This window comes from Aerosakkonema sp. BLCC-F183 (genome assembly GCF_041929145.1).
Lineage (GTDB): Bacteria > Cyanobacteriota > Cyanobacteriia > Cyanobacteriales > Aerosakkonemataceae > Aerosakkonema.
Map to the genome: position 1 here is coordinate 173,015 of NZ_JBHFNU010000016.1, position 115,343 is coordinate 288,357.

Sequence of the window (115,343 nt, forward strand, 5' to 3'; positions counted from 1 at the left end):
CTCATTTGATAGTCTCGATGCTGCAAACAAAGCAAATACCCTGGATAAGGGTATTGCACTTCTTCGTAAGTACCCTTCCAAACAGATTGCTCCAACTGTTTGCGAATGTTATCGATGACGCGGAGAAAGGCAGGTTGCATCAGTAGTTCGGCTTGCTGCCATGCCACCATGTTAGTAATTTTGGGCTTCATGGGCTTGAAGTAGTGAGAAAATTGCTTTGACTTTGATAATCCCACGACACGAATCATAGAATTTCAAATTCAACAAGTCTACTTAAAACCTTAGCGCTATCTTCTCACAGGCGGTGGCGCAGGAACGTTGAGACGCTGTGGCTCAGATGTATTCAGGCGCTGCGGCTTAGGGATACGCTCCAAGGAAGCTTTAAAAAAATAAACCCGGCTACAGTATTCAGAAGAGCTAGAGCAGATGGTTTCTATCGAAACATTGCTAACGCCGACAACATTGAATAACAAAGAGGCTGTCTGCGCCGCTGTCACCGTTCGAGTAGCTACTTGCCGCCCATCCAAGTAAATATTGACAGTGTTGGGAGGGCTGGTTGTATCCCTGTCCAGCATACCAAATTCCAGCTGAAGAGTTTGAAATTTGGGCTCGGAATTTTCTGGTCTGATTCTACAAGTAACAGCGGCAGAGCCATTACTCGGACTCAGATTCATCAAACTTTTATAGACCGCTCTACCAATAGCAACATCTTCGCTATCCGGACGCCAGCGACCGGGGCCACTACCAACGCAAGTAGTCTTTACAAGAGAAACAGGGTTTTCGCTCCCCTGTACAACTTGTCCCCCTATGATTGCCACAGTCAAGGATAGCATTGCGCCAGCGATGACTTTACCGATCGACTTGGTTGTTTGCATAAGTAGATTTTCAAGCTAACAGGTAAAAATCCTTACCTATGATATCCAATTGCTCGCGCCAGAACAGGTTAATTTTCAAAATTACAAGCTAATAAGCTTAAAATCAGAGCTGAAGCCCCCATCTGCTTTGATTTGCTGTTTGCAGCAGATTCCTCGATCTCCGTCATTCTTAATACGAGCAGCGGCAGTCTTCCAGCCCTATTATATAAGTGCGATCGCGACCCTGCTTTTTGGCTTTATAGAGAGCTTTATCAGCCGCAGCCACTAGCTTTGCAGGTGAAGATACATCACTGGGAACCGTGCTAGCAACCCCCAAACTGAGAGTAACGTACTGGCGGATTGGAGATCTGGTATGACTGATTTTCAACGCTTTTACTCTTCTGCGGATTTGTTCTGCTAAGTAGAACGCATCCCTTGGCTTTGTGTTTGGCAAAATTACCGCCAACTCTTCTCCCCCGTAACGAGCTACCAAAGCACTCGGACGATTTACCGCTGCTTGAATAGCTTGGGCGATTTGCTGCAAACAGAAGTCTCCTGCTAGATGTCCGTAAGTGTCATTGTAAAGTTTAAAAAAATCGACATCGCAAAGAATTAAAGACAAAGGCGATCCGCTTTTACCAAAGTTGAATTCGTCAGATTCTTCTATTTGCAAACGCCGCCATTCTTGATTTAGGTAAGCATTAAATCGACGGCGATTTGCTAGCTGCGTCAGGCTATCTAAATTGGCAAGGCGACGCAATTTTCGATTTGCTATCTTTAATTCTTCGTAAAGTTGAGCTTGTTGAATAGCTATTCCCACTTGCGTAACAAATTGCTTGATTAAATCTATTTCTACTTGCTGCCACTGTCGCGATCGCGAACATTGAAGAGCGATCAGCAATCCCCATAATTCTTCTCCCTGCTTGATTGTAACTACTAAGTCTGATTTGACTTGAAAACGAGTTAATAAGTCAACATAGCAACGATTAAAGTCACCTGGATAAATATTTCTTGTGTCTCTACCTTCTCTTTCTCTATAAACATCGAATAAGTTTTCTGTAATGCACGAATCTATACTTGCGTTTTCTAAAACAGATGTCCATTCTGGGCTAACAGATTCTACAGCTACAAATCCACTGTGCTTAGATTTAAATTGGTAGATAATCACGCGATCCATTTGGAGAAACTGCCGTACTTCATTTACGGTTGTATTGAGAATTTCTTCTAAGTTCAAAGATTTACGGATACGCTCTTGCATAGAGGCAATCAATCGCTCTGTCTCCATCTGCTTTTGCAAGCGTACATTTTGCTCTTCCAGTTGCTTTTGCAGGTTGTTGATAGTTAGGCGGGTTGTAACTCTAGCTAAAAGTTCTGCTGGCAGTATGGGTTTTGTAATATAATCAACCGCTCCAAGTTTAAAGCCTCTTATTGTGCATTCCGTTTCTGCTTTTTCAGTCATTAAGACCACAGAGATGTTTTTAGTAACTTCATTTAATTTTAACTGACGACAAGTTTCAAATCCGTCAATAATTGGTGATGTTGTATCCAAAAGTATGAGATTCGGTTGGTAATATTCAGCTTGATAAATAGCTGTCTCGCTATCGGTCGCAAACAATAGCTTAAAATCTAAATTGATTAGGATTTCGCGCAAAAATTCTAAATTACTAATAGCATCGTCGATAATTAAAATCGTATTTTTATTAGCCTGACAAATGCTAAGTTCGATTTGAAGTTGATGATTGGGGATTTGAGGTTGTTCTAGCATATGACCACAGTAAAAATCAGGAATAAGTAAATTATTCCTTGTTTTGCTAGTTCGTTGCGTGATTGGCTACCTTGAGCCTTTGTGAACATTACGTATAAATCCGGTGTTTTTAAACTGTATTTCTATGTGAGTTTGTCCCCATAATGCTTGTGATCTGGGTCACAAGCCTCTCCGACTCCCAAGTAAAAGCAGCTTGACTGCAAGGTTACGATCGATACTTTATACCCAGGTTAGTTTGGTATAGTGCGATCGATCTGGCTTATGCTCGTGTAGCCAGGACTTCAGCCGCCAAAACAATTAGCACCCCACCTAAAATCTAAAAATCTTAGCTAAGAGTCTTGGCAAACCCAGAAACACGAGTTATGCTATTCCCATGAACCTTAGCCAAGATTGTTGGGAATCATCGAATGTCCAAGATCATCTACGATGTCATCCAGCGCTTCGAGGTAGAAAACGGCGTCCCGCGCCTAGTGTCAACCAATATCCAGGTGATTCAAGGTGGCGAAGATTTGCTGTCTTTAGCGATCGATATGCTGATTCAAATGGGTTTTTACGAAAAGTTTGAGGAAAAACGCACATCTCAATATATTGGCTATCGGCTTAAAAATGCTGGAAAAGGAGAGAAACGCTATCAGGTTATTCTGGCTCAAAGAATAGATAAATTATTTATTTCTATTTCTCAAAACATTCTCCAGCAACATATTTTAGAATTTAAATTTTTAGATGGAGTAGAGGAACAAATGGTTAGTTATTATTGGATACGTCCTAGTAAAGCAGAAAATTTTATGGAGGTATGCGCCAAGACTGGTTGTGCAGTTACTGTAGATATGCCTTTGGTCGGAAATTTTGATTTAGATCAGGCTGATGAAGATATGTACTATGGTACTAAGACCCGTTTTTACGGTTACGAATTTATGAGACTGATGAAAGAGAGTGATTGTTGTTTAGTAATAATAGGACAAGATCAACTTTTTCATTATACCTGGCAAGTTGGTATTAATTCTAAAGAAGTGCTAGAAGAGTTTTTAGGCTACTTTGGAAAAATATTGATGGAGCAAAACCAGTGTCTATCAAAGTCAAAAGGCTGATTAACCCATACGAAGAAAGGATGCTGGAATTTCTTCAAACCTGCATAGATAAAAGTTATAATATCCACACACAGGTTAGCTTATGCCAATTCTGTGAAATAGATAGCCATCTTGAACATGAGTTAAGAAATTTTTTCTTTAGCTCTAGCGTAGATGCTCTCATCACAGACTTTGACTACAAACCTTGCCTAGTCCTAGAGTTTCAATCATCATACCACAATTACCCAGAAGCAAAAGAGCGAGACAGGAAAAAAGCTCTTCTGCTCGAACTTGCCGGAGTACCGTTGCTCTATTCCCAAATAAAAGACTTTGGTATACTGCATCTTTACTGCAAAAATGAGGAAATATTTTTCAACCTATTTACCGGAAAAGGCAGAGAAAATGCCAAAAATTTAATTGAAAAGTATTGCCAACAATCTGCTAGTTGTAATCTTCTAGTCCCAGCTTGGTAAGTATATGTAAAGCCCGAAAGCTACCGCAGTGATAGAATAAAAAAGCAAGACTGTTAGGAGGGGTGTAAAATTAGTACAAAAAGAAGCGAACATTCAGAAAATAGGCGAGACGAAGGAAGACCTGTAAGTTCCGCCTTCACCGATGTTTAGAAAGCAAGACAGAGTGATGTTTTTATTCAGCCAGACGGTAGATATGTAGTTCGAGGAGATAGAGGAAGAGAACACATCTTTGAACGAGATGGAGAGTTGGTTACAAGCATTGAACGTTCTAATAAAGCTCATCAACTCAAAATCAGGAAAGGAGAAAGACAGCCGTTAACGGATGATGAATTTGCACGGTTTCAGGAGATATTCAAATGACTTTAGAACAAATGAATTTAGAAGAAAGTCTAGAAATCGATTTGGAAGACCGACTTTCAGATTTGACAGCAGACTTAGTGGCATTGGAAAGCAATAGCGCATTTTTAGCTCGCCTTTTTTCCTTAGAATCAGGTAAATGGGTAGACCTAGAACCTCTATGCAGCGAGCTTAATGAAATTAGGAGTGAAATTGCCGAACTGAAAAAATCTTTTCAGGGAACAATCCGAGTAACTTGGCTAGACTACCCTGACGCGGAAGGGTTTTGTACGATAGTATTCTTTGTCGCAGCATTACATTGGAGTAACTTAGCACTTTATAACCAGCAGTTGTTCTTTAAAAGATTTTACGAAACAACTTCTACATCTGCATAATTTTTATTGTGATGGGAGCCAAGTTCTCAAACCTTTTATGGCCATATTTCATGCAGATCGCACTTTTTAATTAATCTGCGATCTGCATTATTATACTGTTGTTATCACATTTTGCAAATCCCCCCAATCCAGTCAGCAAATTTAACCAATAATCGCTTGCTAATAGACAAATAATTAATATTTTCACACGGCTTAAGCAAAGCGATATTGACTATAATATCGCCAACATTAACTATGTTTATTATCAATACGAATGAGGTTGCCTAAGCGGCAACCCCGTATAATAAACCCACATTACTTAGCAGAACTAACCAACATCCAGAGCAAAGATTACCCTGCTAAAGACACCGTGTTTGTGAATGCGCTAGCGGCAACAGGTATAATTTGTATGCTACAGCGGATCTCGTCAGCATCTCCTGTCGTTGCATCTTCTTGCAGCTCTTTCCTCAGTGCCTTGGCTGTACGCATCCGCGAAACAGCAACTCCTGCTCCCGGTATAGTTATGTCTTGAGTTGGTAGAATATTGCTGACCAAAACTTGATCTACTGGATTAGGCGCATCTACTCCCAAGACCTGGATGACTTCTTGAAATTTAAACCCATCTGTCTGTAAAGCAACTTCGTTTGCAGTGAAAGTTACATTGTATTTAACCTCAATTTTTACCTTTTGTTGACCGCCCTCAGTAAATGGGGTTAAAGTGAGGGTTGGACTAGCAATAGTTGCCATAATTATTCTCCCTTTTTTTGACTATCAATGAGTTAATCGAATTGTTACAACAGCATATTCCTTTACGTAAATTACCTATCCGGATATTTCGTTCTGTAAATTAGAAGTTTTCCAAACTTGTTTCTCAGCCGTTCCGCTTCAAAACCCACACGAGTGTTGCCTAACACCAATTGTCGCTGTAGTGTTACATAGCTCTTTTGAAAAAAAGAAAAAGTAAAAAAATATTGCATTTTCCATGAAAAAATTTACAGCGTAAAATTACTTTATTGCGATCGCAGATTTTCAAGTAAAGCGATCCCGCCGCGAATATACCGTTACCCTCACCTTTTCGCAAACACACCCATTAAGATTTTCATACTTGCTCCTATGCAACCCAAACGGATGCTACAATCAACAGCCATAGCTAGGGGTGCCCCTCAAACCGGGCTGAGAACAAACCCTTTGCACCTGAGTCCGGGTAATACCGGCGGAGGGAAGCTGTTTATTCGAGGAAATTAATATGCGTACCGAATGGGTAGCGAAGCGTCGCGGGCAAAGTAACGTTTCTCAAATGCACTACGCCCGCCAAGGCGTTATCACTGAAGAAATGCAACACGTCGCCCAGCGGGAAAATCTCCCAGCTGACTTGATTCGCGACGAAGTGGCACGGGGGCGGATGATTATCCCCGCCAATATCAATCACACTAACTTAGAACCAATGGCGATCGGCATCGCCTCTAAGTGTAAGGTTAACGCCAACATCGGCGCTTCCCCCAACTCCTCCGGTATTGAGGAAGAACTGACTAAGCTGAAACAAGCGGTGAAATACGGTGCCGATACCGTGATGGACTTATCCACTGGTGGCGGTAACTTGGATGAAATTCGCACCGCTATTATAAATGCTTCCCCAGTTCCCATCGGTACTGTGCCGATTTACCAAGCATTAGAAAGCGTTCACGGCAAAATGGAAAATCTCACGCCGGATGACTTTCTCCACATCATCGAAAAGCACGCCCAACAAGGCGTAGACTACATGACGATTCACGCAGGTATTCTCATTGAATACTTGCCTTTGGTGAAAAGTCGGATTACCGGAATTGTTTCTCGCGGTGGCGGGATCATCGCCCGGTGGATGTTGCATCATCACAAACAAAATCCTCTCTACACCCACTTCGCGGATATCATCGAAATCTTTAAGAAATACGATGTTTCTTTCAGTTTAGGCGATTCTCTCCGTCCCGGTTGCACTCACGATGCCTCGGATGCTGCCCAACTCGCAGAATTGAAAACTCTCGGTAAACTCACCCGCAAAGCTTGGGAACATAACGTGCAGGTGATGGTGGAAGGGCCGGGTCATGTGCCGATGGATCAAATTGAGTTTAATGTCAAGAAGCAAATGGAAGAGTGTTCGGAAGCACCTTTCTACGTGCTGGGGCCATTAGTAACAGATATTGCTCCCGGTTACGACCATATCACTTCTGCGATCGGTGCGGCGATGGCAGGCTGGTACGGTACGGCGATGCTGTGCTATGTAACACCAAAAGAACACTTAGGTTTGCCGAATGCAGAAGACGTGCGAAATGGGTTAATTGCTTATAAAATAGCTGCCCATGCTGCGGATATTGCCCGTCGTCGTCCGGGGGCACGCGATCGCGATGATGAACTCTCGAAAGCGCGTTACAACTTCGATTGGAACCGCCAATTTGAGTTAGCATTAGATCCCGATCGAGCCAAAGAATATCACGACGAAACCCTCCCAGCAGATATCTACAAAACCGCTGAATTCTGCTCGATGTGCGGCCCGAAATTCTGCCCGATGCAAACAAAAGTTGATGCCGAAGCATTGGAAGAATTGGAGAAGTTTTTGGCTAAAGAGCCAGTAGCTAAAGGTTAATATAGTAAGGTGGGCAATGCCCACCTTACTTTTTTAATCCTGACTTCAACTCACATTATCAAAACTCAAATATGCGTTGTCTCTCTAATTTAGCTTTTGGCGGTTTCGCTCTTAGCTTATTTGCTCACTTATTAACTTTTTGGGAAATAGATATTATTGAAAGATTCCCGGCAATCTGGTTATTGCACTTAGGGGCATTTATTTTTTATATTCCGATAATTATACTAGATAGAAAGTTCAGACAAAGCCAAAATATGCCTGATATTTTATCTATACCAATGCCAAACTGGTTACGGCTTGCTATTTATGGCTTTTTCTACTATGCAATTATTAATTTTATTTTGTTTTTCTTTTTATCAAGCGGTGGAGCGCCTGACGAACATAATGGCAAGTATTTCCTAAAAAATCATGGCCAGGTTATTAGAGAGCTTACTTTACAAGAGTACCGTCAACAAAAAGCTTATATTATTAGAGGTTTCTCAGGGCATTCGATGTTGTTTTACCTCATACCAGCTGCGTATTTTCGGTATTACAAGTCTGAATCTTCCTCTAATAACGTATAGAAACGGCGATCGCTTTCTCGTTTCCACTCTTCCAATTCGTTAAAACGGCGCTCATTTTCTTGTTTCCACGCTGCTAATTCAGCTTTTCTGGCTTCATTCTCTTGCTGTTGCTGCGCTGCTAACTGTAACGACGCTTGCGCTGTAACCCTTACCCCATCTACGCTATCTTTTAATTCCGAAACGCTTTCTCTTAGTTCCGAAACATCAGAGGCTAAACTGTCCAGCATTTCATCTGTCCATCTCACCCTTTTGCTTTCATTATCTGGTGTTTGTGTTATAACTATTTTCTCCTCAAATTTAAACTTATAAACAAATTATCAGCAAAACTCACCCAGCAAATTTATTTTAGCAAGTCGCAAACTCCTCTAGCCGTGTCTGGAAAATCACGGCTAGAATTAGCAATTCCCAACTTTATTTTAAACTTTCAATTGCTTATACCTTTCCTGAATTTCCCCGATCGCAAACACCGCCTCAAACTTCAACCCAACAGATTGGTATAATTCAGCACCACCCTGTTTTCTATCCACCAGCGAAATCACTTCCTCAACCACATAACCCGCATCTCGCAACCGCTCAACAGCCTTCAGCGCCGATCCCCCAGTTGTCACCACGTCTTCCAAAACGACTACTTTTGCACCCTGCGGTAATTCCGGCCCTTCGATGTAAGCTTTTGTACCGTGTCCTTTCGCTTCCTTGCGGATAATCAACGCGGGAATAGGACGATTTTCATAAGCAGAAACTACGCTGACGGCGGACACGATCGGATCTGCACCCAAAGTCAAACCTGCTACCGCCTGAGTATCCGTAGATAGTATCGATAACAGAATACGTCCGATCGCCAAAGCCCCGTGAGGATGCAGCGTTACCAATTTACCATTAATGTAATAAGTGCTACGCTGACCGGAAGAGAGAACAAAATCGCCTTCTTTATAAGCCAGTTGGCAGAATAAATCTAGAAGTTGCTGGCGCAACATCGAGATATCTGAAGTAGCCGAAATTACACCAAAATCGCTGGGTGGTTTGATTCCACTGGTCATTGCAGTTGATAATTAGAAAGAGCCAACAACGATCTTAGACCCAAAGATAGGTTAATATTTGGGAAAAGTGAGGGTGAAACTTATGAGTATACGGAACGGTCTTATAGGTGCTTCGATCCTGAGTGCCCTTTGTACCCTGTTTGCGTTTGCTTCTCAAGCAAATGCAGAACCCTTAAACCCACGTAGAACATACATCAGTCCAAGCAGTTACGGTATCGATCAATTATTTGAGCGCACTTTCTTCAGCCACGATAGAGAAGCTTTCAGAAATCGTTCAATAGAACGGCAGTTAAATTTGCTTTTCGGCCCTTATGTGGAGAATGAAATTAACAGCGATGCTAAAGCAATTCACGAACTGTACAAGAATGTCCTAAGACAGCAGGTATCGAGCGATCCGGTGCTTCGCACTCCAGATTTGCCTAATCCCTATAATAGTTCCTTGCTTCAACTACCTTCTTTCAATTCCTATAAAGGAAACACTTCGGTTACCGGCACAGAGTTTATCTACGAAGAACAGCCACCCCGCTAGGGTATCGATTGAATTTTTTCTGGGTGAAAAGAAATCGGGTTTCTTTGGGTGGCTCTCCCGTTTTTGTGGTGATAATACAAACTTATCTAATCGTAGGGTGGGGGACGGCACGGGCGATAATTTTAGTACTTTCGATCGATAATTTAGTTGCCGTGCCGTAAGCCACCATCGCACTCAACTGTAACACAACAAACATTTTTCCCCATAAATCAGCAAGAGCCGACAATGGTTTATTGAATCTGAATATCGGCAGTGCAGGAGTTGAACCTGCCTGGGGCGAATTATGAGTTCGCTGCCTAAACCGCTCGGCCAACTGCCGTTTATTTGTAGTTACCGTTGTATTATATTAGCTCTTTAGCCAACGATCGTTTCCCTACTTCCCCAATCAGCCAAGGGCGCGGAGTATTTTAGGTAGTTTCCGATCGCAGGTTTGCTACAACTCGTTCAGTCCTGAGCAAGCCGCCTTCCTATTGTATAATCAGTCAGCTTAGTTCGACAACCCTTAGATACTAACTAAGATATAAATCGTCAGATCGATCGAAAGTAGGGAAATTAGGGTAAACCCGTATTGACTATGAAGTTGAATTCAACTGTAGCGTTAACTTTAGTTTTGCTGGTTCTGATGCTTGGGGCTGGCCTGGTAAGCGGAATGTGGGGATTTGCTTTGGGACACGAAGCTCTCAAAGGCGTAAGTCAACCGGATGCTCGCCCAACAGCCAAAACGAAAAATTATAAGGAGACACCGGCGGGAACACAACCCCTGGTAATGTTAAAAGAAGCAGATATCATCAAAAGTGTCAACGTCAGAAAGCAGGGTAAAGGGAAGCAAGCTAAGGCAGACAAAAATGATGAGCCTAGCGAAAAGCGGACTAAATCACTTTCACCATCTGAATCTACACCATCTACTGCAACCAATGCGGCATTTCCGATCGTTACCAAAGATAAGGGCGTTACCCTAGAAATCCGATCGGTGCAACAGCAGCAAGGCTCTTTACTGCTCGATGTCAGCTTGAAAAACGAGGGCGACCAGCCTGTAAAGTTTTTATATAGCTTTTTGGATGTCACCGATAACCGGGGTCGTCCCTTGAGCGCCAGCGCAGAGGGGCTACCAGGAGAATTGCCTCCCAACGGCGAGTCATTTTCGGGAACGGTGAGTATCCCTACCTCTGTACTCGAAGGCGCAGATCGACTTTCCCTGACCCTGACGGACTACCCGGATCAACAACTGCGCCTCCAAACCTCTGAGATTCCAGTAAGATAGGAAGGCAAAAGTCAAAAATCAACAGAAGCACGATCGGAACGGCTTCTGAATTTTGACTTATAATTGCTGCTTTTTGGTTTGGATTTTGTCTTTTGCCTTTGGCATACTTGCCTTTTTTACAAATGGTTGCCGCCTTTGTGCTTGTCTCGGTCGCTGAGCGGGGATTAAGTCAAGTTTCTTTCCTAACGTGGCCAGACACGGTGCTGCGGTTATTGTCGGTGCTGCTGCTCATTACAATCAATGCTTTTTTTGTAACTGCTGAGTTTTCGATAGTCTCGGTACGTCGATCGCGCATCAACCATTTGGTAGATTCTGGCGATGCCCAGGCTAGAGCCGTACAACACCTGCAACAAAGCATCGATCGCCTTCTCTCTACAACCCAACTCGGTATAACTCTCTCCAGTTTGGCTTTAGGCTGGATTGGCGAAAGTACAATGGCAGTCCTGGTAGCGAACTGGATGGCGCACCTGCCTCTACCGGAAAAGATGAGTATTGCGATCGCCCATACTCTAGCCGTACCGATGGCTTTTTTGTCGATCGCCTACTTGCAGATTGTTTTGGGAGAACTTTGCCCCAAAACCGTCGCCATGCTTTATTCCGAGCAGTTAGCAAGAATTTTAGCACCCCTCAGTCTGGCGATCGCCCGCTTTTTCAAACCCTTTATCTGGATTCTCAATCAATCCACCCGCTTGCTGTTGCGACTTGTGGGTATCCGCTACACAGGACAAGGTTGGAAACCGCCTGTTACCCCAGAAGAATTGCAACGGATTATCACCACTTCCAGCGAATCCACCGGACTGGAAGCAGAAGAACGAGAACTGCTGCGAAACGTATTTGAATTTGGCGATGTCTTGGCGGGAGAAGTAATGGTTCCCCGCACCAGCATAGCGGCTATTCCCAGCACCGCCACCTTCCATACACTCTTGAACGAAATTGCCTCCGCAGGACACTCTCGCTATCCTGTCATGGGAGAATCCCTGGATGACATTCGTGGCTACATTGACTTCATCGAACTAGCCGAACCTTTGGCCCAAGGTAGCTTGACTCTGGAAACAGCAATTCAACAGTGGATTCGCCCAGTCAGATTTGTACCGGAATATACTCCCTTGAGCGAACTATTGGCAATGATGCAGCGATCGCACCAATCAATAGTAATGGTAGTCGATGAGTTTGGCGGCACTGCCGGCTTGCTTACCCTCAACGATCTGATTGCCGAAATCATTGGCGACACCGGCGAATTAGATAGTAACGAAGAAGTAATTGTCCAAAGTTTGGACGAGCAAACTTTTCTGGTACAGGCGCAGATGAACTTAGAGGAACTCAACGATCTTTTGGATTTGGGTTTGCCTCTTACCTACGAGTATCAAACTTTAGGTGGTTTTATCCTTTACCAGCTGCAAAAAATTCCCAATCCAGGAGAAACTTTACACTATAAAAATCTGGAATTTACGGTTGTTTCTACTGAAGGGCCGCGCTTGCATCAAATTCGCATTCGACGCTTGGAAGCCTCCCCGGATTTTCTGCAACACAGCAAGAGAGATGACTCCTCAGAACAAAAAGCGATCGCGCCAGACAACGACACCCGCACCAACAACTCAAACACCGACCTTTAGTTGTGAAAAGACCATCATTAACTTTTCCTTATTTTAAGATTATTTCTGCATTGAATAAGGTAGAGGATCTTTTAGTCCCAATTCTGCAAATGCTGCCAAACGCAACTGACAAGAATCGCAAACTCCACAAGCCAATTCTTCGCCCGCGTAGCAAGACCAAGTTTTTTCCCAAGGTACAGCTAAGCTATTTCCTAATTGAATAATCTCAGTTTTCTTTAAATCAATCAAAGGCGTTAGAATCTTTATTGGTTCTCCTTCGCGACCTTGTTTCGTACCCAAGCGAAACACCTCCTGCATTGCCTCGATATAATCGGGACGGCAATCTGGATAACCGGAATAATCTAAAGCATTGACGCCGATGTAAACTCGTTGGGCACCTATGGCTTCCGCATAAGCTAGCGCAAAACTCAAAAATATGGTATTGCGGGCTGGCACATAAGTGATGGGAATATTTTGAGACATATCTGCGAGAGAGCGATCGCAAGGTAAATCAATCTTTACATCCGTGAGAGCAGAAGCACCCCACAGGCGCAAATCAAAGTTGACAATTTGGTGTTCTGCGATACCAGCAGATAAAGCGATCGCCCTTGCCGCTTCCAACTCCCGCCGATGGCGCTGTCGATAATCAAACGAAAGAGCGTAACACTGGCATCCATCAGCCTTTGCTTGATATAGAACAGTTGACGAATCTAATCCCCCAGACAGCAAAATAACCGCTTTTACCACTTTTTCCTCACCCTTGTCAGATGTTGTAAATATAACTCTACGGTCTGCACATAGGTCGCCTTTACTACAAAAAGACCTTTCGATCAACTTCTAATGTGTAGGAACATAAAGTCAACTTAGAAATTCTTAATCAAGAAAGACACTGTGCTACCATCTTGATGGTTTTTGACGGCGTAAGGGCGGGGTAACCCGGCCTCGACTCGGATAAGACCCAAAGTGGTGGAGGAGCATAACAGAGTGCAAGATAGCATCTCCGTGAGATTTGCGAACGCTTACGTGCAACGAAATCAACCGGAACCGTTGCGAATTGGGGTCATCGGGGTGGGCAATATGGGACAGCATCACACCCGTGTTCTCAGTTTACTTAAAGATGTCGAACTGGTAGGTGTCGCCGACATTAACGTCGAGCGCGGTCTGGATACAGCCAGTAAGTATCGAGTTCGCTTTTTTGAACATTATCGAGACCTACTTCCTCATGTGGAAGCAGTCTGCATCGCAGTACCTACCCGACTGCATCATGCAGTCGGAATGACCTGTCTGCAACATGGGGTTCACGTCCTCATCGAAAAACCGATCGCCGCCAGTATTGCCGAAGCTGAATCCCTCGTCAATGCAGCAGCCGAGTCAGGACGAATTCTACAAGTAGGTCACATCGAACGCTTCAATCCAGCTTTTCAGGAACTCGGCAAAGTCCTCAAAACTGAAGAATTGCTGGCTTTGGAAGCGCACCGGATGAGTCCGTATTCTCATCGGGCCAATGATGTCTCTGTCGTCTTGGATTTAATGATCCACGACATCGACTTGTTGCTGGAATTGGCAGCAGCGCCTGCGGTCAAGCTGACAGCCAGCGGTAGCCGCGCCTCCGATTCTGGCTATTTAGATTATGTGACTGCCACGCTGGGCTTCGCCAATGGCATTGTGGCCACTTTGACAGCCAGCAAAGTCACTCACCGGAAAATCCGTCGCATTGCGGCCCATTGTAAAAACTCTCTGACGGAAGCAGATTTTCTGAACAATGAAATTCTGATTCACCGACAGACAACTGCCAACTACATGACCGACTACGGTCAAGTACTTTATCGGCAAGACGGTTTGATTGAAAAAGTCTACACCAGCAATATTGAGCCACTCCATGCAGAGTTGGAGCATTTTGTCAACTGCGTGCGGGGCGGCAATCAACCTTCTGTTGGTGGCGAACAAGCTCTCAAAGCCTTGCGGTTGGCAAGTTTAATCGAACAGATGGCACTCGACGGTCAAGTTTGGCATTCGCGAGAATTGGAGCGTGCCAATCAGCCGAGCCTCAAGATATAAAACAATGTAAGATTGGCAATTCCAGACGGCAATCTAAATTTGGAAATCCAAAATCTTGCGGCCAATCGATTCGCTGACTAGGCGATTCCCTTGAGGGCTGAGGTGAATATGGTCTCTGTATAAAGGTTCTGCCAGCTGTGCTGAGTTGAACAAGGGTAAAAAATCTATGTAGATAATTTGCCGACTTTGGGTAAAGTCAGTCAGACGCTGACGTTCCTTGAGTTCGTAATCGCGCGGGCCAGGACTGCCGACCTCCCGCAATAAGGGTGTCATTGCTAGTAGAAAATGGCTATTGCTTTGACGGGCGATCGCCTGAACTTTTTCTATGGCTGCTAAATTACGGCTAACGCGATCGCCCTCTTCCGTATTCACCGTTCCCAACTCCGGCAGTTTAGGCGCTGGCAATACATACCTACCAAACACTTCCGCCAAAGCTAGCACAGGTTTTCGCTCTGGATAATTGCGATCGCGTCCCACTTGTACAGAAGTAGGCGCTGTAGCAAATAAATCATCTGTATTGATCAGCAAAACTACTACTTGAGCGCCAAACGTACCGAAACGCTCTATATAAGCAAGTTCATTTCTTGGGCCCCAAGAATTAGCCGAAGCATTAAGCACTTCTATTTGGTTGAATTTATTACCAAGAACAGACGATCGCAGTTGTGCGGCGATCGTCTCGGAAATAACATAGTCCCGATCCGTCCACCAACCCCCGTTAGCGATCGAGTCCCCCAACAGCAACACCCGCAATGTCGAAGCCGATCGTTCCTTACTGATGTCATACCCCCGCATCGAATACTGATTGATCTCAATCCGATTGCCAAAGCGACGAGTTCGTTGATTCGGTGCTAGCAAATAACCAATTTGCTCATCAGCAACATAAATTGGAGGATTGCCGAAACCAAACAGCAAACGCAGTCCCACCTCAAACAGAACTAACAACCCTACCACAACAGCCAAAATTAGCAGCCCTAACTTCACAGATCTTTTTCCTCGCTAATACCACCCAAGTCTTAACAAAAGTTTTCGTTTCTCACCCATCAGAATCATGGACGATAGGTATTTCGATCGCTAATCTAGACTAAGAAACGTTTTGTGACCAACCATTGCAGCGCTAAGTACGGAGGAGAGCGGCTCGATTAAGTGTCGCGATTTCAACGCCTCACTAAATTTGGAATATCCACCCCCCGACAAAGTACGGAGGGCTTCTCCGGAACTTAACGACTGTGGACAGGAAGCTGTCAACAGCCCTGGACGAAGCAGTAAGTAAACTTCAATTTCCGGTTATGTCCGGATTTGTATCAGTTTTATGGAGCAGATATCACAGCGCTATGACCGACTTAAACCGTGGCATCATGAAATTTGAGGGAGCCGATACCCCGAAAGCGATCGCAATTTCAGCCTTGCTGGTACTCGGCGGTATTGCGGTTCTACTCTGGTGGGCATTGCACTCTGCCTACACGATCAACTGAGACAAGCGAAACATCAAAACTAGAAACCATTAAAGACACAAGCGGGGGCGGCATTAAATATTGCCGCCCCCAATGTTGGCAAACTCCATAAAGCAAAATTCACCTATCCAGACTCGTTTCTACTTTTGGTGTGAGCAAACACAATCAAATAATTGTTGTTCATCTAGGCTGGAGTAATCGATCTAATGGAAAATATAAAATCTCCAGATCGCTACTATTACCCCTCACCCTTAGCAGATAAGAACAACAGCAGCATGGTAAATCTCACACCCAACTCGTCTTTTAGCGTCACGATTCGTTTGCAGCTGCCCAACCGCGCCGGTATGTTGGCAAACGTAACGCAAGCGATCGCATCTGTAGGCGGCAACCTGGGTCAAATTAACCTGATCGAACAAACGCGCCAAATCTCCCTTCGAGAAATCACCGTCGATGCCTCCAGCAGCGAACACGAAGAGAAAATTGTGCAAGCAGTCAAGGAAGTTCCCGACGTTACAGTTCTCGAAATCTACGATCGCACCTTCAATCTTCACCGTGGCGGTAAAATTACTGTAACTAGCAAAATTCCGCTCAAAAGTCAATCAGATTTGGCAATGGCCTACACGCCAGGTGTAGGTCGCATTTGTACTGCGATCGCCGAAGATCCGAGTCAAGTACACACCCTCACCATTAAACAAAACACCGTCGCGATCGTCACCGATGGTACCGCTGTACTCGGACTGGGTAATCTTGGCCCCTACGGGGGTTTGCCCGTGATGGAAGGCAAAGCGATGCTATTTAAAGAATTTGCCGGGATCGACGCCTTTCCCATCTGTTTGGCAACTCAAGACACCGACGAAATCGTCCGCACTGTCAAAAATATTGCCCCCGTTTTTGGCGGCATCAACTTAGAAGATATCGCCGCACCCCGATGCTTTGAAATAGAAGAAAGACTGCGAAAGGAATTAGATATCCCCGTATTTCACGACGACCAACACGGCACCGCCATTGTTACACTAGCCGCTTTGATCAACGCCCTCAAGCTGGTGAAAAAATCCATCTCAGATATCCGCATCGTCATTAACGGCGCTGGCGCAGCAGGAGTGGCAGTTGCTCGCTTATTGAGAAAAGCTGGTGCGGAAACAATTTGGATCTGCGACACCAAGGGTATTCTTTCACTCAGTCGTACCGATCTGACCGAGCAAAAGCGAGAATTTGCCGTGAAAGCGCAAGGTTCCCTCGCAGGTGCCCTACAAGGTGCAGATGTATTCATCGGACTTAGCGTACCGGGCGTTTTGACTCCGGAAATGGTGCGATCGATGGCCAAAGATCCGATCGTCTTCGCAATGGCAAATCCCATTCCCGAAATACAACCGGAATTAGTAGGATCGGATGTCGCAGTAATGGCAACAGGTCGCAGCGATTACCCGAATCAGATTAACAATGTGTTAGCATTCCCTGGTGTTTTTCGGGGTGCCTTAGACTGTCGTGCCTCTACAATTACCACCACAATGTATTTGGAAGCAGCATATGCGATCGCGTCCCTAATCAATCCCTTAGATCTCCATCGCGAACACATCATTCCCTCCGTGTTTGACAAGCGAGTTGCCATCGCCGTTGCCGCCGCCGTTCAACAAGCAGCGCGTCAAGAAGGTATCGCCCGCAGTTAAACAAAGCTCAAAGGGAGAGGAAGAGGGAGAGGGACAGGGAAAAGGAATTTTGATTGGGTGACTTTTGACTGAGTGACTTTTAGCTTCCCCACTCCCCCACTCTCCCCAAGCATAAAGGGGCGCAATCCAAGCTAATTTGGTATATAAACTATGTCTTCTCTGCCAAAACTAGGTAAACATAAATCTTCATCTCCCCGCAATCTTTGGTTTGAAAGATTGATGGCTATACTAGCATCCCTCAACTTAGGCTTGGTGCTATTTGATATGAGCTATGTACCTTGGCGGAATTTCTGGCTGCAAGGTAATCTCCAATTTCTTGACTTTGTTATAAAAATACCTCTTCCTCCTATAACTGAATGGTACGATCCAGTTAAGGGTATTGAACCCCATCGAGAAACACAAAAGTATCTAGAGACACTAAATGCACTGGAAGAGCAAGTGGCGCAGCAAGGCTTGCAGTCACCAGAAACTGAAAAATTGCTCGCCGATATGCGCCGCCTCAGCAACGAAATGATTGATAGCGATCCGTTTAGGGTAGCTAACAAAAGCGGCACACTGGAAAAGATTAAAAATAGAATGCGCGATCGCATCGGTCTAGATTCTGCCCGCCAGTCTTTCAAAACATTTTGGAGCCAAGATTACTTATTAAAAAATGGGTGGAAAAAAGAAATTACTTTTTTTAATAACAAGATTCGTCCTTCGATCGAAACAAATTATTTTCGTCCGATCGCTGAAAGCGGCGAATTCGTAGATAAATTCTGGATTCTAGATATACCATTCGTAATTATATTCGGTTTGGAGTTTTTAGGACGTACCTGGTCGATCGGTCGCCGTCACGTTGGAGTTAGTTGGCGAGATGCCATGTTGTGGCGTTGGTACGACATCTTCCTCCTAATTCCATTCTGGCGATGGCTGCGAATTATTCCGGTGACTCTTCGCCTCCACCAAGCTGAGTTAATAGATCTCGATCGCATACAAGCACAATTTAGTCAAGGTTTTGTCGCCACTTTCGCAGAAGAAATAACTGAAGTTGTAGTAGTCCGAGTGATTAAGCAAGTTCAGGGCTCGATCGAAAAAGGCGAAATAACGCGCTGGCTATTGCAACCAGAAAAACGTACTTATATAGATATCAATAATGTGAACGAGGTGGAAGCGATCGCCGATATTATGATTAAACTGATCGTCTACCGAGTTTTGCCAAAAATCAAGCCCGATTTGGAAGCAATACTGCGTCACAATATTGAAAGCGTACTCAAAAATTTACCAGCTTACAGAAATATTCAAAATATACCTGTATTAGCCAACATACCCAATCAGCTTACAGAAAGATTAGTTACGGAAATCTCTCAAGGAGCATACGAAGCTATTAAGGCTGCCCTTGAAGATACCGAAGGAGCCAAACTATCTGCCCAACTTGTGCAACACTTCGGTGAAGCGATCGCGCAAGAAGTCCAAAGTCAACAAACTGTAGATAAAATCCAAAGCTTAGTCTTAGATATGCTCGAAGAAATCAAAATTAATTATGTCGAGCGGTTATCTCAAGAGGATGTGGAACAAATTATGGAAGAAACCAGGAAAATCCGCCAGTTGACTCAAACCCAAGACGGACAAATTTATCCATACAAAAAACATTTAACCTAGCCTAAATTACATTTGACTGCGATTGGTAAAACTAAATAAGGCTAATGCCCAAATTAACCATTTACAAACATGAAAAATTGAGCATTATGGGGATTTTAATCATCAATATTTACAATTTAAAGCAGGAAAACGATTGATTAGCTATAATAGATAAAAAGCTCGTAACAACCATCGACTCGCTTGGTAGTAGGCTTAAGCAAACAAGAGCGGTTAACCTCAACCGTTCCCAAAAGGCATCATATCAAGTTTGAGCGCAACAGCACTATAGTAGAATAAGAGTGGTACGGCCAAAGATAAATTATCTGGAGGCACGACCGATCGCAGCAATTTTCTGACCGATAATTGCTAGTTCTTCTGGGCGTTTCGCAGACAAAAGCTTCTACGACTCGCTCTGGGACGCCAGCGTACCTGGAAACGTTATGTGGTCAAAAGCCGATATAGCGAAAGAATCCGCATCTATAACGAAGTTTATATGTGCAGTGCGTTCCAGCGTCAGAAACTCGAAGCTCCTGTTAGATAAGAGATTTTTACCTAACTTGTGAGAGCCGAGTAGTTCATATTCCTTTCAGAGGAAGTGGGTATTTGTCCCACTTTTTTTATTGGAGTTATCCTATGACTCATCCCCTTGTGCCGCAAATAATTGACTTGGCTGTACCCGTTGCCGAAGCCATCGGGTTAGAGGTTGTCGGAGCGGTATTCCAAACCAACCAATACCCACCGATTCTGCGTGTGGACATTCGCAATCCGCAGCAAGATACAAGCTTGGATGATTGCGAACGTATGAGTAGAGCATTGGAAGCAACCTTAGATGCCACAGATATTATCCCCGATGCGTACATCCTAGAGATTTCCAGCCCTGGAATTTCGCGGCAGCTTACCACAGATAGAGAGTTTGTTTCATTTAAGGGATTTACGGTGCTAGTCAGCACATCGGAGCCTTACGAGGGCAAGAGCGAGTGGCGAGGACAACTGATTAAGCGGGACGATACAGCAGTTTACCTGAACCAAAAAGGTCGAGCGATCGCAATTCCCCGTACCTCGGTCTCGCGAGTGCAACTAGACGAACAAAAAATTAAAAATTAAAAATCCAAAAACTATTCCCGTTTGGATTTTTAGTTTTTAATCTTCCATTTCCGATCACAGGAGATTTCGCCCATGACAATGGTTAATTTACCCGGACTTAAAGAGCTGATCGACAGCATCAGCCGGGAACGCAATTTACCCCGGCACGCTGTTCAAGCAGCGCTCAGAGAAGCTTTATTGAAAGGCTACGAGCGCTATCGGCGTACCCAAAATATCAATAAGCATTTTGACGAAAACTACTTCGACAACTTGGAAGTAGAACTAAACGTCGAAGAGGAAGGCTTTCGCGTTCTGGCCACCAAAACTATTGTTGAAGAATTAAACAGCAGCGACCACGAAATAGCTCTCTCAGAAGTTAAGCCAGTCGTGGAAGAAGCGCAGGTGGGGGACACCGTAGTTTTAGACGTAACGCCAGATCAAGGCGAATTCGGTCGCATGGCGGCAATCCAAACCAAGCAAGTGCTTTCTCAAAAACTGCGCGACCAGCAGCGCAAAATGATTCAAGAGGAATTTCAAGACTTAGAAGGCAACGTCATGCAGGCACGGGTGCTGCGCTTTGAGCGGCAGTCAGCGATCCTGGCTGTGAGCAGCGGCTTCAATCAGCCAGAAGTAGAAGCCGAACTGCCCAAACGAGAACAGCTACCCAACGACAACTATCGCGCCAACGCTACCTTTAAGGTTTATCTTAAAAAAGTGCGGGAAGGCCCGCAGCGGGGGCCACAGCTATTGGTTTCCAGAGCAGCTGCTGGTTTGGTAGTCGAACTTTTCAGCACTGAAGTCCCAGAAATAGAAGATGAAGTAGTCCGCATCGTCGCCGTAGCGCGGGAAGCCAACCCACCCTCCCGTTCTCTTGGCCCGCGTACTAAAATAGCTGTCGATACTTTAGAGCGAGATGTAGATCCCGTAGGTGCTTGTATTGGGGCGCGGGGCTCCCGCATTCAAGTAGTTGTAAACGAATTGCGAGGAGAAAAAATCGATGTAATTAGGTGGTCGCCCGACCCCGCTACATACATTGCTAACGCCCTCAGTCCAGCTAGAGTAGAAGAAGTGCGACTGGTAAATCCAGAAGCTCGTCAAGCTCATGTTTTGGTCACTGAAGATCAACTGAGTCTGGCGATCGGCAAAGAAGGACAAAATGTGCGTCTGGCCGCCCGCCTCACCGGATGGAAAATAGACATCAAAGACGCAGCAAAATACGATGCCGCAGCTGAAGACCGCAAAATAGCTCAGGCTATCGCTGAGGCGGAAGAATTAGATCGGGAGCGAGAGGAAGACGACACCATCGAAAAATACAATTTGGATGAAGTCGAAGAAGATGTTGACTTAGATGAATAAATTCTCTGTGATGCTTTGACGAGGAAGATAGAGTGTGGAACCCAATTATCGGCGTTGTATCAGTTGCCGTCGGGTAGCGCCCAAACAAGCTTTCTGGCGCATTGTCAGAGTCTATCCATCCAGGCAGGTAGAATTAGATCGGGGGGAAGGTCGATCGGCCTATCTTTGTCCGACTCAGAGTTGCTTGCAAGCAGCTCAAAAAAAAAATCGTCTGGGGAACGCGCTCAAAACAGCGGTGCCCCCAGAAATATACCAAGCCTTGTGGCAACATTTATCTAACCACCAGGCGTCAAGCAACTCAAAACCTCGCGAGCGGATCGCATCGGATTCCGAACCGGATGCAGGCCAGAATAGCACTCGCTGCCACTCTGGCTTCCATCGGGACACGGCCAACCCTAACAGCGCCGAACAGCAAGGTGAGTGCCAAAATAGTAAATAGGTGCTTGTTAAAGTAGCCAAGGATAAATTTGCAAACAAAACCGTCCACAGTTGCTGAAAAATTTGTGCCAGATTACAACTAACAACATTGGCAATGCGGATCGTACCGGGCTCCGGTAACACACGATCTGCTTCATGGAGTAGATCTCGGCCAGACCGAACCAATTACCCCATCAGTTCTGCCGCCAATACATCAAAAGTTGCAATTCATAAATTCTTCGGCCAAAGCCAAGCGGCGAAACTGCATCTGTTTTCCTTGATTGCTTTCCAACCAGTTGCAACTCCCACAAAGGAGGCAGCATACCAATGATGTAGATATCTTAAGAACAGTAGGTCATCAGAGACCGCTGGTATGAGTCAAGGGGAAAGCGTGGATGAACAACGGCAAAGTCAGAATTTACGATTTATCACGGGAACTTAATTTGGACAATAAGGATATTCTTGCAATTTGCGATCAGCTGCGGATTCCAGTCAAAAGTCACAGCAGCACTATTACCGACGAGTCCGCAGAACGCATTCGCACAGTTGCGGAGAAATATGCAGCCCAGCATACATCTCCCAGCAAATCGGCTCCATCTCACAATAAGACACACTCACAATCACCGCCATCGGGCCCAAAGCCCAATGCCCCAAAAAAACAGCAGATTTTGGGAATTCGCCAACATCAGGAGCGTCCTGCTGTTAACCCTCCGAAACAATTGGGAGCGCCCGTTGCTATCCCGCCCCAACCGCCAGTAAGTCAGCCAACGTCTTTATCTATGAAGCCGTCGGCACCTACTCGACCAGTACGCCCCAGCCAAAATCAGGAAGTTGTAGCGAACGACAAAGGCACACCCTTAAAGGTTCAGCAAATACAGCAAGTTCAGCAAGTTCCCCCTTCTCGCCCCGCACCAGAACAACCTAAGCTTACCGAACCTCCATCGAGACCAGTCGCCTCGCCACCCAACCGTCAGGCTAACCAAAACCAAACAGACCAACCTGTTAAGAAAAAGCCTAAGCCAGCCGCAACTGGGCAGCAGCCTGTCGAGAAAAAGGCAGAGGGAAGGGAAGATAAGCGGGAAGATAAAAGACAAGAGAAAAGAGAAGACAGAAAGCAATCACTTCAGGAGTCGAAGCCTAACCGAACAACTGCGCCACCAGCGCCACCTTTACCAGAACTACAGCGGCCCAAACCGGTGGTCAAACCGAATCCACCTAGCCGCCCCATCCGTCCTGCCGCATCTGAAGAAGCAGATCTCAGAGGAGATACAGCCGCAGAAGGTGAGGAAATAGAAGAAACGACAGCTTTGTCAGAGCAGGATCTGAAGCGACCGCAACCTCCCAGACCACCTAAAAAAGCGAAAAACTGGGAAGAGGAAGAAGAAGATTTGCCCAGCAAAGCGGCAAAAGTTAAAGGAGCTGGTAAACGCAGCAAGCAGGCACTTTTTGATGAGGATGAGGTTGACTTCGATGAAAGCGACCTAGAAGTTTTGCCTCCCACAATTCAAGTCAGTCTTTCAGTCGCTCGCCCGCCGAAGCCAAAAGCACCTCGATCGGCACCAGCAACCGCAGCAGCCCAAGCCGCTACAAAGCGTCAAAAGGAAGCTCCTTCACGCGATGGTAACGCTGCGAAAGCGGCTCGCAACCGAGGTCGAGAAGAGTCCGCCGTCGATCGTCCTCAGAAGCTCGTTTTAATCGGTAGCATGACCGTGCAAGAGCTAGCCCAAGCTCTGGGAGTACCGGACACGGAAATTGTCAAGCGGCTGTTCTTTAAAGGTATGGCCGTTACCATTACTCAAAGCCTTGATGTACCCACGGTGACTATGCTCGCCAACGATCTGGGTGTAGAAGTGGAAACCGCCCAGAAGGAAGCTGAAGCGAGCAAAGGTAGCGAGATGATTGATGTGGAAGACCTGGATCACCTCCAGCGTCGTCCGCCTGTCGTCACAATCATGGGTCACGTAGACCACGGTAAAACTACTCTGCTAGATGCCATCCGCGAAAGCAAGGTGGCTCAGGGGGAAGCAGGCGGTATTACGCAGCATATCGGTGCTTATCATGTGGACGTGCAGCACGAAGGCAACACTCAGCAGGTAGTATTTCTGGATACGCCCGGTCACGAAGCATTTACCGCGATGCGGGCGCGTGGGGCAAGAGTTACAGATATCGCCGTACTGGTAGTAGCCGCAGATGATGGTGTCCAACCCCAGACGATCGAAGCGATCAGCCACGCTAAAGCAGCCGAAGTACCCATTGTCGTAGCAATTAACAAAATCGACAAACCAGACGCACAACCCGATCGCGTCAAGCAAGAACTGACGGAATTCGCTTTGGTACCAGAAGAATGGGGCGGCGAGACCATTATGGTTAGCGTCAGCGCTATGCAAAAACAAAACCTGGATTCCCTCCTGGAAATGATTCTCCTGGTAGCAGAAGTTGACGAACATCTTGTGGCCAACCCGAACCGCTCGGCCAAAGGAACGGTAATTGAAGCCAATTTGGATAAGTCAAGAGGCCCGGTTGCTACTTTGTTGGTGCAAAACGGTACTCTGCGAGTGGGTGATATCCTCGTCGCCGGTTCTGCCTTCGGTAAGGTGCGGGCGATGATCGACGATCGAGGCAACCGCGTGGACGCCGCAAGTCCATCGTTTGCAGTGGAAGTCTTGGGGCTTAGCGAGGTTCCCGCCGCTGGCGATGAATTCGACGTGTTCCAAGATGAAAAGAAAGCGCGTGCGCTTGCTCAAGAACGTGCCGAACAACAGCGACAATCTCGCCTGATGCGCGGAGTTACCCTCACAACCCTCTCGGCGAAAGCTCAAGAAGGCGAACTCAAGGAACTCAACCTTATCCTCAAAGCAGATGTTCAAGGTTCGGCAGAAGCAATTGTCAGCTCTCTGCAACAGCTGCCCCAGAATCAGGTGCAAATCCGTATCCTGCTAGCGGCCCCTGGCGAAATCACCCAAACAGACGTAGACTTGGCAGCAGCAAGCAATGCTGTCATCGTTGGTTTCAATACCACCTTGGCCAGCGGAGCCCGTCAAGCAGCCGACCAAGCGGGTGTAGATGTACGCGAATACAACATCATCTACAAACTCCTAGAAGATATTCAAGGAGCGATGGAAGGCTTGCTAGAACCAGAATTGGTAGAAGAAGCCTTGGGCGAAGCAGAAGTACGTGCTGTCTTCCCAGTCGGTCGAGGGGCTGTCGCCGGTTGCTATATTATGTCCGGCAAGGCGGTTCGCAACTGTAAAGTGCGCGTGCGCCGAGGCGGTCAGGTGATCTACGAAGGTACTCTCGATTCCCTCAAACGGATGAAAGAAGATGCCAAAGAAGTCAACGCCGGCTTTGAATGCGGTATCGGCATCGATAAGTTCAATGACTGGTCTGTGGGCGACAGAATCGAAGCCTTCAAGATGGTCACCAAGCGCCGTACTCTCACTCCTAGTTAGTCAATTCTGGATTTTGGATTTGAGATTTAGTCCAAAATCCAAAATCTCAAATCTCAAATCTCAAATCCCTATGCGTTCATTCTGGTCAGAACCTTTTTTGTGGATTCACCTTGCTGGATTGGCGGCTCTTCCCATATTCCTGGTGCTTTGCTGGCTGGGATTGGCAGTCGGAGATCCCATTCTCCCTGTTTGGCTAGAGCTGTTATTAGTAGCAGTGGTGGGAATTGCTCCTGTTTTGTGGATGCAGTTATTCCGCCACTTCAATATATTCAGCATTTTAATTCTCGCCATGAAGCCAGAGAAGCTAACTCAAGAGCAACGAAAAATCTTGAGTTTGTTTAAAAAGCCCTTGCAGCGAGTATTGGCAATAGCAGCACCGATTCTTTTAGTTGCCATTCTATGGCAACTTTACCGTGCTGCTCCCATTGCAGCGCCTTTTGCCCCTTTTCCACCAGAATGGCGTTTCGCTGGGTTGTTACTGGCGGCAGCAGCATTTCTGTTGTGCAATTTGTTCTTCCAGGTACCCATTAGCGTTCTGACAGTCCTTATGACCAGCGAATCGGCATTTGCAGCTACAGAACCCTATCCTCTGGAAAAGATTCGCCAAGACTTTACAATTCCTGGTTGGCAAGTAAATGAAATTTTGCCATTCACTAATGTTCAGGAAAAACAGTCGTCCTCAGCTTCAGCGCCCATAATAGAAGATGCGGGTTCTAAACCCTCAAATTCCTCAAACTCAATTTAGATGCTCTTGGGGTGCCTATGGCCACTTATCCTGCTTCATCCTCTAGGGAATTTCTCGAAGATAGCCAAATCTGGGCCAATCTTAAAACGGCGATCGCTTCTAGCTCTGGCTTTCAAAGCTGGCAAATGGAACGCCAGCAAGTAGACGATCGCTACGAGGATACCACACTCGATTATCGAGTACAGCGTTATTTGCGCGAAACTCTGGAAACTTTAGCCTACTAATCGCTTGGTCTGTTCTCTAACTGCTCGGTCAGTTCTCTAGAAGTTCACTCAGGTAAGGGAGTGGATCTTTTATCTATTTGAGCGATCTGCAATCGCTCAGCTATTTAATTATATATATTTGCCAAATATAAAGATTTTTGTCAACGCGATCGTATTTTGGATCGCCTAGTTTGGTTTAAGCACGGCAGACTCCGATCTGGTAGTTTCGCTTGGGACAAGCAAGTCCAAACTTTACACTTTTGGGAATGCGGTCGCATATTCCTAATTACAATATTTTACATTCATATCCGATCGCCTTAAAACGGCACGATTTTAGCTAAGCTACTTGCCTAAATTGCACCATTTATGATAAGTGAAGTTTCAGCTTCTGTTCGCTAACCGTACAAGCTGCACACATATTCCAAGCGGAACTTGGCAAGTGAGGAACTTGTCCTCAGATTTGGCTCAACTTGAGACTGAAAGCTATTTCAACGATCCGCAACGATCGTATCATCGCTAAAACTACAGGAATTCAGCACGCCATAGACTTCCCAATGAATACACAACCATCTTCCGATCTCGATCGAGTCCATAAAGCCAAACGCATCCCTTGTGCCTTACCCCTTGGACTAACAGCTTTGCTACTTTCTGCTCACAGTGGGCCAATATCTCAATCGGCTTGGGCCATTATAAAACCAGCACCTGTACAAATAGCGCAAACACCAAATACTGCTAACGTTATTTACGTCAACCCAAAAACTGGCAACGACAGCACTGGCGCTGGAAACAGCGAAGCAACTGCTTATAGAACGATTACTTTCGCTCTCAAACAAGCACAACCAGGTACTACCATCCAGCTAGCACCGGGTTCCTACACAGCTGACAGCGGCGAAGTTTTTCCACTGACCATCAAACGTGGCGTTACTCTACGCGGCGACGAATCCAACAAAGGTCAGGGCATAGTTATTATCGGTGGGGGTCAGTACATCAGTCCGACATTTTCGCGTCAAGACGTTACTATAATTGCCGAGCCAGATAGCCAAATTAGAGGTTTGACGATTACCAACCCCAATAAACGCGGTACAGGAGTATGGGTAGAATCGACCAATCCCACGATCGGCAACAACACTTTCAGCGATAGTAAGAGAGAAGGTGTTTTTGTTACCGGTAACGGTACACCCAAGATTGAAAATAACCTTTTCACTCGCAACGACGGTAACGGTATCTCTGTAGCGAAGTCTGCCGCAGGTGAAATTCGCGGTAATCTATTTGTCAGTACCGGCTTTGGGATTGCGATCGGCGGTACGGCATCGCCTTTAGTTACAGAAAATCGCATTCTCCAAAATACCGACGGAATTTATATCAACGATTCAGCCCGCCCGGTGCTGCGTAACAATCTGATTCAGAGCAATACACGAGATGGTGTAGTTGTTACCATCAACGCTCAACCGGATTTGGGAACTGCAAGTAACCCCGGCAACAATATTATCCGCAACAACGGTAAACTCGATCTCCACAACGCTACTGCCAGCAACACTATAGTTGCTGTCGGTAACGATATCAATCGCAGCCGCATTTCCGGTCGAGTCGATTTTGTCGCTGCTGAGGTAAAGCCACCAACAGGCGGCGGTACTTCTACTTTTGCAGATATCGAAGGCCACTGGGCTAAACCTTATATTGAAGCCCTTGCTGCCAAAGGTATCATTGCCGGATTTTCTGATGGTACTTTTCGCCCCCGCGAAGCAGTCAACCGTGCCCAGTTTGCCGTCATTGTCAACAAAGCCTTTTCTCCTGCACCGACTCGCCCCAGTATGAACTTTACTGATGTGGCCAGAAATTTCTGGGGCTTTGAAGCTATTCAAGCTGCTTACCGGGGCGGTTTTCTCTCTGGATATGAAGGTCGCGTTTTTAGACCTCAACAGGAAATTACTAGAGTCCAAGCACTCGTTTCTCTTGCCAGCGGTCTAAAACTGCCTCCAGGAGATACAAACTTGCTTTCTCTGTTCAAAGATGCTGCCCAAATTCCTAATTACGCTGGCCCAGCAGTAGCAGCAGCAACCCAACAGAAGCTCGTTGTCAATTATCCTCAGCAGAATTTATTAAATCCCAACCAAGTTGCCACTCGTGCAGATGTTGCGGCTTTTGTTTACCAAGCACTCGTCAATTCCGGACGGGCGGAAGCGATTCCTTCGCCTTACATTATTGGGGGTACGCCAGAGGCGAATCGCTTACCGTAAAGAATTTTCGACTTTTTCAAGCAAGGTCAAAATGTTAAAAGGCAGTTTTCCTATAGGAAAACTGCCTTTTAACATGACTTTAAAATTTTGTCAATATTTTTTTATGTTTAGGGCCTTTAGGTTTGCTGACCCCATTTGAATGTCATTTGAGAGTTTTATGTTCAGGGTCTATATATTGGCTGACCCCGTTTCAACTGAATTCATCATCGCATCCGTTTTTGGAAAATATAAATTTCCTAATATTTTCTTTATATTCTTTGCTAATTGTCTGAAAAGTTTAAGGAAAGTAAAGTTATATGTACTTTACGTTACGATGCTCCTGTAGCCAGACTAGCTTTTCTTTGTCTTCGACTTGCGGCCCGATCGCCCGTCTAAGCGAAATAGCCAAATCATTAAGGCCACCACGCCCACTTGCAACGCAAAATTAGGTAAGGCAGAGTCAACTTCTCGACCGGCGGCTAACTGAGCTAAGAAAATCACAGCGCCGATAAAACCCGAAGTGCCAAAGGCTACATAGATAAATTTCCGCAACCCTCGGTAGGGTGCAGCAGCTTCTGCTTTGAGTACTGCATATAGTTCGGGACTGATAGATTCAGGTTTTTTGGGCTTTTGAGTGCGATCGCTTGGAGTGGAGTCTGCCATAAACTTCTATTTGGATAAAAATAGCTCTGCGTTACCATACATCGTCTCTTGTCACAGCGGCAACGTCCAGAGGTCAGACTTTACTCCCTTCCCGCTCAAGGAATATGTATGCTTTGGGGGGAGTGGGGGAGCGGGAGAGTGGGGGAAAAAAGAACAACAGGTAACTTGCGATCGATAATCTTACGGCGGGAAGAGAGTAAGTTTACTTCATACAACTGCAAGGCGCTATAAATAAACCTTTTGGCAGACACGGCATTTTGTACTACATATATAATACAAGTACCCCAGCAAAACATTATCACAAGATCTGGGATTGGTCGTTATTCCAAACCCACTGCATGGCAACATTTCGAGATATTGTCAAATATTATCGGCCTTACCGAGCGATCGCACTTTTGAGTATTGCAGCAGCCAGTATCTTTGAAATCGTAGACCTGGCGGTTCCCTATACCATTGGGCAAATTTTAAACGTCCTGTCAGGACAACCGCTGGATGCGCTACTGCAAAAAGCGATCGACACAGCATCTGCACTCACCGGAATGCCTGCCAACAAGCTTTTAGCCTTGGCAGTGCTGCTGAGCGTCATCTTTTTCGTCACCGTTGTCAGAGCCCCCATACAACCTTGGATAAGTTCCTGGTTTCATTGGGATATTGCCCTGCGTTCTCGACGCGATTATTCCGGTAAAGCGATCGAAAAAGTTCTGACGTTACCCCTGGAATTTTATGACGAAAACAATCCCGGACGCATTGCCGGAAAAGTAGCTAGAGGGATTGCCAACCACACCTGGAGTTATCCAGAAATAGCAGGGCAACTAATTCCCAAACTCTGCCGAGTTATAGGAATTTGTGTAATTATCTGGCTGATAGAATGGCGCATAGCCATTTTGTTTTTCATTTCCTTTGTATTTATCCTCACCTTCAGTATCAAAGACTTGAAGACTATTATCAAAATCGAAGAGCGGTTGGATAAATACGCAGAAAATACAGAAAGCCGAAACTCCGAAATAATTACGAACATCAAAACAGTTAAAGCATTCGCTACCGAAAAGCAAGAACTAAAACGACAACAGTCACGTCTGGAACGCGAATTTAAAGTAGTTGACTATCGAGTTCACAAAGGTTACGTCAAGCTAAACACTTGGCAAAGGACTGTCATTCAGTTCTGCGTTTTCACAGTGCTGGGTTTGACTCTTGCCGCTACGGTCGGGGGTAAAATTTCATTAGGGCACTTTGTCACGACTTTAACTATTTCCAGTATGGCTTATGCCGAGTTGGAACCTATCAGTAACCTTGCGGAAGTTTTTGCCCGTCGCTATGCGTCTATGTTGCGGTTTCACGAATTTATGCAGCAGCCTTCTGGCGCAGACTCCAAGGGAGTTTTGCCATCGCAAATCCTGTCACCCAGCACAGCGCCTTATAAGTTTACAGGTAAAGTAGAATTTTGCCAGGTTAGTTTTGGGTACGATCCCAGCCGTCAAGTTTTACAGGATATCAATCTGCTCATAGAGGCTTGCCAAACTGTAGCGCTAGTGGGCCGATCGGGATCGGGTAAATCAACATTAGTGAAGCTGCTGTTTCGCTATTTTGAACCGAATCGAGGGCGAATTTTCATCGATGGGGAAGACATTCGCAGCTTGGATGTTACAGCATATCGGCACAGATTGGCGATCGTCCATCAAGAAGTGGATATCTTCAACGGTACCTTACTAGATAACCTCAGATATGGCAATATCAATGCCTCTTTGGAGCAAGTGCAAGAAGCTTGTCGCATTGCCAGACTGGATGAGGTTATCCAGCAAATGCCCCAAGGTTACCATACGATTGTGGGAGAGCGGGGAGTACGCTTATCTGGCGGACAGCGACAGCGACTGGGAATTGCCAGGGCGCTTTTAGTCGATCCGGACATTCTGATTTTCGATGAAGCGACATCTAGCTTAGACTACGAATCAGAGCGATCGATTCAACTGGCAATGCGTAGCATTTTGGGTACTCGTACTGCGATCGTCATCGCTCACCGACTCAGCACTGTTCGCGAAGCAGACAAAATCGTCGTTTTGGATCGAGGACAGATAGTCGAAGTTGGTAACCACGCAGAACTTTTACGCCAAGAAGGTATTTACCGACGTCTGCATTCACTGCAAGAAACGGGAGAGCTGCTTTAAAGTAAAAAGTAAAAGGAAAAAGGCGATCGAGAAATATTTTCCTTTTGTCTTTTCCTTTCTTTCTCAGGTTTCTGTCTGGGAAAGGCTTTTTGCGTTTTAAAACATCTTGTGATTTCTTTACCCGTTCAAACTTACATTCTGGCTACCTCTGCAACTGGCCCTCTGTTGGGAAATATTTGGCTCGACATTGCGGTATTGGCATTAATGCTTTTGCTTTCGGCATTCTTCTCAGGCTCCGAAACGGCGATTACAGGACTCGATAACTTCAAACTCAGGGCTCTAATTAAAGAACAGGGCGATCCGAAGCGGATTTTTACCCTGGTATTGGAGAAACGCGCCCGGTTTATTACGACCCTTTTGGTGGGTAACAACCTGGTGAATAACTTTTCTGCCATACTCACCAGTAACTTATTTGTCTTGTGGTTGGGCAATGCGGGATTGGGTATTGCCACTGCCGTTGTCACATTTCTGGTGCTGATTTTTGGCGAAGTTACGCCTAAATCTTTGGCGATTACCCATGTCATGCCTTTTTTCAGGCTAGCAGTTCGCCCGGTTTACTGGCTGTCGATCTCTCTATCACCGATAATTTACGTCTTTGAAAACATTGCCCAGAGCGTAATTCGTTTGTTTGAAGGCCCAACTGTTCAGCAGGGAGAATCTTTGAGAGACCTCCAGTTGATGATTGAGGTTTTGGGCGGTAAAGGTCATTTGGACTTGGATAAACGCCAGTTGCTTAACAAAGCTTTAATGCTGGATAACCTCAGCGCTCGCCATCTCGTCAAACCTCGGATTGAGATGCGGACAATTTCTCATATAGCGACTCTTGAGGATTTGGTCAATTTGTGTTTGGAAACTGGATATTCCCGCATCCCCGTGCAAGAGGAATCAAAGGATGAGATTGTCGGAATTATTCATCTCAAGCGAGCGCTTCAGCACTTAAATCTCAGTCAAAAAGAAGGTCGCAGCCAATCGCCCGTTACCGCCGCAATGGATTCGCCCCTATACGTCCCCGAAACAAAGCGAGTTCCCAATCTGCTTAAAGAGATGCTTCAGATGCGCCTGCATATGGCCATTGTGGTGGATGAGTACGGCGGCACTGTGGGATTAATTACTCTGGAAGATATTTTGGAAGAGCTGGTAGGGGAAATTTATGATGAGAGCGATTTCCCAGCGCGGTCTAATTCCGTTAAAAACTCGCCTGTGCAACGCGATCGCGCTCGTGCTGGCAGTGGATAAACGTGGATAAACACCCTCCCAGATTGATTCTTGAGATAGCTGAGTAAAAATTTTCAAAAAAGACCTTGCATTTCCAGATGCTTGTGCTAATATAAATAATCGTGGGTAATAAGGGTCGGTGCCCGAGTGGTTAATGGGGGCGGACTGTAAATCCGCTGGCTATGCCTACGCTGGTTCAAATCCAGCCCGGCCCACCACGAACCAAATAATACGAAGCAAATAAAAAGTTAATGGCGACGAATATTATACATTGCCATTTGATTTTTGACATTTGAATGCAGTATTGCCCGTGTAGCTCAGTGGTAGAGCACACCCTTGGTAAGGGTGAGGTCACGAGTTCAATCCTCGTCACGGGCTTAAACAAATCAAGAAAGTATACGAATTTGCTGATTGGTTAGGGATTTACATTATATAACCATATTAGTTGCAAGGTGGTGATAATTTTGCTTAGGCAAGTGGAAGTTGCTTAATTTGATAATAGGTAAGTGGGTGTAAATAAATTAAGGATAATTTGTAGGGTGGACAGTGGCCACCATTAGCTCAGATCGAGGGTTATAAGAATTTTGGTGGGTACTGGCCACTCTACGTTTAATTCTGCCCACCTATACAAACATATTTTTTAGCAACGAACGATGGCTTGCATAAAGCTGGGTTATTCGGGAGACTATGTTCTTCGCTCAGTAAAACGGGTGCGGCAGGACTCGAACCTGCGACTCGCAGCTTAGAAGGCTGCTACTCTATCCACCTGAGTTACGCACCCAATTGTCTGTGTGCCTATATTATCAAAATTGATAAGATTTGTGGTGCGATCGGATCGGAAAAGTCAACAGATCGAACTTTTGCCACAACTGAGCGTAGAACAGCTATCCGATAGTTGTACACTAAAAACCAAGAGAATGAGCCTTGGATAAGATAGTGTGATATTAATTTGCGATCGCAGTTCAGCCGCACCTGGTAAACCAGCATTCTGCATATCAAGAGTGTCGCAGGCGTAATTACACTCAACGCCAAGAGCTGCACCGGAGGTTCTCACCAGGAGTCAATTGCCAGTGTCATGTTTATTCTGAAACGGCAGGATGTTGAAATAACAAGCGTTCAGCACCCAAAGCGGGACCAGCAGATTCCGATTCTCAATTATCAGGGGCAAACGTTTCGCTTAATCAGTGTGTTCAGAGCGAACCAAGAGGAAGAAGCTAAAGCCTTCTGGCGGGATCTGACGGATAACCGAGGGAAAGCCTGTGTGCTATTGGAGGAACCAGAACGATATAGTGTCTGGGGCAAGATCCGTTTAGATCAGCTCGCTGGCGATGTCGCTGGCGATGCGAAAACGACTGCTTTCACCCAAGCCTGTCTGTTGCTGCTCCAAGGGGTTTATATAGACATAGAAGATCTCTTAGGAGCCAGACAGGCGGGATTGTTTCAAAAAAATCTCACGGAAATACTTCAACAGTGGCGCTTTCCACAGGCAGACTCTCCCCAAGCTATCAATAACCTGCTCACAATGGACCCGCTGAGTACCAACCAGCTTCCCCCTTGGGAAGAACATCATCTAATTACCCTGTTGCAAGAACTTTATCGTCTTGGTAAACAATATTTCGGAAACGCCAGCTTCGTCAGTCGAGCTATGGACACCCTACAAGACCTGCCAGGATCTGAGCAGACCCAGTTTATCGAATGGTTGAATCAATCTCCCCTCGGTAAGCTTTGGCAGTAGCCTTGTAAAGGTGCCAAAAAAATGCAATGACTTGTAGTAGAGCGACTGAGAAGAGCACACCTGGGATAAAATATCCGATCTCAACAGCGGTCAAAAACTGATTGACGTCTGTGCTTTCCATTGCCAGCTATTTCCTCTATGAATCCCTATGAGCAACTCTTCGGATAAATCATCCAGTCCTAAATCCCTTTTGCCAGTAAGGACGATCGTCCTAGCCGGAATTGCTTGGGCAGTCCTAGCGCTTTTGTTTTTCTTGCTATTTAGCATTACACCATCAGGAGAGGAGCGTCCGTTTTGGTACTTAATCGGTACATACGTTTTTGAAGAAGTCGCATACCTGTCAGCAGCCATATTATGTTTTAGAAATTGGCGCAGTCCTCAGATTGTCAGCGGACGTCAGGTATGGCTGGGATTTGGTCTGGGGATGCTGTTCTATTTCCTGGGAAACTTACTGTTTGGCTATTGGGAGCTGGCTTTGGGTCTAGAACCCGATATATCTCTAGGAGATCTTTTCTTTATTGCCACTTATATTTCTCTCGGTTGGGGAATGATACTGGCAGTCACCTCTAGGCGACTGAATTTGGAAAAGTGGCAGTGGGGAATCGTCGCAGCGATCGCAGCCATAGGCATTGTCATGGCTTACTGGATATCTGCCCCCAGCATTTCCGCAGCCCAGGCAGCACCTCCACCATCAATAGTTGCACAAGGCTCAACAACTGCATCGCCCACTGCCAAACCGGTCTCAAAACCACCTGCGGCACAGCAGAAACCAAAACCGACACCAGCAAATCCTGCCGGCCATTCCAAACCAGCTGCACCGACATCAGAATCTTCACCTTCTTGGATCGAGCAGATGGACAAACAATTACAGCCTCTTGTTCCTTGGGTGAGTTTGTTTTATGTGGTTTGTGATGTTGCCCTTTTAATTCTTGCCACAATGTTATTACTAGCCTTTTGGGGGGGTCGTTTTTCCCAGTCGTGGCGGATGATTGCAGCAGCAGCCTTGTCTCTGTACATAGCCGATATGTGGTTTAAGTGGGCTGAAAAACAACCAAATTACGAAAGCGGTTCTCTGCCAGAAGTTTTCTGGGTGTTCAGCGGCGTGCTGTTTGCGATTGGAGCTGCCCTGGAATACGATACATCAAGTCGTTCCCGCCGGGGTGCTGGGCGTAGGCGTACTTAGGGGAAGTCAAGCGTTATGACCGCTAAAAAATTAACACAAGCAGACAAAGCTGAAATACTTAAGCTATACCGAAATCCAGAAGAAACAACCTCAACACTGGCTCGCCGTTATGATGTCAGTCACTCTACCATCAGTCGCTTACTCAAAAGTACTTTGTCACCGGATGACTACGAGACGTTAATCCAGCAAAAACGCTCGATGCGTCCGCACACAAGTATTGCTGAAGCAGAAGAGTCGATCGACACCGATCTTAGCGAACAGTCCCAAGCAGAACTATCCCTATCTACCGCCAGAAGACTGCGTAAGCGCTCTTCAGCAGGATTTTCTTCTCTAACTGATGCAGAAGAAGCAGAAGAAGCAGAAGAGATACTTCCACTCCTAGATGTTCCTGCGGCAAGGGTCTCTACTCCTGAAGACGATCTCTTGGATGAAGCTTATAGCACAGAAGCCAGCACTATCAAAGAAATGCTAGGAGAAGATCTCCTAGATAATGAAGAAGATTTGGCAGATTTGGATGAAGATGAAGAAGACCTCGAAGATCTAGAAGACCTAGAAGACTCTGATGAAGATGACCTGGATGAGGAAATTCTACTCCCAAAAAGACGAGTACCAAGCAATGCCTTAGTTCAGGTTTTGCCCCTATCGGAAGCGTCTTTTCCCAAACCTTGTTACTTAGTAGTAGACCGTGCGGCGGAATTGATTACCCGACCGCTCAAGGATTTTGGCGATTTGGGTCAGATTCCCAAGGAAGAAGTGCAACAGCGAACTTTACCTGTTTTTGACAATCACCGGGTAGCTAGACGTTTTTCCAATCGCGCCCAGCGGGTGATTAAAGTTCCTGATGGCAAAATGCTTCAGAAGGCTTCTCCCTATCTGAAAGCAAAAGGAATTACGCGGTTGCTCATAGACGGTCAAGTTTATTCTCTCTCCACAACTTAGACTGTTTTAGGCTGGGAATTGGCTGGAGCAGCGGTTTTTCCCAGTGCTTAAAGTTTTGATAATTTAATTGGGGCTACCTTATGGCTAGCGACTCCATTCGGTCTGGAGGGCCAGTCTAGTAAATCTATTGACAAAAAAATCAACATATGTATTGTGTCGTGGCGATCGCACAGTCTGCCCAAGCCATGAGGATTTGGGCGACAATCGATCGCCATGCTTCACCCAGTCACAGTCTGTACAGAGATTCACATTTAGTTGATTTTGTCAAATACTTTGACTGGACTAGCGCTGTACCTACAGGGCTATTGTTCCGTTTTTCAACTTTTTGAAAATATTTGTAACATATACTACTAATTTGATAAAATGACCTGTGTTTAAATAGTAAAATTTTCCTTAAGGGATCGCTATTTATTTCCAGTAGACCCTTATTTTAATCTACTGGAATAAAATTTGTTAATTTATTGGTATCGCTATTGTGTCGTTTTAAAAAGCGCTGTGTATATCGGATTAGTCAAACTTGATTCGACATACCTTCCATACAAATAACAGATAGAGCCAGAGGAAATATGAAAGTTACAGAAATAGTAGAACTTTACCAAGATGGAAACAGAAACTTTGCAGGGATAGATCTCAGCGGAGTAGACTTAGCAGAAGTAACTTTAGTAGGTATAAACCTTACAGGCGCTAATCTGAGAGGCGCTAATCTGACTAGGGCTTCCCTCAATAAATCAGACTTGAGTGGAGCTTTATTAAATTGGGCTAATTTAACATTTACCAAACTGGGAGAAGCCAAATTAGTCGAAGCAGATTTAATGAAAGCACAAGTCAACGGCGCTGTCTTTGTCAAATCAAAACTACCAGGGGCAAGATTGAGCGGTGCTAATCTCAAAGGAGCCAACTTTCGAGGCGCTAATCTCTGGGGTGCTAATCTCTGCGGAGCTAATTTGCAAGATATCAATTTGCGAGGAGCAAACCTCAGCGGTGCAAATCTTAACTGGGCTAATCTACAGGGTGCGAGATTGAGCGGTGCTATGCTGTATGGAGCTTTGTTAAACGGTGTCAACCTCAACAGTGCATTCTTAAATGGAGTAGATTTGAGTGGCGTTGAGCTAGATGGAGTTAATCTTAGCGAAGCTAAACTCAGCGGGGCTAACCTAGAAGGAGCTAATCTGATGGCGGCAGATTTAACGGAAGCTTTGCTCCGGGGGATAAACTTGATAGGCGCAGATTTGACGGGAGCGAATCTCACAAGAGCTTATTTGGAAAAGGCCAATTTAAAATGGACAAGGTTAACTCAGGCAGATTTAACCGATGCCGATCTCAAAGATGCAATACTGACAGGAGCAAACTTTGATGGCGCTAAATTGACAGGCACGATTTTACCAGGAGGAAATATAGAGCATATGTACTTGGCTAGAAGAGATACAGCTGTATAATTTTAAGCAAAAAGTGAAAGCTTATTTTATAATTGATGTTGGCCAACGCAATTGGAGATGATGGATAAAGAATCTGCAAAAGTGGGCTATGGAGTGGTTCTCGTAACGGCTGGTACACGAGAAGAAGCTGAAGCGATCGCACAAAATTTAGTAGAATCAAAACTGGCCGCTTGTGTCAGCTTATTTCCCATAAAATCGATCTTAATTTGGTCAGGGCAGTTGCAAAAAGAGGAAGAATGGCAACTGCTGATTAAGACAGATTTGGCTAAATTTGAAACTCTGGAAGCAAAGATTAGAGAACTGATTTCTTACGAAGTTCCCGAAATTATTGCTTTGCCATTGGTTGCTGGATATGCACCTTATTTGGCGTGGATTTCGGAACAGGTAAATTGAGTTTCAAACATCATAGAAGATAAAACTACTAAAAAGGAAATCCCCATCAATTTTATAGCCAAAGGAGCAGAAAATGGGGCGTTACGATAATCTCAGCAAAATAGAGCAATTAGATCCAGTTAAGGATCGTTCAGAAATTGTCAAAATTATGGTTAGTTATGAGTTCCCTTGGGACTTTCAGCGAAGTTACATAGAACTGGCGTTTGTGAGGGCTTTTGCCAGCCCCAGGATAGCTGGTTTAGTAGCAAAACGCGGTTACACAAAGGCACACACTCAAAAGCGCTATGATGATAGCTCAATTTTGATGTTTGAAATTATCAAGCATGGCTATGATAGCGAACAAGGTCGTGCCTGCATTGAACGGATGAACTACATTCACAGTCATTTTCCGATAAATAATCAAGACTTTATCTATGGTATAGCTACTTTTATATTAGAACCTATCTACTGGAACGATCGCTTTGGCTGGCGACGAATGTCAGAAAACGAACGGCTTGCGTGGCTAAACTTCTGCCTGGAGATTGGTAAACGAATGAAAATCGAAAATTTGCCTGATTCTCTAGAAGGAATGGAACGTTTTAAGCAGGAATATGAAGATAAGTATATTTATAATTCTCCTGCTACTAAAGAATTGTATGAATTGTTTGTTAACCTAATTTCTAGTTGGTTTCCCCTAGTTCCTAAAAAACTGGTTGAGTTAGTATTTCGTTGTATTATAGATGAGCGATCGCGAAAAGCTTTTGAGATCGAAGCACCTCCGACTGCGGTCAAAAGCTTTGTAGAATTTTGTTTGCACGCACGCGCTTGGGTGCTGAGTTACTTACCGCCACGCACTAGATCTGGTCTATTTGTCGATCGTCCTTCGCGTTCTTATCCTGCTAATGACTACGATGTGACAAAATTGGGGCCACCCGATGAGAATTTGAAGAAAAAGATTTCTGTGTGAATTTCTCTGACTACGGGGGGAAAATCCACCCTATCTCTGGAGTGCTTGTTGAAAAGTCTTAATTGCATCAACATGATTCACCATATTGATACAACGTAAAAACAAGTCGAGATCGATTCCTTTCACTTCCTCACTACTGGAAATTTTTTCATAGTAAAGTTCATTCCCCTCTCCCCGCAGGTGATAAACCTCTAATACTCCATCTTCCCAAAACCAAACTTCTTTTATTTTCAGCCGTTTGTATACTTCTAACTTGTTGATACCGCCACTGGAAAACACGACTTCGATCGCTAAATCGGGACGCACTCGACCGGGAGCAAGTTTATAAGATTCATCTGCCTCTCGCTTGACGCCTGCTGTTTCATTTTCCAGGGTCATTGAGCCAGTGGGAGTAAAGTCAAATCCTGCTATAAGTAGGTATTGCTCTAATAATGCGCCAATCCTTTCTTTAATAATTTCTTGGGCTTCGCCTGACCTTCTTCGTATTTCCAAAACTCCATCTAGGAAAGATAGTCGATAGCCTGGACGGTCTAACAGTTGCTCAACTGCTTTGAATTCTCGCCAGGTGAGTCCCTCGAATAAAAGGGGCGATTCTTTTGGGGGTGTTGCGATCGCTGTTGGGGTCATTTGAGTGTCCCTACCGCTTATATTTAAAATATTTTAACGGTGGAAGCAGCGCAGGATGAGGAAGGTTATCAGAGTAACCAAAGCACCTATGCCTAAACTGCCAAAAAAGACACCGAATGGGTGTTTAGCTAACGGAGGTTGGGCGAGGCTTACGGCTGCGGTAACTTGACTGGCGGCGAGTCCGATACCTGCGGCGGCGACGGTTTTGTTGAGGGTGCGATCGCTTGCGGTTTGGCGGATGTTGCTGGTTCCTTCTAGGGTACGAATTAGATTTTCTAGTAAGGTTAATCCGGTGCTGAGGCTGGTATAATCGGCTTCTACTTGTCGCAAATAGCGTTCTTTTGCAAAGTCACCAAATTCTATTAAAAAGCTTAAATTTTTTTGTGGATTTTTATCTTTTTCTGCTAGTCGTTTTAGGCGTTGTTGATAATTTTCGATGTTAATATCTAGGGTGCGACTTTGAGCGTTTAATTTATCTAAATCTATGGCATACTGAGCAAGTGTATTGAAAGTATTATTTAGAGTAGTTTCTAATTGTTTTAAATCGGATTGGGCGGGCTGAATTTGTTGATTAGAGGGAACGATCGCGCTGACAGAATTTTTAACCAAGAGATAATCGTTTTTCAGGGCATTTTTCGGTTTATGACTTTGGGCGTAAGACCAAATAATTTTATGGCGATAGCTGAATAGGCGGATTAAATCTACATAAATGTCTGCCATTTTTTGGCGGATGGTATCGATTGAGAGGTGATGGGGAAATAGCCAGATTTGCAAATGTTCGCTTTCTTGTTTCAGGTTTTCCCAATTAGAAGGAAACTGCCACAATTCAAAAACGGTTGCGCCAAAATAATTGCCTTTGCCCCAGAAATCGCGATTCCAATCTGGGTTATTTGAGAGTTGTTTATAACATTCTTGGGCGATAATGTCAAGCTTGGTTTCATCTTGAATATCCTGGTCAATTTGTCCCCACATCAGCCAGGTTTGACCGATTTTTCCCCTCACGTTTTCGCCGCCAATATGTTGCAAAATTGTTTGTTTCCGTTCGGTTAAAATGGCGATTTCTTGAGGCGTATCGTTGAGGATTTGTTTGCCGTCGGCGTAGTCACCAGAACAATCTACTTGCAGGGCGTAAGTATCGCCTAACTGGAGGGGATAGTAATAACCATCGAGGGGAAGTTCAAAACTTTCTACTTGCTGATTTTCTAGGAGTTGGACGAAACTGGCTTCGGCTTTTTCTCTCTTGGCGAGTTGTCGAAAGAATGCTTCATCTAGGTATTTTCCCGAACTATTTAGTTTATCATCGTTATAAATTTTGTACCAAAAATCCCAGCGATTTTGGTGGATTTTTTCCTCAGATTGACCTAACCCTTCTCGGAGGTCGTAGAGAAAGAGGTCAAGCGTGGGATAAATTAATTTAATCGGTTGATTCATCGGTTAAAGTGTGGGAGTTCCTGGCACTAAATAGCGGATTTCTTGGATTTCTTGTGCTGCTTTTACGGGATCGGGGGAGGTTAAAACTTTCTGGGTAATTTCTAAGAGTTCTTCGTCGTTTAAATCACGAGAAATATTTTCGATTTCCTTAGCGCGATTTTCTGCGGCTTCGTTTACATTTGGTTTTAGACCTTGTTTTTGGACTGCGGCAGGGTTGAGCAAGGCTTGGCGGTTTTTTTGGTAATATTCATTGAAGATAGAATCGCTTTTGGCTAGGGTATCGAGTTGAGCAATGTTATCGGAAATTGCTGCGGCTATTTGGTGCAATTTTGTGGTTTGTGACTCTGATAAAGGGGAGTTTTGTTGATATAAAGCAACCAGGAATGCTTTGAGGGTAAGTTTAGCAGAAGGTTTCATAGAAATTAGGCGTGACCCGTAATGGTAAAAGCTGCCCAATGGTAAGGATGGGTAAATGGTTGGTGGTCTGCTTCCATTGTATTCGCTCGGTTGAGGGCATCTTGTAAGAGTGAACGCAGGTTATTATCTGCATCGGCGGGGAGGGATGCTAAGGTTTGGGCATAAAAGCTTTGGATATCACCCCAAGTTGCCTGTCGCAACCATTTTTGGGCATTTTTCAGGGCGACGGGTTCGGCTAGACCTAACCCCCCCGACCCCCCTTCCCTGCGAGGGAAGGGGGGAGTATTAGTATTACTCCCCTCTCCTGCAAGGAGAGGGGCTGGGGGAGAGGTCAACAGCTGGTAAAATTTCATCATTATCAAGGCATTCGCTTCTGATTCCACCGTCCACAGGGTACTGACGACGTAGGTAACTCCGCGACTGAGAAATGCGCTGACGAGTCCGACATATTCGGTGGTGATGCTTTGGTTGCCTGTAATGGCGGTTTCGCAAGCAACAAGGCAGACGAGTTGGCAGGGATGGAGGGGGATTCGGACAATTTCTTCTATCGTAAGTGTATCTTTGCGGCTGAGGGCTAAATAGGATTTTTTCGGATTGAAAAAGTTGTAGGTTCCATGTCCGGTGAAGTGAAAGATTGAGTAAGGTGAGGCGAGGGCGGTTTTGATGGCTTCGGCGGTAGCGTCGCTATCACTGAAGCGTTGGGGATTTTGAAACAGTTGGGATATTGCGGTTGATTGAATTTCGGCGTAGGCTAAGTCTTCAAAACCTTCGCTGTCGGGATGTTCTACGCTTAACAGTTTGCCTTGTTTTTCTGTCTTTTTCCCTTGTGGGATTAATCCAATTTTGGCACTCGGTAAATAGGTAATGGTGAATTTATCGGCAAATAGGGCATGAAGGGGAAAGCGGTGTAAGTCGCGGTGGGGAATTAAGATTAAATGGGTGATTCCGGTAAGGGTGGATTCAATTTCTGGGATGTGGAGAATTTCTTTTAGTTGCCGTAACTTTTCGGGTAAGTTATCGCGCCAGTTGGATGTTGTTTCTGTTTCGGATTTCTTATCTTTGTATTCAACGTATTGTTGATTCCAATCTTTCACCCATTTTTCAAATTTTTCTAGGCGTTGTTCCAGAAACCCGGTTTCTCCAAGAAACCGGGTTTCTAGGGTGTGTGGGGTTTCTCCATTTTTAAGAATAAATGTAGTTAAGGCGGCGGGGCTGAGATGCCAGTAAACTATTGCGGTTGAGGGCTGCAAAAGTTGTTCAATTTCGGCATAGTTGGGAGATGTAATTTCATCGCTATAGGCATAGAGTAGCCAAGAGAGGCAGGCATTTTTTCCGGCTTCTGCGGTTTCTAATGCTGGGATGATTTGCCCAGATTGGATGGCGATATCAACCGTTAATTGTTGGAAGCTGGCAAATTTGAGGGCGAGTTGTTCTTTCTTAGCAGGGCTTTTAGGTTCAGCTAGTAAACGCCGCAATAAATCTGTGGCAAGTCGTTTTAATTCTTCTGCTTCAGGGATTTGCCTTAATCCTAACAAGGCTATGATTAAATCTTGCAAAACCTCTAAATGCAGTTCGGGAAAAGCATCTGAAGTTAAGGTTTTGAGTGCTTGATGATAACTGGTGACGGCTTTTTTCCAATAGGATTGAGAGGCAGAGCTTTTTCCTTGGATATAATGAGCATTACCAATTCTGTGATGTAACATTCCCCAGCCTTCAGGGTGTGTTTCTTGGGGGCAATGTTTCAACCCTTCTTGATAACATAATAACTTCCCTTCATAGCCACGCTGATTTAAGGTGGGATTCGGTATCACGGCAGGAGATTGGGGAAATTGCATCTGTAAAAAGACAGCAGCTTGAGAATTATAGTGAGGTGAATTTCCCGCGTCAATACCTCGATTAATCCAGGCTTGGTGTAAGTCAGGTTTAATTGCCAAAGCTTTGTCAAAAAATGCGATCGCTTCTTCAAATCGTCCTAAGTTACCTAGCGCCAATCCCCGGTTATTCCAGGCTTGGAGATAGTCAGGTTGAATCGCCAAAGCTTTGTCAAAAAATGCGATCGCTTCTTCAAATCGTCCTAAGTTATATAGCGCATTTCCCCGGTTATACCAGGCTAGGTGAAAGTCAGGTTGAATCGCCAAAGCTTTGTCATAAGATGCGATCGCTTCTTCAAATCGTCCTAAGTTATATAGCGCCTCTCCCCGATTAATCCAGGCATTGTGTTTGTCAGGTTGAATTGCTAAAGCTTTGTCATAAGATGCGATCGCTTCTTCAATTCGTTCTAACTTACCTAACACATTTCCCCGGTTATACCAGGCTTGGTGAAAGTCAGGTTGAATCGCCAAAGCTTTGTCATAAGATGCGATCGCTTCTTCAAATCGTCCTAATTTAACTAGCGCCATTCCCCGGTTACACCAGGCTTCGTGTAAATCAGGTTGAATCGCCAAAGCTTTGTCATAAGATGTGATCGCACCCTGAAAATCCCCTCTACCCAATTGCAGATTACCTGGTAACAGTAACAGTAAATCAGCGATATCTCTCTCTTGTAGAAAACCTTGCAACACTAACAGTGCATCATCTGTTGTGACATCTGCCTCTATCACTTCACCGGAAGTAACATCATCTAATTGGGGTACTTGCGCCAGTAACCGCCTACCAATTTCCCCCGCCACTTCTCCCAATTCCTTATCGTAAACTTCACCCAGCAACACCATTCGCCGCGCCAACTCCTGATGCTGTTCCGGTGTCGCCTGCAAATTTTCCGCAAAGCGATGTAACCAAGCAATTAATTCAGCATCGCCAATGTTTTTTGCAATTAAAAAGCCAAGAATATTCCCCCGACTCCACCCTTGATTCACCCCTTCCAGCAGTTCGCTAAATATCACTTCATACTCAATATCCGTCCGCTGGGGTTTACCTCCCTTCGCTTCTACGGGGGACAAAGAATTTTGCTGAGTCCCCGTTGGCGGAGAGGTTTGGGAAGGGTTTCTGCTCGAAATCCCCAATAAGCGCCGAAAAACCCGTTGTATCGACCGCCAAAACCGTCGCAGCATTGCTGGTATCCTTGCACCGCACTTTATTGGCAATTGTAGCGAAATTTAGAAATGGCTAAGTTTGGATAAATTAAAGCTTTTTAATAAATTGAAATGAAGATCGAAATGTGATCGCACTCTTCCCGACGAAACAAGAAAATATGCGATCGTATTCCTCACCCCGTTATCTCCCAATCTTCTATCCTCAATCCTTGAACTCGGCTAAACTCTCCCGTATTATGAGTTACTAAAATTAAGTTATTTGCAAGTGCGATCGCCGCAATTTGAAGATCGTAAGGGCCAATCGGAGTTCCTAAAACAGCCAGTTCAGCGCGAACTCTTCCCGCGATATTAGCGGCTCTTTCATCAAATGGTAAAATCGAAAATTGATTAAATAAACGAGCCAATTTAGCCAGATTAGCTTCTTGCTGTGAACTTTTATAGGCACCATAGTAAAGCTCTAACTGAACAACCGTAGATAAATAAATATCTGATGCTGGCGTTCTTGATATCCGCTGAGCTATTTGCACTTTACTATTATTCAAAAGGTGGACACAAGTATTAGTATCTAAAAGATATGTCAAGCTAATTCCTCCCGCGTTTCATACTCACCTTGATTCTCTCGTACTAAAGGTTCTCCTACCCATCCGCCTACTACTTCTTCAAAAAAACCAGGCGCATAGCCTAACTCTTCTGGCGTTTTCTTTGGTGCTGGGGTGACAGGTTGAATAGTTACTGTCACTTCTAGATCGGCATCTTTAAATTCTGTTGGTACTTCTATTTGCAATATGCCGTCCGATCCGACATGGGAATGAATTAAAATTTTATGTTCCATTATATATCTCTCCTTTTGAAGTAAATTGTTAGAATGCGATCGCTTTTTTACTCTGACCGTTATCCACTCTATTTTCTTGATAGGAAACAAATCTTTTGGCGTATGTACGAATCTGCCAAGCAACATCTTCAGCAGTTAAGCGATCGCGTAAATCTGAAGGTATCTCACTTCCCAAATCTTCTAGTGCATTGAGAAGACCGATCGCTAAATCAATATTGTTAATATCGCAGCTTCTCAGACGATTAATCATTGGATCGATCGCTTCCTTAATTCCTGCTGCTGCGAGAGAAGTTGCAGCCAAGCAAGGGTATTCTTCATCTTTAGCAACAGCCTCTAACAAGCAAGAAACTCCTAGTTTAGAACCGAATCTTAGAAGTATAACCGCTGCTAAAATACTCGTTTCTGAATTATCCGATTCTTTCAGAAGTTTTTCCAGAGGTGGAACAACTACTGAACCTAAATGATATAGTCGTTCTGCCATCAAAAAACGGTGTTGGCTTTTCCTAAATGCTTCGATCGTTTGAACCGCCAAAAAATTAACAATTTTTCCAGCTTGTTCTACTGCAATTAGTTGCCCTTCTGCGTCAGATGATTGTAAATTTTTAAGTGAGATATCCACATTAATGTCGCTCATAATATAACCCTATGCGATCGCCTTTTTATTCATGTAACATCTTCCCTCGGAATTGTCAGCAATACATCGCAATCTCGCGCCGCTTCAGCCAGCTTATTATCGATAGTAGCTAATAGTAAGCCCTCTCTGATAGCTAGCTCCAGATAAGCAGCATCATAAGCAGCTAGATTATACTGACGACCTAATTCCCAAGTAGTGTTGATAGATTCTTGAGTAGTATTCGCATCTACTACAATCCTTAAGGCTCTTAGCATTGCTAATCCTTCCGAAACGTTAGCTTCTGTTAAGCGTCCCCTACGTTCTGAAACCAGAAAACAGTTGACAATTTCTAACCAAAAAATCCAAGGAACAACCGCTTCAGAATCTTCGGCTAACAAATCCAAAATAGCTTCAGCTTGAGCGTTACTCTCATCTAGCATACACCAACTAATTGCTACCGAATAATCTAAAACAAAGCGTGTCAAAACCTGCGCCCCTCTTCTCTCATTTCTCTAATAGACATATCACCCGCAGATATTTTTCCCCGAAGTAATCTAAATTGTTTAATTACCTCAGTCGGCTCTGATTTTTTTTCTGTTGGCTCGATATTAATACCTTTAGAAGCTGCACGAGCGATTATTTGCTGACGCATTAAATCAGCCTTTTTTCTAATTGCTTCCCAATCATCTGGTAAAGAATTAATTTCGGATCGCGTAGCCGTTTCTAGGATATGTTTTAACTCAGCTTGCAGCGATCGTCCATGTTCCTTAGCTAGCGCCTCTAGTTTCTCAAGCAACGCTGGGTCTAAATCTTCGATCGTCAATTGAGCCATTGCTTTCACCTCAAAGCTGCGGGAAAACTATAGTATTAAAAGCCGATAGTGGGATTTGAACCCACGACCGCTCGATTACGAATCGAGTGCTCTACCACTGAGCTATATCGGCACAATTAGATATTGTAGCACAGTTGCCAGAAATTAGATCGATAAACTCAATTGCGATCCATCTTGAGTTTTGGCAACTTCGATCCGCGCTTGGAACGCCTCTTTGAAGGATGGCATATGGGTGACGGTGAGGATGCAGGCGAAATCGGAGGCGATCGCATTTATTGCTGCAATCAGGCGATCGCACCCTTCCCGATCCTGCGTCCCAAATCCCTCATCCACAATCAGCATTTGCAGCGCCGTACCCGCTCTTTGCGCCAGCAATCTCGCCAAAGCTAGCCGAATCGCAAAATTAATCCGAAAAGCTTCTCCACCCGAATAAGTTTCGTAAGGACGAGTCCCGCGAGCGTCAGCGATCAAAATGTCCAGCGTGTCAATAATTTTAGCGGCTTTTTTAGCGGAAGACCGACCGCTGCGCCCAGCTTTTTGGGTGACAAACTGAACGTGCAACTGATTGCCGCTTAGCCGCGCCAAGATGGAATTCGTTTCGGCTTCCAGCTGAGGCAAGATATTCTCAATCATATAAGTCTGGATGCCGTGTTTGCCGAAAGCTTTACTCAATTCCTCGTAAACGCGATATTTTTTGCGAGTTTCCGCCAGTTTTTGCACCTGTTTGTCATACTGAGCCTGAAGCGCTTCCAACTGAATCGATCGCTGTTGCAGCCCTCCCAGTCTAGCCAGGTATTCATCTAACTGGGTGCGTCTACTGAATATCTGCCTCTCCAGAGTTTGAATTTCCTCGGTAGCATCGGGAATCGTTTGAATTTGCTTGACAAAAGACTCGATTTGTGCATATTGAGTTTCGCGATCGCCTTCCCGCACCTCCAAAACTTGCACCAACTCCTGGAAGCGCTGACAAAGTTGAGGATATTGCTGCTGCGCCTGACACAATTCCTGATAGCGCAGTTGCCAAGATTGCGCTTGGCGCAGCGACTTGCGGATCGTGTTGTGGCGATCCAAGTTGTAGTCAATTTCCCTAACTTCCAGATCTAACGCAGCAAGTCGGCGGGAAAATTCCGAATCAGTTTGTGCTTGCTCAATTTGGCGCTGAATTCCCATAATTTGCACCAAAAGCTCCGGCTGTCGCGCTGAAACCTGAGCTTGTCGCCGCTGTGCGTCCTTGATTTGTGCCTGCCGAATTTCCGCCCAACGCCAGCGTTCCACCTCATTCCTCGCTAAAGCGTGGTTTTTCTCATCGTAATTAAGTTGTTGCAGATTTTGTTCCAGCTGCCAAAGTTCCTGCTGTACATCGGCGGCGTAGTCTCCAGTTTGGATCGATCGCTCAATCTGTACCGCCTCCACCTTCAACTGTTGCAACCGATTTTGGGCATCATCGGTAGCAGCCAATTGCGCCTGCAACTGTCCCCTCTGCTCCCGCAAAGAATCGTAGGGAGCCAATTCCTGAGATAATTTCTTATATTCCGCCCGTAAAACCTGCAATTCCGACTCGCACGCAGCCAATTGCTCTCGCACTATCCAGAATTGCTGCTCTATATCCTTTTGCTCGATTTGGGTTTTCTGCACAACGCGATTCCAGTGATGTTGGTCGAGAGGGCGATCGCACAACGGACAAATCGCATCCGGCGTTTGCAGCATCTGGAGTTTTTGGGTTAATTCTCCCAACTGTTTCTCATATTCCCGCTGATTTTCCTGAAGCCGCTCCACAAAGCTGCGGCGTTCTAACCCTTTCTCCTGCACTCGCTGCTGACGAACTCGTTTTTTCTCCAAATTCTCAATTTGAAAGCCAACATCCATCACCGCCTGCTGCAACTGCGGCTGACGTTGGTGTTGAGATTGCAGTTGGGAAACAGAAGACCGCAGTTCGTCCAATCGCGCACTTAATCTAGCTTGAGCGCGTTCCAGTTGATTTTGCAAGTGGTGCTGGCGTTGCAGCAACGGACTCACTTGCAGTTGCAACTTATCCATGTGCGTCAAATGGATGCGAGCCTGCTGCAATTGTGCCAAACCTGCTTCTACTTCCGCAGATTGATTGAGAATTTGCTGAATTTCCCGCTCCTGTTGACCTAACGCTTCCAATTGAGCTTGTGCTTGTTGCAGCTGCTTATTGAGTGCGTCGATCGCTAACTGCTGCTGTCTTTCCAGCTGTCGTCGTTGCTCTTGTGCGGCTTGATGAGCCTCAAATTTATGATTCAGGCTTTCTTCTTGGGCTTGCAAGTTTTGAAAATGGCTATATCCAGCCGTTATTTCACCTTCCTGTTGCAAGAGAGCTTCCAATTGTCGTTGCTGCTGCTGGATTGCGGCTAAATCTTGTTGGAGGCGATCGCAATCTTGAGTTAAATTTTGATATTGTTGGCGATGCCAGGTGAGCTGCTGTTCCCAAGTTCGCCGTTGGTGCTGCATTGCTTGCAGTTGTTGCAGCCGTTCTGTATCTTCTAGTTGTGCTTGTTGGAGCAACCTCAGCTCGCTTTCCAGAGTAGCTTGTGCTTGTGCGATCGCTTCTCGCTGTTGCAACTGGATTTGATGAGATTCTAGATCGCGTTCTAACTGCTCCGCCTGTCCCTTGAACTGCTTGGACAAATCTTTGGCTTGTTCCGCCATCACTTCGTACTGATTGAGTTTGAGCAACTCAGCCAGAATTTCTTTGCGTTCGCTCGGTTTTTTGAGCATGAATTCATCTGCTCGCCCCTGACGCAGGTAAGCTGAATTAATAAAAGTTTCGTAATCCAGCTTCAGATAATCCACAATCAATTGCTGAGTCGATCGCATCCCTCGCTCAGTCAACGCCCGAAAGCCTGTTGGCGTCTGCACTTGAAATTCTAAAACACCCCCACCACCGCGACGGCGAATGCGAATCACCCGGTAAGTTGCGTCTTGATTTTTAAATGTAAAATCAACCTGGACTTCATCAGCCCCCGCGTGGATGACATCATCTTCAGTATTCACGCGGCTTTCGCCCCAAAGCGCCCAAGTGATAGCTTCTAACAAAGATGATTTACCGGCACCATTAGAACCGCAAATACAGGCAGTATGCAGCCCGCTAAAATCGAGGGTTGCCTTGCGATAGCTGAGGAAATTCTTGAGGGTAAGTTGGAGGGGTATCATTTAAATGATATTGCGCCACACACATATTAAACAAATACCAGTACAAATGCACTGTTGTACAGTCGGTCAACAGAAAAAATGAGGATTTTAGCTTAGGGAAACTTGAGCGATCGGGCTATGAAGAAATACTTAGGACAAGAGCTAGCGCATCGGTAATTGCTTGCATGGCTGTGTCAGAAAGCGTTCCAACTTGCTGGATGAGTCTTTGTTGCGAGACGGAACGTACCTGAAAAGTATCGGCTGCTGAGATTTTACTTAAACAGTTTTCGGCAGATGGTTCGAGTCGCACCATCCAAACTCTCTCAGTAAAATCTTCTTTCCATTCTGTGATGGGGACAATTACCTTGAGCCGCAAAACTCCAACTGTATCTTTGCTGACGATAACAGCGGGGCGAGTTTTACTGATTTCGGCTCCCATAGTAGGGTCTAGGTTAACCAACCAAATCTCTCCTCTACGCATGGGAATCTATTTCCGCAAAATCTTTATGTGTAGATTCGGAAAATTCCTCACTGTCGAGAGCAGAGAAAGCAGTTAACTCCTCATCTTGTAAATAATCCAGTATTGCCAGTTGAGCTGCCATCGCGAGTTGTTGCTCTTTCTCTTCAGGAGTTAGGGATTTCCATTCTTCCCGTGCCATACGTAAGGCAACTTTAGCAATGGTTAGGCGTTCTGCGTTAGTTTGGTGCTTAAGCGCTGCCAAGATTTCTGCTTTTGTCATAAATTTTCCTCAGTGTTGGTGATGCGATCGCACTAACTTATATCATCCTAAAATAAATAAAACCCGCCAGAGCGGGTTAAGTATCGAACTATTGGGAAACACAAAAACGAGATCGAGCGCTGCGATCGCATCTATTAACTTTTCGGTATCATTTCCAAAACCCGATTCACAAACTCTTGATGATCCACCACCGGTTTGGGAATATAGCCATCCGCATGACTTACTTCCAGTAAATTTTCGCGATCGCCCTCATTGGCGTGGGCTGTAACTAAAATCACCGGTAAGCCAGCCGTTTTGGGATTTGCCTTCAGCATTTGAGTAATCTGGAGTCCGTTCATCGGCTTGCCCTGGTAGTAACTATTACTCAGAGAAACATCCATCAGAATGATATCCGCTTCCCCAGACTGGGCAATTTGCATCACTTCTTCCACATTTTCCGTATGAAGTACGGCTAAGCCACCGCGCTTAGTCAAAATCTTAGAGAAAACTTTAACGTTTATTGCTTCATCTTCAACAATCAGAGCCGTTGTCATAACAGAGATCCCGATACAATTGATTTCAAATCCTGACAAGACCAGCATTACAAGCCGATGCTAGCGTCATGTTTGCGAATTGTTTGTACAATGTCAGTCTTTGCTGACTGAGCAAACAAAGTTACTGAAATTTAACAAATCTTTATGTTTGAGCTATGGCAAGGCAATCGCTCTCGGCATCCGAACAAGGTATAAAAGAAGCAAAAAAAGCATTCAGCCGTATGGGATGGACGCAACAACAGCTTGCAGAACAAGTTAATTGCAAATCTCGCCAGCCAATTTGGAAATTTTTCAAAGGTAAACCAATAGAGCGTCACATCTTCACAGAAATTTGCTTTCAGCTTGATTTGAACTGGGAAGAAATAGCTGCACCCGAACCTAACGATCGGAATCGAAATTATAGCACCAATATAGACACCCTAGTGCAAGAAATTCGAGATAAAGTCCGCCCCAGCATTCAACAGAAGTGCGGCACAATGCGTGTCTTAGACATGACTCAGCCTATAAGTCTAACGGACATCTACACCAACGTCAACATTTTAGAGCAGATCGCCGGACGCAGGCGGTTAACTATTGCTCAGCTGCTGCAAGTCTTCGATCCCGAATCAGAAAATTTCGATCGCTTTGGACTGAGTAGAATTACCAAAGAAAGAGTGCCGGGACTAAAAGCAGTCGAGAGTTATCCCAAGTTGATGGTTTTGGGTAAGCCAGGATCTGGTAAAACGACATTTTTGAAATATCTGGCCATTCAGTGCTGCTTTAGCAATTTTTTCAAAAATTTAGTGCCAATTTTTATCACTTTAAGAGAATTCGCGGAAGCAAAAAATCAATTAAATTATCCGGAATTTATCGCTGATATACTTTCTCATTGTGGCGTGACAGCAACTCAAATATTTGAGTTGCTCAAGCAGGGTAAAACATTAATTTTGCTCGACGGTTTGGATGAAGTCAGAGACGAAGATGCCCAGCGAGTTATTAAGCAGACTCAAGAATTTTCCGATCTGTATTACAACAATCATTTTGTCATCACTTGCCGCATTGCGGCGCGGGAATATACGTTTGAAAAATTTACTGAAGTAGAAGTTGCCGATTTTAATCAACAACAAATAAAGGCATTTGCAACCAAATGGTTCCAGGTCAAAGAAAATCTCTCTTCAACATCTGCAACCTTTGAGAAAGAAAGTGAGAAAATTACAGCCGATCGATTTATGGAACAGCTGCAATCGCATCCCTCAATTAGAGAACTAGCCACAAATCCTTTACTGTTGACCCTGCTGTGTTTAGAATTTGAAGATGCAAGTGATTTTCCCTCCGACCGTGCAGAACTTTACAAGCGAGGAATCGCGACTCTGTTAAGAAAGTGGGATGCCAAACGCGGTATTGTACGCGATCGCGTTTATCAAAAACTATCTGTCCAGCGCAAAAAAGATTTGCTGAGTCAGATTGCTTTAAATACTTTTGAGCGGAAGGATTACTTTTTTAAGCAACAAATTGCCGAAGCGTATATTGCCGACTTTATTCGCAATTTACCGGATACCCAAGGTGACGCCGAAACTTTGTATCTTGATAGCGAAGCGGTATTAAAATCCTTGGAAGCACAACATGGAATATTGGTAGAAAGAGCTAGGGGGATTTATTCTTTCTCTCATCTGACATTTCACGAGTATTTTACTGCCAGAAAAATTGCTACCTCTTCCGATCCGCAGGCATTAGAAAAATCTTTGCAAAATTTGGTCTGCCATATTACAGATAAATACTGGCGAGAAGTATTTTTGTTGGCAGCGGGAATGTTGCAGCCTGCTGATTACTTATTACAGTTAATGAAAAAGCAGGTCGATCGACTTGTAGCTGCTGATGAAAAATTGCAAGAATTTTTGATATGGGTAAGAGAGAAATCGCTTTCAGTACCAGTTCCCTATAAACCTGCTGCTGTACGAGCTTTTTACTTTAATCTTGCCTACGATCGACACCCTCAGACTAACCCCATCGATTACCGCGATCCCGAACTTATACGCGCCCTCGATCCGAGGCTTTTCATTTTGGTTATATTGGGCAATATCCGCGCTTTAGATGTCGGTCTTGACGATTTGCTTGCCCTTACTTGCGAGCGCAGCCTTAACCTAGATTTAGCTCATTATCCATACCCTTTCAAAGGTGCATTTTTCCTGGCGTGCGATCGCGCTCTTTGCCTAGAACCAAAATTAGGAGAAGCTTTGCAAGAACTCAAAAATATACTACCAAATCCTGACGCCGATCTATGGATATTCAAACAATGGTGGGAAGTTAACAGTCAAGCTTGGATAGAGCAATTAAAAGCGGTAATAGTTAAACATCGCAATATCTGTCATGATTGGCACTTTAGCAAACAGCAAAAAAAATTGCTTCAGGATTATTATAATGCCAATAAATTGCTCGTAGAATGCCTGAATAGCGATTGTTATGTCAGTCGCGAGGTGCGACAGGAAATCGAGGATACCTTGTTATTACCCATAGCTGACGGTCAGACTATTCGGTAATCTAAGTAGTCCAAGTGTGCCAATATTAACTCCCATGTTTGCGTAGTCAGCCGCAAGCCCATCACCCAGTAGAAGGAAGGCGATCGCAAAAGCAACAACTATAGTAAGGAACTAGATTAATAATTATACGTCTCTAGAGTGTGAATAAAATTTTGTTGTCCTCACAACAAAAAATCATCGGCAAATAGTCGTATGGCTTGAGGTTGAGGAATAGCGCTTTGCCATTTAGTTACAATGTCAGAAGAGAAAGCAATGGAGCCAACATAATTGCTAAATAGATAACCTTAGCTCCAGCATCTCATAAGTATTTTGGCGCAAACGATGGCTTGCAAAAAATAGAGTCTCTTGATTGAGGCCACACAACCAAAAAATCTCAATTAGCACTATCAGAAACAAACTTTGCGAGAGAGCGTCATTCGATATAACAAAGACAAAGAGGAGAAGACCATAAATGTTTAATTTGCATCGCTTGCAGAAAACAACTGCCGCACTAATCGCATTAGGAATGACAGCTACTACAGCTGCTCCCATCATCGTTGCATCCCCCGCGTTAGCACAATCTCGCGTAGCTCAATCGCAACGATATGATTACAGACTTCCCTCTGGAACCAATATTCCAGTTAGATATGAAGAAGCAGACAAAATCGTTTTAGCACCTGACGAAACAGCGCGAATAACCCTAACAGTAGCCGACGACGTATTAGGGCGTGATGGCAGTGTATTGATTCCATCTGGAAGCCAGGTAGAGGGTCAAATAGAACCCTACGGGAGAGGTTCCCGGTTTGTGGCGAGAAACCTGATTATAGATAGAGGTTCCCGCCGTTCGATCGATGCTACTTCTAATGTAATTACCAGAACACAAGAAGTAAGCAGAGGCGGTACAAACACAACTTCCATCTTGACAGGTGCAGCAGTAGGTTCGGCAGCAGCAGCGCTGATCTCAGGTGTAACGGGCGACAGACGCATCAGACCTCTGGAAGTTTTAGCCGGTACTGGAGTGGGTGCAGCAGGAGGACTGCTCCTGGGGCGCAATCGAGATAAAGCTAAAGTTGTCATCATCGACCCCGACAGCGATTTGGATCTCAAACTCCGCTCCGACTTAGTGCTGAGTTCGTATGGTTACAATTCCCGTTCCAACTCAGATTACGACTCAGGACGCTACTCAAGACCTAGCTCACGAGACGATCGAGGCATTTAGATAACCATTCTCTAGTCCAAAGCGATCGCAAAGTGTTTAGGTTGCGATCGCTTTTTTAATATTTCTTAGCTGCGCGTAACATAACTTTCGTTTTTCATCCTCTTGCTCTCTCTTTTGAGAGAGCAACTTTGTCAATTAAAAAAATTATTGTATATTGTTAAATCTAAAACCAGAAATGCTCGATAATACAGTCTATAAGTTATTTTGTATACCAAAGCGTCACAGCCAGCAGGGTGCTTCAGAGACACGCCAAGCTATTTTTGTAGCACAACACCGAGTCAGGAAATCAAGTATGGAAAAAGTCCTTTTTATTCTGGGCGAACTGAGCGATGACGATATTGATTGGATGCTACAGACAGGTAAGCGAGAAGAAATTCCTGCTGAGACCGTACTGATCCAAGAAGGAAAACCCATCGACACTCTCTACCTTCTCTTAGAAGGAACCTTGACCGTTTCTGTGGCTTATCTGGAGGGTAAAGAAATTGCCAGATTATCAAGCGGTGAGATGGTAGGAGAAATGTCTTTCATAGATTCCCGTCCCCCTTCTGCAACTGTGAAAACTCTTGAAAAGACACTCGTATTGTCGATTCCCAGACGGCAATTAGCGACAAGATTACAGCAAGATACCGGATTTGCTTCCCGTTTTTATCGCGCACTTGCACTTCTGCTATCTATTAGAATGCGCGGCACAATTAGCCAGTTAGGTTATGGTAAAATTACACCACCAGACGGAGAAATTCACATCGAAGAACTCAACCCAAACATCCTTGATAACATTGCGATCGCCAGAACTAGATTTGATTGGCTACTAAGACGGCTGAGAGACACTTGACTTTATTTGATAACTGATTCATTAATACACTTATCGATGTCTATCTAAGATGGAGCCAGAGGACTCCCGTTACATCCGTAGGATTAACGGGAGAGTGTCAATCACTGGAAATAAAAGCCATGCAGATACTGGAGAAATAACTTTATGTATAAGTTCAATCGCTGGTATTCAGCAACCGCTGTATCGATCGCCCTTTTGCTAAATGCCACTGGCACAGCGCCCATCGCGATACCAGCGTCTGCTATTGCCCAAACAACTTTGCCTGTGGAAATAACTGGCAGAATTCCCGCTGGGACTGCTATCCCAGTAAAATATCAGGCTGCACAGAAAATTATTGTCGCGCCAGAGGAGCCGGGGCCAATTCCCTTAACCCTTGTTGTAGCTCAAAATATAGTTTCCGATCGAGCAACGTTTTCGATACCAGCCGGTACACAGGTTGTGGGCGAATTGGTAACAATGCAAGAAATAGAAAGCGCTCAATTTGTTGCCAAACAGCTAATTTTAAAGGATGGCAAAACAATTTCTATAAATGCAAGCTCCCGGATTATTAGCAAAACACAAGAGTTTACCGATCATCCCAGAGTCAGTAGAACGATCGCAAATACAGCTTTGGGTACAGCAGCAGCTGCTGCGATCGCAGCTGTTACCGGTAACCCAGCGATCGCTTCCCAACAAATCTTGCTGAGTTCCGGGTTTGGTTCAACTCCAGAACTCATAGGACGGTTCCGCAACCAGCAAAGGGTTAGACTCCTTTCAATAGAACCCGAAACAGATCTGACATTAACTTTAAACTCAGACCTAATTCTTAGACGGTCTGCATCGCAAAGTTAATCAGCACTCTTGACTGGAAAATGGAAATTTGATTTTTTTACCAGTTAGCTTTCTGGTAGCCACACAATAAAAGTTGCACCCACGACGCCATCAGCAGAGTGTATGGATGGGCTGAAAACCTCTATTTCACCCTGCATTTGCCGTACCAAATCTCGTGCGATCGCCAAACCCAAGCCAGTACCGGGAATACTCGTATTTGCTTGAACTCCTCGGTAATGCCGCTCAAATAGCCGCTCTAAATCTTGGGGCGGAATGCCAGGGCCAGTGTCGCTCACCCCTACCCCCTGCCACCGACCGTGAGGAAATTGTCGCTCTAACCCTGCCTGAATGTAGATTATTCCCTCAGACGGCGTATATTTTAAAGCATTATCGATTAAATTGCTAAAAACTTCGCGTAAAGCCTTGGCGTTGGCTCGTACAAGCGGTAAATTGCTCGGAATATCCGCTTTCAGCTTTAAATTTCGTTCTTGCGCGATCGCCATAGCCGATGTTATCAGCGGTTCCAAAACTTGTGTCACAGAGCAAGGTGCCAGAGATTCCACGCCCATCAATCCTGTTTCAGGTAATAGGAGTAACGGTTTATTTTCTGACGGCGGTTCAGTAACACTCTCAACAGCGGTTTTACTATCAACCGACACCAACTCTGGGAAAGCCGGCAGGGAAACGCGGTGGTTAACGGTCATATCCACAACACCGTCGAACTGTTGCAGTAACTCTTGGATGCGATCGCTTTCTCGCAAAATGTTAGAAGCGATATCTCGATTTGCATCTTCCAATTGCAGTCGCTTCAGCAGCAACTTCCCAAATGTCCGCAAAGCCGTCAGAGGGTTACGAAGCTGGTGCAGCAAATTATGCAAAAGGTCGTTTTGCTGAGTCTGGAGGCGCTGTTGTTGACTAAATTGCTGACTCAGCCATTGAGAGCGTTGGTCTAGAATACAGGCGATCGCCATTGTATGAGCGATCCGTTCGATCTCCATTTTTTCCTGCTCATTCCAGGGTCGATCCTTGCGATTCGTCACCAACAAGCCCATCACCACTCCTTCGTGGATCAAAGGCAAAACGATTTGGCGCTGTTGCACTAAAGTATGACCGTTTCTTCCCCGCCGCCCCTCCCTATCTCCCCCACCTACGTCAGACTTCTGCGGCGTTAAAGAGTCTTGCGGTGCCGCTGAGAGTAAACGAGGGACATTGTTTAACCGCTCGATCGCATCTGGTAAAAGCGCCAGCGAGTCCTTCTCCTGCCAAAGCACGGTTTGTTCTGGGAAGGCCACAACAGGGATCAGTTTTGCCTCTTGTCCCTCCACAAATTCTTCTGTCAAATACACCACGCTCAAAGTAGCTCCCAGCGCCTGGGTAAGCAGTGCGACTTGAGCTTGACACAGAGCAACAAATTCCGAACTGGCTGGCATCAACATGAGGTCAAGCTTGAATAATCAACCGAATCAAATGGCGCTCTTGGCCAAATCGCTTTCTCTTCTTGAGATCGCCTCCAAGAGTTACTGGAGTAACTTGCTTTTGAGATTGTTCCGAGCGGATGCTCTCTGAGTATTTATGCGCGATCGATTAACATCTACACTTTTTATTCCAGCTACTCCGATGGAAGTCTGTTTTCAGCTTAGCGCGATCTCACGCAGTACTTGACCTCCAGTGTACCTGCCATATTTGTATCAATCGTTTAACAAAAGTTGATTTTTAGATCTCAACCCGATATACTTGCGACGGCTTTGGTAAATATCATTACAGAATACAAGTAAAACAGGAGGTAACTAGCTTGGCTAGGAGACGTAAGCGCAAAAGTCGCCGTCGCCAAGAAGGGCGCAGGATTCTTGAGCACGTGCCTCAATATAGCATCGAAAGTGGGCAGGATAAACCAGTAACGGCGGCTCGAAAATTTATTCAAGCTGAAGGAATTGTCCCACCTGCTCTGCTGTTGGTTAAGCGGAACGAGCATACTACAGATCGGTACTTTTGGGCAGAAAAGGGCTTGTTTGGGGCTCAGTATGTGGAAGAAAACCATTTCCTGTTTCCCAGCCTAAGAGAGTTGGAACACTCTGGCGAAAAAGTTCCAGTCGCTGTTCAGAGCGGCTGATACTTAAGGGATAGAATTGGCTAAAAAATGATTAAGTATGCCATTTTAGCGGTTCAAACGCGACCTCTGCTGCGACAAAAAAGTTGATTTAAAGGTAGTAAACCCCACTCAAGCCGAGCAAGTTTTGAGCGGGGTTTATTATAACATGATGGTGAATGCGTATTTCGCCTGTCCTATTGCGATCGCTCTTGTTGCAAGCGCAGTGCCTGTTGCAATGCTGAGATCTCGTCTCGATGAGCCTTAACGACGATCGCACTTTGCATCTCCTGAGTACCTTCTTTACCAACATCTTCAAACTGAAGGGACACCTGCTCTGGCCGTCCAGCTTTTTGCCAGTAAAAAATCCCTGCCATCGGCGACAAGATTTCCAGTCCCAGAAATCCCATCCCGACTTGGGGAAACAATATCGATAAAACCAGCGTCAGACATAAAATTCCTACTGCCGCTAAAAAACTCAAGAAAATTGCTAAAAACCAGCTGGGGCGCACAAATCCCGCGAAGGTCACCTGATTTTGAGCCGCATCCAACCCGGCCACCCGATACGAGCGCTGGGCAAAATACTGCTCCACTTCAGGGAAAAGCGATTCTTGTGGTTGTCCGGAAATCAGCCTGACAACTTCCGTTCTATCTTTAACAGAAGCTCTGATAAAGAAGAACAAGCCGATCGATAGCAACAGCGTCAGCAGCACAGTCGAAGAAAGAATTGTCGCGATCATGGATTTGATTCAGGAAGGGGTTGGCGATTTTAGATTTGATGTTGGCACTCAATCCAAAAACGCCCCACCGCGATACCTCAAAAAGTTTTGGAGTATTTTTACTCCCTCTACTTTACATAACTTCACTATTTCTAGCCACCTTCTCGAACCGGTTCGCGCTGGCCGGATTCTTCTGGATGAAAGTGGTTGGTTTTAGTCGCATACTCATGCCAAAGACGAGCCAAATCCTGAGAAAGATCCCGCCAATCAGCACGGATACGATACATCCGCCTGGGACGTCCCCGCCCTTCTACTTTTTTCCAGTAACCAGAAATTGCTTGTTCTTCCTCCAAGAATTTGAGAGCGCTGTACAGGACTGTATCGGAAAGCCGATAAGCGGGATATTCACTCTCTATAAGCTGGATTAGTTCCGTTCCATAGGACTCACCCCGCACTAAAACAGAGAGGACGTAGCAAACGGCTAACTCCTTACTCAGGTAGATGGGAGGAGGATTGTCAAAGAATTGGTAAATATCTTCAAACTTCATTTCCATAATTCGTTGAGCGGTTTTTCCAAATTTGTTTAAGAGGCATATGTTTTTGAACGTAAGTGTCGATCTTTATTCCCCCTCCAGAACAGCAATAATCTTTTGCCAGATCCCATTGCAGCTTTTACACCTTTTCAGCACTGACGTTCTATAACTAATGCCTTTTTGAATCGTTGGGGCAACCCTCTCATGTCAAGGTTTTTTCACAGATAAGTCGCCTTACCCGCTCAATGAACTTGTGGATGCCATGTGCTGGACACAATAGCAGGAACATTCAGCGGGATTTTTTAGGTAAGAGGATCTTGAACCAAGAATATTTTCAGACAGTCCTTACAGCATAGGGACAGGCAACATCGCTACGAGGGTGAATGGCGATCCAGTTCCATTATGTCCGATCCGGAACTGCTGATTATTACGATCGATTCTAGAAAGTTAATTTTAAGGAGCCCTACCAGACTGATTGGGTTATTGAGCCTTAAGCTTTAAATTGCGCTTTGGACAACATATGCAATGACTCAAATTTCCCTCAGTCAGGTAGGGGTTCTAGAATTGCTGCTTTCATCGTAGAATACCTGGGGGTAAAACTTTGTTGTATGCGATCGATTTATTTGTGCGAAAAGGCGAATTTTTTTAAAATTTTATTTTTTTTAAAGGATTGCTACCAAGCCTAGTAGATGTGTCCACCGAGCCAAACAACATACACAGAGCCCTGTTTTGAAGCATAATGGCATTGGCACAATCGCTTACCTGACCTCCCAGTACGCTCGCAGAAGATCTGCGCTAACTGCATATCCAAGTGGCGGGCCAAAATCTCAGTCATTTAAGAATTGACTGGGTAAGCTCTTAAGAGGAACGGTTAGAAGCCTGTGCTAATAACGCCAGCGGGAATACCTATGCCAGATAGATCGGAGTCACAATCAGTTCCCTCAGCACTCAGGCAAATAGCCCTTTATTTTCGCCTCACCGGCTGGATTAGTTTCTGGTCACAGTTAGTACTGGCCGTTGTTTCCAGCGTAGTTTTGCTGCTCTTTGGTGTCTTCAGTCGGAGTCCTGCTGGTAGTGCAGGTAATCCCGGCACTGGTTTTGGCGTCTTTTTCGCCCTTTGCGGATTGGCTATCCTGGGGGGGAGCATTTACTGGACATTCCGTTACACCCGCATCGCCAGACAACTAGAATCTCCCTACGCCGATACGCGCCCCCGCAAATCCGATACAATTCAACTCCTCAGAATGGGATTAATGGTGAATTTAGCAGGAATGCTATCAACCCTTTTAGGAGCATATGCCATTGTCGGCACCTTGGCAGCACGATCGATATCTCAACCGCAAACAGGAATACTAACCGATACCACTCGTTTGATCAGCTCTCTGGATATGTTTGCGGTACAAGCAAATATCAATACTATTGCCGGTCACTTTGTCGGAATCGTAGCCACGCTCTGGCTGCTAAATCGCATTAATCGCACTTAGAACGTATGGGAAAAAACCGACATCAAAGGTATCAGCAAACCTAGAAGTCAAAAGTAAACGCGCAATTGATTATTTCCCTTTTGAATCTTTACAAACAATATTTTCGGCTAGATTCTCAGTCGAATATATACTTAGAATACAATTCGCCACAGCGTTGTATCCTGATGTATTGGCAAGAAACAGTTTAAGGAATATCCGTGCTAGACCTCAAACAGATACGGGAAAATCCACAATTAGTTCAAGAGCGCCTCAACAGTCGCGGCGTCGGTGAATACGACATTCAGCCGATTTTGCAGTTAGATCGGCAAGTGCGAGAAATGGAGAAAGAGCGATCGCAGCTGGAAGCCCGCAGCAACGAAATCGCCAAATCGATCCCTAAAAAAATTAAAGAAGGTTGCGATCCCAATGGCCCAGAAATTCAAGCCTTGCGAGACGAAGGTAACCAAATCAAAGTTACTTTAAGCGATCGATCTCCCCAAGAAAAAGACCTCAAAGCCCAGATAGAAACTTTGCTCCTAGCGCTGCCCAACTTGCCCAGCGAATCAACACCTGTGGGCAAAAGCGAAGCAGACAACGTAGAAGTGCGCCGCTGGGGTGACGAGTACATCCCCCAAAACCCCAATATCCTGCCCCACTGGGAAATCGGCGAAAAATTGGGTATCCTCAACATCGATCGCGCCGTCAAAATCGCTCAAAGCCGTTTTGTCAACTTGATCGGCGCAGGTGCAGCTCTGGAACGAGCTTTGATTAGCTTTATGCTTGACAAACAGACTCAAGCAGGCTACGTGGAAGTAATTCCCCCACTTTTAATCAACAGCCAATCTCTTACCGCCACCGGTCAGTTGCCTAAATTTGCCGAAGAAAGCTTTAAGTGCCAAGCGGACGATTTGTGGCTGCTTCCTACCGCTGAAGTACCCGTCACCAATCTCTACCGCGACGAAATCCTAGATGCGTCCCAACTCCCCATCTACCATTGCGCCTACACCCCCTGCTTTCGGCGAGAAGCAGGTGCATACGGTAAAGACACACGGGGGTTAATTCGACTGCACCAATTTAACAAAGTCGAACTCGTTAAATTTGTTCATCCCGAAACTTCCGAGGCAGAACATGAATCCCTCGTTCGCAATGCCGAAGCGATTTTACAAGCCCTACAACTGCCTTATCGGGTAATCGAACTTTGTACCGCCGATTTGGGTTTTTCCTCCCGGAAAACCTACGATTTGGAAGTGTGGTTGCCTTCGGCAGGCAAATATCGCGAAATATCCAGCTGCTCGAATTTTGGAGACTTTCAGGCGCGGCGCGGTAGCATCCGTTTCAAAGAAGCCGGCAAGAAAGGAACCCAGTTCGTGCATACTCTCAATGGTTCCGGACTGGCAGTAGGTCGCACGATGGCGGCAGTTCTGGAGAACTATCAACAACCAAACGGGACAGTCAAAGTTCCGGAAGTGCTGCGATCGTATCTGCGGCTAGAGGTGCTTACTGGAGGGGCAACGTAGAATAAAGAAATGTATAGCTAATTCGCACTAATTTTTTCTATGTCAGTTTTGGCGACGATCGCAGTCTTGGCGGTTCTAATTTTGGTACATGAGCTAGGTCATTTTATGGCCGCTCGTCTTCAGGGAATCCACGCCAATCGCTTCTCGCTCGGATTTGGCCCCATCCTGTGGAAGTACCAAGGCCCAGAAACCGAGTACGCCATTCGTGCTTTTCCCTTGGGTGGATTTGTCGGCTTTCCCGACGACGATCCCGACAGCAAGTATCCCCCCGATGACCCGAATCTGCTCAGCAATCGCCCCGTCCTAGATCGGGCGATCGTGATTAGCGCAGGCGTAATCGCCAACCTGATCTTCGCCTACTTAGTCCTAGTAGCGCAATTTGGGGTAATCGGGATGCCGGAAGCATCTGGGCCGGGAGTTTTGGTTCCCCAGCTTGTGGCAGAAGTTACTCAAGTGACTGGTGAAGCCGAATCGGCAGGCATTAAACCTGGTGACGTAATTTGGGTCAACGGTAAAAGATTTGGATTCTCAATTAACGAGAACAACTCCCAGGCGGAACTTATCGCCACTACTTCAGGCGAACCAATTCAACTGAAAGTTAATCGTAACAACGAACAAGTTGACTTTTCTCTGACTCCCAAGTTAGGAGCAGATGGGAAAGGGCATATGGGTATCCAGCTGGCTCCCAGTGTGGCAGCAGTAGCGGGAATCGAGCCAGGTGACGTTATCTTGGCCGCTAACGGCAAACAGTTCGGTCGTTCCCTCAAAGAAGAAGCTGTTCTTAAGCAACTGATTAGAAGTAGTGCAGGTCAGCCAATTCAATTTACTATTCTGCGTGGCTCCAGCAAATTATCCCTGACCGCTACTCCCATCCAGGGAACAGATGGCGAAGCTCGCATCGGGATTGCCCTTGCCCCTAATGGGCCAAAGGATAACCCGATCGTTTATGGTCGCCCCCAAAACATTTTTGAGGTTTTTAGTCTTGCTGCCGAAGAGTTTCAGCACATCGCTACTTTGACCGTTCAAGGCTTTGGACAGTTGATTAGCAACTTTCAAGAAACGGCTTCCCAACTAGCTGGCCCGGTGAAGATTGTCGCAATTGGTGCAAATATTGCTCAATCTGACATCACCCAACTGTTTCGATTTGCTGCACTGATTAGCATCAACCTTGCCATTATCAACATATTGCCCTTACCTGCTTTAGATGGCGGTCAATTGGCTTTTTTGTTTATCGAAGCTGTTCGAGGTAAACCATTGCCCAGTAAAATTCAGGACGGCGTAATGCAAACAGGTTTGATGCTACTGTTGGGCTTGGGAATTTTTCTGATTGTCCGCGATACGGCTAACTTGGAAGGGGTGCAAAAGTTGTTTCGGTGAGCATTACTCGCAAATGGGCTGCTAAACAGCAACGTGCTTTAGAAATTTTGATTCGTCTCAAGCGTCTCTATCCAGATGCGACTTGTACGCTCAATTACGAGACGCCCGTACAATTGCTGGTGGCGACGATTCTATCGGCTCAATGTACGGATGAGCGGGTAAATAAGGTGACACCCGCTTTGTTTGCCCGCTTTCCGGATGCGCCCAGTATAGCCAGTGCGGATATCCAAGACCTGGAAAGTTTGGTGCGTTCCACCGGATTTTACCGCAATAAGGCTAAAAATATTCAAGGTGCCTGTAGAGCGATCGTCGAAAAATTTGGCGGCAAGGTGCCAAAACGAATGGAAGAATTGCTGGAATTACCGGGAGTTGCCCGTAAAACGGCTAATGTAGTTTTGGCTCACGCTTATGGTATCTATCAAGGCGTCACTGTTGACACTCACGTCAAGCGCCTCAGCTACCGATTGGGTTTGACAGCAGAAACAGATCCTATCCGTGTAGAACGAGATTTAATCCGACTCTTACCTCAGCCTGATTGGGAAAATTGGTCAATCCGGTTAATTTACCACGGTCGGGCTATTTGTATGGCCAGGAATCCGAACTGCTCTTCTTGTGCCCTTGCCGACCTCTGTCCCTCTGCTTCTGAGGCCCAACGGCATTCTTAAGAGCTAAATAAGCTAAAATCTTCTCGAACCTTACCAGCCGCTAAAAGTTAATATAGAAAATGCTGTCTTCATTACTTACAGGAACGATAAGCATTAATGGCTAAAAAGAGCATGATCGAGCGCGAGAAGAAGCGCAAAAAACTGGCCGAGAAGTACGCGGCCAAACGCGAAGCTTTAGAAGATGCGTTTGCACAAGCAGCTACCCAGCAGCAAAAGTTGGAAATCCACCGCCAAATACAACAACTGCCGCGCAACAGTGCCCCCACTCGTCAGCGCAACCGTTGCTGGGTAACAGGTCGCCCCAGAGGTACTTATCGCGATTTTGGTCTATCTCGCAACGTGATGCGGGAATGGGCACACACAGGTTTGCTACCCGGTGTGGTGAAGTCGAGCTGGTAGCTAGATTTTGGATTTTGGATGACTGGATTTTAGATCGATTGGTGGCTCGTCGGTTCGATCGACTCTCTGATTATGCTGCTAGCGCCAATCTAAAATCTAAAATCTAAAATCTAAAATTCTATTGGCCGCAGCAGCGATCGATACCCAGACTGTCTAAAAGCAAGTCGCTTACAGCATTGGCGATCGCAAACTCGCTATAAAAACTTTTAGAGAAGTCAAACGCCTGCATTTCCGTTAGGATAGCAATCACCAGGGAGCCCAGATCGTTTTCTCCTTCTAATCTTTGTCGGACATATATCTGGGCTGCCCGCCTTGCAATTTCCTGATTGACTGCTTCTGGGATAAACTCTTCATTGAGCCATTTATGTAAAGACTTTTGCAGCCATTCTCCCTCCTGCTGCGGATTTTGGCTGGGTGGCAAAGTAATTGGTGGAATTGGTTCGGACATCTTCGCGATCGGCTATTGGCTATCAGCTATTAGCTTATATCTTTTCCGCTTTAGTCGGAATCCCAAATATTCAGGATTATTAGTTAGTTTTAGCAACAGCCTTAGCTAAAAAATCATTTTTACTGTCATTCTTCTACTAGCGTGACTAAAGGTAACTTTTCATCCTCAGTGTTTGGTTTAGATGTATCTTCTATAATTTTAGTTTTTACGAGTTCTGCAAACATTTTATTTATGGAACTTATCAGAGGATTTGAGTGCTTTTGATAACAAACTTTGTCAAGTCTCTGATTTTGATTTTTTTGGTTCTTTCGCTCGACTCCTTTATTCACTTTTGTTTCTACAAATACTGATGGACGAGGATTTGTGTACCAAAATAACTCATAAGAATGACTCGCTTCGTTATGATAAACTGTGACCATATCCTCATCGCTACCAAGAAGATGTAAAACATAAACATTTTCTTTCTTTTTAACTTGAACGTACCCCAATCTTTCTCTATTTTATTAAGTAGTTTAATTAAGGTACTCTCAAGCATTGGAAACGATACTGAATTGGTCATATGACTGTAAATTAGCTCTCTGATAGGCTTGAATAGATTACTTTACTTATCTTATCCAAAAATCCTACTACATACAATGGATTCATTTATGCAGATTGAGATCGATCGCATTATCGAAGGGTATGCCCAAGGTTATTTTTTAATGGCTGATGAAGAAGGTAAGAACCTGGGATGGTATTATAGTCGCAAGCGGGCTTTGATTCCCTTGGACGATCGCTTTCGCTATCCAAAATCCTTGCAGCGCGTCCTCAACCAAGAACGCTTCTTTGTCGCTATTAATCGCGATTTTCCAGGAGTGCTTGCTGGGTGCGCCAACAGAGAGACTACTTGGATTTCCTCAGAACTGCAAGAGATATACTCGCAATTGTATCGAGCTGGTTGGGCTTACAGTTTTGAAACCTGGTACAGAGATGAACTAGCCGGTGGAATCTTAGGTATTGTAATTGGGGGAGCGTTTATTGGGGAATCTATGTTTTACCGGATTCCAGAAGGATCGAAAGTAGCAATGGTAAAATTGGTAGAACGATTGATATCCCGGCACTTCGTCTTATTTGATGCCCAAATGACCAACCCCCATTTGGAGCGATTTGGAGCTTATACGATCGCAGATAAAGAGTATCAAATCCTGCTGGAACAAGCTTTAAGTCGTCGCTGCTCTCTATATTAGTTTGCCACTTTAAATTCTCTGACCAAAGTAAGGCTAACCCATTCACCCTTATTACTGTAACTGCGAATCAATCGCTGACGGCGATCGGACTCAAGCAACCAACCTACTTCCAGAAAAAAAGGTTGACCGACTCTAACTTGTTGGGGGCAAGTAGAAGAAGCACCATCGGGTAACAGCAAAACTTGCACGGGTTGAGAACTGCTGTCAAACAGAAGAATAGAACCATTAATACTGGCAGTAGATGAAATTACCTGATTACCAAAGTTTAGCTCTTGAACTAACTTACCATCATCATCTAGATAAAGTTGCAGCTTAGTGGTATATGTATCCGGCGAACGCCAGTCTGGGTAAATCGTTACCGCTTCTCCCTGCCATTCCCCCAGTAATTCAGTTAATGTTGTCGAATGCCCCTTTTGCCAGTCATCCGTACCGGCAAGTTTTTCTCGGATTAAAGTCAATTTATCCAGCTGACCTTGCTTATCAAATATCTGTACGAGTCGCAAACGTCTGCTACAATCATAAATTAGCCCTAATTCTGCCCCAAACTCCGAAAACGGAGCTAGCTGCATCGAGCCTTGAGAAAAAGCACCGTTGTCGAAAAAGAGAGTGCTTCGTCCCAGAGAACTGTATTCCAGAACTTGTTCCTTAACTTCTTGAGAGGGCAAGAAACGCCGAATAGTCTGACGAATAGTCCGATCGTCATTCAGTCCTTCCAGGGAAACTACAGTAGGAGTATCTTCCAAAAATTCTCCCTGCGGCGAGAAACGGGTAAAAGAACCCTGCCACTCGCCCAAGTTTTGCAGTAAACATTCCCACTGCGATTTCATAAGCACCTCACATTGCACTTCCCTTACCTAAGCTACAACTTGCTACAAACAACGTATAGCTCGTGGGGAAGATTCTTTCCCACACTTAGGAACGTTTAGTGTCAAAAATAGTCTCATTCACTAACGGCCTTCCCTTGCTGACAAGTTGGGAACAGTGGTGCGTAAGCTACTAATACTCTTCTACAATAAAGCAATTGCAAAGTCTAAGTTGTTCCGGCTGCATCTATACCTGGATAATATGCTGACCTTGCAGTCAGAACAAAAGTATAAAATTTTACTAAGCATCTACAAAAGATCGATGCGATCGCATAACTGCAAGTTAGGGTGAGAATCGATCCGGAATCCAAAATTAATTATCTGAAGAGTAGGATGGAATTCCGGAGATCGTAAAATGAAGCAAAATTATCGGAACAAGTGTAATAAAAGTTACTGACGAAAGATGGCAAAGTAGTTTGCAATAGCTAGGGGACTTTAGTTATGTAGCTTTATTTACCATCAAGAAGCGATCGCGTCGGCGTATAGGCTGAAAACATTGGCTCTCCCGTTTTTGTGGTGATAATAGAAACTTATCTAATCGTAGGGTGGGGGACGGCACGGGTGATTACTAGAGCGTCAGTCCAGTAGAATAAATTGACAAAAAGGACGAAATATGTGTTGTGTAGGGGCGAAGCATTTGGGCGACAATTTATTGCACAAAACCCAAGATTTTCTGTCCAAATGCTTCGCCCTGCCAGGGTCTAAAGCTAAAAAATATTATGTTGCTTTTGTCAACCTCTTTTACTGGACTGGCGCTCTAGGGGCGGGGGGGTCACCCAGCCCCTACATTCAACCGATAATTCAGTTTCCGTGCCGTCACCCACCGATCGCACTCAAATCTAACATCACGAACATTTTTTCCCATACATCCGCAAGAGCCAAAACATTAAAATCTAAGCACACAACCGGATTTTGACAGATCTATCTGGCCAATTTGGGCCCAAATTTGGCTAAATATAACTTTTGAATACCGTCAAAGGTCTAAAAACAGCCCAAAAAGCCATAAGTTTAGAAACTATCTTTTGAATAAAGGAGTAACATTACACCCCTTCACCCTAAAATTGACTACCAACACACCTAAACAGCATAAAAATATGCAAATAATCATTTTGTCTAGAGCTAAATCGTTAGATTATATGGACTAGGTAGTGAGGAGTTAAAAAAATGGCAAATATCACCGGAACAATAGATAGTGAATTTCTTGCTGGCACACGAGAACCAGACTTTATTCTTGCCCTAGCAGGTAACGACACAGTTCTGGGTCAAGCAGGCAACGATACCATTTACGGCAACGAAGGCCAAGATAGCTTGCGAGGCGACGACAACGAGGACTACTTGCAGGGCGACCAAGACAACGACATCATCTATGGCAACCTTGGCAATGACACAGGTGTTGGTGGCCTTGGCAACGATACAATCTTTGGCAACGAGGGTATGGACCTTCTCAACGGCAATGACGGTAATGACATTGTTAACGGTAACCAAGGTGACGATACCTTGTTTGGCGAAGAAGGTCAGGACTATCTTCGGGGTGGCGCAGACAACGATCGCTTATTCGGCAACCTGGGCAACGACACCCTGTACGGCGATTTGGGCAACGACTCAATTCAGGGCAACGAAAATGATGACCTAATTAACGGCAACGAAGGGGAAGACATTCTCAACGGTAACGAAGGCAACGATACCGTCCGAGGTGGTATGGATAACGATACCGTTCGGGGCGGCATGGATAATGACAAATTATACGGTGACGAAGGCAATGACACCGTTTATGGCGACCAGGGTAACGACTCCGTATTTGGCGGCGACGGGATAGACCTTTTATATGGCAATGAAGGTAACGATGCCATCAACGGCAACGAGGGCAACGATACTGCCTTTGGCGGACAAGGCAACGACACCATACGGGGAGGCATCGGCAATGACTCCCTCTTTGGCGATCGCGGACGAGACACCTTATTCGGCGACCAGGGTGCGGATACCCTGACAGGCGATAGTAGCGGTGAAACTAACACTGATGTCTTCGTTATCGGTCGCGGTACAGGTGGGCTGACCAGAACTGATGCCGACTTTATTACCGACTTTCAACTTTGTATAGATTTAATTTCGCTAACTGGCGGTGTCAGTTACGGCGATTTAAATATCTTTCAAGGTACGGGAGGCGATGTCGCCAACACGATTATTCAGGACAAGACCACAGGTGAGTTTTTGGCGGTCTTGCAGAATGTCAATAGCAATTCGATCGACGGTGCTGCTTTCATCCCAAGAGGCCCAGAAAGGGTCAGTATTGCGGCCACGAACCCCACGACGATCGAGTCCACACCAACTACAGCACCAGGTTTATTTACTGTTTCCGTCCCTTGCGATACCGATGAAGACCTCACGGTAAATTACGTCATTTCCGGTATAGCTATCAACGGTACGGACTACCAAACCCTTAGCGGTAGCGTGATTATTCCATCTGGTGCTAACAGCGCCACAATTCCAGTTGTAGCCATAGACGATACACTTGTCGAATCCGATGAAACGGTAATAGCAACTTTGACTACCGGTACGGGTTACGATGTGGCAGCCTCGCCCAAAAATACGGCTACAGTCACAATTTTGGACGACGATGCCTTAACTCAAACCACTGTCAATATTTTTGCCAGCGACCCGCTTGCATCTGATGCCACTCCCCCCGATCCAGGCCAATTTACGATCGCCCGCACAGGAGACCTGACCCAACCGCTTACAGTCAATTACAGTGTCTCGCCTTTGAGTACTGCTACTAACAATACCGACTATAAGTCCACGCCAACGCTGAGCACCAGCATTACCATTCCAGCAGGTTCCGATCGCGCAATCATCGATATCAACCCGATCTCCGATAGCGCGATCGAAGGGAATGAAACGATAACCTTGTTTTTAGGGGGCGGTACCGATTACACGGTCGGGCCTGCGAATAGTGCCACCGTAATCATTAGCGATCCGCCAACAGCAGCAAAACCGACCGTCTTCGTTACTGCGCCCAACCCGACCACTGTCGAGGCTAGTGGGAAGACCAGTACGTTTCAGTTTGCACGTACTGGAGGCGATATCAACCAGTCAGTAAAAATCAACTACGTTATCACAGGTACAGCTACACCCAACACTGACTATTCCTCGACTTTTAGTGGTAACAGTATCACTATCGCCGCCGGTAAAACTGTCTCCGATCCGGTTAGCATCACAGCCCAAGGGGACGGAATTAATGAACCGACTGAGACAGTGACAGTGACCATATCTGAAGATACCAGTTATTTTGTGGGTTCCCAGGACATGGCTACAGTCAATATTCTGGATAATAACCAATTAAATGTACCCGTACCCGCTCCCAATAAGGTTCTCCGATTTGCACAGTCGGGCGGCAACGCGATTGGCAGTCATGCCACCATCACTGAAGCAGTCAACGCAGCTGGTAATAATGAGATTATTTTCGTGCTACCCGGTACTTATAACGAACCAGGCACCATTGTTATCAACAAGCCATTAACAATTCGCGGGCCTAATGCAGGTCTCAGCCCCTCCACTGGTTTAGCAGGTTCCCCTGCTATTGTTAGGGCACCCGCAGGTCAGCGAGTTATTGACATTGCCTCTGGCGTCAACAACGTTACAATTGAAGGTCTCAGATTTGAGCTACAAGGAGAAAATGCCATCCTGGATAACGATGCCAGTAACAACATCCTCATTCGTCAAAATGAGTTTACTGGAACCGGGCCAGCAACGGGTGGTGTAATGCGCTTTGATTATCAGGGTGCATCCGGTTCCTCTTTAACTGTGCAAGACAACTTAATTCGCGACGTTACATTCAATGCAGGCAGTAGTACCAGTGCTATTCAGGCATTCCGGGTTGACACGTTGAGGATTACGGATAACACCATTGCCAGCGTACCCGGGCCGGGAATCGCCGCCGATGCAATTACCAACGCTGCGAGTGTAATTAATAACAATACCATCAGCAACACCGGGCAACAGGGCATCCAGCTGGCAGGTGGTAGCGCGACGATCTCAAACAACGATATCACCAATACAAACACCACAAGCGGTACGGATAGGGGTGGTATCAGATTGCGGGATTCCGGTCTCACCACTGCAAAGCTGGGAACGGTGAATGTCACCAGCAACACGATCACCAACTCGTTCAATGGCATAGCGATCGCAAACGGCACAAATATTACGGGCACAATCAACATCAATTTCAACAATCTCATCGGTAATACCAATGCCGGACTGTACCACGGTGGAACTGGTGCTTTAAATGCAAAAAATAACTGGTGGGATTCTGCAACAGGCCCGACCATCGGCGGCACAGGACGAAATGCTATCAACGGTTCTGGGGCTACAGTGGCTAATGTAGACTTCGATCCATTTGCTACACAACCTTTCTAAAACCAAGCTGGCAAGGTAAAATTGAGGGAGGTGAAGAAATTTCAGATTTGAAACTTAAGATTCCAACCTGGAAAACAACAAGCCAGGTTGTAATCTCAAATCTAAAATCAGCAATTTTGTTCAAAATCTAAACGGGCAGTACCGACCCAAAATCTGTGGTTTGGGTCAGTACTGCCCTTACGAGTATAAAAGCGGCTCAATATAATAAATCATGTTACAATATGGACAATTGGTTAACGCAGTAGTGTAAAAGCACTTAGGCTAAAGACATAGACTGAGTTAAGCAAACCGTATTGAGTAGAAAAACTATTTCTCTTTTTACGGAGCGATCGCTTACAAATAGATCGTGACACAAGCTCCCAACCAGTATCTCTGGAAAAACGATGGGTTTATCCCTATAAAAAAATCCCCAACAATAATCTTTGATTTTAGTTGGATCTGTTCAAATTATTGAGTCTTACTCACAAGTTAAGCTTCCATGACCTCTGAGGTTTTAGTCGAAAAGAAAAAGTTGGAAAACCCGCCTCTGGATATTCGGGTATTGGGCGATCGCGCTTTGCGCCAACCAGCAAAGCGCATCACCAAAGTAGACTCGGAAATCCGGGAACTCGTGCGAGAAATGCTGCAAACTATGTACAGCGCCGATGGTATCGGTCTGGCTGCACCGCAGGTGGCTGTACAAAAACAACTGATTGTAGTAGACTGCGAACCAGATAACCCGGCCAATCAGCCTCTGATTTTAATCAATCCCACGATTAAAGCTTTGACCCGCGACTTGTGTGTAGCGCAGGAAGGGTGTTTGAGCATTCCAAAGGTTTACCTCGACGTCAAACGTCCAGAAGCCATTGAAGTTGCTTACAAAGACGAGTACGGTCGCCCTCGAACCCTGAAAGCAACAGGCTTGCTCAGTCGTGCTATTCAGCACGAAATGGATCACCTCAACGGAGTGCTCTTTGTAGACCGGGTAGAAAATAGTTTGGCCCTTACCCAAGAGTTAAACAAGCACGGATTCTCGACCCACGCTGTCAAACCAGTTGCATAATCGGAAAAAGGCAGTGAGTACACTAACTTCAAAAAGCGCCCTTTTGTTGGGTGCTTCCTGCGTATCAACGATCGCAGCAGTGGGTTCAATATTCGAGCTGTCTTCTGGAGAACCCCAGTTGGGCAGCTTAGTAACAACTATTATTTTGGCAATCAGCCTGCCGCTGGGTGGATTTTTGTTCTATGCTGCCGTTAAAGACGCCAAAGAAAACCAACAGCAGTGAATAGTCAGAAAAATTAAAAATTAAAAGTTAAAAATGAGAAGTTTTTTGCATTTTTAATTTTTAATTTTTAATTAATTACATAGAAAGTGGATTTGACTGGACATCGCTATAGTTGAAAACAAAAAACTACTGACACTTGGCAAATGAAAAGTGACATTTCTGAGGCATTTCTCCGGCAGTCGCCGAGTAAGAGTGCAGATGAAGCAGAACGTCGCTACTCGCTTGAGACTGCTGACGAACTTGTGCTTGGGCGAGATTTAAACTGTCAAATTGTTCTGGACTCCAACATATACGGAATGGTTTCCAGGCGTCATGTGTCAGTCAGCCACATAACTAAATTTGCAGGCGCTCCACCCAACTGGCTAGTTTGCGATCTCAACAGTGCGAATGGTACCTATATAAATGGCCAGCGCCTAGAAGGATGCCGTATTTGTCGGGAGGGCGATCGCATCGTACTGGGGCAAAACGGCCCAGAATTCATCTTTGAATTAGTAAAAACCACCCAGACTGCTGCTAGCACTCCGTCCTCACTAAGAAACGCTCCCAGCCCACAAGTTGAATCTAGTCCTACCATAAGACCTTCTCAAACCGACTCAGTTAGTTTTACTCAGCTGTTTCCCATTTTTTCAACCGGACGCGAACTGACTCAAAAAGCCTACTTGCTCCCAGGCATCATCACAGTGGGATTTGTAGTCTTGATGTTTGCTGCTGTAGGCAACCCGATGGTATTCAACTTGGTGCTGGCTTCATACTTGGCAGGATCTGCTTATTACTTCGTTTATCAACTTTGTGGCAAGCATAAACCTTGGTGGGTGCTAGTAGCTTGTGCCTTGGTTACTGTATTAATTTTACTAAGTCCGCTGCTCCCTTTATTTATAGTTATTTTTCGCCAAATTCTGCCAGGAAGTTTACCAACAAATTTCGAGAACTTAACTTTTCCGATTTTACTGCTCAGAATGTTTTTCGGAGCCGGCTTGATGGAAGAGTTGCTCAAAGCCTTACCCGTACTAGGCGCTTATTTGCTGGGACGCCGCTTGCCACCAGCTTGGCGCGAAAAAATCGGAGTAGTAGAACCCCTTGATGGGATTTTGCTGGGAACATCTTCTGCCGTTGGCTTTACCTTAATGGAAACTTTAGGGCAGTACGTACCTCAGATTATCCGCGATGCGACATTTCAGGTGGGGGAAGGTGTAGGGGAGTTAGTGGGATTGCAACTGCTGATTCCTCGGATTTTAGGCTCTGTCGCCGGACATATGGCGTACAGCGGCTATCTCGGCTATTTTATTGGGCTCAGTAGCTTGAAACCTCGTCGGCGCTGGCAAATCCTTAGCATAGGCTACCTCAGCGCGGCAGTACTTCACGCTTTGTGGAATGCAACTGGTATTATTAGTCCCTTTGTCTTGGCCTTGGTAGGTGTGCTGTCCTATGCTTTTTTGACGGCAGCTATTCTTAAGGCTAGGGCTTTGTCACCAAGGCGAAACGCTGTCCTCACGCCTCGTTGATCGAAAACATTGCTACTATCTTTATGAATCGCCTCTAAATTCCAATTCAGCAAAGGCGTAGCGAGCAACCGCCAAACTTAAGCGTGCCTGCTCCATCTTCGATAATTCAGCAAAAGGAACACCTCTAACAGTTCCCAGCACAGATTCGATCGCTTCAGTTTCTGCTCCCCGCATCGCATAAGCTAAAGGACGAGCCATCACCAATAAGTCTTCTTCTTCCCAGCCTAAAGCCAGTTGCTGCACGCACTTTACCAAACGTTCTGCCAAACATAAATTTGTTGACATCAAATCTTTGGCCCGCTTGGCGATCGTCTCTAGAGTTACCTGCGGGACGCGAGAAGCAAACCTCTCGCACAAAGCCGCTAAAATAGTCAGATCTAAAGTCAACGCTTCAACATTGGCTTCTGGAACCTTTTCCACCCAAAGCTGGTCAAGCTGTGCAAACAAAGTCTGCGATCGCGCCTCTATATCAACCTCCCGCCAATCATCTAAAACGAAAGCCTTTTGTAGTTCGGCAAAATAAGCTTCTGATTCCGGATGAGCGGTATTCCAGCAATAGGTTGTTTCATCTTGCAGAAGTGCCTGCACCAGATCGTGTTCTGCTTGGGCGGTGAAATCGGGAGAATATTCCGAATACCTGGTTTCACTTGCCATAATTCAACTCCTGAATCTTATTTTTTACCAACGCTGTCCGGAGGGTGACTACACCAGCACTTCCACAAGTTCCGCAACCCTTGAGATTCTCTTTCTCTATCAATATCGAAACTCAGAAATAGTGGAATGCCAATTCTCTTTCACCATTTTTTATTACAGATTGGCTTTCCAGTGGCACAGGTGAGGTATTTTAATTTTGTCCCAAGTTCCTACTTATGGGGCAGATTCCCCATTTCCCAGTCAAGTAACGACCGCACGATGGAGACATCAAGATCCTCAAACATCGATTACAAATTCCCAAATCTGCCCCTGGGAACTACCAAACTTTAACTGAGATCCAGATTGCAAAGGAGCTTCTTGGTGATGAACTTTTCGCCAACCCGCCGTTCCCAAAATCAGCGTACCGAAGCGAGAAAAATCTCGCAGGAAGTATGTCGGTGGGGAGTTACTGTCTAAAGGATCGCCGCGACAAATAATTTCTGCGTGTCTTTGCGAAACCCACTTTTCGCAGATCGTCAAATCGTTATCCTGCTGGCGACGTCCTACTCGCATCAATCCACCACGAATTGGCCAGAATTTATTTGTCGATCCTAAAGGACGCACAAAGGCAGCTCGTTCTCGTCCGATCCAAGTTAAAGAATTTTCCGGTAATTCGGTAATACTTTCAGCCAGAGGTTGTAGCAGTTCGCCATCAAACTCCGGGTGCATATACAGTACAGGTAAAGTCCAAGCTGGTTGATTGAATTTATACAGCGTCAGCAACTGCTGTCTAGCTACTGCCACCGCCCGATCGATCGGCATCCGTTCCGCCAAAGCACGAGCAAAAGCTTTGATAAAGCTAATTGCTTCCTCATCAGCAATAGCATCCCGCATTGCCAAAACTGCTGGTACACCGTGATGCAGCAGCACTTCTGCCAAGCTGCTACGGGGAATAGGCTGGTAATTGTGTTCTGCCGATCGAGCTCCCCAGCAAGCGTTAAAAACTGCCAGCGTCACCTGGCAACGAGTCAGTACTTGTGCCAATTCTGTACCGTTCATTGTGACACCGGGCCGCAAAAACAGCAAGCCTCCGTCAGGTGCAGGTTCACCGTGACCGGCATAAAAGAAAACATTGTAAGCGTTACTTTCCAGGCGTGCAGTCAGTTCCTCTGGAGTGGGCATAACTAAAGTATCTACCAGGCACGGTACCAGAGTGGCAGTACCGTTAGGACTGACATTGCCGCTACTTTCCAGAATTTTCGCGAGAACAAGTGCCTCTTGTTCTAGTTTGAGGTTTCCCAAAGATGAGGGTTGTTTGGGAGCATCTTGTTGACCTAAAACCAGCAGTATGTTTAAGGCTTGCTCTGGTTTAAGGGGAGGTAGAGGAGCAACATCGCTGGTGGTGCGACTGAAAAGCAATTGCTGACTTAAAGAAATTGCCTGTTTTCCCGCCTGGGGCTGCATAATTTCCCAAGGCAGAATGATTAAGTCTGGGTCGCGAATTTCCAGACGTAGCCGTAAAGGTTGATTTTGCCCAATGGCAATTCCTTGACTGCGATCGAGACTGCTTTGGATCGCCCCTTCAAATAGCCACTGCCAGAGTTGTATTCCTAGCTGCTGCATCAAACGACCGCCGTAGCTAGTTGTCGAACCTAAAGGAGACGACACAACTACCATTGTTGGAGCTAAAGCTAGTTGGACTGCTGGAAGCTTTTGAGAACTGGACAAGCTGAGAGGGGAAAACATCTCCTGCCAAGCAAGCCAGGTTTGGGTTAAGCTTTCCGGCCAAATGCAGTCGTGGTGCAGGTATCCACCTGGTAATGGGGCTTTTAAAACCCATATGGCAAAATGCTCTGCCTCAGCAGCTACCAGGCGAGCTACGCTTAAGTTGAGGCAAGGACTCTCAGATGGCGACATTCAGAACCCTTGATACTGGATCTGGACTGGAGCAATTTGTTTCACCAGTTTTCTATCAGTCTATCTATTCTTCAGACTGAATTTATTAACGATTTGCCCCTGGAGTACAGAGGCTCCACTACCAGTACATTTTCCCAGCCCAGCAGCTTTTTGAATGGTATTTTGGCTAATGTTCGGGTCAAGCTCTACTTGTCGAATCTATCCTTTTTGGGCTGGTATGACTAAATTATAAGTTGCTGGAAGCTTGTGTGAGTTAAGCTTGCCAGGAATTGTGCATACTTTAAGCTTCAGCCAGCTGTCTCCATCGCGAACAGCTTTACTTTTGATTTCGAGGATAGTACCGATACATTTTGCCGTTGATTAACCCTTCATAAACCAAAAGAGGAGTTTGGGGGCTTTGGGAATTGTTAACGATCGAGACTGCGATCGACAATCCCGGACTCAAGGACGGGGCGGCGGAGATAGAAGTGGGATTTCCTGAGATGGACTGTGTGGCTTAGTTTGGGGCGTTATATTGGGATTCGACACAGGCAGATCGCCCCATTTTCCCAAAGTAAAGTAGACCAGTGCCGTACCCAATCCCAGCAACAAAGCGATTCCACCTAACAAGGGTAACAAACTGGGTTTGGCAAGCCGAGTAGGTAGGAGCTGAGTCTTAAGTGTGGAGGGAGTGCCAAAATCTTGAGTTCGAGCTGGAGCAGAATCTGCCACCGATTCGGGGATGACTAAAGTGGGAGCCATGCCTGCCGATTTGTATCTAACCTGGCAATAAACTAAGCCTACAGTGACGTTATCGTGACCGTTTTGGGTGTTGCCTATATCGATCAGCCTTGCTGCCGCTGTCGCCAGGTTTATTTTGCCTTCTAAAACTGGCACGATTTCTGTATCCCAATATTGCTCTACGCGATCGCTATCGCTCAAACCATCAGAACACAGCAGAAAAATACAGTCTTCATCGATAACAAACCGCTGTACTGTGGGATGCAAGTTGTTTGACGAACTCATCCCTAATGCCTGAACCAAAGACCCAGATCCGATCTGTTGCAACGCTTCTCGGTATAAGGTATAGCCCAGCCGCACTTCCCGGCTGGCCACATCATCGTCTACAGTAATTTGATGGCAACTGTTGCGCGTAATCCAGTAGACCCGGCTGTCTCCAATATGAGTAATGTACATCTCGTGGGCTTGAGTCAAGGCCATTACTAGCGTTGTGCCCATACGTTGCCTGTCGAAGCGCCCTTCGCTATCGTTGCGTTGACTGATAAGATCGTTGGCATCGCAAACTGCACGTTCTAATTCCGACCTCAAATCAACCAGTTCGTTGGACGGCGATATTTTTAAGCTGCCCAATGAGTCAACACGATCGTCAACCGCATCATCTGCAAGCTGGTGATTCTGCCAGCGAGATGCCTCCGCAACGACTGTTTCTATCGCTAAGCTGGAAGCGACATTGCCGCCTTCGTGTCCGCCAATCCCGTCGCAGACAACAGCTAAAGCTTGAGAACCCGCAGGGACTCGATCGAAATTACCGCTATCCGGGTAGCAGGCATCTTCATTGCGTAGTCTGGTCGGGCCTGTATCTGTGCAGCTGGCAATTTGATAGATGCGTTCTTGGGATTGCCCTACTGTATACAGAGCGCCATCTAACTGAGCTAGTAAATCTTCGGAAAATAGCTGGCCTTGTATCATACTTTGGCACAATTGAACCAAAAAATCTGCGATCGCTGGCTGTGCCTGTCCCGTCCATTGCAACCACAGGTGACCCAACTCGCTTAAGTTCGGTTCCTCTCGATCCTGGCGCAATTCCAACAAGCGCACGATCGGCCCTTCTACCCGCAGCAGCTTTGGTTTCAGCAGACTAGCCGTTACACCCGCGATGCTAAAAGGTTGCCAAAGTTGGGCAATTTGCCACAGCCAATTGAGCTGCCGGATTGCTGGGGCATTTTCCCAAGCTGTGGCTAATTCTGTCATTAGGTTAGGCTTTAAGCTTTTGGCATCGGTGGAAATCGGAGCTTCTTCGAGCAGCCAAATTACTTCCTTTCGGCTTTTTTTGAGCGGTGGTAAGAGTCCGTAAACTTGGGGAACGTGTAACCGATAGGGGAAAAGATACAAATAGGGTGCGATCGCATCTGTGATATCTTGCGGAAATAAGGGTACTAGCCCTGGTTTAGTGTCCAGCAAAATTTTTTCGCGTTTGAGGACATAACGCTCTGCCAAAAGCTTCCCTGGCTTATAAGCTTCTATCCCAGAACCGACAGCCCACAAATACCGTTTTGGTATGGGGGTGCAACATTTATGGCAAAAGTTGTGACTCTCTGGGTTAGGAGCCTGACAGTGCGTATTCGGGCAAGTAATTTGAGCGGCGTCTCCCATGAAGATTTTTTCACTCCAAGGCTTCGGGATTTGGCCGATGATATGCAGGGGTCTGCAAGAGAGCCTACTTGTAGTCAAATTGCCAAATCGGTTGATAATCAACGATTGTAGCGTTTGACTATCCATCTTCTCTAACTATTTAGATATAAGACGTTCTCTATATCAGCTTTGATTCGATCGCGCAGCTGCGTCCGATCCTGATGGTGGATAATACGGCTCAATAGCACTTTGCTTCATCAGTTGAGGCCAAAGGATTAAAAAGAAGCCCATCCAAGCTAACACAGGTAGGGATACTACAACTGTCACCCAAACAGTTTTGAATAATAACCAGCTTAAGCCGATCAGCCCGCTCCCGGTGACTGCAATCGACCAAGGCTGACACCACCAAGGTTTGTACCCCCAAGGGTTCAGATCGATTTTCGATTTTGGATCGTCAGACATGAGATGATAACTTGGTTGTAAAACGGATGAAGTATTTGCTAGACAATATCTACAATATCTAATATGCACTAAATTACAGGAGGCGACCTCGGTCAGGTAGGGGTGAAACCCCGCTTGAGCGATCGCGGCGGAACCTCTAAATTTAGAAGTCGTTCCTTAATTACCCATCGTTGAAGAGTCTAAATATCTGCTTTCCTAATTGTTTCTTTCAAGAACAATGTAAATTGGTTAAGCTTTCCGCTCCGATTGTTTAGGCTCTTGATTACCTGTATTTAGGATTGGTTCAAATCCATCTAAACTAATCACTTTTTTGCTGGTTGCTATGCCTACACCTATATTCGACCCTCATTTAAAGAAAACAGTCCCTACTTCAGAATCTTCTGCGCTCGCAGAAATTCATGAAGGTATTGCCTACTTAAAAAGATCTCAGACTCTCCTTTATCGAATGCTCAACATTGATACTTGGGCAATTGTATGTACGATGGAGGATTTCGATCCTGGGTTTTGGGGTCGGTTCATGGCTAATCGTCAAGCAGCTTTTACAGAATTTTTAGCACAAAAGAAACGTCAGCGTTCCTAAGTTCTTTTTTTGTGAATATTTTTAATATTTTCGCTTTGCGATGCCAGACCAAAAGGCTTTCGCAACTTATACTGAGCGAGCATAACGAGCCATTTTCTATTTAGCCATTTGACCGGAATTAACTATGCCCAAACCGGTTTTTACAGCTTGGTTTGGCGGTATCAATATTTTTAAGACCGCCGCCAAACCCAAACACAAGTATCTAAGAATCTATTGTTTATCTTGTGCGGCTGCTACTTGAGGTAAGCCCATACTGTGGTTAAGAACGCGAGCATTGAGGTTATAACTAATTTCACCCTTTTGCAGGAGAGAACGCACGAAATGTTCTAAATCGGAACCGATGCGACGGATATTGTATTCCGTTAAATTTTCTCCGCTAGATGACTCAACAAGTTCATCAAACTTCCGATAAACTTTTTGCAGAGATTCTTCGTTCCAATTTAGTTCATTGTCTGGATCGACATCCAAAGTTAAAACGCTGTCGCTGGGAACTAACTCATTGTTCTCAACTTCGGCAGTAAAAATGCGGATGTGGCGGGTTGTAGACTTGAGCAACATAGTCGCAGTGTTGTAAAGCTAGTACTGGCCAACCTATTGTAAACCTTTGTTACGGCAATTACGCTTTGAAATATAGACTCATCGAGTCTTCACGCAGATACCGAACTTGATTTTTAGCGAGCAATCATACCTGTCTGACGGGCATAGGCGAAAATTCCGCCTGCTTCAATCACAGGTCCCACTTCTCCAATCGGCTTGAGATCGTAAATTTTCCCATGCGTGTGGTCAATCAGTTGATTTTGCTCAAAGTCGATCGAAACTTCCTGACCGGTTTCTAACACATCGCATAGGCGCTCTACTGACTCCCAAGGGTAAAGTTCGCCAGTCGCCGAGCAATTGCGGAAAAAAATCCGGGCGTAGGACTGAGCTACGACAGCTTTTACGCCAGCAGCCCCCAGAGCAATGGGCGCGTGTTCTCGCGAGGAGCCGCAGCCGAAGTTTTCTCCCGCTACAATTATGGGATAGGGCGTCTTCATTTCTCCTGGCGCAATAAACTTACCGTAGCGATCGGGTAACCCTGCAAAAGCATAACTGCCGAGCTTTTCGTACTCATCTGGTTTAGAAGGAACCAACGTGAGGTATTCTGCGGGTATAATTTGATCTGTATCAATATTGTCATCAACAACAAAGATGATACCGCGAATGACTTTGCTCATAATAAATTTCCTGTTTACTTTTGCAGCTTTTTACTCGGCTAGGTGTGCTTCCAGTACATCTTACATGAAAATGTAACCACTATATATATTAACTCAATGCGATTTTCCTTTAAGATAGCTATTCACCTTTCGGCTAAGTCATCTAATTTTACATAAATTGTATTTTTTTAGCCCATGTAAAAATAGGCCATTTGTTGCTAAATTTAAGTTTTGTATGTCAAGTATGAGTTAAGCTATTTAGTAGAAATGTTAAAATATTAATTTTTCAAGAAGCTGTTAAAAAAGTCCATTGATTGATAAACTTGTATTCAAGTATGTATTAGCTTAAGGAGAAAAGTTAAATTTTGTAATTTTTTGTTTGAGGATAAGGAGGAGCGGGTATATTATGGAATTTTAGCAAAAACAAGACTTGAGATCTGCAAACTGCATAAAAATAGAGAATTTGAACTATAAGCTCAGGAAACCAAGTAAATTTAAAAGGAGAGGATTTCCCAGGACATAAAATGGTTACTGTAGATAAGGCTGGGTTAAAAGTGGTTTATTAATCGATAAATATAAGGTCTATAAACTCTTTTAAAAGAGCTAATTTTTCCGTTCTAGACCCAAACTGAAATATTCCCAGCTTCTTTGCAGTTATGCCATTAGCATGGAAATAGAAAAATCTTGTAGATAAATCGAGAAAGACTCGTCACCATACACAAGACAGTACAGTAGCAATTGACTTTTGCGATCGAAAACCCTTTTTAATAACGCTCGCCTTGAATGGTGGGTTGATTTGGATTCTGGCTTTCCCTTTGGAGAGCAAGGTCAGAGCCATCGAGCCAATATATCTGCCTCCCAACCGACAGCCCCAGCGAAGCTAAGGTCTTTCGATCGAATCCTAAAACAGCAGCCAATCTTAGCCTGGAGAAGGATTTTGGCTTGCAAGCATGGCAAATAACTCTAAAACCCATGACAAACTAGATATAGAAAACCAGTAATTGAACCCAACCATAACCGAGCGAAGAAGAAACTTATGAAAGCGTCTGGAAACCGTATAATTTCATCGCCAGCAGCCCTAATTCTCAAGCTTGTCGCCACAATCTTGATTTTGTCTTTTGTGATTGACACGGTAACCCTGCCTCTGACTATCCCGTCCTTTGACCTGCAAGAGGAAGCTTGGCAAATCAACCTGACAACCCAGCTTGTCGAGCGAGGATTTATCCCTATGCTGGGGATAGCTTTGCTATTTGCTGGCTCTTGGATGGACGATCAACTAGACCCGCAGGGAAGCGGTCAACCCTGGCAATTAGTGAAAGTAGGGGCGCTCGTGCTTTCCGGCATTTTAGGCTTAGCATTCCTGGTCATTACTTTTGTTCACGTAAACAATGTCAGTAAGGCCAGCAATGAGGCGATCGAGAGAATTGAGCAGCAGGCAACTCAAGCAGAAAGCCAGCTTAACAGTGAAGGTTTTAGAGCCCAAATCGAACAGCGCCGAGGCCAAATTAAAACCCAAATCAGTGACCTGCTCAAAGACGAACAGAGACTGGGCCAAGCACTCCAAAGCCAGCAAGTCTCAAATGAACTCAAAACAATATTGCAGCAGTCTAAAGACAATCCGCAAGTAGTAGATGAATATTTGGATCGGCAAGCCAAACAGTTCAGCAATCAAACGCTAACCCAAGTTCGAGAACGCAAGCAACAATTGGAAAAACAAGCCAAGCGGGCAGCTTTGAAGTCTCAAGTGCAAATAGGAGTGAGCAGCGTCTTCCTGTCCATTGGCTACCTAATCATTACCGGAACGGGATTGGGGGGTTTGTTGTCTTCTCCCCAAATAGGGGCTCGCAAAACACCCAAGCGTTAGTGAGCTTTGCTGAGGTGATGACGCTATTCCGATCGTCAGGAGAAACTGGAAATTTGTATGTGTCCAATCAAAGCCGGATCTTTTTGTAAATCGTAAGTTTTTCATGTTCTCGATTTATATTCTCACCTACAACGAAGAAATCGATATCGCCGCTTGCATCGAATCAGCTATGCTGTCAGACGATGTGATAGTGGTGGACTCCATCAGCAGCGATCGCACTGTGGAAATTGCCAGTCGCTATCCAGTGCGAATAGTGCAGCACGCCTTTGAAAGTCACGGACGCCAGCGGACTTGGATGTTACAATCAGTTCCTGCTAAGCACGAATGGGTCTACATTCTCGAAGCCGATGAGCGTATGACACCAGAACTATTCCAAGAATGCCTCAAAGCAACCGAGAGTCAGGAGTATATCGGCTACTATGCAGCCGAGCGAGTTATGTTTCTGGGGAGGTGGATTCGGCGCAGTACCCAATACCCCCGATACCAAATGCGCTTATTTCAGAAGCACAAAGTTTGGTTTACCGATTACGGTCACACAGAGCGAGAAGTTTGTGACGGTAAAACAAGCTTTTTGAAAGAAACTTATCCCCACTACACCAATAGCAAAGGATTAGCTCGCTGGATCGAGAAGCACAATCGCTACTCCACTGATGAAGCTAGAGAAACCCTACGCCAATTAGAGAAAGGTAGTGTCAATTGGCGAGATTTGTTTTTTGGCTTCTCAGAAGTGGAAAGACGGCGAGCGCTCAAAGATTTGTCCCTGCGTCTACCCTTGCGACCGTTGCTGCGGTTTTTTTATATGTATTTTCTATTGGGGGGTTTTCTCGACGGGCACGCGGGATTTGCTTGGTGTACTCTGCAAGCTTTCTACGAATACCTGATTTTGCTCAAAGTCTGGGAGATGAAACATATGCCTGCTGTCTATGCAGACCGAGTAGGAACACTTTCTAGCGATCGCGAAGAAAACGTCGATGCTGCCAAAATTACTCCTTCTGTTTAGGCAAAAAAGTATGCAGAAAAATGTTAAGTCTGATACCATCATCTCCAGCCCCTTTAGGCTGTAAGTTGCGCTCCCATCGCATCGCGTTCCCATACGGTAAGATAACCCCAAGCGCAGGTCCACTGGGCCCAATGCGGAACATATCTTACTGTGAGATAGGGTAAGGAAGAAGGGTAGCTTTGTGGGCTCTATAATTTTCCCAGCTGGTTAAAAGAGAGTGGGTTATCTGTGATCGAACGCTTAAAGCAGGACTTAAAAAATGACCTGATCGCAGGTCTTTTGGTAGTAATTCCTCTAGCTACCACAATTTGGCTGACGATTACAGTTGCGAGTTGGGTAGTCAATTTTCTCACCCGCATTCCCAAGCAACTCAATCCTTTTGACGATCTCCATCCCATTTTGGTCAACTTGTTCAATCTAGCTGTGGGACTGATGGTACCCTTTTTATCTATTCTGCTGATTGGCTTGATGGCCCGCAATATTGTCGGACGATGGTTGCTGGATGTGGGTGAGAGAGTTCTGCAAGCAATTCCGTTAGCCGGATCGGTTTACAAAACGCTCAAACAACTTCTGGAAACTCTCCTGAAGGATTCTAACGGGAAGTTTCGCCGAGTAATTTTGGTAGAATACCCACGCCGGGGTATATGGGCTCTCGCCTTTGTCACCGGAACCCTAAACAGCGATATGCAGGCTCATCTATCCAGAACGACGATGTTGAGCATTTTTATACCTACAACCCCCAATCCGACTACGGGTTGGTATGCGATCGTTTCAGAAGATGAAGTCATAGACCTGGCCATATCTGTGGAAGATGCCTTCAAAGTTGTTGTCTCTGGTGGTATTGTAAGCCCCAGCCCCTTAACTCCTATGTCATCTCTATCTGCCTTGAAAGAACCGAAGCTGGAACAGCCTATCTTGGAGGAAAGATGAAGAGATCGCAGCATAATGTCTAAATTGAAGAGACGAGTTTGGGAAACAGTCATCGTTCATTGGCGATCTCAGGAGCGAGAGTGGGAAGGTTTGAGAGTTGCAACTTTTAAAGGTTCCAACTCTCCAGCCATATCTAAATTTTTTGCTGCCATTACATAACCTGTTACCGATTACACACAGTTACTAATTACCCCATGCAATCCCGTCGAATTGCTCGCGAACTGGCGCTTCTGAGCTTATCCCAGATCCCGACAAATCCAGAAAAATTGTCGGAACAGCAGATAACCGATTTGATAGTTGCGGCTATCCGCACTTTGAGTGCAGAAGTTAAAGATGCTTTAGAAACTGCATCTGCGGAAATCCAACGCTCTAGCGATCGCCTTTTGGGTAGCGAAACTCGCGCCATCGATATCCAAAGCGCCAGAGCTATGGTAAGAGAAGCCATAGAACTTACTCAAACCGCAATCAACCGTGTCGGTGGGGCAGTGGAGTTACCAGAATTTGTCCAGCTATCCAATCAAAAAGATGTGCGCGACTACGCCAAGCAAATTATCGGTACGGTTAACGCGGAAAGAGAACGGGTTGACGAAATACTCACACAAGCACTCGCGGAACTGCGTCCCGGTCAGGAGAGAACTTGGCAACTAAGTCGTCTCGCTAAAATCGATCGCGATATCCTGCGAATTGCAGTCAGCGAAATCAAATATTTAGGGATTCCCGAACCGGTGGCAATTAATGAGGCAGTGGAGCTTGCCAAACGCTACAGTGGTGAAGAAGGACATCGTTTTATTAATGGCGTTTTGCGTCGAGTGAGCGATAAAGTCAAAACATAATGTCCCTAAATTAGAAACTCTAGATAAAAAGCCGCCGTTCAGCAGTTCTGCCAAATATTGAAGTAGGTGCTATGGTTTTTAATTGGTTCCGCCGCCAGCATAACGAGTCTCAAGAACAAGCTCAGGATAAATCGGCTTCACCGACACAGGTTGAACCTCAAACAGAATCACCTGTATCTGAGAGTGGAGCAACTTCATCTCAGGAGGAAGTTGCGGACGACTATTTGGCCTGGGCAAAAGCTGCTTACAAGAATATCCAAGCCAAGCAACGACCGCAAACAACGACAACACCCTCAGAAACAGAAGCGCCTACCCAAGCAGAAGCAGAACCTCAGCTGGTAACAGAAGCGGTAGCACCTTCATCTGAGTCGCAGGCAATACCGATACAAACAGAAACTCCGCAGGCAGAAAGTGATGCAGAAGTTGCTGTAGAAGCTGCCAAACAAGCATTGGAGGAGCTTGAAACAGCAGTAGCCGCAGAGTCAGCCAGTCCCGAAATTGTCGCTGCCGAAGTAGAAAAAGTAACTTCGGTAGCAGAAAATGTGCCCGATTTGTCGGTAACAGCTGAAACTGTCGAGAATCGGGAAGGCGTCGCTCAGGAAGCCGTACCTTTCTGGGCGCGGGACGATCGACAAGCACGGTTACAACGGCTTAAGGAAACAGCTATTCAAGAGCCAGAACTGCAAGTCCGCCCAGTTAGTGCGACAACTGAAACTGAACCTGCCGCGATCGCAGAATTTGCGGATGTCGTTTTCGATGATGGTTTCCTGTGGTCGGCAGAAGTACTGGCAGCCCAAGGGCGTCGCCCGGAAGATGTTTCTATTGAAGAAATCACCTGGCTCAAAAAGTTGCGCCAAGGCTTGGACAAAACTAGACGCAATCTCATCAATCAGCTCAAAGCGATCGTCGGTCAAGGCCCGCTCAATCAAGATGCGGTGATGGAAATTGAGGCTTTGCTGCTACAAGCTGATGTGGGAATAGAGGCAACAGATTATATCATAAAAGCGCTGCAAAGTAAACTCCGAGAACAAGCTCTGCCACCCGAACAGGCGATTTCCTACCTCAAACAAATCCTGCGGGATATGCTGGAGCGACCGTTTGTCGAATCTCACAAACGCACCTTTGCACCGGAAAAAGACACATTCAATATCTGGGTAATGACCGGAGTAAATGGTGCTGGAAAAACGACAACTATTGGCAAAATAGCCCATCTAGCAGTAAAATCAGGCTACAAATGCTTGATTGCGGCAGCAGATACGTTTCGAGCCGCCGCAGTGGAACAGGTAAAAATTTGGGGTCAGCGCAGCGGCGTTGAAGCGATCGCCAATCCAGGGGAAAATACAGACCCGGCAGCTGTAGTGTTTGATGCGATCGCCGCAGCTAAAGCGCGAGGATCGGAACTTTTAATCGTGGATACGGCTGGACGTCTTCAGAACAAGAAAAACTTGATGGACGAACTGAGCAAGATTCGTCGCATCATTGACAAAAAAGCCCCCGATGCTAGGGTTGAAGCTCTTTTGGTTCTAGATGCCACTCTGGGGCAAAACGGTCTGCGTCAAGCCCAAGTATTCTCTGAAGCGGTAAAATTAAGCGGTGTTGTCCTAACTAAACTTGATGGAACTGCCAAGGGTGGCATTGCCCTAGCAGTCGTACAGCAATTGGGTTTGCCTATCCGCTTTATTGGTGCCGGCGAAGGAATCGAAGACTTACGCCCCTTCTCCAGCTACGAGTTTGTGGAAGCTTTGCTAAGTGGCTAATAGCACAAAGAGCGTCGGCGCTCGGCTATAATTAGATACTTCGGTGCTTTATTTGTTGATATCTTTTATCTGCACCGTCCAAAACAGTTTTTTGTTAAGAATAGTAAATTAAAATACTTAATTAATCTAAAGACTATTGGCAGTAGAGCCGATTGACGATATCATTTCTGCTCTAATACCTATAGAGGAAACCAAAGACATTTGATACAAAAGCCTAAGAGTAAAAGCGCAAGGCTTGCTTTGCGTGCGGTTTTTAGGATTAGCTAAGTGTTCGGTTCGGCCAGGATCGAACGATCGGTCATGGGACAATCGTAAAAATCTAGTTTTTCCTCCAAAAGGTAGAACTAATTTTCTCCCATACAGTCAGCGACTGGTAGAGATCGATACTGTTAGGGTTGAGGAATTAGCTAGAATTTATTCCACAAGTAGGCAACATTTTTCTGCCCAGCCTCAGCTAGAATGTTGACCGCTACAACTTTTTTCTGTCTTACTGCGATAAGCTATTGCTGCTCTTGCTTTGAGAGCTTTTGGCATTTCGATCGCATAATTCTGCTAGGCTAACTAACGCCTATTATTTAAATCCTATTAATTCTATGCTTGTTAATTACTCTTAACCGCCAAACCAATGACTGCTGTGCCCCTGCCAAAACCATCTTCTCAATCACCCGACGACCATAGCGACGCCTCTAGTGAAGTCACGCCAGTCTTTGCCCTCAAAGAGCTGGTGGCGCGTTTGCACCGGGAACAACATAAAATCCAAGATTTGTTAAGTTCGTTAGGGTTTGCGCTGCGAAGTTTTAACAATTTGAATCAATTTTTGGAGTTGATTCCGCTGATGGCAACACGGGTGACGGATGCTGATGGTAGTGCGCTGGTACTGGTGAAACCAAACGGTCAGGTACGGTTAGAACAGCTACATTGTCAAGATAGTCTTCAGGGTGCGGAAATCCGGAAGGCAATCGAGGCAGCAACTAATAAGCTCAGAAATGCACAGCCTAAAACTTCCCAATCATCATCCGCGCTGGCGCAGATTGACTTTAGCGACGCATCCGGTCACGAGAGAGGACTAACGCTTCTGGACGAACACGTTACCCGCTATTTGGGGCCAGATATACATTTGTTTGGTACGGCAATTTTAGTCAAGCAAGCTGAAAGGGGACGTCTCTACGTTTTCAGTCGCGATCCCGAATATACTTGGACGGAAACCCGACAAAAGTTAGTTCGTCTAGTCGCAGATCAAACAGCAGTGGCGATCGCTAACGATGAACTGACGGTAGAATTACGCAAGAAAGAACGGCTCGATCGAGAACTGGAAATAGGTGCCGAGATCCAACAAAGATTGCTTCCCCGTCAATGTCCGACCATTCCAGGTATCGAATTAGCAGCTCGCTGTCAACCTGCCAACCGTGTCGGTGGAGACTACTACGATTTTATCGCGACTGAGACTAACACCAATAATTACCAACTGTCAGTTTTGAGTTCGGAGTTCAAACAAGACCCTTTAATTTCAAACTTACAACTCACAACTCAAAATTATCAAAAGGGACGTTTGGGTATAGTCATAGGCGATGTCATGGGTAAAGGAGTCCCGGCGGGTTTGTTGATGACGATGACGCGGGGAATGCTGCGGGCAGAAGTGCTAAACGGTCACTCGCCATCTCGCATTCTGCAACATCTCAATCAGGTTATGTATGCCGATCTAGAAAATTCCCATCGGTTCGTGACCCTATTTTATTCAGAATACAATCTGCAAAGTCGTATCCTGTCTTACAGCAATGCCGCTCACAATCCGCCATTGTTGTGGCAGGCATCCACCCAAGCGGTCATGCGTTTGGATACTTTGGGTATGCTAATCGGTTTGGATAGCAATTCCCAGTACGAGGAGGCTCAGGTGCAGTTGGCTCCGGGCGATACGCTAATCTATTACACTGATGGTTTTACAGAAGCGGCTAACCCCAGCGGAGACCGATTTGATGAGGAAAACCTCATCCGTGCTTTTGAGCGAGCCTGTCAGCATTGCCAAGGTTCTCAAGCAATTTTGGATTATCTTTTCGATCGAGTGCAACAATTTATTGGCCCCGGAAATCGGAATGGCGATGATATGACTCTGGTGGTAATGCAGGTTTCACCTACTCAAATCTAGGTATATTCGTGTTTGTGCCATAATCTCTGACTGAGAAACTTGGCTAGAATTAACCATCTATAATCAATTCGCAAGAGGAGACAACGGCTATGGTTGTTAACGCCTTCCAAGTAATTACAGGTTCCTGGGCTACCCTGGTTCATCCGAGCGATTCTCTAACAGTATTATTGTCTAAGCTACCTATATGGTCTGTCGTGCTAGCTCAACAAGTTAGCGATCCAGACCTTTTAGGACAGGCTCAAAAAGCTTGGAGCTACTTTATTCAATCTGGCCAAATCTGGGCGTTAATAATAGGAGTTATCATAGGCTACTTTATCCGAGGTATGGTATAGATTCTTGTCTCGATTAGCTGTAGCTCCAGTTAAAGCCAAAAGTAAAAATTTTTGGTCTCGATTACCTTTGATTTTTAAATTTTTAAGGCGACTGCTGTCAAAAAGAGGATAACTTGGATACCGAACTAACTCAACAACCAACTCACGGTACTGCATCCAAAACTTGGAGCCAGAGATTTGAATCCGCACTGCATCCGGCGATCGCACGCTTTAATGCCAGTATAATTTTTGACATTGAACTGATTGAGTACGATATCACCGGGTCGCAAGCTCATGCCAAAATGCTGGCGCACACGGGCATCATTTCACCAGCAGAAGGAGAGCAGTTAATTGCAGGGTTAGAGCAAATTCGCCAAGAATACCGCCAAGGGCAATTTCATCCCGGCATAGACGCCGAGGATGTGCATTTTGCGGTCGAACGTCGCCTGACGGAAATTGTCGGCGATGTGGGTAAAAAGTTACACACGGCTAGATCGCGGAACGACCAAGTGGGTACGGATACGCGGCTTTATCTGCGCGATCGCATCGACCAAATTCGCAGCCAATTGCGTGAATTTCAGGGTGTTCTGCTCAACCTCGCCGAGAGCAATGTCGAAACTTTGATACCGGGCTACACTCACCTACAACGGGCACAACCGGTCAGCTTGGCTCACCATCTGTTAGCTTATTTTGAAATGCTACAGCGCGATTGGGAGCGATTGGGAGAAATACAAAAGCGCACGAATATTTCCCCTCTGGGTAGTGGCGCACTGGCGGGTACTACCTTCCCGATCGACCGACATTTTACCGCTAAAGAGTTGCATTTTGACGATGTTTATGGTAATAGTTTGGACGGGGTGAGCGATCGCGACTTTGCGATCGAGTTCCTCTGCGCTGCGAGCTTAATTATGGTTCACCTCAGCCGTATGAGCGAGGAAATCATTCTTTGGGCATCCCAGGAATTCGGTTTTGTGACACTCAAAGACAGCTGCGCTACCGGTTCGAGCATCATGCCCCAAAAGAAAAATCCCGACGTCCCAGAACTGGTGCGGGGAAAAACCGGGCGCGTTTTCGGCCACCTGCAAGCGCTGCTGGTGCTGATGAAAGGTCTGCCTCTGGCTTATAACAAAGACTTGCAAGAAGATAAAGAAGCCCTCTTCGACAGCGTGAAGACGGTGGTAGCTTGTTTGGAAGCGATGACGATCCTGATGCGAGAGGGACTGCAATTTAATCAAAGTCGTCTTGGCGAAGCAGTTGCAGAAGATTTTTCTAACGCTACAGATGTTGCTGATTACCTGGCAGCACGCGGCGTCCCTTTCCGAGAAGCATACAACTTGGTGGGTAAAGTTGTAAAAACGTCCCTTGCTGCTGGTAAACTCCTAAAAGATCTCAGTATGGCAGAGTGGAAAGAGCTGCATCCAGCTTTTGAAGCTGATATTTACGAAGCGATCGCTCCACAGCGAGTCGTAGCCGCTCGTAACAGTTATGGTGGCACAGGTTTTGACCAAGTGAGGCAGGCAATTCAAAGAGCCAAATCTCGCATAGCTTGACCTAAGACGTTATAACTTACAAAAGAAGAGAGGGGCTAGGGAAGAAGAAAGTGGCAACAATTTTTCCTTAGCTTTTTTGACTGAGTGACTTTTGAATGATTGACTTTTAAGTGTGCCTATGCGTCGCTCTTGGCAGTTTGTTCAAACTGTACTCGGTATTTTATTTCGTCATCCCATCACAGGCACGACAATTATCCCTGTTTTGCCAGATGGAAAAATTGTCCTGATTCGCCGTCGCGATACCGGGCAGTGGGGCTTACCGGGTGGGATAGTTAACTGGGGGGAAGATGTTCCCACTACTGTAGAACGGGAATTGGAAGAGGAAACAGGACTGAAACTGGTGAAGATTTGTCGATTGGTAGGCGTTTATTCAGCACCCGATCGCGATCCTAGAGTTCATTCAATTTCCATAGTGGTGGAAGTAGAAGCGCAGGGAACGATGCAAGCTCAGGATACGCTAGAAGTCAGTGAAGTTCGGGCTTTCGATCTTTCATCGTTGCCTAAAGGTCAGCTCAGTCACGATCACGATCGCCAGTTGCAAGACTATCTCAATGGCTCGATCACCCTCGCTTGATCTGGTATGAGAGTTTGATTGGCATACCCCCATCCCCCCTCAGTTTGAGCTATTTTCAGCTCGATCCGGTATGGAAAACAAACTGAAACCTTAAAATTCTATAAAGGCAATCTTAGCCCTAAAATAAGCAAGGCAAATACCAATTTCTAACCCGGTCGCGATCGGCATGAATCCACTTTTACGGAATTCCCGGCTGAAGCTGTCTCAAGGGATAATTTTTTGGCGAGAAGTTGGTAAAGGGCCAACTTTGGTGTTTCTACACGGTTCTTGGAGCGATGGTGATGAGTGGCTACCCTTAATGGAGCGTTTGGGCGGTGAATACCATTGCTTAGCACCAGATTTACTGGGTTTTGGCGAATCAGAGCAACCCGATGTCCACTACTCGATCGGATTGCAGGTGGAGTATTTGGCTGAGTACTTGGAGGCGTTAAACTTACGACAAGTTTATTTAGTGGGTCACTCCCTTGGCGGTTGGATTGCGGCCAGCTATGCTTTGAAATATCCAGACCGAGTTGCCGGAATGGTACTGTTAGCACCAGAGGGAGTAAAACCAGAAGGTGCGAGCAGAAACTGGTGGTGGGCGCGGGCATTGATGGAACGGCCTAAATTAGCAGATTGGCTGTTGCGATCGCTCCAAAAGCTCCTCAAACTAAAAGTAATCGGTCGCCTGGGAAAAATTCGCCTTTTCCTCAAGCAGCTGCAAAAAATGCTGGAAACACCCGCTGCTTGTCAGCTACTATTCCAACGTCGTCGTGCAGAAATTCAAGCCGAATTATTACAAGACCAATTGCCCGATCTCAAAATCCCTGTTTCGATTTTAGAAAGCGAACAAGATACTCCTGTTGCCAAAGCACTTTGTCAAACTTACGCTAAACTGACTCCGAAAGCTCAGCTAAAAACTCTCTCTTCTGCGGAAGATGACTTAGCGGAAAAATTACCCGACCTAGTGGCTGAGCAAATTCGTAAGTTAGCAGTCAGTCGTTAGTCTTGACCATTTGTGGCGATGAATTGCTTTTCATCGCTTTCCCAGTCTCCCTTTCCCACAGTTGACGGATTCCCCAAAATATAAGGTGTGGGTCAGTATTTATTTTCGTAGCTACCTGTGGAAATACAGATTGGAGATAGTTGAGAAGCAAAGTGCGATCGCCCCCAGTTAAAACAATCCGACTTTGGGGAAACTCCTGCCTCCAAGCGTCAATAAAATCGGCTATTCCAGCTAAAACCGTGTAAATTATGCCGCTTTGAATAGCTAAACTCGTATTTAATCCCCAACGGGGTGGTAAAGCGCCGGGTAATTCAATTTCCGGTAAAGCAGCTGTTCCTTGCGCCAGAGACTGTAGTTGCAACCTCAATCCAGGCAAAATCGCTCCTCCCACCAACCGCCGAGCCGCGTCTGCACCCGTGAAAGTAAGGGCTGTACCTGCGTCAATTACCAATATTGGCCAACCAAAAGTTTCTCCAGCACCCAAAACAGCCAAGGCGCGATCGATTCCTAATGTCGGATACAGTCCTTCGACGGGTAAATCATTCAAGGCGATCGGGCGAACATTTGGGTAACTCAGCCAAAGTTCTGTCTGAGATGGAACTACTGAAGCTAAATAAAGAGGGGGGGATAGGCAGAGGGGAAAAGAAGGATAAAGTGCTAAAATTTCCCATTTTTCAAGATGTTCGCTATCCCAAGTTTCCTGCAAGCTAGCATCAGCAAACCTGGCCCAGTGCAACCGTGAATTGCCGATCGTCAATGATAACCATAAATTTTTCTGCGGTTGCATAGTGTTTCGATTTTTTTAACGGAGATATAGGTTTTTTAATAAATCTTCACAACTCATTCATGTCAGAATAAAGTAAGACAAAATACCTATGGGTTGCCAAGAAGGAGACTAAAGATGGTAGCGCTCACCGAAAGAACCCAAAAGCGTCTGACAATACAGACAAGCGAGATTGCTGCCGAAACGACGGTTATTCGCTCGCTAGACTGGGATCGCGATCGCTTTGACATCGAATTTGGGCTGCAAAACGGCACCACTTACAATTCCTTTCTAATTCGAGGCGATCGGATTGCTTTAGTTGACACCTCCCACGAAAAGTTTCGCCAGCTGTACCTGGACACGCTCAAAGGTCTGATCGATCCAGCACAGATAGATTACTTAATTATCAGCCACACCGAACCAGACCACAGCGGATTGGTTAAAGATATGCTGCAACTTGCGCCCCAAGTTACGGTGGTGGGGTCGAAAGTGGCAATTCAATTTATAGAGGATTTTGTACATCAACCATTTAAACGGCAGATTGTCAAAAATGGCGACAAGCTGGATTTGGGTAACGGACACGAAATAGAATTCGTGATTGCTCCCAATCTACACTGGCCGGATACTAGCTTCAGCTACGATCGCAAAACCCAAATCCTGTTTACCTGCGATGCTTTCGGGATGCACTATTGCTCAGATAGCACCTTCGATGAAGACTTAGCTGCTATTGAAGCGGACTACAGATTTTACTACGAGTGCTTGATGGCTCCCAACGCTCGCTCGGTACTATCTGCGCTCAAACGGATGGGAGAACTGCCAGAAATTGGCACGATCGCCACCGGACATGGCCCCCTGCTGCATCACAACGTTACCGAACTAATCGATCGCTATCGCAAGTGGAGCCAAGCAAAAGCCAAATCAGAGACAACGGTAGCTGTATTTTACGTCTCCGATTACGGATATAGCGATCGCATTTCCCAAGCGATCGCCCACGGTATCACAAAAACCGATGTGGCGGTCGAAATGTTCGACTTGAAATTTGCCGATCCGCAAGAAGTACAGGAATTGGTAGGCCGATCGGCTGGTTTAGTCATCCCCACGCCACCAGCATCTAATTCTACAGCCCATGCTGCTTTAGTTACTGCCCTCGCAGCTGCCAAAGAAAAGCAAGTTGTGGGCATTTTTGAATGTTACGGTGGCGATGACGAACCGATCGATCCTATATCGATTAAATTCAGGGAACTTGGCCTGAAAGTAGCATTCCCACCAATTCGGATTAAAGATACTCCCACCGAAGCCACCTATCAGCTATGCGAAGAAGCGGGTACGGACTTGGGCCAATTGCTGACTCGCGATCGCGATATCCAACAAAGAAAGTCGATCGACAACGACCTGGAAAAAGCACTGGGACGTATCAGTGGAGGGCTATACATTATAACAGCAAATAAACACGGTGTCAAGGGTGCCATGCTAGCATCGTGGGTATCGCAAGCCAGCTTCCAACCGCTAGGGATTACTATTGCAGTTGCCAAAGATCGGGCGATCGAATCTTTGATGCAAGTAGGCGATAAATTTGTACTCAACGTCTTGGAGGAAGGCAATTATCAACTATTAATGAAACACTTCCTCAAACGCTTCCCACCAGGAGCCGATCGCTTTGCCGGAGTCAAAACTCAAATAACAGAAAATGGTTCCCCAATTCTGACCGACTCCCTCGCCTACATCGAGTGCGAAGTAGCAAGTCGGATGGAATGTAGCGACCACTGGATAGTTTACAGCACCGTGGAATCCGGTCGCGTTTCCAAAGCCGAAGCCCTCACCGCCGTACACCACCGAAAAGTCGGCAACTACTACTAAAAATTTCTTCTCTGCGTTCCTCTGCGTTAACCTTTGCGACCTTTGCGTTGAAAAATATGATAAATTTTAAACGCAAAGGAACGCAAAGGAAATCGCAAAGGAACGCAGAGAATGAATGAAAATGAGTTGTCAAAAATTATAATTGGTTATGCAATGAAAGTGCATACGGCTTTAGGCCCCGGCTTACTGGAATCTGCTTATGAAGCTTGTCTCGAATACGAACTAATCAAAGCCAGACTGAACGTAGAAAGGCAAAAACCTATTCCTCTAGTTTATGAAGAAGTCCGTATTGATTGTGGTTATAGGGCCGATCTAATCGTGGAAGGCAAAGTCATTGTAGAAGCTAAAGCGGTCGAATCCTTACATCCTATCCATCATTCTCAAATCTTAACCCATCTAAAATTAGCAAACGTAAAACTCGGCCTCTTAATCAACTTTAACGTTATCCATCTAAAAGATGGCATCAAAAGAGTAGTAAACGGCCTTTAACTCTGCGTTCCTTTGCGTAAACCTTTGCGTTCCTTTGCGTTAAAAAATATGTCCTCTGTAAAACCACGCGACGTTCAAGTCCTCCCCATAGGTGCAGAAACTACCGTACTGCGATCGCGCACTTGGGATCGTCTCAAGTTTGAAATCGAATACGCTCTGCAACGGGGAACAACTGCGAATTCTTACGTAATACAAGCCGATCGAACCGCACTGTTCGATCCGCCAGGAGAATCATTTACAGAAATATTTCTCCAAGCATTGCAACAGCGCTTTGACGTAAAAAAAATAGAGTATGTGATTATCGGTCACATCAATCCCAACCGCGCTGTAACGCTGAAAGCACTGCTAGAAATTGCTCCTCAAGTTACTTTTGTTTGCTCCAATCCAGGTGCGATCGCTCTGCGTAGCCTTTTTCCGGAAAATGAGTTAAAAATTATCGTCGTGCGAGGCGAAGAAACTCTCGATTTGGGCAAAGGACATCAACTGCAATTTATCCCGACTCCGAGTCCCCGCAGACCGGACAAAATGTGTACATACGACCCTAAAACGCAAATCTTATTCACCGATAAGTTTTTTGGGGCGCACATATGCGGAGATCAGGTTTTTGATGAAGGTTGGACAGCAATTAGTGAAGACCGACGCTATTATTTCGATTGTTTGATGGCTCCCCATGCGCGTCAAGTGGAAAACGCTCTGGACAAATTAGCGAATTTTCCAGCAAAAATATACGCACCCGGACACGGGCCACTTGTGCGCTACAGTTTTATCGAGCTAACCCATTCTTATCGGCAATGGATTCAACAACAGCAAACTCAGGATATAACGGTAGCGTTGATTTACGCATCTGCCTATGGTAATACGGGGACGTTGGCGCAGGCGATCGCACGCGGAATCACGAAAGCTGGAATCAAAGTAGAAACGATCAATTGCGAAGTTGTAGAACCAGCTGATATAAAAGCCGCAGTGGAAAGATCGGCAGGGTTTATTATCGGTTCTCCTACCCTTGGCGGTCACGCTCCTACTCCCATCCAAACTGCGCTCGGAATAGTGCTATCTACCGCTGCTAAAACTCAACTTGCGGGTGTGTTCGGTTCTTTTGGTTGGAGTGGGGAAGCGATCGATTTGTTGGAAAGTAAGTTAAAAGATGCCGGTTATCAATTTGGATTTGAACCGATTCGGGTCAAATTTAAACCTACAGATGTAACTTTGAAATTCTGCGAAGAAGCGGGAACAGATTTTGCTCAAGCTTTGAAGAAAGCGAAAAAAGCCAGGACGCCTCGACAGCCTGTGAGCGAATCTCAAGCGGCGCGAACAGAACAAGCTGTGGGACGCATTGTGGGTTCTCTTTCTATCGTTACTGTCAAACAAGGGGAGCTTTCCGGTGCGATGTTGGCTTCTTGGGTTTCCCAAGCAACTTTCAATCCTCCCGGTTTGACTGTTGCTGTGGCAAAAGATCGGGCGATCGAATCTTTAATGTATAAAGGCGGTCAGTTTGTTCTAAACGTCTTGTCAGAAGGCAATCATATAGGTTTAATGAAACATTTCCTCAAACCTTTTGGCCCTGGTGAAGACCGATTTGCTGGTGTCGCTACTGCTGAAGCTCATAACGGATGTCCTATTCTAAACGATGCCTTAGCTTATTTGGAATGTTCTGTCCAAAATCGGATGGAATGTGGCGATCACTGGCTCGTTTATGCAACCGTTGAAAATGGCAAAGTCTTAAAAGCAGATGCTGTTACGGCTGTGCATCACCGCAAATCTGGCAGCCATTATTAAGTGGAGATTTTAGATTTTAGATATTCATTCCTATCTAAAATCTAAAATTGTTTCAATAATCAATCTTTTTCTTTATTTTTATCATCTTCATCTTCTGCATTTTCTTTCCTGTCTTCGTCTTTGTCATTTTCTTCATCGCTACCTCGATCGTCTTTTTGAATCTGTTCCTGCTTATTTTCTTCGGTTTTAGGAGAATCAGTTTCTTTTTGAGGATTGCAAGCACTGACAAATACAAGCAAACCCAATGCGATGAACCGAACAATAAGATAGATAGTTTTACTGGCCATAAGCGCTCTCACTTTTGCAACTGAGGAAGATGCTTATTTTAATATTACTGGATGCGCTTTTCCAAATACTGACCGATCATTAATTGTTCGCCTGCGCGGGAAATTATGCTTTGTCGCGTGCGGTAGTTTGTACCGATTAATTTTAATTCTTCCTCGAAAACAGAGCCGTTATACTCCGTCCGCAAACACAAAGTTTTGGGATTGGTGAAATAATACTCGGCGGTGACAGGTTTAGGTGTGGCAAAACCGCGATCGCGATACAGTATCTTCCCCAATGCGCCAAACACTGTGGAACCTTTCGACTGTTTGCGTTCAGTTACCGATAGATACAGAAATTTATTCAATCAAAACCAACTTGCGAATCATGGGTTTGCTATTAAATTTTTGGGCCAATAAAAATGATACGAACATCTGCCAAGCAGGCAGAGATAACAACGATGGTAAGGCAATTTTAATAGCACTTAAAAACTTTCCCTGTTGGCAAGCAGACCAGCTATAACGAAGTCGTAAATAAGCTCGTAAAGTGTCAAAATTTCCCACACCATAGCTGTAATTTTTACCCAGAAGTGCGTATAGCTTTGCCATTACTAAAATATTCCCATACAAACGCTTTTCCTGCAAATAATTCTGGCTTTGACGAGCTAGTATGGCTGTTACTAAAAGATGCCAAGCAGCTAGTGAAAAAATAGCGGGAAAGATAGTTTTGAAGGCTGCGATCGTATGTTTTTGTTTGGCTGCCACTAAAGCCCAATGTAGCTTTAAATAATCTCTAACCGTCTGTCGATCGGGTAAAGTCGCTCTGTATTTTTCGCTGACTAAATCATAAAGCTTATCTTTAATTAAAATATGAGTATCCAAGCGCTTTTCAACAGAAAATTTGTGATTGTAACCACCAGGCCAAACTGTGCGATAGGCAAGGCATTGATTGAGAAAGACTGCATCTCCAAACTGGGTAATTTTGAGCCAAGAGTCAATGTCATCAAAATTTACATCTAATTGGGAATCCCATCCTCCAGACTTCAGAAAAGCATCGCGGCGGAATGCAACCTGAATGGGAGTGCCAAAAGGAATTTGTTCCATGAGCATTCCATAATGGATATCTTCTTGAGGAATGTAGAAAACTTTGCCTGGGCCAGTTTTGCGGGTGCGGCTAATTTCTACCTGATTGACATCAACTTGAGCTGCTTGACAAGAGCAAATCACCGCTTGGGGACGCAGAGCTAGCGCTCGCGTCATCTCCTCTATACAGTTGGGAGCGAGATAATCATCATCATCGACTGGCTTGACCCAATCTCCACTAGCCGCTTGTACCGCAGCATTCATAGTGATGGCGTGGCCCATATTATGATCATTGCGATGATAGACGATGCGATCGCCTAAACTGCGTAAATAAGCTTCGGTCTCATCAGAAGAACAGTCATCTGCCACGACAACTTCACACGGTACTGTTTGCGCTAAAGCAGAATCAATCGCCCGCTTCAGCAACGACAAGCGGTTGTAGGTTGTGATCGCAATACTGAAATTCATTTGGGTCATCGGCTACCGCCCCAGAGATCGAGCCTGGTAGGTTAAGAAACTGGAAAAGGTCAGCTCATTTTTCCAGCATTCTTACAGAATATGCTTCACAAAGCTTTCTCAGTCCACTTTCTTAAGACATAATTAATACACACAGAAGAATTTAGTCGTTCGACGCTAGTAACTTGCCTTGGCTAAAGCCACCTCAAACATTAGCGGGGCCAAAGAACTGAGGCGTAAAGCTACCATGCAGACCGTAAGGGACGTGATGCTGCAAATGCAGTCGCGCCACCGGCCCTTTATTCAAGTCACGAGCATCTAAAACGATCGCATCAGAACGATGGCGAGCCGAGTCATAAACTAAACTTAGCAACCAGCCATCATCTTCCAGCGTAGCATTCGCTCTCGGTACAAAAATCGGTTCGCTGACAAAGCCTTTTGGTGCAGCACTCCATAATTGCCTTTCTCCAGAACTCAAATCAATTTTCAATATCGCCTGAAGAGGAGCATTACCTTGTGCTGCACTAGCTGCACCGAGGTAAAGGAAACGGTAAGGCTGTCCTACATTTGCTGGATGAACAGATGGAAATTCGCAGCAACGAGTTTCCAACATCTGACGCCTTACAGTTTGATTTTCCAAATTCAGCTCGAATCGCCACAACTGTCCCGGCGAAAGAGCTTCAAAATCTGTTTGACGGTAATCTGCACCAGGATCGAGCGTTGGTAAAGACTCATAGCAAATAGAATCTATGTAAATTTTATTTTCCTGTTCAAAAGCATTAGCGTGATGGAAAACAAAACCTGATTCGGCTTCCAAAATTTGGACTGCTTTTTTCTCTCTACCCTTGCTATCTCCAGAAACAGGATGGCGGGGAATAACTATGATACGAGTAGGATGACCGGGGTTGAAATGAACGCACTCACCTGCTCCTTGCCAACCTAAAATGTAAGGCAGAGGATTATAAGTGACTGGATTTTGAAAGAAAATGCAGTAGTTTGGCGTAATAACAAAATCGTGAATGAAAGCGAAACCAGGAACTGAATGCGCGTGACGATCGACTAACTTACCAGATCCGTCTAGCTCATAGATAGTTATAGTCGTGGAAAGACCGGGTTTGATCTGAAAGTTTATCAGCCTATCTTTCTCAATGCGGGGATGAGCGGAGAATGCTTCACCTGGGTGCAACACTCCGTTGAGGTAGTCTATTCCCACTGTCTCTAATGTGTGGGGATCTAAGCGATGGGGTTCGGCTGCTTCCCACAAAGCTAGCAGTTTGCCACCCCAATAAATAATATTAGTGTTGGCAATATTTTTCAATTTAAAATCAAAAGCATTAGCTAACCAACCACCCGGTTTTTGTGTGCCAAAAACACCGCGATAAAGAAATTTTCCGGCTTTCTCTTCTTCCACAAAGCCTTGTGTGCGGACGTAACGGTTGCGAAAGTAGGCGCGACCGTTTTGAAATGCGATCGCGCTAATCATCCCATCGCCATCAAAGGGATGCTGCACGCGCTGACCGTTGCGATCCAACAAACCCGGGCCATTGCGAAATACAGTACCTTGTAGTTCTTGAGGAATTTCTCCTTCTACATCATCAATCCAATATTCAAACTCTTGTTTGAGAGATTCGTATCCTCTTTGCCAATCTTGACGGTTGTAAGATTCTACTGGAACTTTAGAGCCGTCTTTGTAACCTTGAAAGGTCTGCATAGGGCGTAATTTTTCAGTTGTGAGTTGTGAGTTGTCAATGGTTCTTCCTTTGCCAGTGACCGATCGCCATTAACTATTGACAATTAGGACATCAAGTGATTTTCAGCGGTTGAATCAAGTTCCAAAGCTGCGACTGCTGGTAAGTCTGGTTGTAAAGCCGTCCCACGAACTTCTGTTTCCGGTTCAGTCTCCGGTAACCAACGTAAGAAGGGTAAAGGTATTAGCGTACTGAGGTTAGAGATTGTCACTAATAACCAGAGGTTGTCAAAATTGGATTGGGTAATCCCCAACCAGTACATTAGCACCGCGCCAAATTGATGCGATAATATTCCCCCCAAATTACTTACTGACATTAAAAGCGCAAATAGCGTAGCTTCCACTCCGGGGGGACAAATCCTTGCGGCTAGCACCAAAATGGGCATATAGGCAATCTGCGATAAGACGCTGAGAATGAGATTGTCTCCGATACTGAACCAGCGATCGTCAATTCCCAAGGCGCGGTTGGCGTGGGTCACCAGCAAAAGCATAGTCATGGTCAAGATTGTGCTGATAACTATTGTCCAACCGAAGATTGTCCGAAAGGGAATATTTTTTAAGAAGCGTTGAAACAGCCATACCCCAATTAAAGATGCGAAACTCGTTACCAAACGTACCCTTCCCAGGAATTCCGGTTCAAATCCCAACTCGTTGGTAATGAAGAAGAAAAAGGCAGACTCAGCTGATGGTCCAGATTGCATTAACAAAATGAATAGTGTTGGCATCCAGATAGTTTTCTGGGTAATAGCTTTGCCTAGTTGCTGTACTTGTTGCCTAATAGAGTTAGCATTAGGAAGCTGATTTGCCGGTGACTCGCTAATTAACCAAGCACTAATTGACACTATTAGCGGGAAGGTGGCCGTAATTCCAAATACTATATAAGTACTGAAATTCTCTAACAGAAAACCGCTAAAGTAGGCTGCGATTAAGCTTCCAAAAGCGGAAGCACTCCAGGCGAGGGATTGTAGCGAACCTATATTAGCCAGCGACTCTTTTCTTGCCCGTTCTACTACTAGCGAGTCTACAATTACATCGCTAACGGCAACAGCGACAGAAGTAAAGACGATCGCAACAGTTGCCGTCCAAGTGTTGTGTACCACTGTCGCCAGACTCAACCAGGCAGCCGTTCCCAGTAACCCGGATAAAATCAGGTAAGGTCGCCGCCGATATCCCAAGATCGGCAATCCGTCGGACATGAAGCCAAATAGAGGTTTGACTGCCCACGGTAAGGCAGCTATCCCTACCAAGACAGAAACTTCTGCTGGACTTAGCCCCAGTTCATCTTTGAGGAAGAAGCTGATGGCTAGGCGTGCCAGCCCTACGACGCCCTGAACGAAGTAAACCAGTAGGATGGCGATTAATTCAGGGCTGGGTTCAATACCAAAGAAAACTTTTTTTGTCAAGGCTTCTTTGAGCTCGGACAAGCCAGAGTGGGAAACCTGCATTGATAAAGATAAATAAACGTTAAGAATTATTACTTATATAACATATATGCCTAACATCAACACATGACGGCAGATAAATCCGCCGCCTTTGCGTGCCGATTAAAAAATACGCGGCTACCAGCAGTACTATTTTTAGGTTTCCTACGCTTAAATCTACAAAATACCTTTAGAACTGGGTATTGCACCAGCACGACGAGGATCGATTTCCACTGCCATCCTCATTGCCCTAGCAAATGCCTTAAAAGTTGCTTCAATAATATGATGGGAATTAATTCCATCCAATTGCCGAATATGCAGCGTCATCTGAGAGTGATTAACTAACGCCACAAAGAATTCTCGCACTAGCTGAGTATCGTAAGTACCGACGCGCTGCGTCGGAATCGCCAAACCATAACTCAAATGTGGGCGTCCGGAAAAGTCTAACGCCACCTGGATCAAAGCTTCGTCCAGAGGCGCTAGAAAATTACCGAAACGAACAATGCCTTTGCGATCGCCCAGCGCCTTTGCCAACGCTTGGCCCAAAGTTATCCCCACATCTTCATTAGTGTGGTGATCGTCAATTTCTATGTCGCCCGTGGCTTGCACTTCCAAATCTATCAAACCGTGCGAGGCAATTTGGTGCAGCATATGGTCTAAAAACGGTATTCCCGTCTTAGCCGTACAAGCACCTGTACCGTCAAGGTTAACAGTTACTTGCACATCGGTTTCTCCGGTAACCCGTCTTACCGAAGCAGTGCGAACAGTTAAAATTTGCTCTGGGTGTTGGGAAGGTGAAACTTGGCGATCGGTTATCTGCATAAAATCTTCATTTTACTTTCTCAATCGTGGGCAAGTCATCCTGCCCGCCCCCGATTTACTACATTCCCATTATTTCGTAACCTGCATCAACATAGAGGATCTGGCCCGTAATGCCGCTGGCCAAGTCACTGCATAGGAAGGCAGCTGTATTGCCCACTTCCACCTGAGTAACCGTGCGTCGCAGCGGTGCTACTTTCTCAACGTGGTGGATCATATCTAGAATACCGCCTACCGCAGAAGATGCTAGAGTGCGGATTGGACCAGCAGAGATGCCATTTACCCTAATATTCTGGGGGCCGAGTTCCGATGCTAGGTAACGAACATTCATTTCTAGAGCAGCTTTAGCAATCCCCATCACATTATAGTTAGGAACTACTCGCACACCGCCCAAGTATGTTAGGGTGACTATGCTACCGCCTTCCGTCATTAAGGGTTTAGCTGCACCACTGAGTTGGATCAGCGAGTAAGCGCTCACATCTAGAGCTAGGGAAAAGCCCTGCCGGGATGTTTTGCTAAAATCTCCTGATAAATCGTCTTTGTTGGCAAAAGCGAGGCAATGGATCAGGATGTCCAGCCTGCCCCACTTGTCGCGGATAGCGTCAAAGGCTGTTTGAATCTGGGCTTCATCTTGAACGTTGCAGGGCAAAAACAAGCTGGGATTGAGCGGTTCTACCAGTTCTGCAACTTTCTTCTCCATGCGACCTTTTTCGTCGGGCAGGTAGGTGATGCCAAGATTAGCACCAGCTTTATGGAGTTGTTGGGCAATGCCCCAAGCGATCGAGCGGTTGTTGGCAATGCCAGTTACAAGCGCGTTTTTTCCAGTTAAATTCAGCATAGTGCTTCATTATATCGGAGTGGGTGCGGCAAGTAACGACGGCTGTTATGGTTTGTTTTGTTGGCGATCTCTCGCACCATCCTGTATCCACTTTCCAAAAGTATGTATCTAATTATACATTATTTCCCATAAAAGTTATTGGGCATCGATCGGTAAATTTATTTATGGCTATATAAAATGTATCTTTCCTCATTTAGGTAATAATTATGTGCTATAGTACACAGAAATTTTATAGATGCAATGCTACTGAGACAAACAAAACTAAACAGAAAAACTGAGCTGTTCCGAGCGATTGACACAGCGATCGAAAACTTTGGGTGTTTTAAGAAGAAAGTACTTCAGTTCTGGATAAACAAGCAAGATTTATCCCGGTATAAGCTGAATCAAGACTATACTGCTTTGAGGAAAGACCGAGAGCGGGTAGCCACAGAGGTTGATTTGACCATAAAGCGAAAGCTAGCAGCTTGCTCTTACTGTCGAGTACGTTTAATGGGGCGGCTTTCCTCCCGTGCAGAGAGTAGGGCAATCTATAGCCTTAAGGAACTCCAGATGGTAAAAATTTGTACCGTAAGGCATACGGAAAATGAAAGTGCAGAAAAAGTAACCTCTAGCTGAAGGAAAACTGATGGCAGGGTTGGCTGGTGAAATCAAAAATTGCCAGCATGACTGCACGGAGAATGTCAAACTTTATTCCAAAATTTTGCAAAATCTTTTGGGTCTCTGTGAGGGCAAGGAATATGGTCGTTATACAAGATAGACCGCTAGCAATTGTATTTCGTCAAATGGGCAGCGGGGCGTTTCCACCAGTTGTAGAAACGTTTGAAAGGGGAAAAACTATCTTTTTCCCAGGAGATCCGGCTGAACGGGTGTACTTCCTGCTTAAAGGTGCAGTGAAACTTTCTAGAGTTTATGAAGCAGGAGAAGAGATTACTGTAGCTCTATTGCGAGAAAATAGTGTTTTTGGGGTATTATCGCTGATTACAGGGAATCGCTCCGATCGCTTTTACCATGCGGTTGCCTTCACCCCAGTGGAACTGCTTTCAGCACCGATCGATCAGGTAGAACAAGCGCTTAATGAAAATCCTGAGTTAGCAATGTTGATGTTGCGGGGTCTTTCCTCACGGATCTTACAAACTGAGATGATGATCGAAACCCTGGCCCATAGAGATATGGGATCGCGGCTGGTCAGTTTTCTGCTGATTCTCTGCCGAGATTTTGGCGTTTCAGGCCCAGAAGGGATTACGATCGACTTGAAACTTTCTCACCAGGCGATCGCAGAAGCTATAGGTTCCACCCGCGTTACCGTTACCCGGTTGTTGGGAGATCTGCGGCAAGAAAAAATGATCTCCATCCACAAAAAAAAGATTACCGTCCACAACCCTGTAACCTTAAGTCAACAATTTACCTAGCGATTGAAGGGGCATAACCTGGTGTAATACCTTATAAATGGCAACGTGATGCGTTGCTTGGATAACTAAGCGCTATTTCAGTCCCAGGAATGGTAAAATCAAGCCAGTACTGTGAGGTTGGCGGGAAATAGACTGGCTGACCAGTAAACCAAGACACTAAAACAGTATCTTGCATATGGTTGAAAGCCAAACCGAACTTCAAGTAACAACTCCAAAAAACCTGAGTTTTGATGGTTTTGACGTACTCATTACCCTGGAGGAAGCGACTCGCCCAGCAGTTAATGCTTGGAAATTGAGACCTCTGTCTTGAACTGAACCAACTCGTGAATGCGTCTCATCGACAGTTCAACTGGTTAGGAAACTGCCGCAAGGACTTTTCAAGAAAGCTGGTAGTGCTTAAACCTTTGAATCTCAGCAATTCAATTCAGGGGGTTGTCAATCGATAGATCCCTAGTCTGTAACCTCTGTGACAGTTAGCAGCTAAGGGAAGTAGAGTAGAAACAGTAGAGTAGAAACGGAGTTGACTGGCGCTCCAAGTTATCGGACTTAAAAGCCAGCCCCATCACGGGGAATAAATCCCTCGTGTTTTCTTTCCTAAGCGCTCTTTTGGCAGGGAGTTTTCATACTCCCAGACATATATATGACCACCGGGTTAATCCTGATTGCGGCAATTTTGGTGTTGGGGGGAGCGATCGCATCGGTGGGAGATCGCATAGGGACAAAAGTTGGGAAGGCTCGCTTAAGCTTGTTCAACTTGCGTCCGAAGAAGACAGCCGTGTTGATCACCTTCTTGACAGGCAGCTTGATCTCCAGTTCGACGTTGGCGATTTTATTTGCCGCCAGCGAACAATTACGCACGGGCGTTTTTAAACTGGAAAAAATTCAAAAAGATTTGAGAAGCGCTCGCCAGCAGATAGAAGAAAGCCGAACCGAGAAAAGTAAGGCAGAAAGTGAAAAAGTACAAGTAGAACAACAGCTGGCTGAGGCTAAATCCGAACAGTCAACCGCGCAAAAGCGCCTGGATTCAACCAATCAGGCTTTACAGTTGGCTTTGGCTAAGCTGGCAGAAGCAATGGCCAAACAAGCTCGGACAGAAATGCAGCTCAACCGGACTCAGACTCAATTGAGTCGAACTGAAACTCAGCTGAGTCAAACGGAAAACCAGTTGGGTCAAACGGAAAACCAGTTGGGCCAAACACAAATCGCACTCAATCAAACGCAGGAGCAATTAAAAGCGGTATCCGGACAGGCGCAAGAACTGCGTTCGGAAATTCAAAAACTGCAAGGAGAACGGGAGGATTTGATCGCTCAACGTAACGAAGTTAAAGCTCAGATTACCGAACTGAAGCAACAGCTCGATCAAAGGGATGAGAAAATAGCTGCCCGCGATCGGATCATCCAGCAAAAGGACGAAAAAATCGGCGCACAAGATGACGCGATCGCACAACGCGATCGACAAATCGCCGCTCAAGACCAGAGAATTTCCCAAAAAGAGCAAGAAATTGCCGCTCGCGATGGACAAATCGCCACACGAGACCAAACAATCTCGCAACAGGAAAGTCGTCTGAAAGAACTGAAAGGACAACTAACTCAACAAGAAAAACTACTGGCACAACAAGACACAAAACTCTCCGAACAAGATAAAAAACTTTCTGAAAGAGAACAAAAACTAAATATTTTGCAAAAGGAAGTAGCAAGTCTAGAGCAAGACTATCAACAACTGTTTCGGGGTAATGTTACAGTCCGGCGCGGTCAAGTTCTGGCAGCTGGTGTAGTCCGGATTGTGGAACCTTCAGCCGCTCGTCAAGCGGTAGATAGACTGCTGTTGCAGGCAAACCGAGTAGCGCTGGAGCGCACGCACCCAGGTAATAAAAATCTCAAGCAACAAGTAATTGTGATTCGGCAGGCAGATGTAAACCAACTAATCGATAAAATTGACGACGGTAATGACTACGTAGTGCGAATTATATCATCTGGTAACTATGTAATGGGAGGAGAATATCCCGTACAAGTTTTTGTCGATGTTTCTCCCAATCGTGTTGTGTTTCAAGCCGGAGAAGTTGTAGCTTCAACTTATACCGACTCGGCAAGAATGACAGAAGACCAGCTCAGAGAAAGGATCGACCTACTGATTTCAGCTTCTCAATTTCGGCTCCGCCGTGCTGGTATTGTAGCCGATCGAATTCAAATCGGAGACGATCGCATCGAAACCCTGACCCGCTTTCTAGAGCAAGTCAAACAGTCCAAGCAACCTTTAGATGTTCGAGTAGTAGCAGCGGAACCCACCTATACTGCTGGGCCAGTCAAAATGGATCTGATTGCCATTCAAGACGGACAAGTGGTTTTCCGAACGCAATCGACTAGCTAAATCTGGGATTTTTTGCCACACTGAAGACTGCTCATCCAATTAGATGCCATGTTTTCTAAGGCCAATCCTACTCCCGACTCGGACTTGACTCCGGATCAGCCTGCGATATTAGGTTTCGATCCTGGCCGTCAGAAGTGTGGTTTAGCTGTGATGGCGGTGGATCGCAAACTGCATTACCATGAAGTGATTGCCGCAGAAGAAGCGATCGCCAGCATTCAAAACTTACGAAAAAAATATCCCATTTCTGTTTTGGTAATGGGAGATCAAACAACTTCTAAAAAGTGGAAACAACAACTAACGGAAGAATTACCAGAACCTCTGAGAATAATTTTAGTTGATGAGCGTTACAGTACCTTAGAAGCACGCGATCGCTATTGGCAAATGTACCCACCCAAAGGGTTGTATAGCCTGATTCCCAAAGGAATGCGACCTTTGCCGCGACCTGTAGATGATATCGTTGCCATTCTCCTCATTGAAAGATACATAGAACGCCTTTTAGGTGTTAAAAAAGACTAAGTTTATTGCTTTTTTGAACTTGAAAATATTCATATCCCAGATGATTTTCAAACAATCCTGGCTAGAATGTATATTGTCATCGGCAAATAGATAGATTTTTTAAGCGTGTTTTTAGACTTGGCGCTAAAGTTCAGCCCGGATTGTAAAAGCGTAATCTCCTCCAGGCTCTAATTTGTAATCTGATTTTTCCAGAAAACGACCCAGCGGTTCGTGAATTAAAGCTCGACCCAAGGACGGCTGAACGAACAACTTGCCTTGTCTGAAACACCACTGGAATTGCCAGTCATACTGACCCGCTCTCACTTCGCCTTCAATGAAGCCTTCTTGCCAAGACTGTCTGAGAATCCGGACATAGGCAGTAGTTTCTGGCAGACGTTTAGAACTCACAACTTAATGGTGACTCGCTTTAAGGTTTAACTTTCATGGTAAAGCTGTGGCGATCGCAGTCAAGATGACTAGGATCGAATAAGTACCCCAGTGGCGATATACTGCCAAAAATCTCCTTATCCCCTGTCGATCGTCGGAGGTTACCCTTTGACTGCTAAAATTCCCGATCCCCCTTCTCCCAATCGCAACGACTCTACCCCTTTAAATTCCGCAGATTTAGGGGAACTGGACAGCGTTATCTTTAGCTTTGCCGATATTCAAGCAGAACTCAACTACAAACAAGCACAAACCGCCCTGCGAGACATCGTAACCAACCTGGATCTGACACCGCAAGAACGAGCGGGACTAGAACCGGCAATTGAAGATTTAGAAGTGATGTTGGACAAATTAGAACGGTCTGTTGTCCAAATAGCCGTTTTTGGTATGGTAGGGCGAGGTAAATCTTCCATGCTCAACGCTTTGGTGGGCGAAAAAGTGTTTGAAACAGGCCCTATCCACGGCGTCACCCGCACCAGCGAAAGGGTAAATTGGTACTACAGTCGGGAGGCAGTCGGTAATAATAATTCCGAAGTTTTGCGAGTCGCCTTTCCTGGTAATGGTAATTCCCAGGTAGAACTAATCGATACTCCCGGATTGGATGAAGTGGACGGCGAAACTCGCGCCGCTTTAGCCCGCGATGTTGCCAAACAAGCAGATCTGATTTTGTTTGCGATCGCTGGGGATATGACTAAAGTAGAACACGAAGCGCTTTCCGAACTGCGGAAAGCCGGTAAACCGATGTTACTCGTGTTCAACAAGATTGACCAATATCCCGAAGTAGACCGAATGGCAATTTATGAAAAAATTCGGGATGATAGAGTGCGAGAATTGCTATCGCCAGATGAGATAGTGATGGCAGCAGCTTCACCTCTGGTAGCGGAAGCAGTGCGTCGTTCTGATGGTAGTTTGGGAGTGCAGTTAAAGCCGGGAGCGCCACAAGTTGAGAATCTCAAGCTGAAAATTTTGGAGATTTTGCACCGAGAAGGTAAATCGATCGTCGCGCTCAACTCAATGCTGTATGCCGATGAAGTCAACGAGCAGATCCTACAGCGAAAAATGGCGATTCGAGATAGCAGCGCTAACCGAATTATCTGGAACGCAACGATAACTAAAGCTGTGGCGATCGCACTCAATCCCGTCACGGCGATCGACTTACTCAGCGGTGCCGTTATCGACGTTGCTTTGATATTAACTTTATCCAAGCTTTACGGCATCCCCATGACGCAACAAGGCGCAGTATCTTTATTGCAAAAAATAGCTTTGTGTATGGGCGGTTTAAGTGCTAGCGAATTGGTAGCAACTTTAGGTTTAAGTTCTCTGAAAAGCTTATTGGGTTTAGCAGCACCTGTAACAGGTGGAGTTTCTTTGGGTGCTTATGTATCTGTAGCAATAACTCAAGCTGGTGTGGCAGGCGTTTCATCTTACGGTATCGGACAAGTCACTAAAGCTTACTTAGCTAATGGCGCTTCTTGGGGCCCTGACGGTCCGAAAGCTGTTGTCAGCCGCATTTTAGCTTCCTTAGATGAAACCTCTATTCTTAACCGCCTTAAAGATGAACTGCGAGCCAAACTTAATAGAGGCTAGAAAAAGTCAAAAGTCAAAAGTCAAAAACCCTGAGCGTGAGGCATTCAACTATTTGCGAGCTGCTGGATTATTTCTGTCGTTGCACTATGCGCTAGAGACTAGCGAAAGACTACCGACAAAGGGCTCATAGCAGATCGGAAAAGAAAAAAGCCAAAAGTAAAAAGACAATTTTAATTATTCTGACTTTTGACTTTTGACTTTTGACTTTTGACTTCAAAAACGAGGGGTTTTATCCTTTTTATCTTTGAAAGAAGACAACCATTCACGGACTTGATCGGCGGCGATATCGCGGGCACCCAAACCAAAAGCGAGGGCAATGGCAACTGCGATCGCACCCAGGAGCAATCCAAATGCCAAATTGACGATATCGCTGGCAATGCCCATTTGTTGCAGCGCCATCGCCGAAACCAAGGCAATAATAGAGATTCGGGCGGCATGACCGAGTATCCGCGCCTGCTGATTGCCAGAGCTGGTAATCAGGTTGTAAGCGAGGTTAGCCAGATACAAGCCGATCGCAAATACCACCAATCCAGCCAGAATCCGACCGGATACCGCGACAACACCAGTAACAATAGCAGTGAGGGCTGGAAATTGCAGCACTTCTGTGGCCGGCACTACAGCTAAGAGCATAATGCCGACAAGCGCTATGATTCCCACGATTTCTGATGGAGTTCGCGTTATGCCTGGTGCGGTTTGAAGCAGCGTTACTTGTTCTCCTGGTGTGGGAGGAATTGGTTCTTCCGTTACCGCTGCGCTAGCAGGAGGAACGACAATCCGAGGCGATGGGGTGATTCCGAAACCGAGCCAGTTGAAAATATTGTTGAAGCCGATGCTAGTCAGGATATTGGTGAGCAAATCTGCCACAAATTTCCCGATGATGTAGGCGATTACCAAAATCAGCCCAGCCGTGAAAATTTTGGGAATGGCGAGGAAGATATCGTTGAGCATCCGGATTGCCGGAGCCGAGATAGCTTCAATTTTCAGGGTGTTGAGGGCTGCGATCGCTGTGGGAAGTAGGATCAGTACGTAGACGATCGTACCGATAATGCCGGAGAGCGATTGTCCCGTTGTGGCTCGATTCAGCCCAAAGCGGGCACCCAGTCGATCTGCCCCACCAGCTGTCAAGAGATTGGTGACAATTCGCCGTACCACTTGAGCTACTAACCAGCCTGCCGCACCAATTAAGAGCGCCGCAAAGATATTCGGCAGAATTGAAAGGATTTGAGTGAGGAGTTGCTGTACTGGTTGTAAAGTTTCCTCCAACTCCAAGGCGTTCAATACCAAGGGCAGAAATAGCAGAAAGATGAACCAGTAGAGCGTGTTGCCGACTGTTTCGCTCAGAGAAAACTGGTTCCGCTGTTCCGTACCTACTTGCTGATTCAAACGCTCGTCCAGACGAAACAGTCGCAGAGAGCGCGTTACTACCAGCTTTACTAGGGTGGCCAGCAACCAGGCGAGACCCAACAGAATCACTGCCCCCGCTAACTTGGGCAGAAACAGGAATATCTGATTGAGTAAGTTGTTGAGGGGCTCAGAAACTGCTTCCAGCCGGAGTGCCTGTAAAAAGGCCACCAGCGTAAACAGGAAGATAATCCAATAAACAGCCTCTGATATCCATTTTTCTACTGGCGGCAGTTCTGCATCACTCTGACGCCCCGTAATCCAGGCAGCCAGTTTGTTATCGATGTTGGTGCGACTTAGCAGCCCCCGCACTACGGCGGCGGCGACAAGTGCAAGCAGCCAGCCAATTACCAGAATTGCGATCGCCCCCAGCAAATTCGGCACGAAATTGCCAAAATTTGCCGCTATTTGCTGGAAAAAGCTATTGAAGTCGTTAGGGAATCCTGGCCTTGCCCCTGGGGGAGGCGCGGCTCGTCGCGGTGCGGCTTGTGCCAAAATTTCATAAGAGAGCATCGGCACGCTCACACCCAAATGTGCCATACTTTGCCAAATGCCATTCATCGTTGTTTAGTTCCCTCAAAATTTATCGGTAAAACTATGAAACCTTAGCTGTGAATTTTTGTATCTTCCCTGACAAATTCTCAGCTAAGACAAAATGAGATGAATATGGACAACCATACACCCAGAAAAAGCTTTTTTACTCTATCTTTATAGATAATTAAGGCTTAAAAGGCAGCGATTCGCTGATTTTTACTTTTTATTACACTCGATAGCCCCAATTTTTCGGTTTATTTATGTTGACATTTTAATTCTAAAGACTTCTTCCCCGACGCCCTAGTCCCTAACCCCGACGCCCTAGCCCCTAGTCCCGACGCCCTAGCTATGTCACAAGAGCGAGTTTTTGAACAATCGATTCAAATTAATGCCCCTGCTACAGTTGTGGAACGCTGTATCGCAGAGCGGGACTTGATGCACCGATGGCTTAATCCAGCCTTGCGTTGCGATCCTGTAGGTGAGTGGAGTACGGAGATTGGCAGTCGCAGTCGCTTTATCATTAAGATTCCGCTGTTGCAGCCTACCCTGGAAAGCGTTGTGGTGGAAAGGGAACCAGGTTTGATAGTCTGGGAATTTGAGGGATTTTTTAAAGGACGCGATCGCTGGGAATGTCAACCTTTAGCAGAGGGTACTCGTCTAGTCAATCGTTTTGAGTTCCAAATTCCTAACTCCCTAGTTAACTGGGGTTTCAATACGTTTGCGGCTGCTTGGACTCAACAAGATATGCAGGCTCAACTGCGACGCCTCAAGTTAGTGGCCCAAAGTCTTCAGGGGTTAGGGGTTAGGGGGAGCTAAAAGTCAAAAGTCAAAAAAAAGGGGCTAGGGCGTCGGGCGTCGGGGTTAGGGAAGAAGGAGAGGGAAGAGGGAGAGGGAGGAATTTTGACTTTTGACTTTTGACTTTTGACTTCCCCGCTCCCCCGCTTCCTATTCCCTAGAGATCTTGACGCATCCGCTCTACTAAAAGGCGAATAGCATCCGCATCGTCAGCGTTGGGAACTTGGATGAGATAAGTCTCCAGATCGAGACAAGCTGAGGCCCATT

The 115,343-nt window shown here is 45.5% G+C and carries 109 protein-coding genes, 5 tRNA genes and 1 riboswitch (2 of these 115 running past the window's edge); of the genes, 66 read left to right on the forward strand and 48 right to left on the reverse strand.

Translation table 11 applies throughout. From position 1 onward, the window contains the following. The 3 genes from ACE1CD_RS03750 to ACE1CD_RS03760 form a co-directional block, all read right to left on the reverse strand. Nucleotides 1-191, reverse strand: partial view of a hypothetical protein gene (locus ACE1CD_RS03750; protein WP_374790756.1) — the 5' portion only. 193 nt of this gene lie to the left of the window's left edge; 191 of the gene's 384 nt are visible here — the first part of the coding sequence; it begins with the start codon at nucleotides 189-191; its stop codon lies beyond the left edge, outside the window. Nucleotides 192-287: 96 nt separating this feature from the next. Beyond that, nucleotides 288-875, reverse strand: coding sequence for a hypothetical protein (locus ACE1CD_RS03755; RefSeq protein WP_374790758.1), 588 nt, complete (start codon nucleotides 873-875; stop codon nucleotides 288-290). A gap of 169 nt (nucleotides 876-1,044) precedes the next feature. Next, the gene (locus tag ACE1CD_RS03760; protein ID WP_374821715.1) at nucleotides 1,045-2,619 is read right to left on the reverse strand and encodes a diguanylate cyclase domain-containing protein; all 1,575 of its coding nucleotides are present in this window, start codon (nucleotides 2,617-2,619) and stop codon (nucleotides 1,045-1,047) included. Between the two features lie 407 nt (nucleotides 2,620-3,026). Here ACE1CD_RS03760 and ACE1CD_RS03765 point away from each other — a divergent pair, with 407 nt between their 5' ends. The 3 genes from ACE1CD_RS03765 to ACE1CD_RS03775 all read left to right on the forward strand — a co-directional run bounded on the left by ACE1CD_RS03765 (nucleotide 3,027) and on the right by ACE1CD_RS03775 (nucleotide 4,890). Continuing rightward, nucleotides 3,027-3,707 carry a hypothetical protein gene (locus tag ACE1CD_RS03765; RefSeq protein ID WP_374821718.1) on the forward strand — a complete coding sequence of 227 codons (681 nt, stop codon included), beginning with the start codon at nucleotides 3,027-3,029 and terminating at the stop codon, nucleotides 3,705-3,707. After that, nucleotides 3,683-4,159, forward strand: a complete 477-nt coding sequence (locus tag ACE1CD_RS03770) for a DUF2726 domain-containing protein (protein WP_374821720.1) — start codon at nucleotides 3,683-3,685, stop codon at nucleotides 4,157-4,159. The genes ACE1CD_RS03765 and ACE1CD_RS03770 overlap by 25 nt, the downstream gene beginning before the upstream one ends. A gap of 356 nt (nucleotides 4,160-4,515) precedes the next feature. After that, the gene (locus ACE1CD_RS03775; protein WP_374821723.1) at nucleotides 4,516-4,890 is read left to right on the forward strand and encodes a hypothetical protein; all 375 of its coding nucleotides are present in this window, start codon (nucleotides 4,516-4,518) and stop codon (nucleotides 4,888-4,890) included. A gap of 330 nt (nucleotides 4,891-5,220) precedes the next feature. Here ACE1CD_RS03775 and ACE1CD_RS03780 read toward each other — a convergent pair whose 3' ends face one another. Continuing rightward, nucleotides 5,221-5,616, reverse strand: coding sequence for a hypothetical protein (locus tag ACE1CD_RS03780; protein ID WP_374821725.1), 396 nt, complete (start codon nucleotides 5,614-5,616; stop codon nucleotides 5,221-5,223). Nucleotides 5,617-6,011: 395 nt separating this feature from the next. Beyond that, nucleotides 6,012-6,108: riboswitch (TPP riboswitch) on the forward strand. Nucleotides 6,109-6,115: 7 nt separating this feature from the next. On the opposite strand from ACE1CD_RS03780, the gene thiC reads away from it, so the two are divergent. Beyond that, on the forward strand, nucleotides 6,116-7,489 hold the full coding sequence (thiC, locus tag ACE1CD_RS03785; RefSeq protein ID WP_374790769.1) for a phosphomethylpyrimidine synthase: 1,374 nt from the start codon (nucleotides 6,116-6,118) through the stop codon (nucleotides 7,487-7,489). Between the two features lie 71 nt (nucleotides 7,490-7,560). Then, on the forward strand, nucleotides 7,561-8,052 hold the full coding sequence (locus ACE1CD_RS03790) for a hypothetical protein (protein ID WP_374790771.1): 492 nt from the start codon (nucleotides 7,561-7,563) through the stop codon (nucleotides 8,050-8,052). On the opposite strand, the gene ACE1CD_RS03795 is transcribed toward ACE1CD_RS03790, so the two are convergent. Together ACE1CD_RS03795 and pyrE are read right to left on the reverse strand one after the other, a co-directional pair. Then, entirely contained in the window at nucleotides 8,019-8,297 is a 279-nt protein-coding gene (locus tag ACE1CD_RS03795; protein ID WP_374790773.1) for a hypothetical protein, read from the reverse strand. The two genes, ACE1CD_RS03790 and ACE1CD_RS03795, sit on opposite strands and share 34 nt — an antisense overlap. Before the next feature lie 171 nt (nucleotides 8,298-8,468). Continuing rightward, complete coding sequence (gene pyrE / locus ACE1CD_RS03800) at nucleotides 8,469-9,026, reverse strand: orotate phosphoribosyltransferase (protein ID WP_374821841.1); 558 nt, start codon at nucleotides 9,024-9,026, stop codon at nucleotides 8,469-8,471. A gap of 145 nt (nucleotides 9,027-9,171) precedes the next feature. On the opposite strand from pyrE, the gene ACE1CD_RS03805 reads away from it, so the two are divergent. Further along, nucleotides 9,172-9,618, forward strand: coding sequence for a hypothetical protein (locus ACE1CD_RS03805; RefSeq protein WP_374821728.1), 447 nt, complete (start codon nucleotides 9,172-9,174; stop codon nucleotides 9,616-9,618). A 246-nt stretch (nucleotides 9,619-9,864) separates the two neighbouring features. Here ACE1CD_RS03805 and ACE1CD_RS03810 read toward each other — a convergent pair. Further along, nucleotides 9,865-9,937 (reverse strand) — tRNA-Ile (locus ACE1CD_RS03810). Nucleotides 9,938-10,192: 255 nt separating this feature from the next. Here ACE1CD_RS03810 and ACE1CD_RS03815 point away from each other — a divergent pair. Then, entirely contained in the window at nucleotides 10,193-10,879 is a 687-nt protein-coding gene (locus ACE1CD_RS03815) for a hypothetical protein (protein WP_374821731.1), read from the forward strand. A gap of 122 nt (nucleotides 10,880-11,001) precedes the next feature. Continuing rightward, on the forward strand, nucleotides 11,002-12,492 hold the full coding sequence (locus ACE1CD_RS03820) for a hemolysin family protein (RefSeq protein WP_374821844.1): 1,491 nt from the start codon (nucleotides 11,002-11,004) through the stop codon (nucleotides 12,490-12,492). 39 nt (nucleotides 12,493-12,531) lie between these two features. Here ACE1CD_RS03820 and queC read toward each other — a convergent pair whose 3' ends face one another. Next, on the reverse strand, nucleotides 12,532-13,218 hold the full coding sequence (gene queC, locus ACE1CD_RS03825) for a 7-cyano-7-deazaguanine synthase QueC (protein WP_374821733.1): 687 nt from the start codon (nucleotides 13,216-13,218) through the stop codon (nucleotides 12,532-12,534). 237 nt (nucleotides 13,219-13,455) lie between these two features. Between queC and ACE1CD_RS03830 the strand changes: the two genes are divergently transcribed. After that, nucleotides 13,456-14,529 (forward strand): Gfo/Idh/MocA family oxidoreductase, encoded by a 1,074-nt coding sequence (locus ACE1CD_RS03830; protein ID WP_374790785.1) that lies wholly within the window; start codon nucleotides 13,456-13,458, stop codon nucleotides 14,527-14,529. 33 nt (nucleotides 14,530-14,562) lie between these two features. Here the strand turns inward: ACE1CD_RS03830 and ACE1CD_RS03835 are convergent, their stop codons facing one another. After that, the gene (locus tag ACE1CD_RS03835; protein WP_374790787.1) at nucleotides 14,563-15,510 is read right to left on the reverse strand and encodes an SGNH/GDSL hydrolase family protein; all 948 of its coding nucleotides are present in this window, start codon (nucleotides 15,508-15,510) and stop codon (nucleotides 14,563-14,565) included. 350 nt (nucleotides 15,511-15,860) lie between these two features. Here ACE1CD_RS03835 and ACE1CD_RS03840 point away from each other — a divergent pair, with 350 nt between their 5' ends. The 10 genes from ACE1CD_RS03840 to ACE1CD_RS03885 all read left to right on the forward strand — a co-directional run bounded on the left by ACE1CD_RS03840 (nucleotide 15,861) and on the right by ACE1CD_RS03885 (nucleotide 28,757). After that, nucleotides 15,861-16,001: a hypothetical protein gene (locus ACE1CD_RS03840; protein ID WP_190466195.1), complete on the forward strand. Its 141-nt coding sequence runs from the start codon at nucleotides 15,861-15,863 to the stop codon at nucleotides 15,999-16,001. Between the two features lie 254 nt (nucleotides 16,002-16,255). Beyond that, nucleotides 16,256-17,647, forward strand: coding sequence for a malic enzyme-like NAD(P)-binding protein (locus ACE1CD_RS03845; protein ID WP_374790989.1), 1,392 nt, complete (start codon nucleotides 16,256-16,258; stop codon nucleotides 17,645-17,647). Between the two features lie 150 nt (nucleotides 17,648-17,797). Next, nucleotides 17,798-19,288, forward strand: coding sequence for a hypothetical protein (locus ACE1CD_RS03850; protein WP_374790789.1), 1,491 nt, complete (start codon nucleotides 17,798-17,800; stop codon nucleotides 19,286-19,288). A gap of 612 nt (nucleotides 19,289-19,900) precedes the next feature. After that, nucleotides 19,901-20,371 carry a ribosome maturation factor RimP gene (rimP, locus tag ACE1CD_RS03855; RefSeq protein ID WP_190465085.1) on the forward strand — a complete coding sequence of 157 codons (471 nt, stop codon included), beginning with the start codon at nucleotides 19,901-19,903 and terminating at the stop codon, nucleotides 20,369-20,371. Nucleotides 20,372-20,443: 72 nt separating this feature from the next. Beyond that, entirely contained in the window at nucleotides 20,444-21,706 is a 1,263-nt protein-coding gene (gene nusA / locus ACE1CD_RS03860; RefSeq protein ID WP_374790791.1) for a transcription termination factor NusA, read from the forward strand. A 34-nt stretch (nucleotides 21,707-21,740) separates the two neighbouring features. Next, entirely contained in the window at nucleotides 21,741-22,145 is a 405-nt protein-coding gene (locus ACE1CD_RS03865) for a YlxR family protein (protein WP_374790793.1), read from the forward strand. Between the two features lie 373 nt (nucleotides 22,146-22,518). Further along, nucleotides 22,519-25,572, forward strand: a complete 3,054-nt coding sequence (gene infB, locus ACE1CD_RS03870) for a translation initiation factor IF-2 (protein ID WP_374790795.1) — start codon at nucleotides 22,519-22,521, stop codon at nucleotides 25,570-25,572. Nucleotides 25,573-25,642: 70 nt separating this feature from the next. Next, on the forward strand, nucleotides 25,643-26,317 hold the full coding sequence (locus ACE1CD_RS03875) for a low-complexity tail membrane protein (RefSeq protein WP_374790797.1): 675 nt from the start codon (nucleotides 25,643-25,645) through the stop codon (nucleotides 26,315-26,317). 17 nt (nucleotides 26,318-26,334) lie between these two features. Beyond that, on the forward strand, nucleotides 26,335-26,541 hold the full coding sequence (locus ACE1CD_RS03880; protein WP_374790799.1) for a hypothetical protein: 207 nt from the start codon (nucleotides 26,335-26,337) through the stop codon (nucleotides 26,539-26,541). Nucleotides 26,542-27,074: 533 nt separating this feature from the next. Continuing rightward, entirely contained in the window at nucleotides 27,075-28,757 is a 1,683-nt protein-coding gene (locus ACE1CD_RS03885; RefSeq protein ID WP_374790801.1) for a DUF1565 domain-containing protein, read from the forward strand. 330 nt (nucleotides 28,758-29,087) lie between these two features. On the opposite strand, the gene ACE1CD_RS03890 is transcribed toward ACE1CD_RS03885, so the two are convergent. Further along, nucleotides 29,088-29,399 (reverse strand): DUF3493 domain-containing protein, encoded by a 312-nt coding sequence (locus ACE1CD_RS03890; protein ID WP_374790803.1) that lies wholly within the window; start codon nucleotides 29,397-29,399, stop codon nucleotides 29,088-29,090. A gap of 338 nt (nucleotides 29,400-29,737) precedes the next feature. Between ACE1CD_RS03890 and ACE1CD_RS03895 the strand changes: the two genes are divergently transcribed. The 4 genes from ACE1CD_RS03895 to ACE1CD_RS03910 all read left to right on the forward strand — a co-directional run bounded on the left by ACE1CD_RS03895 (nucleotide 29,738) and on the right by ACE1CD_RS03910 (nucleotide 33,154). Then, complete coding sequence (locus tag ACE1CD_RS03895; RefSeq protein ID WP_374821736.1) at nucleotides 29,738-31,561, forward strand: ABC transporter ATP-binding protein; 1,824 nt, start codon at nucleotides 29,738-29,740, stop codon at nucleotides 31,559-31,561. A gap of 108 nt (nucleotides 31,562-31,669) precedes the next feature. After that, nucleotides 31,670-32,797, forward strand: a complete 1,128-nt coding sequence (locus ACE1CD_RS03900) for a hemolysin family protein (protein WP_374821738.1) — start codon at nucleotides 31,670-31,672, stop codon at nucleotides 32,795-32,797. Between the two features lie 112 nt (nucleotides 32,798-32,909). Further along, a tRNA-Tyr gene (locus tag ACE1CD_RS03905) sits at nucleotides 32,910-32,994 on the forward strand. Between the two features lie 88 nt (nucleotides 32,995-33,082). Next, a tRNA-Thr gene (locus ACE1CD_RS03910) sits at nucleotides 33,083-33,154 on the forward strand. A 329-nt stretch (nucleotides 33,155-33,483) separates the two neighbouring features. Here the strand turns inward: ACE1CD_RS03910 and ACE1CD_RS03915 are convergent. After that, nucleotides 33,484-33,557, reverse strand: a tRNA-Arg gene (locus ACE1CD_RS03915). Nucleotides 33,558-33,851: 294 nt separating this feature from the next. Between ACE1CD_RS03915 and ACE1CD_RS03920 the strand changes: the two genes are divergently transcribed. The 7 genes from ACE1CD_RS03920 (at nucleotide 33,852) to ACE1CD_RS03950 (ending at nucleotide 39,408) form a co-directional block, all read left to right on the forward strand. Further along, nucleotides 33,852-34,511 (forward strand): Npun_F0813 family protein, encoded by a 660-nt coding sequence (locus ACE1CD_RS03920; RefSeq protein ID WP_374790809.1) that lies wholly within the window; start codon nucleotides 33,852-33,854, stop codon nucleotides 34,509-34,511. 148 nt (nucleotides 34,512-34,659) lie between these two features. Further along, complete coding sequence (locus tag ACE1CD_RS03925; RefSeq protein WP_374790811.1) at nucleotides 34,660-35,694, forward strand: hypothetical protein; 1,035 nt, start codon at nucleotides 34,660-34,662, stop codon at nucleotides 35,692-35,694. 15 nt (nucleotides 35,695-35,709) lie between these two features. After that, the gene (locus tag ACE1CD_RS03930) at nucleotides 35,710-36,633 is read left to right on the forward strand and encodes a transposase (RefSeq protein ID WP_374821741.1); all 924 of its coding nucleotides are present in this window, start codon (nucleotides 35,710-35,712) and stop codon (nucleotides 36,631-36,633) included. Between the two features lie 146 nt (nucleotides 36,634-36,779). Next, nucleotides 36,780-36,962, forward strand: coding sequence for a hypothetical protein (locus tag ACE1CD_RS03935; RefSeq protein ID WP_374821744.1), 183 nt, complete (start codon nucleotides 36,780-36,782; stop codon nucleotides 36,960-36,962). A 237-nt stretch (nucleotides 36,963-37,199) separates the two neighbouring features. Next, complete coding sequence (locus ACE1CD_RS03940) at nucleotides 37,200-38,069, forward strand: pentapeptide repeat-containing protein (protein ID WP_374821746.1); 870 nt, start codon at nucleotides 37,200-37,202, stop codon at nucleotides 38,067-38,069. Nucleotides 38,070-38,129: 60 nt separating this feature from the next. After that, nucleotides 38,130-38,462: a divalent-cation tolerance protein CutA gene (cutA, locus tag ACE1CD_RS03945; protein ID WP_374821847.1), complete on the forward strand. Its 333-nt coding sequence runs from the start codon at nucleotides 38,130-38,132 to the stop codon at nucleotides 38,460-38,462. Between the two features lie 73 nt (nucleotides 38,463-38,535). Next, nucleotides 38,536-39,408, forward strand: a complete 873-nt coding sequence (locus ACE1CD_RS03950; RefSeq protein ID WP_374821749.1) for an oxygenase MpaB family protein — start codon at nucleotides 38,536-38,538, stop codon at nucleotides 39,406-39,408. 30 nt (nucleotides 39,409-39,438) lie between these two features. Here the strand turns inward: ACE1CD_RS03950 and ACE1CD_RS03955 are convergent, their stop codons facing one another. From ACE1CD_RS03955 to ACE1CD_RS04020, 14 genes are all read right to left on the reverse strand, one after another. Beyond that, complete coding sequence (locus tag ACE1CD_RS03955) at nucleotides 39,439-40,035, reverse strand: Uma2 family endonuclease (protein ID WP_374821751.1); 597 nt, start codon at nucleotides 40,033-40,035, stop codon at nucleotides 39,439-39,441. A gap of 33 nt (nucleotides 40,036-40,068) precedes the next feature. Next, nucleotides 40,069-41,466, reverse strand: a complete 1,398-nt coding sequence (locus ACE1CD_RS03960) for a hypothetical protein (protein ID WP_374821754.1) — start codon at nucleotides 41,464-41,466, stop codon at nucleotides 40,069-40,071. Nucleotides 41,467-41,469: 3 nt separating this feature from the next. Next, the gene (locus ACE1CD_RS03965; protein ID WP_374821757.1) at nucleotides 41,470-41,883 is read right to left on the reverse strand and encodes a hypothetical protein; all 414 of its coding nucleotides are present in this window, start codon (nucleotides 41,881-41,883) and stop codon (nucleotides 41,470-41,472) included. A gap of 5 nt (nucleotides 41,884-41,888) precedes the next feature. Further along, on the reverse strand, nucleotides 41,889-44,822 hold the full coding sequence (locus tag ACE1CD_RS03970) for a tetratricopeptide repeat protein (RefSeq protein ID WP_374821760.1): 2,934 nt from the start codon (nucleotides 44,820-44,822) through the stop codon (nucleotides 41,889-41,891). 266 nt (nucleotides 44,823-45,088) lie between these two features. Beyond that, the gene (locus ACE1CD_RS03975; RefSeq protein WP_374821763.1) at nucleotides 45,089-45,496 is read right to left on the reverse strand and encodes a type II toxin-antitoxin system VapC family toxin; all 408 of its coding nucleotides are present in this window, start codon (nucleotides 45,494-45,496) and stop codon (nucleotides 45,089-45,091) included. After that, nucleotides 45,493-45,747, reverse strand: coding sequence for a hypothetical protein (locus ACE1CD_RS03980; RefSeq protein ID WP_374821766.1), 255 nt, complete (start codon nucleotides 45,745-45,747; stop codon nucleotides 45,493-45,495). The genes ACE1CD_RS03975 and ACE1CD_RS03980 overlap by 4 nt, the downstream gene beginning before the upstream one ends. A 28-nt stretch (nucleotides 45,748-45,775) precedes the next feature. Next, the gene (locus ACE1CD_RS03985; RefSeq protein WP_374821768.1) at nucleotides 45,776-46,381 is read right to left on the reverse strand and encodes a hypothetical protein; all 606 of its coding nucleotides are present in this window, start codon (nucleotides 46,379-46,381) and stop codon (nucleotides 45,776-45,778) included. A gap of 29 nt (nucleotides 46,382-46,410) precedes the next feature. Then, nucleotides 46,411-46,845 carry a type II toxin-antitoxin system VapC family toxin gene (locus ACE1CD_RS03990; RefSeq protein ID WP_374821771.1) on the reverse strand — a complete coding sequence of 145 codons (435 nt, stop codon included), beginning with the start codon at nucleotides 46,843-46,845 and terminating at the stop codon, nucleotides 46,411-46,413. Further along, a complete protein-coding gene (locus tag ACE1CD_RS03995; RefSeq protein WP_374821774.1) occupies nucleotides 46,842-47,192 on the reverse strand; it encodes a hypothetical protein in 351 nt (116 codons plus the stop codon). The genes ACE1CD_RS03990 and ACE1CD_RS03995 overlap by 4 nt, the downstream gene beginning before the upstream one ends. A gap of 40 nt (nucleotides 47,193-47,232) precedes the next feature. Continuing rightward, nucleotides 47,233-47,304, reverse strand: a tRNA-Thr gene (locus ACE1CD_RS04000). A 32-nt stretch (nucleotides 47,305-47,336) separates the two neighbouring features. Beyond that, nucleotides 47,337-50,366, reverse strand: a complete 3,030-nt coding sequence (gene sbcC, locus ACE1CD_RS04005) for an exonuclease subunit SbcC (RefSeq protein ID WP_374821777.1) — start codon at nucleotides 50,364-50,366, stop codon at nucleotides 47,337-47,339. A 115-nt stretch (nucleotides 50,367-50,481) separates the two neighbouring features. After that, nucleotides 50,482-50,826: a type II toxin-antitoxin system PemK/MazF family toxin gene (locus ACE1CD_RS04010; RefSeq protein WP_374821780.1), complete on the reverse strand. Its 345-nt coding sequence runs from the start codon at nucleotides 50,824-50,826 to the stop codon at nucleotides 50,482-50,484. Next, nucleotides 50,819-51,085, reverse strand: a complete 267-nt coding sequence (locus ACE1CD_RS04015; protein ID WP_374790850.1) for a hypothetical protein — start codon at nucleotides 51,083-51,085, stop codon at nucleotides 50,819-50,821. The genes ACE1CD_RS04010 and ACE1CD_RS04015 overlap by 8 nt, the downstream gene beginning before the upstream one ends. A 134-nt stretch (nucleotides 51,086-51,219) precedes the next feature. Then, nucleotides 51,220-51,618: a response regulator gene (locus tag ACE1CD_RS04020; protein ID WP_374790852.1), complete on the reverse strand. Its 399-nt coding sequence runs from the start codon at nucleotides 51,616-51,618 to the stop codon at nucleotides 51,220-51,222. Between the two features lie 155 nt (nucleotides 51,619-51,773). Here ACE1CD_RS04020 and ACE1CD_RS04025 point away from each other — a divergent pair, with 155 nt between their 5' ends. The 4 genes from ACE1CD_RS04025 (at nucleotide 51,774) to ACE1CD_RS04040 (ending at nucleotide 56,995) form a co-directional block, all read left to right on the forward strand. After that, the gene (locus ACE1CD_RS04025) at nucleotides 51,774-54,134 is read left to right on the forward strand and encodes an NACHT domain-containing protein (protein WP_374821782.1); all 2,361 of its coding nucleotides are present in this window, start codon (nucleotides 51,774-51,776) and stop codon (nucleotides 54,132-54,134) included. A 451-nt stretch (nucleotides 54,135-54,585) separates the two neighbouring features. After that, nucleotides 54,586-55,332 carry a hypothetical protein gene (locus ACE1CD_RS04030; protein WP_374790856.1) on the forward strand — a complete coding sequence of 249 codons (747 nt, stop codon included), beginning with the start codon at nucleotides 54,586-54,588 and terminating at the stop codon, nucleotides 55,330-55,332. Nucleotides 55,333-55,624: 292 nt separating this feature from the next. Then, nucleotides 55,625-56,164 (forward strand): cyclic nucleotide-binding domain-containing protein, encoded by a 540-nt coding sequence (locus tag ACE1CD_RS04035; RefSeq protein WP_374790858.1) that lies wholly within the window; start codon nucleotides 55,625-55,627, stop codon nucleotides 56,162-56,164. 144 nt (nucleotides 56,165-56,308) lie between these two features. Further along, nucleotides 56,309-56,995 (forward strand): hypothetical protein, encoded by a 687-nt coding sequence (locus ACE1CD_RS04040; protein ID WP_374790860.1) that lies wholly within the window; start codon nucleotides 56,309-56,311, stop codon nucleotides 56,993-56,995. Nucleotides 56,996-57,039: 44 nt separating this feature from the next. Here ACE1CD_RS04040 and ACE1CD_RS04045 read toward each other — a convergent pair whose 3' ends face one another. Continuing rightward, a complete protein-coding gene (locus tag ACE1CD_RS04045) occupies nucleotides 57,040-58,404 on the reverse strand; it encodes a sensor histidine kinase (protein ID WP_374821784.1) in 1,365 nt (454 codons plus the stop codon). A gap of 362 nt (nucleotides 58,405-58,766) precedes the next feature. Between ACE1CD_RS04045 and ACE1CD_RS04050 the strand changes: the two genes are divergently transcribed. Further along, nucleotides 58,767-59,084, forward strand: a complete 318-nt coding sequence (locus tag ACE1CD_RS04050) for a DUF3155 domain-containing protein (protein ID WP_374790864.1) — start codon at nucleotides 58,767-58,769, stop codon at nucleotides 59,082-59,084. Nucleotides 59,085-59,257: 173 nt separating this feature from the next. Here ACE1CD_RS04050 and ACE1CD_RS04055 read toward each other — a convergent pair whose 3' ends face one another. Together ACE1CD_RS04055 and ACE1CD_RS04060 are read right to left on the reverse strand one after the other, a co-directional pair. Continuing rightward, nucleotides 59,258-59,800 (reverse strand): cofactor assembly of complex C subunit B, encoded by a 543-nt coding sequence (locus tag ACE1CD_RS04055; protein WP_374821786.1) that lies wholly within the window; start codon nucleotides 59,798-59,800, stop codon nucleotides 59,258-59,260. Nucleotides 59,801-59,931: 131 nt separating this feature from the next. Further along, nucleotides 59,932-60,327 carry a PadR family transcriptional regulator gene (locus tag ACE1CD_RS04060; RefSeq protein ID WP_374821849.1) on the reverse strand — a complete coding sequence of 132 codons (396 nt, stop codon included), beginning with the start codon at nucleotides 60,325-60,327 and terminating at the stop codon, nucleotides 59,932-59,934. Between the two features lie 893 nt (nucleotides 60,328-61,220). Here ACE1CD_RS04060 and ACE1CD_RS04065 point away from each other — a divergent pair. From ACE1CD_RS04065 to rpsN, 5 genes are all read left to right on the forward strand, one after another. Then, entirely contained in the window at nucleotides 61,221-61,796 is a 576-nt protein-coding gene (locus ACE1CD_RS04065) for a DUF3611 family protein (RefSeq protein WP_374790867.1), read from the forward strand. 197 nt (nucleotides 61,797-61,993) lie between these two features. Then, complete coding sequence (serS, locus tag ACE1CD_RS04070; RefSeq protein WP_374790869.1) at nucleotides 61,994-63,292, forward strand: serine--tRNA ligase; 1,299 nt, start codon at nucleotides 61,994-61,996, stop codon at nucleotides 63,290-63,292. A 39-nt stretch (nucleotides 63,293-63,331) separates the two neighbouring features. Then, nucleotides 63,332-64,669 (forward strand): RIP metalloprotease RseP, encoded by a 1,338-nt coding sequence (rseP, locus tag ACE1CD_RS04075; RefSeq protein ID WP_374790870.1) that lies wholly within the window; start codon nucleotides 63,332-63,334, stop codon nucleotides 64,667-64,669. After that, entirely contained in the window at nucleotides 64,666-65,334 is a 669-nt protein-coding gene (gene nth, locus ACE1CD_RS04080) for an endonuclease III (RefSeq protein ID WP_374790872.1), read from the forward strand. The genes rseP and nth overlap by 4 nt, the downstream gene beginning before the upstream one ends. A gap of 96 nt (nucleotides 65,335-65,430) precedes the next feature. Beyond that, complete coding sequence (rpsN, locus tag ACE1CD_RS04085) at nucleotides 65,431-65,733, forward strand: 30S ribosomal protein S14 (RefSeq protein ID WP_190465050.1); 303 nt, start codon at nucleotides 65,431-65,433, stop codon at nucleotides 65,731-65,733. Between the two features lie 118 nt (nucleotides 65,734-65,851). Here rpsN and ACE1CD_RS04090 read toward each other — a convergent pair whose 3' ends face one another. Next, nucleotides 65,852-66,181 carry a hypothetical protein gene (locus ACE1CD_RS04090; RefSeq protein ID WP_374790875.1) on the reverse strand — a complete coding sequence of 110 codons (330 nt, stop codon included), beginning with the start codon at nucleotides 66,179-66,181 and terminating at the stop codon, nucleotides 65,852-65,854. A gap of 125 nt (nucleotides 66,182-66,306) precedes the next feature. Then, nucleotides 66,307-66,669 carry a hypothetical protein gene (locus ACE1CD_RS04095; RefSeq protein WP_374790877.1) on the reverse strand — a complete coding sequence of 121 codons (363 nt, stop codon included), beginning with the start codon at nucleotides 66,667-66,669 and terminating at the stop codon, nucleotides 66,307-66,309. A gap of 159 nt (nucleotides 66,670-66,828) precedes the next feature. Here ACE1CD_RS04095 and aat point away from each other — a divergent pair, with 159 nt between their 5' ends. After that, the gene (aat, locus tag ACE1CD_RS04100) at nucleotides 66,829-67,407 is read left to right on the forward strand and encodes a leucyl/phenylalanyl-tRNA--protein transferase (protein WP_374790878.1); all 579 of its coding nucleotides are present in this window, start codon (nucleotides 66,829-66,831) and stop codon (nucleotides 67,405-67,407) included. Here aat and ACE1CD_RS04105 read toward each other — a convergent pair. Next, nucleotides 67,404-68,234 (reverse strand): DUF3598 family protein, encoded by an 831-nt coding sequence (locus ACE1CD_RS04105; protein ID WP_374821789.1) that lies wholly within the window; start codon nucleotides 68,232-68,234, stop codon nucleotides 67,404-67,406. The genes aat and ACE1CD_RS04105 overlap by 4 nt on opposite strands. Nucleotides 68,235-69,434: 1,200 nt before the next feature. Between ACE1CD_RS04105 and ACE1CD_RS04110 the strand changes: the two genes are divergently transcribed. The 4 genes from ACE1CD_RS04110 (at nucleotide 69,435) to ACE1CD_RS04125 (ending at nucleotide 75,447) form a co-directional block, all read left to right on the forward strand. After that, nucleotides 69,435-72,680, forward strand: coding sequence for a Calx-beta domain-containing protein (locus ACE1CD_RS04110; protein ID WP_374821791.1), 3,246 nt, complete (start codon nucleotides 69,435-69,437; stop codon nucleotides 72,678-72,680). Between the two features lie 478 nt (nucleotides 72,681-73,158). Beyond that, complete coding sequence (gene def / locus ACE1CD_RS04115) at nucleotides 73,159-73,722, forward strand: peptide deformylase (protein WP_374821794.1); 564 nt, start codon at nucleotides 73,159-73,161, stop codon at nucleotides 73,720-73,722. Between the two features lie 13 nt (nucleotides 73,723-73,735). Then, complete coding sequence (locus ACE1CD_RS04120) at nucleotides 73,736-73,945, forward strand: hypothetical protein (RefSeq protein ID WP_374821797.1); 210 nt, start codon at nucleotides 73,736-73,738, stop codon at nucleotides 73,943-73,945. A gap of 143 nt (nucleotides 73,946-74,088) precedes the next feature. Beyond that, on the forward strand, nucleotides 74,089-75,447 hold the full coding sequence (locus tag ACE1CD_RS04125; protein ID WP_374821799.1) for a PrsW family glutamic-type intramembrane protease: 1,359 nt from the start codon (nucleotides 74,089-74,091) through the stop codon (nucleotides 75,445-75,447). A gap of 21 nt (nucleotides 75,448-75,468) precedes the next feature. Here the strand turns inward: ACE1CD_RS04125 and ACE1CD_RS04130 are convergent, their stop codons facing one another. The 4 genes from ACE1CD_RS04130 to ACE1CD_RS04145 form a co-directional block, all read right to left on the reverse strand. Next, on the reverse strand, nucleotides 75,469-76,101 hold the full coding sequence (locus ACE1CD_RS04130) for a hypothetical protein (protein WP_374790890.1): 633 nt from the start codon (nucleotides 76,099-76,101) through the stop codon (nucleotides 75,469-75,471). A 276-nt stretch (nucleotides 76,102-76,377) separates the two neighbouring features. Next, on the reverse strand, nucleotides 76,378-77,997 hold the full coding sequence (locus tag ACE1CD_RS04135) for a CHAT domain-containing protein (RefSeq protein WP_374790892.1): 1,620 nt from the start codon (nucleotides 77,995-77,997) through the stop codon (nucleotides 76,378-76,380). 441 nt (nucleotides 77,998-78,438) lie between these two features. Continuing rightward, nucleotides 78,439-80,496, reverse strand: a complete 2,058-nt coding sequence (locus ACE1CD_RS04140) for a PP2C family protein-serine/threonine phosphatase (protein WP_374821801.1) — start codon at nucleotides 80,494-80,496, stop codon at nucleotides 78,439-78,441. A 36-nt stretch (nucleotides 80,497-80,532) separates the two neighbouring features. Further along, nucleotides 80,533-80,811, reverse strand: a complete 279-nt coding sequence (locus tag ACE1CD_RS04145; RefSeq protein ID WP_374790896.1) for a DUF6737 family protein — start codon at nucleotides 80,809-80,811, stop codon at nucleotides 80,533-80,535. A 322-nt stretch (nucleotides 80,812-81,133) separates the two neighbouring features. Here ACE1CD_RS04145 and ACE1CD_RS04150 point away from each other — a divergent pair, with 322 nt between their 5' ends. Beyond that, on the forward strand, nucleotides 81,134-81,391 hold the full coding sequence (locus ACE1CD_RS04150; RefSeq protein ID WP_374790898.1) for a hypothetical protein: 258 nt from the start codon (nucleotides 81,134-81,136) through the stop codon (nucleotides 81,389-81,391). Between the two features lie 210 nt (nucleotides 81,392-81,601). Here the strand turns inward: ACE1CD_RS04150 and ACE1CD_RS04155 are convergent, their stop codons facing one another. Further along, a complete protein-coding gene (locus ACE1CD_RS04155; protein WP_374790900.1) occupies nucleotides 81,602-81,949 on the reverse strand; it encodes an NAD(P)H-quinone oxidoreductase subunit M in 348 nt (115 codons plus the stop codon). A 113-nt stretch (nucleotides 81,950-82,062) separates the two neighbouring features. Further along, nucleotides 82,063-82,605, reverse strand: a complete 543-nt coding sequence (locus tag ACE1CD_RS04160) for a 3-isopropylmalate dehydratase (protein ID WP_190465037.1) — start codon at nucleotides 82,603-82,605, stop codon at nucleotides 82,063-82,065. Nucleotides 82,606-83,620: 1,015 nt separating this feature from the next. On the opposite strand from ACE1CD_RS04160, the gene ACE1CD_RS04165 reads away from it, so the two are divergent. From ACE1CD_RS04165 to ACE1CD_RS04215, 11 genes are all read left to right on the forward strand, one after another. After that, nucleotides 83,621-84,448 carry an HpsJ family protein gene (locus ACE1CD_RS04165; protein ID WP_374790902.1) on the forward strand — a complete coding sequence of 276 codons (828 nt, stop codon included), beginning with the start codon at nucleotides 83,621-83,623 and terminating at the stop codon, nucleotides 84,446-84,448. Between the two features lie 103 nt (nucleotides 84,449-84,551). Then, a complete protein-coding gene (locus tag ACE1CD_RS04170) occupies nucleotides 84,552-85,448 on the forward strand; it encodes a glycosyltransferase family 2 protein (RefSeq protein ID WP_374790904.1) in 897 nt (298 codons plus the stop codon). Nucleotides 85,449-85,676: 228 nt separating this feature from the next. Further along, nucleotides 85,677-86,378, forward strand: a complete 702-nt coding sequence (locus tag ACE1CD_RS04175) for a DUF502 domain-containing protein (protein ID WP_374790906.1) — start codon at nucleotides 85,677-85,679, stop codon at nucleotides 86,376-86,378. A 15-nt stretch (nucleotides 86,379-86,393) separates the two neighbouring features. Further along, on the forward strand, nucleotides 86,394-86,537 hold the full coding sequence (locus tag ACE1CD_RS04180) for a hypothetical protein (protein ID WP_374790908.1): 144 nt from the start codon (nucleotides 86,394-86,396) through the stop codon (nucleotides 86,535-86,537). 35 nt (nucleotides 86,538-86,572) lie between these two features. Then, nucleotides 86,573-87,211 (forward strand): transcription antitermination factor NusB, encoded by a 639-nt coding sequence (gene nusB, locus ACE1CD_RS04185; protein ID WP_374790910.1) that lies wholly within the window; start codon nucleotides 86,573-86,575, stop codon nucleotides 87,209-87,211. Nucleotides 87,212-87,282: 71 nt separating this feature from the next. Then, a complete protein-coding gene (ftsY, locus tag ACE1CD_RS04190; protein WP_374821803.1) occupies nucleotides 87,283-88,968 on the forward strand; it encodes a signal recognition particle-docking protein FtsY in 1,686 nt (561 codons plus the stop codon). Nucleotides 88,969-89,593: 625 nt separating this feature from the next. Continuing rightward, on the forward strand, nucleotides 89,594-91,111 hold the full coding sequence (locus tag ACE1CD_RS04195) for a PP2C family protein-serine/threonine phosphatase (protein WP_374790914.1): 1,518 nt from the start codon (nucleotides 89,594-89,596) through the stop codon (nucleotides 91,109-91,111). Nucleotides 91,112-91,200: 89 nt separating this feature from the next. Beyond that, on the forward strand, nucleotides 91,201-91,443 hold the full coding sequence (locus tag ACE1CD_RS04200) for a hypothetical protein (RefSeq protein ID WP_374790916.1): 243 nt from the start codon (nucleotides 91,201-91,203) through the stop codon (nucleotides 91,441-91,443). A 113-nt stretch (nucleotides 91,444-91,556) separates the two neighbouring features. Then, entirely contained in the window at nucleotides 91,557-92,972 is a 1,416-nt protein-coding gene (gene argH / locus ACE1CD_RS04205) for an argininosuccinate lyase (protein WP_374790917.1), read from the forward strand. Nucleotides 92,973-93,090: 118 nt separating this feature from the next. Further along, nucleotides 93,091-93,546 carry an NUDIX domain-containing protein gene (locus tag ACE1CD_RS04210; protein ID WP_374790919.1) on the forward strand — a complete coding sequence of 152 codons (456 nt, stop codon included), beginning with the start codon at nucleotides 93,091-93,093 and terminating at the stop codon, nucleotides 93,544-93,546. 166 nt (nucleotides 93,547-93,712) lie between these two features. Further along, nucleotides 93,713-94,531, forward strand: coding sequence for an alpha/beta fold hydrolase (locus ACE1CD_RS04215; protein WP_374790921.1), 819 nt, complete (start codon nucleotides 93,713-93,715; stop codon nucleotides 94,529-94,531). Here ACE1CD_RS04215 and ACE1CD_RS04220 read toward each other — a convergent pair. After that, nucleotides 94,521-95,318 carry a pantothenate kinase gene (locus tag ACE1CD_RS04220; RefSeq protein WP_374790923.1) on the reverse strand — a complete coding sequence of 266 codons (798 nt, stop codon included), beginning with the start codon at nucleotides 95,316-95,318 and terminating at the stop codon, nucleotides 94,521-94,523. The genes ACE1CD_RS04215 and ACE1CD_RS04220 overlap by 11 nt on opposite strands. 114 nt (nucleotides 95,319-95,432) lie before the next feature. Between ACE1CD_RS04220 and ACE1CD_RS04225 the strand changes: the two genes are divergently transcribed. The 3 genes from ACE1CD_RS04225 (at nucleotide 95,433) to ACE1CD_RS04235 (ending at nucleotide 99,416) form a co-directional block, all read left to right on the forward strand. Then, nucleotides 95,433-97,151: a diflavin flavoprotein gene (locus tag ACE1CD_RS04225; RefSeq protein ID WP_374790924.1), complete on the forward strand. Its 1,719-nt coding sequence runs from the start codon at nucleotides 95,433-95,435 to the stop codon at nucleotides 97,149-97,151. A gap of 111 nt (nucleotides 97,152-97,262) precedes the next feature. Continuing rightward, a complete protein-coding gene (locus tag ACE1CD_RS04230) occupies nucleotides 97,263-97,640 on the forward strand; it encodes a GxxExxY protein (protein WP_374790926.1) in 378 nt (125 codons plus the stop codon). A 48-nt stretch (nucleotides 97,641-97,688) separates the two neighbouring features. Then, nucleotides 97,689-99,416: a diflavin flavoprotein gene (locus ACE1CD_RS04235; RefSeq protein WP_374790928.1), complete on the forward strand. Its 1,728-nt coding sequence runs from the start codon at nucleotides 97,689-97,691 to the stop codon at nucleotides 99,414-99,416. A gap of 59 nt (nucleotides 99,417-99,475) precedes the next feature. Here ACE1CD_RS04235 and ACE1CD_RS04240 read toward each other — a convergent pair whose 3' ends face one another. The 7 genes from ACE1CD_RS04240 to fabI form a co-directional block, all read right to left on the reverse strand. After that, complete coding sequence (locus ACE1CD_RS04240) at nucleotides 99,476-99,703, reverse strand: hypothetical protein (RefSeq protein ID WP_374790930.1); 228 nt, start codon at nucleotides 99,701-99,703, stop codon at nucleotides 99,476-99,478. 44 nt (nucleotides 99,704-99,747) lie between these two features. Then, nucleotides 99,748-100,047: a phycobiliprotein lyase gene (locus tag ACE1CD_RS04245; RefSeq protein WP_374821806.1), complete on the reverse strand. Its 300-nt coding sequence runs from the start codon at nucleotides 100,045-100,047 to the stop codon at nucleotides 99,748-99,750. Continuing rightward, entirely contained in the window at nucleotides 100,040-101,239 is a 1,200-nt protein-coding gene (locus tag ACE1CD_RS04250; protein WP_374821808.1) for a glycosyltransferase family 2 protein, read from the reverse strand. Before ACE1CD_RS04250 ends, ACE1CD_RS04245 begins: the two co-directional genes overlap by 8 nt. Nucleotides 101,240-101,423: 184 nt before the next feature. Then, nucleotides 101,424-102,929 (reverse strand): carotenoid oxygenase family protein, encoded by a 1,506-nt coding sequence (locus ACE1CD_RS04255; RefSeq protein ID WP_374821810.1) that lies wholly within the window; start codon nucleotides 102,927-102,929, stop codon nucleotides 101,424-101,426. 83 nt (nucleotides 102,930-103,012) lie between these two features. Next, the gene (locus ACE1CD_RS04260) at nucleotides 103,013-104,410 is read right to left on the reverse strand and encodes a folate/biopterin family MFS transporter (RefSeq protein ID WP_374790937.1); all 1,398 of its coding nucleotides are present in this window, start codon (nucleotides 104,408-104,410) and stop codon (nucleotides 103,013-103,015) included. 153 nt (nucleotides 104,411-104,563) lie between these two features. Further along, nucleotides 104,564-105,208: an imidazoleglycerol-phosphate dehydratase HisB gene (gene hisB, locus ACE1CD_RS04265; RefSeq protein ID WP_374790939.1), complete on the reverse strand. Its 645-nt coding sequence runs from the start codon at nucleotides 105,206-105,208 to the stop codon at nucleotides 104,564-104,566. 58 nt (nucleotides 105,209-105,266) lie between these two features. Beyond that, entirely contained in the window at nucleotides 105,267-106,043 is a 777-nt protein-coding gene (gene fabI / locus ACE1CD_RS04270; protein ID WP_190473503.1) for an enoyl-ACP reductase FabI, read from the reverse strand. Nucleotides 106,044-106,780: 737 nt separating this feature from the next. On the opposite strand from fabI, the gene ntcA reads away from it, so the two are divergent. The 4 genes from ntcA (at nucleotide 106,781) to ACE1CD_RS04290 (ending at nucleotide 110,336) form a co-directional block, all read left to right on the forward strand. After that, complete coding sequence (gene ntcA, locus ACE1CD_RS04275) at nucleotides 106,781-107,452, forward strand: global nitrogen regulator NtcA (protein ID WP_190473501.1); 672 nt, start codon at nucleotides 106,781-106,783, stop codon at nucleotides 107,450-107,452. A gap of 175 nt (nucleotides 107,453-107,627) precedes the next feature. Next, a complete protein-coding gene (locus ACE1CD_RS04280; RefSeq protein ID WP_374790942.1) occupies nucleotides 107,628-107,762 on the forward strand; it encodes a hypothetical protein in 135 nt (44 codons plus the stop codon). A gap of 330 nt (nucleotides 107,763-108,092) precedes the next feature. Beyond that, nucleotides 108,093-109,820, forward strand: a complete 1,728-nt coding sequence (locus ACE1CD_RS04285; protein WP_374790944.1) for a DUF3084 domain-containing protein — start codon at nucleotides 108,093-108,095, stop codon at nucleotides 109,818-109,820. A gap of 48 nt (nucleotides 109,821-109,868) precedes the next feature. After that, nucleotides 109,869-110,336: a pre-16S rRNA-processing nuclease YqgF gene (locus ACE1CD_RS04290; RefSeq protein ID WP_374790946.1), complete on the forward strand. Its 468-nt coding sequence runs from the start codon at nucleotides 109,869-109,871 to the stop codon at nucleotides 110,334-110,336. Between the two features lie 123 nt (nucleotides 110,337-110,459). Here ACE1CD_RS04290 and ACE1CD_RS04295 read toward each other — a convergent pair whose 3' ends face one another. After that, nucleotides 110,460-110,723: a DUF3146 family protein gene (locus ACE1CD_RS04295; RefSeq protein WP_190473492.1), complete on the reverse strand. Its 264-nt coding sequence runs from the start codon at nucleotides 110,721-110,723 to the stop codon at nucleotides 110,460-110,462. Between the two features lie 225 nt (nucleotides 110,724-110,948). On the opposite strand from ACE1CD_RS04295, the gene ACE1CD_RS04300 reads away from it, so the two are divergent. After that, a complete protein-coding gene (locus tag ACE1CD_RS04300) occupies nucleotides 110,949-112,346 on the forward strand; it encodes a GTP-binding protein (protein WP_374790994.1) in 1,398 nt (465 codons plus the stop codon). A 213-nt stretch (nucleotides 112,347-112,559) separates the two neighbouring features. Here the strand turns inward: ACE1CD_RS04300 and ACE1CD_RS04305 are convergent, their stop codons facing one another. Further along, nucleotides 112,560-114,308 (reverse strand): mechanosensitive ion channel, encoded by a 1,749-nt coding sequence (locus ACE1CD_RS04305; RefSeq protein ID WP_374790948.1) that lies wholly within the window; start codon nucleotides 114,306-114,308, stop codon nucleotides 112,560-112,562. A gap of 321 nt (nucleotides 114,309-114,629) precedes the next feature. On the opposite strand from ACE1CD_RS04305, the gene ACE1CD_RS04310 reads away from it, so the two are divergent. Further along, on the forward strand, nucleotides 114,630-115,097 hold the full coding sequence (locus ACE1CD_RS04310; protein WP_374790950.1) for an SRPBCC family protein: 468 nt from the start codon (nucleotides 114,630-114,632) through the stop codon (nucleotides 115,095-115,097). 136 nt (nucleotides 115,098-115,233) lie between these two features. Here ACE1CD_RS04310 and ACE1CD_RS04315 read toward each other — a convergent pair whose 3' ends face one another. Continuing rightward, nucleotides 115,234-115,343, reverse strand: partial view of a SirB1 family protein gene (locus tag ACE1CD_RS04315; RefSeq protein ID WP_374821812.1) — the final stretch only. It continues 715 nt past the right edge of the window; 110 of the gene's 825 nt are visible here — the last part of the coding sequence; the start codon falls outside the window, past its right edge; its stop codon occupies nucleotides 115,234-115,236.

Bases quoted from the DNA above. Each gene is read 5' to 3' on its own strand.
- ACE1CD_RS03965 (WP_374821757.1), bottom strand. From the start codon at position 41,883: ATGAAACCTTCTGCTAAACTTACCCTCAAAGCATTCCTGGTTGCTTTA.
- ACE1CD_RS04010 (WP_374821780.1), bottom strand. From the start codon at position 50,826: ATGCGTAGAGGAGAGATTTGGTTGGTTAACCTAGACCCTACTATGGGA.
- ACE1CD_RS03780 (WP_374821725.1), bottom strand. From the start codon at position 5,616: ATGGCAACTATTGCTAGTCCAACCCTCACTTTAACCCCATTTACTGAG.
- ACE1CD_RS03755 (WP_374790758.1), bottom strand. From the start codon at position 875: ATGCAAACAACCAAGTCGATCGGTAAAGTCATCGCTGGCGCAATGCTA.
- ACE1CD_RS04150 (WP_374790898.1), top strand. From the start codon at position 81,134: ATGCCTACACCTATATTCGACCCTCATTTAAAGAAAACAGTCCCTACT.
- ACE1CD_RS03890 (WP_374790803.1), bottom strand. From the start codon at position 29,399: ATGGCAGACTCCACTCCAAGCGATCGCACTCAAAAGCCCAAAAAACCT.
- pyrE (WP_374821841.1), bottom strand. From the start codon at position 9,026: ATGTTGCGCCAGCAACTTCTAGATTTATTCTGCCAACTGGCTTATAAA.
- ACE1CD_RS04305 (WP_374790948.1), bottom strand. From the start codon at position 114,308: ATGAATGGCATTTGGCAAAGTATGGCACATTTGGGTGTGAGCGTGCCG.
- rimP (WP_190465085.1), top strand. From the start codon at position 19,901: ATGACTCATCCCCTTGTGCCGCAAATAATTGACTTGGCTGTACCCGTT.
- ACE1CD_RS03815 (WP_374821731.1), top strand. From the start codon at position 10,193: ATGAAGTTGAATTCAACTGTAGCGTTAACTTTAGTTTTGCTGGTTCTG.
- ACE1CD_RS04220 (WP_374790923.1), bottom strand. From the start codon at position 95,318: ATGCAACCGCAGAAAAATTTATGGTTATCATTGACGATCGGCAATTCA.
- ACE1CD_RS04025 (WP_374821782.1), top strand. From the start codon at position 51,774: ATGGCAAGGCAATCGCTCTCGGCATCCGAACAAGGTATAAAAGAAGCA.
- ACE1CD_RS03895 (WP_374821736.1), top strand. From the start codon at position 29,738: ATGGCAACATTTCGAGATATTGTCAAATATTATCGGCCTTACCGAGCG.
- ACE1CD_RS04200 (WP_374790916.1), top strand. From the start codon at position 91,201: ATGGTTGTTAACGCCTTCCAAGTAATTACAGGTTCCTGGGCTACCCTG.
- ACE1CD_RS03955 (WP_374821751.1), bottom strand. From the start codon at position 40,035: ATGACCCCAACAGCGATCGCAACACCCCCAAAAGAATCGCCCCTTTTA.
- thiC (WP_374790769.1), top strand. From the start codon at position 6,116: ATGCGTACCGAATGGGTAGCGAAGCGTCGCGGGCAAAGTAACGTTTCT.
- ACE1CD_RS04030 (WP_374790856.1), top strand. From the start codon at position 54,586: ATGTTTAATTTGCATCGCTTGCAGAAAACAACTGCCGCACTAATCGCA.
- ACE1CD_RS04280 (WP_374790942.1), top strand. From the start codon at position 107,628: ATGGTTGAAAGCCAAACCGAACTTCAAGTAACAACTCCAAAAAACCTG.
- ACE1CD_RS04285 (WP_374790944.1), top strand. From the start codon at position 108,093: ATGACCACCGGGTTAATCCTGATTGCGGCAATTTTGGTGTTGGGGGGA.
- ACE1CD_RS03760 (WP_374821715.1), bottom strand. From the start codon at position 2,619: ATGCTAGAACAACCTCAAATCCCCAATCATCAACTTCAAATCGAACTT.
- ACE1CD_RS03935 (WP_374821744.1), top strand. From the start codon at position 36,780: ATGTATTGTGTCGTGGCGATCGCACAGTCTGCCCAAGCCATGAGGATT.
- ACE1CD_RS04290 (WP_374790946.1), top strand. From the start codon at position 109,869: ATGTTTTCTAAGGCCAATCCTACTCCCGACTCGGACTTGACTCCGGAT.
- rpsN (WP_190465050.1), top strand. From the start codon at position 65,431: ATGGCTAAAAAGAGCATGATCGAGCGCGAGAAGAAGCGCAAAAAACTG.
- ACE1CD_RS03845 (WP_374790989.1), top strand. From the start codon at position 16,256: ATGGTAAATCTCACACCCAACTCGTCTTTTAGCGTCACGATTCGTTTG.
- ACE1CD_RS04180 (WP_374790908.1), top strand. From the start codon at position 86,394: ATGTCTAAATTGAAGAGACGAGTTTGGGAAACAGTCATCGTTCATTGG.
- ACE1CD_RS04130 (WP_374790890.1), bottom strand. From the start codon at position 76,101: ATGGCAAGTGAAACCAGGTATTCGGAATATTCTCCCGATTTCACCGCC.
- ACE1CD_RS04135 (WP_374790892.1), bottom strand. From the start codon at position 77,997: ATGTCGCCATCTGAGAGTCCTTGCCTCAACTTAAGCGTAGCTCGCCTG.
- ACE1CD_RS03985 (WP_374821768.1), bottom strand. From the start codon at position 46,381: ATGAGCGACATTAATGTGGATATCTCACTTAAAAATTTACAATCATCT.
- ntcA (WP_190473501.1), top strand. From the start codon at position 106,781: ATGGTCGTTATACAAGATAGACCGCTAGCAATTGTATTTCGTCAAATG.
- ACE1CD_RS03765 (WP_374821718.1), top strand. From the start codon at position 3,027: ATGTCCAAGATCATCTACGATGTCATCCAGCGCTTCGAGGTAGAAAAC.
- aat (WP_374790878.1), top strand. From the start codon at position 66,829: ATGCAGATTGAGATCGATCGCATTATCGAAGGGTATGCCCAAGGTTAT.
- ACE1CD_RS04215 (WP_374790921.1), top strand. From the start codon at position 93,713: ATGAATCCACTTTTACGGAATTCCCGGCTGAAGCTGTCTCAAGGGATA.
- ACE1CD_RS03880 (WP_374790799.1), top strand. From the start codon at position 26,335: ATGGCCACTTATCCTGCTTCATCCTCTAGGGAATTTCTCGAAGATAGC.
- ACE1CD_RS04195 (WP_374790914.1), top strand. From the start codon at position 89,594: ATGACTGCTGTGCCCCTGCCAAAACCATCTTCTCAATCACCCGACGAC.
- ACE1CD_RS03920 (WP_374790809.1), top strand. From the start codon at position 33,852: ATGTTTATTCTGAAACGGCAGGATGTTGAAATAACAAGCGTTCAGCAC.
- ACE1CD_RS03875 (WP_374790797.1), top strand. From the start codon at position 25,643: ATGCGTTCATTCTGGTCAGAACCTTTTTTGTGGATTCACCTTGCTGGA.
- ACE1CD_RS04015 (WP_374790850.1), bottom strand. From the start codon at position 51,085: ATGACAAAAGCAGAAATCTTGGCAGCGCTTAAGCACCAAACTAACGCA.
- ACE1CD_RS04110 (WP_374821791.1), top strand. From the start codon at position 69,435: ATGGCAAATATCACCGGAACAATAGATAGTGAATTTCTTGCTGGCACA.
- ACE1CD_RS03950 (WP_374821749.1), top strand. From the start codon at position 38,536: ATGGGGCGTTACGATAATCTCAGCAAAATAGAGCAATTAGATCCAGTT.
- ACE1CD_RS04060 (WP_374821849.1), bottom strand. From the start codon at position 60,327: ATGAAGTTTGAAGATATTTACCAATTCTTTGACAATCCTCCTCCCATC.
- ACE1CD_RS04105 (WP_374821789.1), bottom strand. From the start codon at position 68,234: ATGAAATCGCAGTGGGAATGTTTACTGCAAAACTTGGGCGAGTGGCAG.
- fabI (WP_190473503.1), bottom strand. From the start codon at position 106,043: ATGCTGAATTTAACTGGAAAAAACGCGCTTGTAACTGGCATTGCCAAC.
- ACE1CD_RS04255 (WP_374821810.1), bottom strand. From the start codon at position 102,929: ATGCAGACCTTTCAAGGTTACAAAGACGGCTCTAAAGTTCCAGTAGAA.
- ACE1CD_RS04250 (WP_374821808.1), bottom strand. From the start codon at position 101,239: ATGACCCAAATGAATTTCAGTATTGCGATCACAACCTACAACCGCTTG.
- ACE1CD_RS04225 (WP_374790924.1), top strand. From the start codon at position 95,433: ATGGTAGCGCTCACCGAAAGAACCCAAAAGCGTCTGACAATACAGACA.
- sbcC (WP_374821777.1), bottom strand. From the start codon at position 50,366: ATGATACCCCTCCAACTTACCCTCAAGAATTTCCTCAGCTATCGCAAG.
- ACE1CD_RS04055 (WP_374821786.1), bottom strand. From the start codon at position 59,800: ATGATCGCGACAATTCTTTCTTCGACTGTGCTGCTGACGCTGTTGCTA.
- ACE1CD_RS04045 (WP_374821784.1), bottom strand. From the start codon at position 58,404: ATGCCAGCCAGTTCGGAATTTGTTGCTCTGTGTCAAGCTCAAGTCGCA.
- ACE1CD_RS03805 (WP_374821728.1), top strand. From the start codon at position 9,172: ATGAGTATACGGAACGGTCTTATAGGTGCTTCGATCCTGAGTGCCCTT.
- ACE1CD_RS04155 (WP_374790900.1), bottom strand. From the start codon at position 81,949: ATGTTGCTCAAGTCTACAACCCGCCACATCCGCATTTTTACTGCCGAA.
- ACE1CD_RS03790 (WP_374790771.1), top strand. From the start codon at position 7,561: ATGCGTTGTCTCTCTAATTTAGCTTTTGGCGGTTTCGCTCTTAGCTTA.
- ACE1CD_RS04020 (WP_374790852.1), bottom strand. From the start codon at position 51,618: ATGACAACGGCTCTGATTGTTGAAGATGAAGCAATAAACGTTAAAGTT.
- def (WP_374821794.1), top strand. From the start codon at position 73,159: ATGACCTCTGAGGTTTTAGTCGAAAAGAAAAAGTTGGAAAACCCGCCT.
- ACE1CD_RS03885 (WP_374790801.1), top strand. From the start codon at position 27,075: ATGAATACACAACCATCTTCCGATCTCGATCGAGTCCATAAAGCCAAA.
- ACE1CD_RS03980 (WP_374821766.1), bottom strand. From the start codon at position 45,747: ATGGAACATAAAATTTTAATTCATTCCCATGTCGGATCGGACGGCATA.
- nusB (WP_374790910.1), top strand. From the start codon at position 86,573: ATGCAATCCCGTCGAATTGCTCGCGAACTGGCGCTTCTGAGCTTATCC.
- ftsY (WP_374821803.1), top strand. From the start codon at position 87,283: ATGGTTTTTAATTGGTTCCGCCGCCAGCATAACGAGTCTCAAGAACAA.
- ACE1CD_RS04260 (WP_374790937.1), bottom strand. From the start codon at position 104,410: ATGCAGGTTTCCCACTCTGGCTTGTCCGAGCTCAAAGAAGCCTTGACA.
- hisB (WP_374790939.1), bottom strand. From the start codon at position 105,208: ATGCAGATAACCGATCGCCAAGTTTCACCTTCCCAACACCCAGAGCAA.
- ACE1CD_RS03775 (WP_374821723.1), top strand. From the start codon at position 4,516: ATGACTTTAGAACAAATGAATTTAGAAGAAAGTCTAGAAATCGATTTG.
- ACE1CD_RS03850 (WP_374790789.1), top strand. From the start codon at position 17,798: ATGTCTTCTCTGCCAAAACTAGGTAAACATAAATCTTCATCTCCCCGC.
- ACE1CD_RS04065 (WP_374790867.1), top strand. From the start codon at position 61,221: ATGCCAGATAGATCGGAGTCACAATCAGTTCCCTCAGCACTCAGGCAA.
- ACE1CD_RS03940 (WP_374821746.1), top strand. From the start codon at position 37,200: ATGAAAGTTACAGAAATAGTAGAACTTTACCAAGATGGAAACAGAAAC.
- cutA (WP_374821847.1), top strand. From the start codon at position 38,130: ATGGATAAAGAATCTGCAAAAGTGGGCTATGGAGTGGTTCTCGTAACG.
- ACE1CD_RS03925 (WP_374790811.1), top strand. From the start codon at position 34,660: ATGAGCAACTCTTCGGATAAATCATCCAGTCCTAAATCCCTTTTGCCA.
- ACE1CD_RS04160 (WP_190465037.1), bottom strand. From the start codon at position 82,605: ATGAGCAAAGTCATTCGCGGTATCATCTTTGTTGTTGATGACAATATT.
- ACE1CD_RS04090 (WP_374790875.1), bottom strand. From the start codon at position 66,181: ATGTCCGAACCAATTCCACCAATTACTTTGCCACCCAGCCAAAATCCG.
- ACE1CD_RS04240 (WP_374790930.1), bottom strand. From the start codon at position 99,703: ATGGCCAGTAAAACTATCTATCTTATTGTTCGGTTCATCGCATTGGGT.
- ACE1CD_RS03930 (WP_374821741.1), top strand. From the start codon at position 35,710: ATGACCGCTAAAAAATTAACACAAGCAGACAAAGCTGAAATACTTAAG.
- ACE1CD_RS04170 (WP_374790904.1), top strand. From the start codon at position 84,552: ATGTTCTCGATTTATATTCTCACCTACAACGAAGAAATCGATATCGCC.
- ACE1CD_RS04310 (WP_374790950.1), top strand. From the start codon at position 114,630: ATGTCACAAGAGCGAGTTTTTGAACAATCGATTCAAATTAATGCCCCT.
- ACE1CD_RS03820 (WP_374821844.1), top strand. From the start codon at position 11,002: ATGGTTGCCGCCTTTGTGCTTGTCTCGGTCGCTGAGCGGGGATTAAGT.
- ACE1CD_RS04140 (WP_374821801.1), bottom strand. From the start codon at position 80,496: ATGGATAGTCAAACGCTACAATCGTTGATTATCAACCGATTTGGCAAT.
- ACE1CD_RS03995 (WP_374821774.1), bottom strand. From the start codon at position 47,192: ATGGCTCAATTGACGATCGAAGATTTAGACCCAGCGTTGCTTGAGAAA.
- ACE1CD_RS04040 (WP_374790860.1), top strand. From the start codon at position 56,309: ATGTATAAGTTCAATCGCTGGTATTCAGCAACCGCTGTATCGATCGCC.
- ACE1CD_RS04035 (WP_374790858.1), top strand. From the start codon at position 55,625: ATGGAAAAAGTCCTTTTTATTCTGGGCGAACTGAGCGATGACGATATT.
- ACE1CD_RS04235 (WP_374790928.1), top strand. From the start codon at position 97,689: ATGTCCTCTGTAAAACCACGCGACGTTCAAGTCCTCCCCATAGGTGCA.
- ACE1CD_RS03960 (WP_374821754.1), bottom strand. From the start codon at position 41,466: ATGAATCAACCGATTAAATTAATTTATCCCACGCTTGACCTCTTTCTC.
- nusA (WP_374790791.1), top strand. From the start codon at position 20,444: ATGACAATGGTTAATTTACCCGGACTTAAAGAGCTGATCGACAGCATC.
- ACE1CD_RS03840 (WP_190466195.1), top strand. From the start codon at position 15,861: ATGACCGACTTAAACCGTGGCATCATGAAATTTGAGGGAGCCGATACC.
- ACE1CD_RS04210 (WP_374790919.1), top strand. From the start codon at position 93,091: ATGCGTCGCTCTTGGCAGTTTGTTCAAACTGTACTCGGTATTTTATTT.
- infB (WP_374790795.1), top strand. From the start codon at position 22,519: ATGAACAACGGCAAAGTCAGAATTTACGATTTATCACGGGAACTTAAT.
- ACE1CD_RS04165 (WP_374790902.1), top strand. From the start codon at position 83,621: ATGAAAGCGTCTGGAAACCGTATAATTTCATCGCCAGCAGCCCTAATT.
- ACE1CD_RS04230 (WP_374790926.1), top strand. From the start codon at position 97,263: ATGAATGAAAATGAGTTGTCAAAAATTATAATTGGTTATGCAATGAAA.
- ACE1CD_RS04145 (WP_374790896.1), bottom strand. From the start codon at position 80,811: ATGTCTGACGATCCAAAATCGAAAATCGATCTGAACCCTTGGGGGTAC.
- ACE1CD_RS04125 (WP_374821799.1), top strand. From the start codon at position 74,089: ATGAAAAGTGACATTTCTGAGGCATTTCTCCGGCAGTCGCCGAGTAAG.
- rseP (WP_374790870.1), top strand. From the start codon at position 63,332: ATGTCAGTTTTGGCGACGATCGCAGTCTTGGCGGTTCTAATTTTGGTA.